Origin of the sequence: Gordonia sp. ALPHA1B1, assembly GCF_005502615.1 — a bacterium.
In the GTDB taxonomy this organism is placed as follows: domain Bacteria; phylum Actinomycetota; class Actinomycetes; order Mycobacteriales; family Mycobacteriaceae; genus Gordonia; species Gordonia hongkongensis.
In genome coordinates, this window is record NZ_SCOC01000018.1 from 1 (window position 1) to 102,319 (window position 102,319).

At 68.9% G+C, this 102,319-nt stretch carries 90 protein-coding genes, 1 tRNA gene, 2 rRNA genes and 1 riboswitch; of the genes, 45 read left to right on the forward strand and 48 right to left on the reverse strand.

The window, feature by feature from the left end; all coding sequences use genetic code 11:
- Positions 1–109 precede the first annotated feature (109 nt).
- The 4 genes from recD to FFS52_RS13550 are packed head-to-tail and all read right to left on the reverse strand — an operon-like array spanning position 110 to position 9,234.
- Entirely contained in the window at positions 110–1,972 is a 1,863-nt protein-coding gene (gene recD / locus FFS52_RS13535) for an exodeoxyribonuclease V subunit alpha (protein WP_137810004.1), read from the reverse strand.
- Positions 1,969–5,349 carry a UvrD-helicase domain-containing protein gene (locus FFS52_RS13540; RefSeq protein ID WP_068972429.1) on the reverse strand — a complete coding sequence of 1,127 codons (3,381 nt, stop codon included), beginning with the start codon at positions 5,347–5,349 and terminating at the stop codon, positions 1,969–1,971. The genes recD and FFS52_RS13540 overlap by 4 nt, the downstream gene beginning before the upstream one ends.
- Positions 5,346–8,804 carry an exodeoxyribonuclease V subunit gamma gene (gene recC / locus FFS52_RS13545; RefSeq protein WP_137810005.1) on the reverse strand — a complete coding sequence of 1,153 codons (3,459 nt, stop codon included), beginning with the start codon at positions 8,802–8,804 and terminating at the stop codon, positions 5,346–5,348. The genes FFS52_RS13540 and recC overlap by 4 nt, the downstream gene beginning before the upstream one ends.
- A 31-nt stretch (positions 8,805–8,835) precedes the next feature.
- The gene (locus FFS52_RS13550; protein WP_240199082.1) at positions 8,836–9,234 is read right to left on the reverse strand and encodes a thioesterase family protein; all 399 of its coding nucleotides are present in this window, start codon (positions 9,232–9,234) and stop codon (positions 8,836–8,838) included.
- Between the two features lie 265 nt (positions 9,235–9,499).
- On the opposite strand from FFS52_RS13550, the gene FFS52_RS13555 reads away from it, so the two are divergent.
- Together FFS52_RS13555 and FFS52_RS13560 are read left to right on the forward strand one after the other, a co-directional pair.
- Positions 9,500–10,105, forward strand: coding sequence for a GNAT family N-acetyltransferase (locus tag FFS52_RS13555; protein ID WP_058253204.1), 606 nt, complete (start codon positions 9,500–9,502; stop codon positions 10,103–10,105).
- A gap of 170 nt (positions 10,106–10,275) precedes the next feature.
- Complete coding sequence (locus tag FFS52_RS13560; protein ID WP_058253203.1) at positions 10,276–11,793, forward strand: NAD(P)/FAD-dependent oxidoreductase; 1,518 nt, start codon at positions 10,276–10,278, stop codon at positions 11,791–11,793.
- A gap of 33 nt (positions 11,794–11,826) precedes the next feature.
- Here the strand turns inward: FFS52_RS13560 and FFS52_RS13565 are convergent, their stop codons facing one another.
- The 7 genes from FFS52_RS13565 to FFS52_RS13595 form a co-directional block, all read right to left on the reverse strand.
- Entirely contained in the window at positions 11,827–12,555 is a 729-nt protein-coding gene (locus tag FFS52_RS13565) for an urease accessory protein UreD (protein ID WP_137810007.1), read from the reverse strand.
- A gap of 2 nt (positions 12,556–12,557) precedes the next feature.
- Positions 12,558–13,244 carry an urease accessory protein UreG gene (ureG, locus tag FFS52_RS13570; protein WP_068972432.1) on the reverse strand — a complete coding sequence of 229 codons (687 nt, stop codon included), beginning with the start codon at positions 13,242–13,244 and terminating at the stop codon, positions 12,558–12,560.
- 61 nt (positions 13,245–13,305) lie between these two features.
- Positions 13,306–13,971 carry an urease accessory UreF family protein gene (locus FFS52_RS13575; protein ID WP_068972433.1) on the reverse strand — a complete coding sequence of 222 codons (666 nt, stop codon included), beginning with the start codon at positions 13,969–13,971 and terminating at the stop codon, positions 13,306–13,308.
- Positions 13,971–15,689 (reverse strand): urease subunit alpha, encoded by a 1,719-nt coding sequence (locus FFS52_RS13580; RefSeq protein WP_137810008.1) that lies wholly within the window; start codon positions 15,687–15,689, stop codon positions 13,971–13,973. The genes FFS52_RS13575 and FFS52_RS13580 overlap by 1 nt, the downstream gene beginning before the upstream one ends.
- 3 nt (positions 15,690–15,692) lie before the next feature.
- A complete protein-coding gene (locus tag FFS52_RS13585; protein WP_137810009.1) occupies positions 15,693–16,067 on the reverse strand; it encodes an urease subunit beta in 375 nt (124 codons plus the stop codon).
- A gap of 85 nt (positions 16,068–16,152) precedes the next feature.
- A complete protein-coding gene (locus FFS52_RS13590; RefSeq protein WP_068972436.1) occupies positions 16,153–16,455 on the reverse strand; it encodes an urease subunit gamma in 303 nt (100 codons plus the stop codon).
- Between the two features lie 133 nt (positions 16,456–16,588).
- Positions 16,589–17,011, reverse strand: a complete 423-nt coding sequence (locus FFS52_RS13595) for a PaaI family thioesterase (RefSeq protein ID WP_058253196.1) — start codon at positions 17,009–17,011, stop codon at positions 16,589–16,591.
- A 342-nt stretch (positions 17,012–17,353) separates the two neighbouring features.
- Between FFS52_RS13595 and FFS52_RS13600 the strand changes: the two genes are divergently transcribed.
- The 9 genes from FFS52_RS13600 (at position 17,354) to FFS52_RS13640 (ending at position 28,825) form a co-directional block, all read left to right on the forward strand.
- A complete protein-coding gene (locus FFS52_RS13600) occupies positions 17,354–17,752 on the forward strand; it encodes a BlaI/MecI/CopY family transcriptional regulator (protein ID WP_068972449.1) in 399 nt (132 codons plus the stop codon).
- A 44-nt stretch (positions 17,753–17,796) separates the two neighbouring features.
- Positions 17,797–18,750: a M56 family metallopeptidase gene (locus FFS52_RS13605; protein ID WP_058253194.1), complete on the forward strand. Its 954-nt coding sequence runs from the start codon at positions 17,797–17,799 to the stop codon at positions 18,748–18,750.
- An 86-nt stretch (positions 18,751–18,836) separates the two neighbouring features.
- The gene (gndA, locus tag FFS52_RS13610) at positions 18,837–20,294 is read left to right on the forward strand and encodes an NADP-dependent phosphogluconate dehydrogenase (RefSeq protein ID WP_068972437.1); all 1,458 of its coding nucleotides are present in this window, start codon (positions 18,837–18,839) and stop codon (positions 20,292–20,294) included.
- 16 nt (positions 20,295–20,310) lie between these two features.
- Positions 20,311–21,744 carry a GuaB1 family IMP dehydrogenase-related protein gene (locus FFS52_RS13615; RefSeq protein WP_068972438.1) on the forward strand — a complete coding sequence of 478 codons (1,434 nt, stop codon included), beginning with the start codon at positions 20,311–20,313 and terminating at the stop codon, positions 21,742–21,744.
- A gap of 1 nt (position 21,745) precedes the next feature.
- Positions 21,746–23,215: a hemolysin family protein gene (locus FFS52_RS13620; protein WP_083229503.1), complete on the forward strand. Its 1,470-nt coding sequence runs from the start codon at positions 21,746–21,748 to the stop codon at positions 23,213–23,215.
- Positions 23,205–24,281: a hemolysin family protein gene (locus FFS52_RS13625; RefSeq protein WP_058253190.1), complete on the forward strand. Its 1,077-nt coding sequence runs from the start codon at positions 23,205–23,207 to the stop codon at positions 24,279–24,281. Before FFS52_RS13620 ends, FFS52_RS13625 begins: the two co-directional genes overlap by 11 nt.
- 5 nt (positions 24,282–24,286) lie before the next feature.
- Complete coding sequence (locus FFS52_RS13630; protein ID WP_137810010.1) at positions 24,287–25,222, forward strand: 3-methyladenine DNA glycosylase; 936 nt, start codon at positions 24,287–24,289, stop codon at positions 25,220–25,222.
- A gap of 36 nt (positions 25,223–25,258) precedes the next feature.
- Positions 25,259–27,451 carry a malate synthase G gene (locus tag FFS52_RS13635; protein ID WP_068972439.1) on the forward strand — a complete coding sequence of 731 codons (2,193 nt, stop codon included), beginning with the start codon at positions 25,259–25,261 and terminating at the stop codon, positions 27,449–27,451.
- A 138-nt stretch (positions 27,452–27,589) separates the two neighbouring features.
- Positions 27,590–28,825, forward strand: a complete 1,236-nt coding sequence (locus FFS52_RS13640; protein ID WP_137810011.1) for a substrate-binding domain-containing protein — start codon at positions 27,590–27,592, stop codon at positions 28,823–28,825.
- Positions 28,826–28,959: 134 nt separating this feature from the next.
- Here FFS52_RS13640 and gcvP read toward each other — a convergent pair whose 3' ends face one another.
- The 8 genes from gcvP to secA2 all read right to left on the reverse strand — a co-directional run bounded on the left by gcvP (position 28,960) and on the right by secA2 (position 38,818).
- Positions 28,960–31,806 (reverse strand): aminomethyl-transferring glycine dehydrogenase, encoded by a 2,847-nt coding sequence (gcvP, locus tag FFS52_RS13645; RefSeq protein WP_137810050.1) that lies wholly within the window; start codon positions 31,804–31,806, stop codon positions 28,960–28,962.
- A gap of 278 nt (positions 31,807–32,084) precedes the next feature.
- A riboswitch (glycine riboswitch) is annotated at positions 32,085–32,188 on the reverse strand.
- 29 nt (positions 32,189–32,217) lie between these two features.
- On the reverse strand, positions 32,218–32,862 hold the full coding sequence (locus FFS52_RS13650; protein WP_065629841.1) for a MerR family transcriptional regulator: 645 nt from the start codon (positions 32,860–32,862) through the stop codon (positions 32,218–32,220).
- Between the two features lie 295 nt (positions 32,863–33,157).
- On the reverse strand, positions 33,158–33,670 hold the full coding sequence (locus tag FFS52_RS13655; RefSeq protein ID WP_055475394.1) for a bifunctional nuclease family protein: 513 nt from the start codon (positions 33,668–33,670) through the stop codon (positions 33,158–33,160).
- 174 nt (positions 33,671–33,844) lie between these two features.
- Positions 33,845–34,531: a MerR family transcriptional regulator gene (locus FFS52_RS13660; RefSeq protein ID WP_137810012.1), complete on the reverse strand. Its 687-nt coding sequence runs from the start codon at positions 34,529–34,531 to the stop codon at positions 33,845–33,847.
- A gap of 41 nt (positions 34,532–34,572) precedes the next feature.
- Positions 34,573–35,025: a glycogen accumulation regulator GarA gene (gene garA, locus FFS52_RS13665; protein ID WP_055475393.1), complete on the reverse strand. Its 453-nt coding sequence runs from the start codon at positions 35,023–35,025 to the stop codon at positions 34,573–34,575.
- A gap of 315 nt (positions 35,026–35,340) precedes the next feature.
- On the reverse strand, positions 35,341–35,745 hold the full coding sequence (gene gcvH / locus FFS52_RS13670) for a glycine cleavage system protein GcvH (RefSeq protein WP_137810013.1): 405 nt from the start codon (positions 35,743–35,745) through the stop codon (positions 35,341–35,343).
- A 20-nt stretch (positions 35,746–35,765) separates the two neighbouring features.
- Positions 35,766–36,395: a CDP-alcohol phosphatidyltransferase family protein gene (locus FFS52_RS13675; RefSeq protein WP_137810014.1), complete on the reverse strand. Its 630-nt coding sequence runs from the start codon at positions 36,393–36,395 to the stop codon at positions 35,766–35,768.
- Positions 36,392–38,818 (reverse strand): accessory Sec system translocase SecA2, encoded by a 2,427-nt coding sequence (secA2, locus tag FFS52_RS13680; protein ID WP_137810015.1) that lies wholly within the window; start codon positions 38,816–38,818, stop codon positions 36,392–36,394. Before secA2 ends, FFS52_RS13675 begins: the two co-directional genes overlap by 4 nt.
- Before the next feature lie 152 nt (positions 38,819–38,970).
- Between secA2 and FFS52_RS13685 the strand changes: the two genes are divergently transcribed.
- Positions 38,971–40,515, forward strand: coding sequence for a hypothetical protein (locus tag FFS52_RS13685; protein WP_137810016.1), 1,545 nt, complete (start codon positions 38,971–38,973; stop codon positions 40,513–40,515).
- A gap of 20 nt (positions 40,516–40,535) precedes the next feature.
- Here FFS52_RS13685 and FFS52_RS13690 read toward each other — a convergent pair whose 3' ends face one another.
- The gene (locus tag FFS52_RS13690) at positions 40,536–41,741 is read right to left on the reverse strand and encodes a hypothetical protein (protein ID WP_068972444.1); all 1,206 of its coding nucleotides are present in this window, start codon (positions 41,739–41,741) and stop codon (positions 40,536–40,538) included.
- 163 nt (positions 41,742–41,904) lie between these two features.
- Here FFS52_RS13690 and FFS52_RS13695 point away from each other — a divergent pair, with 163 nt between their 5' ends.
- From FFS52_RS13695 to FFS52_RS13710, 4 genes are read left to right on the forward strand one after another with little or no spacing between them, the layout of a single operon-like run.
- Positions 41,905–42,321 (forward strand): META domain-containing protein, encoded by a 417-nt coding sequence (locus FFS52_RS13695; RefSeq protein ID WP_137810051.1) that lies wholly within the window; start codon positions 41,905–41,907, stop codon positions 42,319–42,321.
- Positions 42,318–43,298 (forward strand): malate dehydrogenase, encoded by a 981-nt coding sequence (locus tag FFS52_RS13700; protein ID WP_058253181.1) that lies wholly within the window; start codon positions 42,318–42,320, stop codon positions 43,296–43,298. The genes FFS52_RS13695 and FFS52_RS13700 overlap by 4 nt, the downstream gene beginning before the upstream one ends.
- Before the next feature lie 11 nt (positions 43,299–43,309).
- Positions 43,310–44,140 carry a polyphosphate kinase 2 gene (ppk2, locus tag FFS52_RS13705; protein WP_058253227.1) on the forward strand — a complete coding sequence of 277 codons (831 nt, stop codon included), beginning with the start codon at positions 43,310–43,312 and terminating at the stop codon, positions 44,138–44,140.
- The gene (locus FFS52_RS13710; RefSeq protein ID WP_068972445.1) at positions 44,140–44,436 is read left to right on the forward strand and encodes a DUF503 domain-containing protein; all 297 of its coding nucleotides are present in this window, start codon (positions 44,140–44,142) and stop codon (positions 44,434–44,436) included. Before ppk2 ends, FFS52_RS13710 begins: the two co-directional genes overlap by 1 nt.
- Here FFS52_RS13710 and FFS52_RS13715 read toward each other — a convergent pair.
- Both FFS52_RS13715 and FFS52_RS13720 read right to left on the reverse strand, forming a co-directional pair.
- Positions 44,417–45,004 (reverse strand): mismatch-specific DNA-glycosylase, encoded by a 588-nt coding sequence (locus FFS52_RS13715; protein WP_068972446.1) that lies wholly within the window; start codon positions 45,002–45,004, stop codon positions 44,417–44,419. The genes FFS52_RS13710 and FFS52_RS13715 overlap by 20 nt on opposite strands.
- 40 nt (positions 45,005–45,044) lie before the next feature.
- The gene (locus FFS52_RS13720; RefSeq protein ID WP_068972447.1) at positions 45,045–45,413 is read right to left on the reverse strand and encodes a VOC family protein; all 369 of its coding nucleotides are present in this window, start codon (positions 45,411–45,413) and stop codon (positions 45,045–45,047) included.
- Between the two features lie 112 nt (positions 45,414–45,525).
- Here FFS52_RS13720 and FFS52_RS13725 point away from each other — a divergent pair, with 112 nt between their 5' ends.
- From FFS52_RS13725 to FFS52_RS13770, 10 genes are all read left to right on the forward strand, one after another.
- Positions 45,526–48,726 carry a BTAD domain-containing putative transcriptional regulator gene (locus FFS52_RS13725; RefSeq protein WP_137810017.1) on the forward strand — a complete coding sequence of 1,067 codons (3,201 nt, stop codon included), beginning with the start codon at positions 45,526–45,528 and terminating at the stop codon, positions 48,724–48,726.
- Between the two features lie 121 nt (positions 48,727–48,847).
- On the forward strand, positions 48,848–50,275 hold the full coding sequence (locus FFS52_RS13730; RefSeq protein WP_137810018.1) for an FAD-binding oxidoreductase: 1,428 nt from the start codon (positions 48,848–48,850) through the stop codon (positions 50,273–50,275).
- Positions 50,276–50,332: 57 nt separating this feature from the next.
- Positions 50,333–50,746, forward strand: a complete 414-nt coding sequence (locus FFS52_RS13735; protein ID WP_137810019.1) for a hypothetical protein — start codon at positions 50,333–50,335, stop codon at positions 50,744–50,746.
- A gap of 116 nt (positions 50,747–50,862) precedes the next feature.
- Positions 50,863–52,491 (forward strand): FAD-dependent monooxygenase, encoded by a 1,629-nt coding sequence (locus tag FFS52_RS13740; protein ID WP_137810020.1) that lies wholly within the window; start codon positions 50,863–50,865, stop codon positions 52,489–52,491.
- A gap of 88 nt (positions 52,492–52,579) precedes the next feature.
- Complete coding sequence (locus tag FFS52_RS13745; RefSeq protein WP_137810021.1) at positions 52,580–53,887, forward strand: polysaccharide pyruvyl transferase family protein; 1,308 nt, start codon at positions 52,580–52,582, stop codon at positions 53,885–53,887.
- 73 nt (positions 53,888–53,960) lie between these two features.
- Positions 53,961–55,160 (forward strand): serine hydrolase domain-containing protein, encoded by a 1,200-nt coding sequence (locus FFS52_RS13750; RefSeq protein WP_171011633.1) that lies wholly within the window; start codon positions 53,961–53,963, stop codon positions 55,158–55,160.
- Positions 55,161–55,188: 28 nt separating this feature from the next.
- Positions 55,189–55,674 (forward strand): PPOX class F420-dependent oxidoreductase, encoded by a 486-nt coding sequence (locus FFS52_RS13755; protein WP_137810022.1) that lies wholly within the window; start codon positions 55,189–55,191, stop codon positions 55,672–55,674.
- A gap of 31 nt (positions 55,675–55,705) precedes the next feature.
- Positions 55,706–56,704 carry an ATP-binding cassette domain-containing protein gene (locus tag FFS52_RS13760; RefSeq protein ID WP_137810023.1) on the forward strand — a complete coding sequence of 333 codons (999 nt, stop codon included), beginning with the start codon at positions 55,706–55,708 and terminating at the stop codon, positions 56,702–56,704.
- A complete protein-coding gene (locus FFS52_RS13765; protein ID WP_137810024.1) occupies positions 56,701–57,504 on the forward strand; it encodes an ABC transporter permease in 804 nt (267 codons plus the stop codon). The genes FFS52_RS13760 and FFS52_RS13765 overlap by 4 nt, the downstream gene beginning before the upstream one ends.
- A 10-nt stretch (positions 57,505–57,514) precedes the next feature.
- Positions 57,515–58,144: a GyrI-like domain-containing protein gene (locus FFS52_RS13770; RefSeq protein ID WP_137810025.1), complete on the forward strand. Its 630-nt coding sequence runs from the start codon at positions 57,515–57,517 to the stop codon at positions 58,142–58,144.
- 29 nt (positions 58,145–58,173) lie between these two features.
- Here the strand turns inward: FFS52_RS13770 and FFS52_RS13775 are convergent, their stop codons facing one another.
- Positions 58,174–59,205, reverse strand: a complete 1,032-nt coding sequence (locus tag FFS52_RS13775; protein ID WP_137810026.1) for an LLM class flavin-dependent oxidoreductase — start codon at positions 59,203–59,205, stop codon at positions 58,174–58,176.
- A 130-nt stretch (positions 59,206–59,335) separates the two neighbouring features.
- On the opposite strand from FFS52_RS13775, the gene poxB reads away from it, so the two are divergent.
- On the forward strand, positions 59,336–61,072 hold the full coding sequence (poxB, locus tag FFS52_RS13780) for a ubiquinone-dependent pyruvate dehydrogenase (protein ID WP_078113832.1): 1,737 nt from the start codon (positions 59,336–59,338) through the stop codon (positions 61,070–61,072).
- Here poxB and FFS52_RS13785 read toward each other — a convergent pair.
- The gene (locus FFS52_RS13785) at positions 61,069–61,719 is read right to left on the reverse strand and encodes an MBL fold metallo-hydrolase (RefSeq protein WP_137810027.1); all 651 of its coding nucleotides are present in this window, start codon (positions 61,717–61,719) and stop codon (positions 61,069–61,071) included. The genes poxB and FFS52_RS13785 overlap by 4 nt on opposite strands.
- Before the next feature lie 139 nt (positions 61,720–61,858).
- Here FFS52_RS13785 and FFS52_RS13790 point away from each other — a divergent pair, with 139 nt between their 5' ends.
- Positions 61,859–63,118 carry an oxygenase MpaB family protein gene (locus tag FFS52_RS13790; protein WP_137810028.1) on the forward strand — a complete coding sequence of 420 codons (1,260 nt, stop codon included), beginning with the start codon at positions 61,859–61,861 and terminating at the stop codon, positions 63,116–63,118.
- A gap of 63 nt (positions 63,119–63,181) precedes the next feature.
- Complete coding sequence (locus FFS52_RS13795; protein WP_137810029.1) at positions 63,182–64,234, forward strand: fused (3R)-hydroxyacyl-ACP dehydratase subunits HadA/HadB; 1,053 nt, start codon at positions 63,182–63,184, stop codon at positions 64,232–64,234.
- A 10-nt stretch (positions 64,235–64,244) separates the two neighbouring features.
- Here the strand turns inward: FFS52_RS13795 and FFS52_RS13800 are convergent, their stop codons facing one another.
- On the reverse strand, positions 64,245–64,721 hold the full coding sequence (locus tag FFS52_RS13800; protein ID WP_137810030.1) for a phage tail protein: 477 nt from the start codon (positions 64,719–64,721) through the stop codon (positions 64,245–64,247).
- 80 nt (positions 64,722–64,801) lie between these two features.
- Positions 64,802–65,227, reverse strand: coding sequence for a nitroreductase family deazaflavin-dependent oxidoreductase (locus tag FFS52_RS13805; protein WP_086536526.1), 426 nt, complete (start codon positions 65,225–65,227; stop codon positions 64,802–64,804).
- A gap of 108 nt (positions 65,228–65,335) precedes the next feature.
- Here FFS52_RS13805 and FFS52_RS13810 point away from each other — a divergent pair, with 108 nt between their 5' ends.
- Positions 65,336–65,839 (forward strand): methylated-DNA--[protein]-cysteine S-methyltransferase, encoded by a 504-nt coding sequence (locus tag FFS52_RS13810; protein WP_137810031.1) that lies wholly within the window; start codon positions 65,336–65,338, stop codon positions 65,837–65,839.
- Positions 65,840–65,985: 146 nt separating this feature from the next.
- On the opposite strand, the gene FFS52_RS13815 is transcribed toward FFS52_RS13810, so the two are convergent.
- On the reverse strand, positions 65,986–66,900 hold the full coding sequence (locus FFS52_RS13815; RefSeq protein ID WP_137810032.1) for an alpha/beta hydrolase: 915 nt from the start codon (positions 66,898–66,900) through the stop codon (positions 65,986–65,988).
- A 271-nt stretch (positions 66,901–67,171) separates the two neighbouring features.
- Here FFS52_RS13815 and FFS52_RS13820 point away from each other — a divergent pair, with 271 nt between their 5' ends.
- From FFS52_RS13820 to FFS52_RS13890, 15 genes are all read left to right on the forward strand, one after another.
- Positions 67,172–67,744, forward strand: coding sequence for a recombinase family protein (locus tag FFS52_RS13820; protein ID WP_058253166.1), 573 nt, complete (start codon positions 67,172–67,174; stop codon positions 67,742–67,744).
- Positions 67,741–68,043 (forward strand): hypothetical protein, encoded by a 303-nt coding sequence (locus tag FFS52_RS13825; RefSeq protein WP_065629820.1) that lies wholly within the window; start codon positions 67,741–67,743, stop codon positions 68,041–68,043. The genes FFS52_RS13820 and FFS52_RS13825 overlap by 4 nt, the downstream gene beginning before the upstream one ends.
- Positions 68,044–68,333: 290 nt before the next feature.
- Positions 68,334–68,732, forward strand: coding sequence for a chorismate mutase family protein (locus FFS52_RS13830; protein WP_137810033.1), 399 nt, complete (start codon positions 68,334–68,336; stop codon positions 68,730–68,732).
- Position 68,733: 1 nt separating this feature from the next.
- A complete protein-coding gene (gene pabB, locus FFS52_RS13835) occupies positions 68,734–70,875 on the forward strand; it encodes an aminodeoxychorismate synthase component I (protein ID WP_137810034.1) in 2,142 nt (713 codons plus the stop codon).
- Positions 70,872–71,753, forward strand: coding sequence for a prephenate dehydrogenase dimerization domain-containing protein (locus FFS52_RS13840; protein WP_137810035.1), 882 nt, complete (start codon positions 70,872–70,874; stop codon positions 71,751–71,753). The genes pabB and FFS52_RS13840 overlap by 4 nt, the downstream gene beginning before the upstream one ends.
- Positions 71,750–72,691: a diiron oxygenase gene (locus tag FFS52_RS13845; protein ID WP_068972169.1), complete on the forward strand. Its 942-nt coding sequence runs from the start codon at positions 71,750–71,752 to the stop codon at positions 72,689–72,691. The genes FFS52_RS13840 and FFS52_RS13845 overlap by 4 nt, the downstream gene beginning before the upstream one ends.
- Before the next feature lie 42 nt (positions 72,692–72,733).
- A complete protein-coding gene (locus tag FFS52_RS13850; RefSeq protein ID WP_083229477.1) occupies positions 72,734–73,207 on the forward strand; it encodes a GNAT family N-acetyltransferase in 474 nt (157 codons plus the stop codon).
- A 37-nt stretch (positions 73,208–73,244) separates the two neighbouring features.
- Positions 73,245–74,333 carry an ATP-binding protein gene (locus FFS52_RS13855; RefSeq protein ID WP_068972167.1) on the forward strand — a complete coding sequence of 363 codons (1,089 nt, stop codon included), beginning with the start codon at positions 73,245–73,247 and terminating at the stop codon, positions 74,331–74,333.
- Between the two features lie 237 nt (positions 74,334–74,570).
- Positions 74,571–75,683, forward strand: a complete 1,113-nt coding sequence (locus FFS52_RS13860) for a site-specific integrase (RefSeq protein WP_137810036.1) — start codon at positions 74,571–74,573, stop codon at positions 75,681–75,683.
- Positions 75,684–75,975: 292 nt separating this feature from the next.
- On the forward strand, positions 75,976–76,170 hold the full coding sequence (locus FFS52_RS13865) for a helix-turn-helix domain-containing protein (protein ID WP_137810037.1): 195 nt from the start codon (positions 75,976–75,978) through the stop codon (positions 76,168–76,170).
- A 475-nt stretch (positions 76,171–76,645) separates the two neighbouring features.
- Complete coding sequence (locus tag FFS52_RS13870) at positions 76,646–78,295, forward strand: AAA family ATPase (RefSeq protein WP_171011634.1); 1,650 nt, start codon at positions 76,646–76,648, stop codon at positions 78,293–78,295.
- A 1,263-nt stretch (positions 78,296–79,558) separates the two neighbouring features.
- Positions 79,559–79,840, forward strand: a complete 282-nt coding sequence (locus FFS52_RS13875; protein ID WP_137810039.1) for a hypothetical protein — start codon at positions 79,559–79,561, stop codon at positions 79,838–79,840.
- The gene (locus FFS52_RS13880) at positions 79,837–80,094 is read left to right on the forward strand and encodes a hypothetical protein (RefSeq protein ID WP_137810040.1); all 258 of its coding nucleotides are present in this window, start codon (positions 79,837–79,839) and stop codon (positions 80,092–80,094) included. The genes FFS52_RS13875 and FFS52_RS13880 overlap by 4 nt, the downstream gene beginning before the upstream one ends.
- 160 nt (positions 80,095–80,254) lie before the next feature.
- The gene (locus FFS52_RS13885) at positions 80,255–82,159 is read left to right on the forward strand and encodes an HK97 family phage prohead protease (RefSeq protein ID WP_137810041.1); all 1,905 of its coding nucleotides are present in this window, start codon (positions 80,255–80,257) and stop codon (positions 82,157–82,159) included.
- A gap of 81 nt (positions 82,160–82,240) precedes the next feature.
- Complete coding sequence (locus FFS52_RS13890) at positions 82,241–82,711, forward strand: hypothetical protein (RefSeq protein WP_137810042.1); 471 nt, start codon at positions 82,241–82,243, stop codon at positions 82,709–82,711.
- A 61-nt stretch (positions 82,712–82,772) separates the two neighbouring features.
- Here FFS52_RS13890 and FFS52_RS13895 read toward each other — a convergent pair whose 3' ends face one another.
- The 21 genes from FFS52_RS13895 to FFS52_RS13995 form a co-directional block, all read right to left on the reverse strand.
- The gene (locus FFS52_RS13895; protein ID WP_137810043.1) at positions 82,773–83,216 is read right to left on the reverse strand and encodes a hypothetical protein; all 444 of its coding nucleotides are present in this window, start codon (positions 83,214–83,216) and stop codon (positions 82,773–82,775) included.
- A gap of 134 nt (positions 83,217–83,350) precedes the next feature.
- Positions 83,351–83,424, reverse strand: a tRNA-Pro gene (locus FFS52_RS13900).
- Positions 83,425–83,574: 150 nt separating this feature from the next.
- On the reverse strand, positions 83,575–83,838 hold the full coding sequence (locus tag FFS52_RS13905) for a GlsB/YeaQ/YmgE family stress response membrane protein (protein ID WP_065629874.1): 264 nt from the start codon (positions 83,836–83,838) through the stop codon (positions 83,575–83,577).
- A gap of 126 nt (positions 83,839–83,964) precedes the next feature.
- The gene (gene der / locus FFS52_RS13910; RefSeq protein WP_058253160.1) at positions 83,965–85,404 is read right to left on the reverse strand and encodes a ribosome biogenesis GTPase Der; all 1,440 of its coding nucleotides are present in this window, start codon (positions 85,402–85,404) and stop codon (positions 83,965–83,967) included.
- Positions 85,401–86,114: a (d)CMP kinase gene (cmk, locus tag FFS52_RS13915; protein WP_058253159.1), complete on the reverse strand. Its 714-nt coding sequence runs from the start codon at positions 86,112–86,114 to the stop codon at positions 85,401–85,403. The genes der and cmk overlap by 4 nt, the downstream gene beginning before the upstream one ends.
- Complete coding sequence (locus tag FFS52_RS13920; protein WP_058253158.1) at positions 86,111–87,043, reverse strand: pseudouridine synthase; 933 nt, start codon at positions 87,041–87,043, stop codon at positions 86,111–86,113. Before FFS52_RS13920 ends, cmk begins: the two co-directional genes overlap by 4 nt.
- Before the next feature lie 6 nt (positions 87,044–87,049).
- Positions 87,050–87,808, reverse strand: a complete 759-nt coding sequence (gene scpB, locus FFS52_RS13925; RefSeq protein WP_137810044.1) for an SMC-Scp complex subunit ScpB — start codon at positions 87,806–87,808, stop codon at positions 87,050–87,052.
- Positions 87,805–88,731, reverse strand: a complete 927-nt coding sequence (locus tag FFS52_RS13930) for a segregation/condensation protein A (protein WP_137810045.1) — start codon at positions 88,729–88,731, stop codon at positions 87,805–87,807. Before FFS52_RS13930 ends, scpB begins: the two co-directional genes overlap by 4 nt.
- Complete coding sequence (locus FFS52_RS13935) at positions 88,728–89,675, reverse strand: ParA family protein (RefSeq protein WP_137810054.1); 948 nt, start codon at positions 89,673–89,675, stop codon at positions 88,728–88,730. Before FFS52_RS13935 ends, FFS52_RS13930 begins: the two co-directional genes overlap by 4 nt.
- Positions 89,676–89,829: 154 nt before the next feature.
- A complete protein-coding gene (gene xerD / locus FFS52_RS13940; RefSeq protein ID WP_065629799.1) occupies positions 89,830–90,750 on the reverse strand; it encodes a site-specific tyrosine recombinase XerD in 921 nt (306 codons plus the stop codon).
- A complete protein-coding gene (locus FFS52_RS13945) occupies positions 90,747–91,382 on the reverse strand; it encodes an NUDIX hydrolase (protein ID WP_137810046.1) in 636 nt (211 codons plus the stop codon). Before FFS52_RS13945 ends, xerD begins: the two co-directional genes overlap by 4 nt.
- A 5-nt stretch (positions 91,383–91,387) precedes the next feature.
- A complete protein-coding gene (locus FFS52_RS13950; protein ID WP_137810047.1) occupies positions 91,388–93,187 on the reverse strand; it encodes a CTP synthase in 1,800 nt (599 codons plus the stop codon).
- Positions 93,188–93,329: 142 nt separating this feature from the next.
- On the reverse strand, positions 93,330–94,265 hold the full coding sequence (locus tag FFS52_RS13955; RefSeq protein ID WP_065629797.1) for a copper transporter: 936 nt from the start codon (positions 94,263–94,265) through the stop codon (positions 93,330–93,332).
- A gap of 3 nt (positions 94,266–94,268) precedes the next feature.
- Positions 94,269–95,456, reverse strand: a complete 1,188-nt coding sequence (gene steA, locus FFS52_RS13960) for a putative cytokinetic ring protein SteA (protein ID WP_058253215.1) — start codon at positions 95,454–95,456, stop codon at positions 94,269–94,271.
- Between the two features lie 102 nt (positions 95,457–95,558).
- Positions 95,559–97,313, reverse strand: coding sequence for a DNA repair protein RecN (recN, locus tag FFS52_RS13965; RefSeq protein WP_068972161.1), 1,755 nt, complete (start codon positions 97,311–97,313; stop codon positions 95,559–95,561).
- Between the two features lie 2 nt (positions 97,314–97,315).
- Complete coding sequence (locus FFS52_RS13970; protein ID WP_137810048.1) at positions 97,316–98,335, reverse strand: NAD kinase; 1,020 nt, start codon at positions 98,333–98,335, stop codon at positions 97,316–97,318.
- A 71-nt stretch (positions 98,336–98,406) separates the two neighbouring features.
- Positions 98,407–99,294, reverse strand: a complete 888-nt coding sequence (locus FFS52_RS13975; RefSeq protein WP_068972182.1) for a TlyA family RNA methyltransferase — start codon at positions 99,292–99,294, stop codon at positions 98,407–98,409.
- Positions 99,295–99,346: 52 nt separating this feature from the next.
- On the reverse strand, positions 99,347–99,637 hold the full coding sequence (locus FFS52_RS13980; RefSeq protein ID WP_065632274.1) for a hypothetical protein: 291 nt from the start codon (positions 99,635–99,637) through the stop codon (positions 99,347–99,349).
- Between the two features lie 11 nt (positions 99,638–99,648).
- Complete coding sequence (locus FFS52_RS13985; protein ID WP_137810049.1) at positions 99,649–101,865, reverse strand: HAD-IIA family hydrolase; 2,217 nt, start codon at positions 101,863–101,865, stop codon at positions 99,649–99,651.
- A 132-nt stretch (positions 101,866–101,997) separates the two neighbouring features.
- Positions 101,998–102,114 (reverse strand): 5S ribosomal RNA (rrf, locus tag FFS52_RS13990).
- A gap of 114 nt (positions 102,115–102,228) precedes the next feature.
- Positions 102,229–102,319, reverse strand: a 23S ribosomal RNA gene (locus tag FFS52_RS13995); the annotation flags it as partial.

Consider the following 102,319-nt stretch of genomic DNA (forward strand, 5'->3'; position numbering starts at 1 on the left):
CAACCCGACACCATATGTCTGGACCGCAACCTCCAGGTCGATCCTGGCCAAGGTCGCCCGCGCCCGCGCCGCACTCGAACAAGGAGTTAGCTAAAACCGAGACACACCACTAGGAGCGGTCGTACGGAGTCACGGCCGATCGCAGACCGCTGGCCCGCTGCACGCGGCGGTCGACCGCCGCGGCCAGCACCTCGGGTGTCCCGACGATCCGCACGTGGTCGCGGGCGCGGGTGATGGCGGTGTACAGCAACTCCCGGGTGAGCAGTTCTGAGCCCGTGGGTGGGAGGATCACCGTGACCTGTCGGAACTGGCTGCCCTGGCTGCGGTGGATGGTCATCGCGTGAACCGACACGACGTCGGCTAGCTGCGTCGGGTGCAGGAGTCGCACCGATCCGCCGCGACGGAAGGCGACCCGGACGCCGTCGGCCCCCTGCGTCCGGCCCTCGGGATCGGCGATCACCACGCCCGTGTCGCCGTTGAACGTCGCCGTCTGGCGGTCGTTGGCGGTGACCAGGATGGGCTGTCCCGCATACCATCCGGCCAGCTCGGCGCCGGCTGTGCCCAGCCACTCGGTGATCCTGGCCGACCAGCCACGGACACCCCATGACCCCTCCCGGTGCGCGCACAGCACCCGGTGGGCATCGAGCGCGTCGAGCGCCCCGTCGGCATCGGCACGACGGGCCGCTGCCCGCAGCGCCCGGCCCCATTCGACGAGATCGGCACGGACGGCATCGAGGTCGTCGGGCGCCACGAGTTCGACGTTCGGGACGTCGTCCGCGGCGACCAGTCTCAGGACTTCGTCTGCGTCACCGGCGTTCACGGCCGCCGCGACCCGCGAGATGCCGCCGCCGAAACGGAATTGGCGCCGCAGGGTGATCACGCCACCGGCGAGATGATCGGTGTCCTCGGGTTCCAGTTCATGATCAGCATCCAGGCCCACCGCCTCGAGCGCGGCCTGTGATACCGCCGTCACGGTTCCCGAATCTCCTTGCACTCCAGCGACATCCGCCCGTTCGACGAGATCCGCGAGCACCGCTCCGGCCTCGACCGACGCGAGCTGATGCGGGTCACCGACGAAGATCACCCGTGCATCCGGACGGACTGCGTCGAGCAGACGGCTCATCGCGGTCATCGACAGCATCGAGGTCTCGTCGACGACGATGACGTCGTGCGGCAGGGTCCGCCCGCGGCCGTACCTCGGGTTGGCACCCGGGCGCCAGCCGAGCAACGAGTGGAGCGTGACGGCGTGCGCCGTGACGGGAACCGTCGACTCCGCTTCCACCGAGGCCTGCAGCTGAGCCGCCGCCCGGCCCGTCGGCGCGCACAGTCCGATACGGAGGCCGGGTCCCTGCAGGGCGTCCAGTACCGCGAGAATGCGTGCGACCGTGTAGGTCTTGCCGGTGCCGGGACCGCCCGCCAGGACGGTGGTCCAGCGGGTCGCGGCGACCGCTGCCGCCAGCTTCTGCAGGTGCCCGTCCTCGGGCGAGGTGTAGACGGCGGCTATCGCAGCGCGCAGCGCATCGGCTTCGACCACGGGTGTCGTCTGTGCGCGGCGGGCCAGCGTCTCGCGGATCGTCTGTTCCTGCCGAAAGTACTTCTGGAGGTACACCAGCGACCCATCGATGGACCGTCGCACCACCAACGGACGCAACGGACCCGCCTCGCTGCCCGCGACGAGCGGACTCTCGAGCAGTGCGTCGAGCACCGCATCGGACGACGGGATGGTGAGGTCGGCGGTGTCGTCGCCGGCCAGCTCGCCCAAACGGTCCAGCGCGAGGCACGTCGAACCGAGCCGCACCGCACGGACCGCCAGCGCGGCGCCGAGACGCGCGGTCTCGGACACCGGCTCGGCGCACATCGTCACGAGACGGTCGGTGATGTGCACGTCCGCGGCGGCTAGGACTCCGGCCTCGTTCCACTCGGCGAGCACACCGGTGGCCCACTCCACCACCTGGACGTCGGACACGGTCATCGGGACGCTCCCGCCAGTGCATCGGACAATGCGAGGATCAGGTCTGCGGGCAGATCCCACTCGAACACGCCGCAACCGGGCGGCGTGCCCGGCCCGGCCATGCCGCGCACGAAGTGGTACTGCACCGGGCCGAGATGCCGGACCGGATCGTAGCCGACGACGCGCCAGCGCAGATACCTGTGCAGCGCAACCGAATACAGCATCGCCTGCAGCGGATAGTGGGCGGCGATCATCTCGCCTGCCATGGCCGCGGTGTCGAAGTCCTCGACGACCAGGTCCCCCGCCCGGATGCGGTTGGTCTTGTAGTCGACGACCACGTAGCGGCCGTCCGGGGTGCGCAGCACCGAGTCGATGCTGCCCGTCAGGAAGCCGCGCAGTTCACGATCGGGGAGCTCGCGGAGGTGATCGACGTAGTCACGCAACGGATCGTCGTCGGGCAGATACCGGTCCAGCAGTTCGGCGAACACCCCCGGCGTCGCCCCACGGGCGCCGGGGGCGCGATCCGGCGGCCCCAGCGGGAGCTCGAAGTCGAGCTCGGCGAGGCGATCTCCCGGCTCGACGCCCCAGAGATCGCCGAAACCGAGTGGCGTGGTGAGGACGCCGACGAGCGCGGCGACCAGTACGTCGGCGTCGATGTCGGCCGGCAGGACCCCGAGTGCGCGCGAACACAATTCGCGCACATGGGTCTCGATGTCGGGCGCCGAGGTGTCGACGTATTCGAGGACCTCGTGCACCAGGGTGCCGAACGTCGCCCCGTAGGGCAGGCCGTTCATCAGCGACGGCGTTCCCGCTCGGTGACCCTCGGCGGGCGGTTCGTCGAGCTCGACCGGGCCGGCCGGCTCGTCACCGAGGATGTCGTCGGCCGGTTCGCTACCGGTGGTGACGACGGAACCGGCGGGTGCCCCGGGTGCGCCGTGCGCGACATCGGCGACGATGGCCGAGTACGACGTGCGACGCCATTCCTGATCGATGGCGCGCCGGAACCGCGCGACCCCGAGGGTCGCCGGCTCGACATCGGCGTGCGGCGGGGCCGCCACCGCACCGGCCTCGATCCGGCCGGCGGGCTCGACCGAGATCGCGGCATCGCGCCCGGTCAGGGTACGTAGGACGCCGACACACGTGGCGTCGTCGTCGGGGATGGGGACGTCGGAGGCGACCGACCACACCGATTCGCCGGTCTCGGAAGGGATTCGGGTTGCGGTATCGCGCCCGAAGATCAGCCGGTGCAGCGGCCCGCTCGTGGTGTTCATCGACGGCGCCCACCACGCCACGACCTGCGATTGCGCCCGCGTCAGCGCGACGTAGAGCAGCCGGAGGTCTTCGCCGGCCGTCTCCTCGGCGTACCGCTTGCGCCGCGCCGCGCGGCCGGGCGCCTGCGCGCCACCGACATCGAGACGCCGGGTACCCGACTCGTCGTGGTAGGTGATGTTGCCGCGGTCGCCGATCCACGTCCCGTCCCAGCCGTAGGGCACGTAGACGATCGGGAACTGCAGGCCCTTGCTGGCATGCACGGTCATGATCTGGACGGCCTGCGTGTCGCGGTCGAGGCGCCGACTCTGGTCCTCGTATCGCTGGCGCGCGGACGTGTCGGCGATCCGCTCGGCCAGCCACTCGACGAGGCCACTGACTCCCGCCGAGGTCTCGACCACGTGCTTGTTGCAGAGCGCGGACACCTGCAGAAGATCGGTGAGGATGCGTTCACCGTTCTCGGTGGCCAGGACGCGCGCGGCGACACCGTGCGAGTCGAGCAGGCGCTGCGCCATCGCGGCGAACCCGCCCTGCACGAACACCCGTCCCAGCGATGCCAATTCGGCCCCGAGCTCGGCGACCTCGGGTTCGCCTGCGGTGGCCACCTTCTCGATCGACCAGCCGAGCAGGGTCGTGAGCGCCGCCAACCGCGCGCGGTCCGCGCGGGAGGGTTGTTCGACGGCACGCATCACCCACAGCCAGTGCTGGGCCGCGGTCGTGGAGAACACGTTGACCCCCGACCCGATCACCGAGTTGATGCCGCGCTCGGCGAGCTCCCGCTGGAGCGGTTCGATGGTGCTGTTGAGCCGCACCAGGATCGCGATGTCGCCGGGATCCACCGGGCGGGAGGTTCCGTCGACCTCGAGCCGAGCGCCCTGGGCGAGGGTCTGCGCGATGTCGTCGGCGACATCGACCGCGATCCGGTCGCGGACGTCCTTCACCGCGGGCAGGTTGTAGGCGTTACGGGACGTGAAGTCGGTGCGCAGGAACGCGCGGATGCGTAGCGGCGGACGACCGTCGAGCCGGCTGCCCGGGTGTGCCGCCGAGACCGGATGCACCACGATGCCCGGATGTCCCAGCGCCGCTTCGCCGTACAGATGTCCGAGGGCGTCGACGAGCGCGCCGTCGGATCGCCGGTTCACGTCGAGCGCCTGCAAGGTGTCGGCCGAGGACACCGCGGCGAGGTAGCTCAGGACCTCGGCACCGCGGAATCCGTAGATCGACTGTTTGGGGTCGCCGACGAGGATGAGTCGGCGATGGCCGTGGAAGCACCGGCGCAGGATGTCCCACTGCAACGGGTCGGTGTCCTGGAACTCGTCGACCAGGACCACGGTGAAGGTGTTGCGGATACGTTCGCACGCGCGCTCGCCGACCACCGGGTCGGTCACGATGCGTTGCAGGATGGCCTGCAGGTCGTCGTAGGTCCGTACGCGCGCATCACGTTTGCGCGCCTCGACGATGCGGCGGACCGCGGACGCGAAACTCACCCGACGGGCGGCCACCGCATCGCCACCCGGCCCGTCGGTCGACTCGGAGGTGTCCGGCGCCAGTGCGACCGACGCCTGGCGTACCGCGTCGCGGGCGATCGACCGCGCCTCGGTGAAGTCGAATTCCGGTGTGTCGCTTGCCCAGAAGCCGCGCAGGTAGAGGTCCAGCGCCACCTCTTCGGTGAGTTCGTCGACCTCTTCGACGATCGAGTAGACCAGTTCACGCTCACCCAGGAAGCCCAGCGCCTCCAGCATGCGGTTGCAGAACGTGTGGGTGGTCGCGATCGTCGACGCGTCGAAGTCGCTCAGAGCGCGGGCGAGATTGCGACGACGGGTGGCGACCTCGTCCGGTGATCCCTGCGCCAGCATCTGCAGCAGCGCGTCGTGGCCGGGGGCGGCACCGGGACGGTCGAGTCCGTCCAGCAACTCGCGCACGCGGTCTCGCATGCGTTCACGCAGCTCGGCGGTCGCGGCCCGGCTGAAGGTCACCAGCAGCATCTCCGAGATCGGGACTCCCTCGGCGATGTGCCGGGCGGCGAGTCCGACGATGGCGTAGGTCTTCCCGGTTCCGGCGCTCGCCTCCAGGACCGTGGTGTGATCCGGCAGGTCGGCGGTGACGTCGAAGGTGGCCGGCCGTCTCACGTGCCCTCCCGGTGCTCATCGAGTGGCACCCACACGGTTCGCGCCAGCCCGGCGAACAACGGTTCGTCGTCACCCATGGGCAGTTCGACACCGCCGACGGTGCGATGGTCGGGCGTCGCGCCGTCGAGGAGGTCGTCGAAATCGACCTCGGCCAGCACGTCCCCGCCGAATGCGAGCTTCACATATGGGTCGTGCGCGGCACCGAATCTGTCGTCGAAGTTCCGGCGGGCGTTGGCGAGCGAGAACGTGCTGCGCCGGCCGGGCCCGTCGTTCTCGACGAACGTGTACGCGGGTTCCAGCGGCAGCGGCAGCGGACGACGAAGACCCTCGTCACGTAGCCGGACGAGGTCGTGAAGCAACGGAACCGGATCCGCGGGGCGCCGGAGTGTGATGGTGCTGGTCCCGCCGCCTCGCGGGGCCCGCCCGATCAGGACCGCCGAGTCCACCGACCGCGCCGCGGCATTGCCCTGGGTCGCGGCGGCGGCCACCGCGAGAAGCGTGATCCAGCCGCTGAGTTGCTGTTTGGCCTTGAGCTTGGAGTACGTCGGCCGCACCAACGCGGCCGGCACGGTGTCGCCGAACACGTCACCGACCGTTCCGTGCACCCGGCGGCCGTCGGGTAGTCGGACCAGGACGTCGAGGGTCGTGGGAGTCCCTGTGCGCAACGGCTCGACGACGCCGTATAGCCGCGTGACCGTCCGCGAGATCGCGCGGAGCTCACGGGTGCCGAAGGCGAACGGCGGCAGCGTCCCGCGCCGGAGCTCGGCCGCCTCGCACTCCCCGATGGACACCCCGGTCAGCATCCGGGAGAGGAATCGGTCGCCGATCCCCCACTTGTCCAGTGGTTCCAGTTCGACATCGAGTTGGTCGTCGTGTGGCCGGTCGTCGTCGGGGATGCGGGCACCGAGGCGCTGGCGGACGAACGCCACGATCGGGTCCACGTGGAAGTCGATGAGGGTCGCGAGGTCGATGTCCTCGGTGTCGGGGGTCCGTTCCGGCGCGGGCAGCACCTCGGCAGCGGCGACCACCACGCGCCGCGTCGGCTCGCGTAAGGCCTCGGCTCCGCGAAGCATCGACGCGTCGTGGCTGAACGGCCCCGCGATTCCCGGCACGCCACCGGGGGTGAAGTTCCGCGCGTCGAACCCGTGCAGCGAATGCCGGCGAACGGGACTCACGCCGGTCAGACCGGTGAGCGTGTCGACCAGTTCGCTCACGACCACAGCGGGCGGGATCCGCCGGCCGGAGACGGGGTCGGCGCCACTGTAGAAGACGAGGAGGGCATCTTGCGCGGCGCAGATCGCGTCGAGGAAACACTGCCGGTCCTCGTCCCGCGGATTGCGTTCGCCCACCAGCGGATCGACGCCGAGTACGTCATCCCCGTCGATCCGCTGGACACGCGGGAACACCTCGGCGTCGATCCCGAGCAGCACGATCACCCGGTGCGGCACCGAGCGCATCGGCACCATCGTGCACACCGTCAGTTCTCCGGTGCGGAAGTTCGAGCGCGTCGGCCGGCCGGAGACCAGCGCCGATAGGAGGTCCCGCACGTCCGCCAGACGCAGCACCTCCTCCGGCTCGACCGGTCGGGTGTCCCCGAAGGCCTCGCTGAGCATCCGGATTGCCTGTGCGCGTTGCCAATCCTCGGCGGGCTCGGTCGCCGTCAGCGACGAGACGGCGTCGATGAGCGTCTCCGCCCATCGGTGCGCGGGAGCGGCTTCCCGCAGTTCGGCCAGCACCCGACCGAGTCGGTCGAGGAACTCGTCGAACCTACCGACGAGATCGATGCCGGTGCTCTCCACTCCGGCGAGCGGCAGTGCAGTACCGAGCCATTCGTCGTCGGCCTCCTCGGCGACGACGCCGAGGGCGATGCGGTCCAGGCCGGCGTCGAAGGTGCCCTGGCGGAACCGTTCGAGACCGTAGCGGGCGCGTTCGGCGACGCCTATCCCCCACCGGACGTTGCTGTGCGCCAGCCATTCCCGGATCAGATCCAGGTCGTCGTCGGTCATCGCGAACCGGGTTCGTACCGGCGGGGCGCCGAGGAGGTCGACGACGTCACCGGCGGTCACCCGGCCCGCGGCCAGCTCCACGACTCCGACGATCACGTCGAGGATCGGGTTCACATGGCGAATTCCACGGTCGGCGAGCCGAACTCGCAGATCGAACGCCGGATGCGGCAGTCCCGCTTGTCCGAATGCGCCACGGATCAGGGGTGCGTAGGTCTCGACGTCCGGGCACATGATGAGGACATCGCGCGGCTGCAGCTCGGGATCGGCGGCGAACAGATGCAGCAACCGATCCCGCAGGACCTCGATCTGCCGCTCGGGCCCGTGACACGCGTGCACCTCTACGGACGGGTCCGCGGAGACGGTCGGGTCCGACGTGTCGGTCTGGTCCGACGTGTCGGTGAGGCCGGGCGCGGGAGCCAGGTCGTCGCGGATCCCCGACTGGACGACGTGCAGCGCGGTGTCGCCCAGCACCGACTCCCGCGGCACATGGTGCAGGTCCCGATCGACGATCGGAGCGAGCCGCAACTGGAGTTCCTGCAGATCACGGGAGAGACCGGCGAGCAGGGGGTTTCGCAGTTCGGGGAGCTCGCACTCCCCGCGTCGAGGTGGGACCCCGTTGCCGGAGTCGGGGTCGACGAGGGCACCGAGGTCCGCCCACAGCCGCGGACTCGGGTGGGGCACGAACAGGTGGACATCGTGGTGGACGGCTGCGGCCGCGGCGATCTGACGGAACGACTCGGTGATCCGCGTCGGCCCGAAGACCGACAGTCGTTCCGGCAATCCCCCCGCCGCGGGGTCGGTGCGCAGCCGATCGCAGACCGCGGCGAGATCCTCCGCGGGATGCGGCCGGCCGATCTCGGCGCGGACCGCACGCCAGAACCCGGGCTGCCACGCCAGGTCGTCCCGCAGGGGGCGGCCGGCACCGTCGAGATCGTGGCCGGCGGCCCAGTCAGCGATCAGCGACGGGCGCGACCGCCCGTACCGGTCGAACAACTCGGCCAGATGGCGTGCGGTGGCGTAGCGGCGCCCGATCCGGGGCGAGGAGGTGTCGCCCGCGCCGATGTGCCGCGCGATCACGTCGAGCGCGGGGTCGTCGACGCGGTCGTCGAGGACACGCAGCACCGGCCACGTCAGTTCGGCCGCGCGCCACGGATCGTCCGGCGCCGTCAGCGAGCGCGAGGTGTTCAGACGCGTGTCACCGAGCACCGCCGCGACGATGGCGTCAGCCAGGCGGGGCGGTCCGGTGAAATCGATGTTGGCCGCGATCCCGTCGTCGCCGGCCCCTGCCCCCAGGCGTCGGGCCAGATGCTGGGCGAGCCACCGCTCGACTCCCGCGGCGGGAACCGACACGATCTCCGGGCGCATCGGGTCGCCCAGCGGGTGCGCGAGGACCTCGGCCAGCGCATCGGCCAGCGTGTCGGTGCGTTCGGCGCGGTGCAGGATGAGCATCGGACGGCTGTGACTCCGGGGCCCGGCCCGGTCAGCCCGCGGCGTTCGACCGGGGCGTGTGGAAACGCACCGGCTCGCCGAGGCGCGCGGTCAGCAGCGGCCGGGCGTCGTCGGGAATCGGGGTGGGCCGGCCGGTGTCCGGGTCGACGACGACCATCGTGGTCTCGGCCGTGGCGCACAGCGTCCCGGACTGGTCGATCAGGCGCAGCGCCATGACGAACGACGACCGGCCCACGCGTCCGATGCAGGTGCGCACGTGCACCGGGTCGAGCGAGTAGTGCACGGGAGCGGAGAACTCGATGTCCTGACGCGCGACGAGGAACGAGAACTTCCGCGGCCGGTCGGGCATCCATTCATAGAACGAACGCACCCGGCTCTCCTCGAAGATCCGGGAGATCTGCACGTTGTTGATGTGGTTGTTGATGTCCATGTCGCCCCAGCGCAGCGCGACCGGGATGTCGAGGACGTAGTCCGGTCCGGCGGAACCGGCTGCGGTTGCCTCGGGATCGAGGGCATCTGGATCGAGGGCATCTGGATCGGGGGCATCTCGGTGGGGGGCCACGGCGCGATCTTAGTGCGGGACACGCGTACGACGAACTGCAGGAGTCACAGCCGACCAGACCGTAGACTCACTCGCCGGGGCAGGACGTCAGGCGAATCGGTGCGCGCACCCCCGCGCGCGGTGAGGGGCTCGGGTGAACATCGACACGGCACGGGCTCGGCTGCGCCCGGTGTCCGCCGTCGATGTCGACGAGCTCGTCCACCTCGACAGCGATCCCGAGGTCATGCGGTACGTGAGCGGCGGTGCCGCGACACCGCGCGCCGTGATCGAGGACTGGGTGGTCCCCCGCGCCGAGACCGAACACCGCAGACACGGCACCGGCACCTGGATCCTGTGCGACCCCGCCACCGCCGCCTTCCTCGGCTGGATCTCGCTGCGCACACCACGGCACAGCAACCGTGCCGAACTCGAACTGAGCTATCGCCTCCGGCGCACGGTGTGGGGCCGCGGCCTGGCGACCGAGGCGGCGTTCGCCCTCGTCGCGTTCGCGTTCGACCACCTCGGCACCGAGCGCGTGTTCGCGAGCACGGTCGCCCGCAACGCCTCGTCGCGTCGCGTGATGGAGAAGCTCGGGATGACGCTGTGCGCCATCCACCTCTGCGACGACGCCGCGGACTCGGCCGAGCTGCTGACCATCCACCCGGACCGCGACCGGTCCGAGGTCGAATACGAGCTCCTCCGAGCCGACTGGCAGGAGCGCTCGCAACGATGGTCGTCGGCCGGTGGTCTCACCGCGTGAGCGCAACACCCCTCTGGCCGCGCCCATCGGATCATCATTGACTACCGTTGAGAACATGCACGGTCGTACTCCGGCCCCGGCGCTACACGGCCCCCTCGGGTAGCACCCCACTCGGGTCCGCCGAAGTCCGCACGACCGTCGCCCAACGACCTGGAAGGAGATGTCTGGAGATGAGCAGCCCCGCCGTCCAGGCCCCCGCTGGAGCAGCCACGACCCGTCGGAAAGTGGTCATCATCGGTTCGGGCTTCGGCGGATTGTTCGCCGCCCAGCGACTGGCCAAGGCCGATGTCGATGTCACGCTGATCGCCAAGACCACTCACCACCTGTTCCAGCCGATGCTTTACCAGGTGGCGACCGGCATCGTCGCCGAGGGCGAGATCGCACCGGCCACCCGCGTGGTGCTGCGCAAGCAGAAGAACACCGCCGTCCTCATGGGTGACGTGTACGACATCGACCTCGAGGCCAAGACCGTCACCTCCCGCCTGCTCGAGCGCATCACGGTCACCCCGTACGACGACCTCATCGTCGCCGCCGGCGCCGATCAGTCGTACTTCGGCAACGATCACTTCGCCGAGTACGCGCCCGGCATGAAGACCATCGACCACGCACTCGAACTGCGCGGTCGGATCCTGGGCGCCTTCGAGCAGGCCGAGCTGTCCCACGACCCCGCCGAGCGCGCCAAGCTGTTGACCTTCGTGGTCGTCGGCGCCGGCCCCACCGGTGTCGAGTTGGCCGGCCAGATCGCCGAGATGAGCGACAAGACCCTCAAGGGCGCGTTCCGCAACATCGACCCGACCGAGGCCCGGGTGATCCTGCTCGACGCCGCGCCGGCCGTCCTGCCGCCGTTCGGCCCGAAGCTCGGTGGCAAGGCCGCGGCCCGCCTCGAGCGCATGGGCGTCGAGATCCAGCTGAACGCGATGGTCGTCGACGTCGACTACGACGGCCTGGTCGTCAAGGAGAAGGACGGCACCACCCGCCGCATCGAGTCGCAGTGCAAGGTGTGGTCGGCCGGCGTACAGGCCAGCCCGCTCGGCCAGCAGCTCGCCGAGCAGTCGGGCGTCGAACTCGACCGCGCCGGCCGGGTGAAGGTGCTCCCCGACCTCACCATCCCCGGCCATCCCGAGGTGTTCGTCGTCGGCGACATGATGGCCGTCGACGGGGTCCCGGGTGTGGCGCAGGGCGCGATCCAGGGCGGCCGCTATGCCGCGGACGCCATCAAGGCCGAGCTGAAGGGGCAGACCCCCGACCAGCGCAAGCCGTTCAGCTACTACGACAAGGGCTCGATGGCGACCATCTCGCGGTACTCCGCGGTGATGCAGGTCCCGATCCCCGGCATCAAGAAGACCTTCGAGACCGAGGGCTACTTCGCCTGGCTCGGCTGGCTGGCGCTGCACCTCGTGTATCTGGTCGGGTTCCGCAACCGCCTGAACACGCTGATCAACTGGTTCTTCGCGTTCACCACGCGCGGTCGTTCGCAGCTCGCGGTGACCGAGCAGCAGGTCTACGCGCGCACCGCGATCGGCCAGTTGTCGGCGCTCGAGAAGGCCGGCGAGACCTCCGATGCGGAACCGGCGAAGACCGATGCCGGGACGGTCGACACCGCGTCGACCGCTCCCGGGGCGACGGGCTCGGTCCCCACCGAGGGCAAGGACGCCGACGGCAAGGAATCCGAGGCCGAGGCCAGCTGACCCGACAACAGCGGTCGGCCCGCGTGCCGGCGTCTACGGCACGACGGCCAGTGACTCGATCTCCAGGCCGTCGGCCAGCCGCCGCGCGGTACTGACCGAGGTCCCGAGGGCGGTGGTCAGACTGGCGCCGCCGGCCAGGTGCAGACGCGCGGCGAACTCGGTCCCGTGCACGTCGCCGGGCCGGTTGTCGGGGTACCGGAACACGCTGCTCGCTGCTCGGTGGCCCGCGGCCCCCGCGGGTGTGCCCTGACCGAGCGAGAGCCGATGGGCCAGCACCACCTGATCGTCGATCTCGACGCGCAGCCCCCCGGTCCAGGCACCCATCCGGTCGCGGTCGACCAGCGTGGCGTCCGTCATGCTCGCCGCCCGGCCGATCTGGACGTGCTCGTGTAGATCGAGGGTGGCGCCGGCGGCGAGTCGTGCCGTGATGTCCGAGCGGTGGACCGCGCCACCGGCGACGACCGTCGGTTGCGGGTCGATGCGCAGGCGACCACCGTCGCCGACGGCGATCTCCCACCGAGCCGACGAGTCCGGACGGTCGCGGGCCGGCAGCGCGATCGTCGCCGCGACACTGCCGACCCGCAACTGCGCACCCGGTTCGACCTCGATGCGCACCACGATCTCGTCACCACCGAGCGGCGTGGCGGCGGTGCCGATGAGCTGAACGTGGCCCGGCGCGGTCACCCGCACGCCCAGTCCCCCGACCGCCCGATGACGCACGCCACGCTCGACGGTGGCGACGATGTCGACCTCGGTGCGCATCGTCACCCGGCGGCGACCGGGGCCGCCAGTTGGGCCCGGACCCAGGCCAGCACGTCCGTCGCGGCCGGGTCCTCGGTCAGCGAGATCATGGCGGTCTGCCGGCCCTCGCGGACCTTCGCCGCATCGCGCCGCATGACGTCGAGGTCGGCGTTGACGCGTTCGGCCAGATCGATCTTGTTGATCACCAACAAGTCCGAGAACGTGACGCCGGGTCCGCCCTTGCGCGGCACCTTGTCCCCGCCCGCGACGTCGATGACGAAGATCTGCACGTCGATCAGACCTGTCGAGAACGTCGCGGTGAGATTGTCGCCGCCCGATTCCACGAGGATCAGATCCAGCGGCGGGTTCGCCTCGACGAGATCGTCGATGGCGTCGAGATTGGCGGTGATGTCGTCCCGGATGGCGGTGTGCGGACATCCGCCGGTCTGGACGGCGGTGATCCGTTCGTCGGGCAGAACAGCGTTGCGGCGCAGGAAGTCGGCGTCCTCGGTCGTGTAGATGTCGTTTGTCAACACGGCGACCGACAACTCGTCCCGGAGCTGTCGGCACAGTGCGGCCACCAGCGCGGTCTTGCCCGATCCGACCGGGCCACCGACACCGATGCGCAGCGCCTCGCCGGGCTCGCGCTTGCGGCGCGGCCGGTTGTGGTCGTGGGTGTGCGGCTGCCCGTCGATGAGATGCGGGGGCATGGGAACTCCTCTCGGTTCGCGACGGCGACTTCGCCGGGTCACGGGATGGGTGGGGCGGTGGTCAGGACATGAACAGCGGCATCGGTTGCCGCTCATGGCGTTCGGCGAAGATGTCGAGCACCGGATCGGACAGGTCCGCCAGGCCGACCGCGGCCTCGGCGGCGACGCGTTCGCACTCGGGACCGAGTTCGGCGATCATGATCGACACGTCGGCCGGGTCGAGTGCGAGCAGGCGCTGGCCGGCGGTCGCCGACCCGCTCATCGTGGTGTACACGAGGATCAGGGCCGTGTGGAAACCCGACAGCGAGGACACCGCGCCGATCGACCCGCTGATGACGGGGAGATGCGTCGACGGCCGGTGGGCCGACCAATCGACGTCCGGCCACATCCGCCGCGCCAGCCGCACCATCCCGCGGCCCTGCGCCAGCGATGCCTTCCGTGCGGCCGCCGACGGCGTGCGCGCATCCGTTTCGCGTTGCGCGCGGGGCACGTCGAGTGCGCCGTCGGCCACGGCCGCCGCCACCGATGCCGCGACGAGACCGCTCGTGGTCACCCGGCGGTACAGGAAGGAAGCGAGATCGCCTGCGGTGCGAATGAATCCGTCGGTGATCGCCTGCTCGACGCCACCGGAGTGGACGTGCCCGCCCACCGGTAGACGCGAATCCGCCAGGGCCAGCATCATCGCCAGCGGCGCGGAGGCGCCCGGGTTCGTGTCGTCGGGTCGCATCAGAACAGGAAATACCGTTGCGCCATCGGGAGTTCGGCAACGGGCTCGGACTCCCACACCTCACCGTCGACCCGCACCGTGAACGTGTCGGGGTCGACCTCGATCGTCGGGCAGGCGTCGTTGTTGACCATGTCGGCCTTCCCGACGCCGCGGGTGTTCTTGACCGGGACGAGCCTGCGGTCGACCCCGATGCGCCCGGCGAGATCGGCGTCGGCACCCGGGGCGACGAAGCTGACCGACGTGGCGGCCGCGAGTTTCGGTGCGGCGCCGAACATCGGACGCGGGAAGACCGGTTGCGGCGTGGGGATCGACGCATTGGCGTCGCCCATCGCCGCCCACGCGATGGCGCCGCCCTTGATGACCAGATCGGGGCGGATCCCGAAGAACGCCGGGTCCCACAGCACGAGGTCGGCGAGCTTGCCGACCTCGACCGAACCGATCTCGTCGTCGAAGCCATGGGCACGTGCCGGACAGATCGTGTACTTCGCGATGTAACGTCGTGCGCGATTGTTGTCCGCCCGACCGTCGCCGGGCAGCGATCCGCGTTTGCGCTTCATCACGTGCGCCGTCTGCCACGTCCGAAGCACGACTTCGCCGATCCGGCCCATCGCCTGCGAGTCCGAGCCGATCATCGAGATCGCGCCCAGATCGTGCAGGAGGTCTTCGGCCGCGATCGTGGACGGCCGGATCCGGCTCTCGGCGAAGGCGAGGTCCTCCGGCACGGTGGGGTTGAGATGGTGGCAGACCATCAACATGTCGAGGTGCTCGTCGAGTGTGTTGACCGTGTGCGGGCGCGTCGGATTGGTCGACGACGGAAGCACATTCGGGTAGGCCGCGACCGTGATGATGTCCGGAGCGTGACCACCGCCGGCACCCTCGGTGTGGTAGGCGTGGATGCCGCGGCCGGCGATCGCGCCGAGGGTCGTCTCCACGAACCCGGCCTCGTTCAGGGTGTCGGAGTGCAGGGCGACCTGCACGCCGGTCTCGTCGGCCACCCGCAGGCAGGCGTCGATGGCCGCGGGCGTGCTGCCCCAGTCCTCGTGCAGCTTGAAACCCGAAGCGCCCGCGCGGATCTGCTCGTGCATCGACTCGGCGCTGACGGTGTTGCCCTTGCCGAGGAGCGCGATGTTCATCGGCCAGTGATCGGTTGCGGCGAGGATCGAGGCCAGATGCCATGCGCCGGGTGTCACGGTGGTGGCCTTGCTGCCCTCGGCCGGACCCGTACCGCCGCCGATCACGGTGGTGATCCCGTTGCCCAGCGCCTCGTCCATGATCTGCGGACAGATGAAGTGCACATGGCAGTCGATGGCGCCGGCGGTGACGATCTTGCCGTTGCCGGCGATGATCTCGGTCGACGGCCCGATGACCAGGTCCGGATGCACCCCGTCCATGGTGTCGGGATTACCCGCCTTGCCCATCGCGACGATGCGACCGTCCCGAATTCCCAAATCGGCCTTGATGATTCCCCAGTGATCGAGGAGCACGACGCCGGTGATGACGGTGTCGGGGGCGCCGTCGGCGCGGGTCGCCCGGCTCTGTCCCATCGACTCGCGGATCACCTTGCCACCGCCGAAGACGGCCTCGTCTCCGGCGCGACCCGGTCCGCCCGACAGGTCCTCGGTGACCTCGATGAGCAGATCGGTGTCGGCGAGGCGGATCAGATCGCCCGTGGTCGGGCCGAACAGCTGTGCGTACCGGTCGCGTCCCAGGATGGCCATGCGTCACTCACTCTCGTCGGTACGGACGGCGTCGACCGGTCCGCAGGCGCCGGGGGGCGCCAGGGAGATCCCGTACACCTCGCGGGTTCCGCCGAGCGGGACGAGACCGACGGTCATCTCGATACCCGGCTCGAACCGCACCGCGGTCCCGGCCGGGATGTCGAAGCGACGGCCGTGCGCACGGGCGCGGTCGAAGACCAGTGCCTCATTCGACTGCGGGAAGTGCACGTGACTGCCGACCTGCACCGGACGATCGCCGGAGTTCACGACCGGCAGTTCGACGGCGTCGGCACCCGCGTTGAGCTCGATGGTCCCGTCGGCCGCGATGACCTCACCCGGCACGAGCGTCGATCGCGGGCCGGGATGCGTACCCGACATTTCGGTCTCCTCTGGACTGCTGGTGTTCGATGGACGGGCGCGGGGCGCCACGATCCACCTCGGACGGTGCCCCGATCGCGGGGCGTCAGGCGATGGGGTCGTGCACGGTCACCAGCTTGGTGCCGTCGGGGAACGTCGCCTCCACCTGGACGTCGTGCAGCATCTCCGGCACCCCGTCCATGACGTCGTCGCGCCGGAGCACCTCGCGGCCGGAGGTCATCAGCTCGGCCGCCGACCGGCCGTCGCGGGCGCCCTCCAGGACGTGATCGGTGATCAGCGCGACCGACTCCGGGTGGTTGAGCTTCAGGCCGCGCCCCTGCCGCCGCCGGGCCAGCTCGGCCGCGTAGGAGATCAACAGCCGTTCTTGTTCATGCGGCGACAGTCGCACCGGGAGCGCTCCTCGAGAGTGTTCGGCCGGACGGTCTGTTCGGTGGGTCCGGCCGGGCAGTAGGAGTCATCCTGCCATGCCGACACGGGGTCGGCGCGCCGAGTGGCGATGGGGTGACGCGGGCCTCAACGGCCTATGTGACCTCGATGTTCTGCAGCCGCACCTGCGACTTGGCCAGCATCTTTCCGTCCTGGTCGACCATGTCGACAGCCCACAGCTGCTGGCGACGGCCCCGGTGGATCGGGGTCGACGTCGCGGTGACCGTGCCGGCGCGGACGGACCGGAGGAAGTCGGTGTTGTTGTTCACCCCGACGGCGGTGCCGCCGATCCCGGAATCCTGCAGCCAGAGGAAACCGCTCATGCTGGCGACACTCTCACCGACCGCGCAATAGACGCCGCCGTGCACGATGCCGAACGGCTGATGATGACGCTCGGTGATCTCCATCGTGGCCACGATCCGGTCCGGCCCGGCCTCGACGACCTCGAGTCCCAGGACCCCGTCGAGCCCTTTGCCGAATGAATCCCGGAGAACATCGTCCGCACTGTCAGCAGTCATGACGTCAACAGTCGCATGTCGGTCGGATCGTGGCGACAGCAGTCCGGGACTCGGCGGGGAACCGGGCTCGACCGCCGATCGTTTGCCCCCCGAGGATCCCAGAAGGCCCCGCATCTCCCAGAGATGCGGGGCCTTCCGTGCCGTGGACCGGGGGTCTCTGCAGCCCTCAGGACTCTCGCGCGGTCCGACGTGACACTTAATGTAGGCTAGCCTTACCAACCTGTCAAGCGTTCGGGAAAAGGCCACGTCAGGAGCGTGGTGACCGACATCGGCGTCGCTCGGCACACCGACACGCAACAACTGGGTATCCACCGGACCTACAAACGGAGGCACAGCAGTAAAATGCGAAAGATGAATGGCCTGGGCGACCTCGAAGGCGCTGTGATGGACACGTTGTGGGAGAGTTCGACCCCGCAGACCGTGCGGCAGGTACACGCCGCACTGTCCCGGGACCGCTCCCTTGCGTACACGACCGTCATGACGGTCCTGCAGCGACTGGCGAAGAAGAACCTGGTGACGCAGATCCGCGACGACCGGGCCCACAAGTACGTCCCCACCCATCCCCGCGAGGACCTGGTCGCCAGCCTCATGGTCGACGCGCTCAGCGAGGCCGCCGCTCCCGGCTCCCGACATGCGGCCCTGGTGTCCTTCGTCGGTCGCGTGGGCGCCGACGAGGCGGCCGCCCTCCGTTCCGCACTCGATGAACTCGAAGCCGCCCGCGGAACGAGCGACACCGGCTAGATTCGCGGCACCACCACTCGCAGCCCACCCTGAGGAATCACCAGATGACCGCCTTGCTATTCGGCATCGTCAGCCTGGTGCTCGCCGGACCCGTACCCGAGGCACTGTCCCGGGCCCGCTGGCCGATCCGAGCACCACGCGCGGCGATGACGCTGTGGCAGGCCATTGCCCTGGCCGCCGTGCTGTCGGCGTTCAGCTGTGGCCTGGCGATCGCGGCGAACATCCTCGTGATCGGTCCCGACGGCACCCCGACGACCCACCCGGTCCGTGAGATCGAACGCCTCGGCTGGCCGCTGTGGCTCCTCTGCGTCGGGGTCTTCGTGCTCACCCTGCTCGTCGGCGCGCGGCTGTTCTACACCGTGATCCGCGTCGGCCTGCGCACCCGCGCCCGGCGCAAGGCGCACCGTCAGCTCATCGACATCCTCGACCGTTGCGACCGGACCGACGACGCCGACGATCCGCTCTACGCCCGCGACGTCCGGATGATCGACGTCGAACAACCCCTCGCCTACTGCCTGCCCGGGCTGCGTCAGCGCGTCGTGGTCAGCGAAGGCGTGGTGCATCGGCTCACCCGTGACGAACTCGTCGCGGTGATCGCCCACGAACGCGCGCACCTCCGCGCCCGCCACGACCTCGTCCTCGAGGCCTTCATCGCGTTGCACGAGGCGTTCCCCCGCTTCGTCCGCAGCAGCTCGGCGCTCGGCGCCGCGGAACTGCTCGTCGAGGCACTGGCCGACGACCAGGCCGTCCGCGCGACCACCCCGACGACACTGGGTCGCGCACTGGTCGCGTGCGCCGACGCGGTGGCTCCCCGCGGGGCGATGGCGGTCGGCGGGCCGACCACCCTGACCCGCGTCCACCGGCTCCGCGACGACCGTCCCGCACGCGTTCTCGCGGCCGGCGCCTACATCGCCGCCGCCGCGATCCTGGTCCTGCCGACCCTCGCGGTCGCGATCCCGTGGCTGACCGAGCTCAACCGACTCATGTCGGCGTTCTGACGACTCCTGTCCCCCGGCGGTATCGGACCGCCGTCACACGTGGAGGCAGATCGCCGCTTCGGACACAGAGGCAATAGGCTGTCCGCATGAACAATGTCGACGCATCGTCCTCCTCCGCGAAGGCCCAGATCGGTGTCACCGGCCTGGCCGTCATGGGTTCGAACATCGCACGCAACTTCGCCCGTCACGGGTATACGGTCGCGCTGCACAACCGCAGCATCGCCAAGACCGACGCGCTGCTCGAAAACCACGGCGGCGACGGCAACTTCATCCGCACCGAGACGGTGGCCGAGTTCGTGGCCGCACTCGAGCGTCCGCGCCGGGTCCTCATCATGGTGAAGGCGGGCGACGCGACCGACGCGGTCATCGAGGAACTCGCCGACGCGATGGAGCCGGGCGACATCATCATCGACGGCGGCAACGCCCTCTACACCGACACCATCCGGCGCGAGGCCGCGATGTCGGCCCGCGGACTCAACTTCGTCGGCGCGGGCATCTCCGGCGGCGAAGAGGGCGCGCTCAACGGCCCGTCGATCATGCCGGGCGGACCCGCCGAGTCCTACGAGTCGCTCGGGCCCCTCCTCGAGTCGATCGCCGCCCAGGTCGACGGCGAGCCGTGCTGCACCCACATCGGGCCCGACGGCAGCGGCCACTTCGTCAAGATGGTGCACAACGGCATCGAGTACGCCGACATGCAGCTCATCGGCGAGGCCTACGACCTCATGCGCAAGGCCCTGGACATGCCGGTCTCGGAGATCGCCGACGTCTTCCGCGACTGGAACACCACCGAACTCGAGAGCTACCTGATCGAGATCACCGCGGAGGTCCTCAGCCAGGTCGACGACGAGACCGGCAAGCCGCTGGTCGACGTCATCGTCGACGCCGCGGGTCAGAAGGGCACCGGCCGCTGGACCGTGAAGTCCGCACTCGACCTGGGCATCCCGACGACCGGGATCGCCGAGGCCGTGTTCGCCCGCGCCCTGTCGAGCGCCACCGATCAGCGCGTCGCCGCGCGCGGCCTGTCGTCGGGCAACCTCGGCTCGGCCCCCGCCGACCGCGAGAGCTTCGTCAACGACATCAAGACGGCCCTATACGCCTCCAAGGTCGTCGCCTACGCCCAGGGCTTCGATCAGATCGCCGCCGGCAGCGCCGAGTACGGCTGGGATGTCGACCGCGGAGCACTGGCCACCATCTGGCGCGGCGGCTGCATCATCCGGGCACAGTTCCTCAACCGCATCCGTGAGGCCTACCACGACGACCCCGCCCTTCCGAGCCTGCTTCTCGCGCCGTACTTCCGCGAAGCCGTCGAGGTCGGCATCGACAGTTGGCGCCGGGTGGTTTCGACCGCGACGCTGCTCGGTATACCCGTGCCGGCCTTTTCGTCGTCGCTGTCGTACTACGACGGTCTGCGCGCCGAACGGCTGCCGGCCGCGCTGACCCAGGGTCTGCGCGACTTCTTCGGTGCGCACACCTACCAGCGCATCGACAAGGAGGGCACGTTCCACACACTGTGGAGCGGCGACCGCTCCGAAGTGACCGAATAGGAGCCTGCGAACCCCAGTGCGATTCATCGAAGGCCACCGGCCGACACATGATCTGACCTACGACGATCTGTTCATCGTCCCCGGCAGGTCGGATGTCAGTTCCCGATTCGACGTCGACCTGTCGACGTCGGACGGCAGCGGTACCACGATCCCGCTGGTCGTGGCGAACATGACGGCGGTGGCGGGCAAGCGCATGGCCGAGACGGTGGCCCGCCGCGGTGGGCTCGTGGTCCTCCCCCAGGACCTGCCCATCGAGGCGGCCGCCGCGTCCATCGCCTTCGTGAAGTCACGGCACCTGGTGGCCGACACACCCGTCACCCTCGACCCGGACGCGTCGGTCACCGATGCGGTCGCGTTGATCCCGAAGCGTTCCCACGGCGCGGCCGTCGTGGTCGAAGATGGCCGGCCGGTGGGTGTCGTGACCGAGAGACGGTGCCGCGACGTCGACCGGTTCGCCCGGGTCCGCGAGATCGCCGACCCCGACATCGTGACGCTGCCCGTCGACACCCCGCCCCGCGAGGTCTTCGACGCGCTGGGTGACCTGCACCTGGGCCTGGCCGTGCTCGTCGAACCCGACGGCCGGCTCGCCGGGGTGCTCAACCGCGTCGGTGCCCTGCGGCATGCGATCTACACGCCGAACCTCGACTCCGCCGGCGCCCTGCGGATCGCGGCGGCCGTCGGCATCAACGGCGACGTCGTGGGCAAGGCTCGCGCGTTGGTCGCCGCGGGAGCGGATCTACTGGTGATCGACACCGCGCACGGCCATCAGGAGAAGATGCTCACCGCGCTGTCCGCGGTCGCCGACGCCGACCTCGGCGTCCCGATCGCGGCCGGCAATGTCGTGTCGGCCGAGGGCACGCTCGACCTCATCGACGCCGGCGCGTCGATCATCAAGGTCGGTGTCGGGCCGGGCGCGATGTGCACCACCCGCATGATGACCGGCGTCGGGCGTCCCCAGTTCTCGGCGGTCGCCGAATGCGCCGCGGTCGCCGCGGGACACGGTGCAGCGGTCTGGGCCGACGGCGGTGTCCGACACCCGCGCGATGTCGCGCTCGCACTGGCCGCCGGGGCGTCGAACGTGATGGTCGGCTCGTGGTTCGCCGGGACCCACGAGTCACCGGGCGACCTGCTCGTGGACGAGCGGGGTCCGTACAAGGTGAGTTTCGGCATGGCCTCGAAGCGGGCGGTCGCGGCCCGGTCGAGCGGCGACAGCACCTACGACCGAGCACGCAAGAGCTTGTTCGAAGAGGGCATCTCGAGTTCACGGATCCGCCTGGACCCGGAGCGGCCCGGCGTCGAGGACGTCATCGACCACATCTGTGCGGGCGTCCGCAGCACGGCCACGTACACCGGCGCCCGCAACCTGCGCGAACTCCACGACAAGGTGGTGTTGGGCATCCAGTCGCCCGCCGGCTTCGCCGAAGGACGGCCCCTGCCGGGCGGGTGGTGACGTGGAGATCCTGCTCCTGGTCGCGAGTCTCGTCGGATTCATCGCGCTGACGCTCGGGACGGCGCTGTTCGTGGCGGCCGAGTTCTCCCTCACCGCGTTGGAGCGGTCGACGATCACCGCCGACGTGGCCGATCGCGCGGACCGTCGTTCTCGGATGGTCCAACGCGCGCACTCCACCCTGTCGTTCCAGCTGTCGGGCGCGCAGCTGGGCATCACGATCACGACCCTCATCACCGGCTACATCGCCGAACCGGTCCTCGCCCGGATCCTCCGGCCGCCGCTGACCGCACTCGGCGTCGGCGAGTCGGTGGCCTCGGCGACCTCGCTCATCCTCGCGCTGGTGATCGCGACCTCCCTGTCGATGGTGCTCGGCGAGCTCATCCCGAAGAACCTCGCGATCGCCAAGCCGCTCGCGGTGGCGCGGGCCACCGCCGGCCCGATGACCGTGTTCTCCGCGGTCTTCCGCTGGGCGATCAACGGATTGAACGGCACGGCGAACTGGATCGTCCGCCGACTCGGCATCGAACCGACCGATGAGCTGGCCTCCGCGCGGTCGCCCCAGGAACTCGTCTCGCTCGTCCGTAACTCGGCACGTCGCGGTGCCCTCGACCAGCAGACGGCGACCCTCGTCGACCGCTCGCTGCGCTTCGGCGAACTGACCGCCGAGGACCTGATGACCCCCCGCGTGACCATCGATTGTCTCGACCGCGCCGACTCCGTCCGCGATCTCGTCATGGCGTCGTCGCGCACCGGGCATTCCCGTTTCCCGGTCGTCATCGACGGCGACCTCGACGACCTCGTCGGGGTCGTGCACATCAAACAGGCCTTCACCGTTCCGCCCGAGCGACAGGCCACCACCTCGGTCACCTCGATCGCCCGGCCGGTGCCACGTGTGCCGGCCAGCCTCGACGGTGACGCGCTGATGGAACGCATCCGCGCCGACGGGATGGAGCTGTGCGTCGTGATCGACGAATACGGCGGGACCGCCGGCATCGTCACCACCGAAGACCTCATCGAGGAGATCCTCGGCGACGTCACCGACGAACACGACGACGAACGCGCCGACGTCGCGGTCGACGGCAACGGTTACCTCTGTGCCGGACTGCTGCGCATCGACGAGCTGTACGACGCCGTCGGCTACCACGCCCCCGAAGGGCCCTACGACACGCTGGGTGGACTCGTCATGTACTGCCTGGGCCGCATTCCCACCGTCGACGACGAGGTGGACCTCCCACGACGCTCGGCCGTCGGCGAGACCGACGACGACACCGCCCAGTCGCCCGACCGCGGCTCGGACGTCACCTGGCGTGCGACCGTCACCCAGATGGACGGACGCCGGGTCGACGTGGTCGCGATCCGGCCGGCTCCCGCGGATCAGGTCCGGCCGGCTCACGCGGATCGAGACCTCTCCGCCGCTTCCGAACGAAACGGCGAACCGTCGAACATCCAGGGGGACCCGCATGGGCGGTGATCTGTGGGCGGTCGGGCTGACCGTCGTCCTCCTGGCCGGCAACGCGTTCTTCGTGGGTGCCGAGTTCTCCCTGATCTCGGCTCGACGCGACCGCCTCGAAGCCCTCGCCGAGAGCGGCAAGAGCCGCGCGAGGACCGTCATCCACGCCGGCGAACGGCTGTCGCTGATGCTGGCCGGTGCGCAGCTCGGCATCACGATCTGCTCGATCCTGCTCGGCCGGGTCGGCGAGCCCGCGGTCGCGCATCTCATCGAGGCGCCGCTGCACCTGGCGCACGTTCCCGATGCCCTTCTCCACCCGATCTCGTTCGCCATCGCGCTGTCTCTGGTCGTGGTGCTGCACATCCTGCTGGGTGAGATGGTGCCGAAGAACATCGCGCTGGCCGGCCCGGAGTCGTCCGCGATGCTCCTCGTGCCGGCACATCTGCTCTTCATCCGTCTGGTCCGGCCGTTGATCGCGTTCTACAACTGGCTGGCGAACATCTCCCTGCGGCTCCTCCGGGTGGAACCGAAGGACGAACTCGAGTCAACGGTGTCACTGGGCGAGCTGGCCGAGATGGTCGGCGAGTCCAAACAGGAAGGCCTCATCGACGCCGAGGAGCACGAACGACTGACCCGCGCCCTGCAGTCCATCGGCCGCACGGTGTCGGAGGTGATGATCCCGCTGGACCAGATGCGCAGTGTCGGTGTGCAGGTGTCCGGTTCCGGCGGCATCGGACCGACCCTGGGTGCGGTGGAGAAAGCGGTCGGCGAGACGGGGTTCTCCCGGTTCCCCGTCCGCGGACCCGACGGCACCTTCACCGGCTATCTGCACCTCAAGGACGTACTCGACGAGATCCTCGACGAGCACGTCGGACCGGACACCATCATCGGCGTCGACAAGATCCGGCCGCTGCCGGTCATCGATTCGACGACGCCCCTCGACGAGGCCACGGGAGTGCTGCGACGGACCAGTTCGCATCTGGGCGCGGTGGTCGACGACAGCGGCCGCACCATCGGCATCGTCCCGCTCGCCGATCTGGTGGAGGAGTTCGTCGGCAACGTCCGCGACGAGACACACCGGGTGTGACCACGATGACCGCGCAGCTGGAACATCCGGATCACGGCCTGACGGCGCAGGTCCTGGACGCCGACGAGTGGCGGGCACGCCGCGACGCCCATCGGCAGGCGGTGGACGAGCTGATCGGCCCCTACCTCGACGCCCGGCGTCGCGGCGCCCGTCACCCGGTGATCGACTTCTTGTTCACCTACTACTCGTCACGTCCGGCGCACGTGCTGCGCTGGCATCCCGGGTTCGGTGTGACGATCGAGGACGGCGACGAGTTCCTCGGCCTGCGTGGCTACGAGCGGACCGCCGCCGGTGTGAGCGTCGGCGACCCCTATCTCCGGCACCGTGGCGAAGCGCTCGCCGCCGCCGTGGACATGCTCGGCGCCACCGCCCGACGACCCGCTCGGCTCGGTTGTTTCGGCCTGCACGAGTGGGCGATGGTCTACCGCACCCACGACACCCGGCACGACCTGCCGCTGCGATTGGGGTCCGCGGGCACCGACGCGGTCGTCGAGTCCATGCCGCTGCGGTGCACCCACTTCGACGCCTTCCGGTTCTTCACCGACCCGGCGCGTCCGCGCAACGACACCACGCTGAGCCGTGTGTCGCAGATCGCGCACGAACAGCCGGGTTGCCTGCACGCGACGATGGACCTCTACCGGTACTGCTTCACCCTCGCGCCGCTCGTGCCGTCGAACCTGACGCTCGACTGCTTCGCGCTGGCACTCCGAGCCCGCGACCTCGACATGCGCGCCAGTCCCTACGATCTCAGCGACCTCGGTTACGAGCCGGTCCGCATCGAGACAGCCGCCGGCAGGGCCGACTACGTGCGCGAGCAGTCGGCGATCGCCGAACGGGGAATGACCCTGCGGGCGCGGTTGCTCACCATCTGTACGGAACTCGCGGACCTCGCGACCGTACCCGGCGGGAGGCGCCTGCCGTCCGCCTTTACCGACGAGTAGCATGTATGCGTCGTCATTCGCTCGAGAAAGGCTGCCATGTCTGACCGGATCACCGTCAACGGGTTGCAGGTCGCTACCGTCCTGCACGACTTCATCAACAACGAGGCGTTGCCCGGTACCGGTGTAGATGCGGACGCCTTCTGGGCCGGTGCGGCCTCGGTCATCGCCGATCTCGTCCCGCGCAACCGCGAACTGCTCGCCGTCCGCGACGACCTGCAGACCAAGCTCGACGCCTGGCACCGAGATCACAAGGGTGCCGATCTCACCCCCGGCACCGCCGATTTCGACTCCTACAAGTCGTTCCTGACCGAGATCGGCTACCTCGCGGAGGTCCCCGCCGACTTCCAGGTCAGCACGTCGAACGTCGACCGCGAGATCGCCGACACCGCGGGTCCGCAGCTCGTGGTCCCGATCCTGAACGCGCGCTTCGCGCTGAACGCCTCGAACGCCCGATGGGGTTCGCTGTACGACGCGCTCTACGGCACCGACGCGATCTCCGAGGCCGACGGCGCGGAGAAGGGTTCGTCGTACAACAAGGTGCGCGGTGACAAGGTCATCGCCTACGCCAAGGACTTCCTCGACCAGGCGGTGCCGCTCGAACAGTGCAGCTACACCGATGTGCGGGCGTTCGCCGTCACCGACGGCGCGCTGCAGGTGAGGCTCGACGGCGACAAGACCTCCACCCTGGCTGACCCGACCGCGTTCGTCGGCTACCGCGGCGACGCGGCTTCGCCGACCTCGATCCTGCTGCGCAACAACGGTCTTCACCTCGACATCGAGATCGATCCGTCCTCGCCCATCGGTTCCACCGACCCGGCCGGCATCAAGGACGTCGTCGTCGAATCCGCGATCACCACGATCATGGACTTCGAGGACTCGGTCGCTGCGGTCGACGCCGAGGACAAGGTCGTCGGGTACCGGAACTGGCTGGGCCTCAACAAGGGCGACCTGTCCGAAGATGTCACCAAGGGCGGCAAGACCTTCACGCGCGTGCTCAACGGCAACCGCGAGTACACCGCGCCGGACGGAACCACCTTCGACCTGCACGGGCGTTCGCTGCTGTTCGTCCGCAACGTGGGCCACCTGATGACCAACGACGCGATTCTCGACGCCGACGGCAACGAGGTCCCCGAGGGCATCCTCGACGGTCTGATCACCTCGCTGATCGGCATCCACGGTTTGAGTGCAGAGGGTCTACAGAACTCGCGGACCGGATCGGTCTACATCGTGAAGCCGAAGATGCACGGCCCCGACGAGGTCGCCTTCACCGTCGAACTGTTCGGCCGTGTGGAGAAGGTCCTCGGCCTGCCCGAGAACACGCTCAAGGTCGGCATCATGGACGAGGAGCGCCGCACGACGGTGAACCTCAAGGCCTGCATCAAGGCAGCCGAGCAGCGCGTGGTGTTCATCAACACCGGCTTCCTCGACCGCACCGGCGACGAGATCCACACGTCCATGGAGGCCGGGCCGATGGTCCGCAAGGCCGAGATGAAGCAGCAGACCTGGATCGGCGCGTACGAGAACTTCAATGTCGACACCGGCCTGCACGCGGGCCTGCAGCACAAGGCGCAGATCGGCAAGGGCATGTGGGCCATGCCCGACCTGATGGCCGACATGCTCGAGCAGAAGATCGGGCACCCGAAGGCCGGCGCCACGACCGCGTGGGTCCCCTCGCCGACGGCCGCGACCCTGCACGCGCTGCACTACCACCTCGTCGACGTCTTCGAGCGCCAGGACGAGATCGCCAAGCGCGATCCCGCCCGGGTCGAGGACGTCCTCACCATCCCGCTCGCGCCGAAGACGGACTGGTCCGACGAGGAGAAGCAGCAGGAACTCGACAACAACTGCCAGTCCATCCTGGGTTACGTGGTGCGATGGATCGACCAGGGTGTCGGCTGCTCCAAGGTCCCCGACATCCACGACGTCGCTCTCATGGAAGACCGTGCGACGCTTCGGATCTCGAGCCAGCTGCTGGCGAACTGGCTGCGCCACGGCATCGTGGCGGAGTCCGATGTCGTCGCATCCCTCGAGCGGATGGCCCCGGTCGTCGACCGGCAGAACGCCGGTGACCCGACCTACCGTCCGCTGGCGCCGGACTTCGACTCCAACATCGCCTTCCAGGCGGCCAAGGAGCTGATCCTCGAGGGCACGACGCAGCCGAGCGGTTACACCGAGCCGATCCTGCACCGCCGTCGCCGCGAGTACAAGGCGGCGAATCCGGCCGGCTGAGCACCGGGTTCCACGTAGGCGATACGACCGTGCCGAACCGCCGAGGATCGGCACGGCGTATCGTCGTACCCTGCACTGCGCACCGGCTCGCCACGGCCGACCGGGCGAGGGACGCACCGAGCAGGGAGGGCATCGGCGTTGGCACATCACCGGAGTAGCGGCGGGGAGAACATCCGAAGCCGCGGCGTGAGCCGAGGTGTCGTCGCCGCACTCTTGTCGATCCTGCTCGTCGCGGCCGTCGTCGTCATCTGGGAGGACCTCGGCGATCAGATCGATCGCCAGGCCGAGGAGGCCGCCGCGCAGTGCGTCGAGGGTCGTGAGTCGGTACCGATCGTCGCCGATCCGGATATCGCGCCGGGACTGGCGGCCGTCGCCCGCAACTTCGGCGAGACGAACCCCGTCGTGCGCGACAAATGCGTCAGCGTCGACGTCCGGCCGGGCGACGCGAAGATCACCCTCGACGGTCTGTCGGGGTCGTGGGACACCGAGTCGATGGGCGCGTACCCGGCCGCCTGGGTGCCGCAGTCGTCGGTGTGGTCGGCAGATCTGGCGGCGGCGAAACCCGATGCGATCGAGGGCAACACCCGATCGCTGGTCTCGACGCCGGTCGTGCTGGCGGTGTCCCCCGAGCTCAACAGCTCCCTGGCCGGCAGTCTCGACTGGTCGCAGATCCCCACCCTGCAGCGCCGCGACAACTCACTCGCCGACTTCGGACTCCAGGGTTGGGGATCGTTGCGCATGGCGATGCCGATCGGCGCACAGTCCGACGCCAGCGCGCTGGCCGCCCAGGCGGTCGCGACACGCGTCACCCGGACCACCGGACCGCTGACCACCGCCGACGCCGAGTCGCCGCGGGTCAGTTCCAGTGTCCGCGCCATGCTGGAGGGGGCGCCGCTCTCCCCGGACGGGACACCCCAGGGCGCGGCAACGGCCATCGCCGACGCACCGGACGCGGCCCGAGCGGAGATCCACGTCGTGCCCATCACCGAACAACGCCTGTTCCAGATGACCCGCGAGGACGACCGCGCACGCCTGGCCGAACTGATCCCGTCGGGTCCGACGCCGATCGCCGACTACCCCGTCATCCGGATGTCGGGTCCCGAGGTCTCCGAGTCGGCAGCCGATGCCGTCGCCGAGTTCATCCAGTTCGCCTCGGAGCCCGAGCAGTTGCAGTTGCTCACCGAGCTCGGTTTCCGCGGCGACGCCCCGATGCCCTCCCCGACCCCGACCGTGACGTTCCCGCGCACGCCCGATCCGATGCCGACACCCGAGAACGGCGCGATCGTCGCCATCAACCGGCTCGTCTACGGGCCGGCCAGCGTTCCGGCGAGCTCCACGCCGCCCTCGGTGCCGTCGGGAAGCGCGGGGGGTTAGAGCTCGCGAGGACGGGTCGCTTCGACACGGCTCGTCGCTGCGCTCCTCACCTGCTCAACGAGCGGTAGAGAGGTTCGTCGCTGCGCTCCTCACCTGCTCAACGAACAGGTGAGGAGCTTAAGACGATGAAGAAATCAGCTGCTGTAGGCCTCGATCGGCGGGCAGCTGCACACCAGGTTGCGGTCGCCGTACACCCCGTCGATCCGCCGGACGGCCGGCCACACCTTCGCCCGGCCGCCCGCGGACGGCAGTCCCTGCGGGTAGACGGCGAGTTCCCGCGAGTACGGGTGGTCCCACTCGCCGACGAGCGACTCGGCCGTGTGCGGGGCGCCGCGGAGCGGATTGTCCTCGGCGGGCCACTCCCCTCGTCCGACGAGTTCGATCTCGCCGCGGATGGCGATCATCGCATCGCAGAACGCGTCGATCTCGTCGAGGTTCTCGCTTTCGGTGGGCTCGACCATCAGCGTGCCGGCCACCGGGAAACTCATGGTCGGTGCGTGAAAACCGTAGTCGGCGAGTCGTTTCGCCACGTCGTCGACGGTGACGCCGGTGGCCTTGGTGATGGCCCGGAGGTCGAGGATGCACTCGTGGGCGACGAAGCCGTCCTCGCCGGTGTAGAGCACCGGATAGTGCTCACCGAGCCGCTTGGCGACATAGTTGGCGGCGGTGATCGCCGTGAGCGTCGCCCGCCGGAGACCGTCCGCGCCCATCATCGCGATGTAGGCATAGGTGATCGGCAGGATCGCCGCCGAGCCATACGGGGCCGCAGCGATCGTGGCCGACCCGGGCAGCTCGTCGGCGAGCGGGTGTCCGGGGAGGAACGGGGCCAGATGCTCCCGGACCGCGACGGGTCCGACGCCGGGCCCGCCGCCGCCGTGCGGGATGCAGAACGTCTTGTGCAGGTTGAGATGGCTGACGTCACCGCCGAAATGACCCGGCCGTGCGACACCGACGAGCGCGTTGAGGTTGGCGCCGTCCACGTAGACCTGGCCGCCGGCGTCGTGCACGGCGCCGCAGACGTCGCGGACGTCGTGCTCGAAGACGCCGTGCGTCGACGGGTACGTGATCATGATCGCCGCGACCCGGCCTTCGTTCGCCGCGATCTTGGCGCGCAGATCGTCGAGGTCGACGTCGCCGTTCTCGCGGCACCCGACCACCACGACGCGCATCCCGGCCATGACCGCCGACGCGGCATTGGTGCCGTGGGCGCTCGACGGGATGAGGCAGACATCCCGGTCGACGTCGCAGCGGCTGAGGTGGTAGCCGCGGATCGCGAGCAGTCCCGCGAACTCTCCCTGTGAACCCGCGTTGGGCTGGAGGCTGACGCGGTCGTAACCGGTGACCGCCACGAGCCAGCCCTCGAGCGTGGTGATCAGCTCGCGGATGCCCGCGGTGTCGTCGGCCGGGGCGAAGGGGTGCAGCTGGGCGAAGCCGGGCCACGTGATGGGTTCCATCTCGGTGGTGGCGTTGAGTTTCATCGTGCACGACCCGAGCGGGATCATGCTGCGGTCGAGCGCGATGTCCTTGTCCGACAGGGCCCGCAGGTAACGCAGCATCGCGGTCTCGGTGCGATACCGGTTGAACGCCGGGTGGGTCAGGTACTCGCCGGTGCGATTCTCGATCGGCTGCGCGAGTGCCCGCGGAGTGACGCCGGCGACGTCGAAGGCCCGCAGGACGGCATCGATGTCGGCGTCGGTCGTCGTCTCGTCACAGGCGATGCCGATGGTGTCGGCGTCGACGCGTCGCAGGTTGATCCCGTCGTGGCGGGCGCGGGCGAGGATCGTGTCGGCCTGACCGGGTGCGTGCACCTCGACGGTGTCGAAGAAGTTCGCGTGTGCAACCGAGAACCCGCCCGCGGCGATCGAGTCGGCGATCCGGGCCGCTGCGTCGTGGGTGCGTCGTGCGATGGCACGCAGGCCGTCCGCCCCGTGGTACGAGGCGTACATGGCGGCCATCACCGCCAGCAGCACTTGCGCGGTGCAGATGTTGCTCGTGGCCTTCTCCCGGCGGATGTGCTGTTCGCGGGTCTGCAGCGCGAGTCGGTAGGCCAGGTTGCCGTCGGCATCCTTAGAGATGCCGACGAGCCGCCCGGGAAGCTGTCGGGCGTGCTTCGACCCGACGGCGAGGTAACCCGCGTGCGGTCCGCCGAAGCCCATCGGCACCCCGAAGCGTTGCGTCGTGCCGAAGCAGACGTCGGCTCCCTGCTCGCCGGGCGGCGTGACCAGTGTCATCGCCAGGAGATCGGCACCGGCCGCGACGAGAGCGCCGCGCTCGTGCGCGGCGTCGACGGTCGCGGTGGCGTCGACGATGCGACCCGATGCGCCGGGCACCTGGAGGATCACGCCGAAGAAATCGCCGTCCGGCAGTCCGCATCCGGGTAGATCGGGGTGCAACGAGGCCTCGACGACCTCGATGCCCAGGGGCTCGGCGCGCGTGTCGAGGACGGCACGCGTCTGCGGGAACAGGTCCGCGTCGACGATCACGCGGTTCGACTTCGACTTGCCCGCGCGACGCATCAGCGTCATCGCCTCGGCGGCCGCGGTGGCCTCGTCGAGCATGGAGGCATTGGCCACCTCCATGCCGGTGAGGTCGGCGACCATGGTCTGGAAGTTCAGCAGCGCCTCGAGACGTCCCTGGCTGATCTCGGGCTGATATGGCGTGTACGCGGTGTACCAAGCGGGGTTCTCCAGCACGTTGCGCAGGATGACGCCGGGCGTGTGGGTTCCGTAGTAGCCGAGCCCGATCATCGACCGGGCCACGGTGTTACGGGCTGCGAGGTCACCGAGTTGTGCGAGGACCGCACTCTCGCTCAGCGGTGCGGGCAGCGCCCCCAGGACGTCGGAATCGAGTTCGTCGGCGATGACGGCGGGTATGACACGGTGCGCCAGATCATCGAGGGAAGCCGCGCCGATCGCCTCGAGCATCCGGCGGGTCTCGTCGGCGTCCGGACCGACATGACGGTCGACGAAGGCGGCCGACAGCTGGGGAGCGGCCGGTGTGGGATCCGGGCTGGAACCTTCTGGGCCGGATCCTTCTGGGCTGGATCCTTCTGGGGCGTCGGACGGGGTCGCTTCAGTGGTGGACACGGTGGCGGGCAACCTCTCGCAGGCGCCGGTACACGGACCGGCTGCTGACCCTCCCCCTCTGTCATGTCTTCGGCCACAGCCGATGTGACGCCTGAGAGATTCGGCGCCGCGCAACTCTGCGCGATCGCCTTTCACCGTGGGCGGACGACGGATCGTCACTTTCCAGAGACGTCGTCACCACCGCGGTCCTGGGTGCCTGAGAGTTTGACGGAGAGGTGTTGCTCCTTCGGCGGCCGCCGGCGATGAGTATCCGACGGCGCTCTCCCGCAGCGTAGCGACGCGGGGCCAGTCTACGCGGAGTCTCGACTACCCGGTGCGACGGGCGCGGTTCTTGCGTCGCGCAGCGAGTTCGTCCTCGGGTGCGGTCTCACTGACACCGCCGTCGGCCCGCTCGCCGGGGAAGTCGGCGATGGTGCCGGTGAGTTCGCGCATCGCGCCGCTGACGGCGATGCCGAACACGCCCTGCCCGCCCTGCAGGAGGTCGACGACCTCTTCGGCCGAGGTGCACTCGTACACGGTCGTACCGTCCGAGAACAGGGTGATCTTCGCGAGGTCCTCGACACCGCGCTGACGGAGGTGGTCGACGGCGACGCGGATGTTCTGCAGGGAGATCCCGGTGTCGAGCAGACGCTTGACGATCTTGAGGACGAGGATGTCCTTGAACGAGTACAGGCGCTGGCTTCCGGAACCAGCCGCTCCACGGATCGACGGGACGACCAGCGAGGTGCGGGCCCAGTAGTCGAGCTGGCGGTAGGTGATCCCGGCGATCTGGCAGGCGCTCGGCACGCGGTACCCGACGAGCTCGTCGGGCACCGTGTCGTCCGGGAAGAGGCCCGGGGCGATGTCGCCGAGACTGCCCTGGGTCGGGACGGCGTCGGGACGCTCGCCCACCGGACGATCGGGTGACTGGTCGCTCGACGTCGTTTCGCTGTCGACCGGACGATCGCCCACTTCTGACTCCCTCGCAAAGCTCGGATCGGACGCCGCACCACGGTGCCTGACGTCCACGTCCACAGTACGCGGTCCAGGCTGTTTCCGGTCGGCCGATCATCTTCATCGGCCCGTGTCCGGTGCTCGATGTCGCTGATGACGCTATGCGGCGGAGGACGGTGGATCAACGCGACTCGCCACGACACTCAACCTCAACTTGAGATCAAGACAAATGGTGATCGGGCGGTGTCGATTCCGTGATCTGAGTTTCGGTTCCGGTCGGCGAACACGTTCGTCGACGGATTCCACGAACCGGTCAGGCGCCGCTTGCCTTGAAGTCGTCCGGGGACACGTTGTCGAGGAACTCCTTGAACTTCTCGACCTCGTCCTCTTTGACCTCTTCGGGCTGCACCTCGGCGGACTCGTCGGAATCCTCGTCCGGGATCAGCAACCCCGCCTCGGCGAGAACCTCTTCGTCGGCGATGATCGGCACCTCGGCACGCATCGCGACCGCGATCGAATCCGACGGCCGCGCCGACACCCGCAGATCGCCGGTGAAGATCATCTCGGCGTAGAAGGTGCCCTCCTGCATGTCGACGATCCGGACCTCGACGAGGGTCTGCCCGAACTCCTTGATGAGGTTCACGATCAAATCGTGGGTCAACGGACGAGGAGGCTCGATCCCCTTCTGCCGCAGCGCAATCGACGCAGCTTCACTCTGCCCGATCCAGATCGGCAGGTAGCGTTCGCCCTCGACCTCGCGCAGCAACAACACCGGCTGACTCTGCGGGGGTTCGACCCTGATGCCCACCACACGCATCTCGCTCATCTCGCACCTCCCAGACGCCTTGTACGGCGCTCGATTCAGTGACCTCGACGCTACACCGACTGAGCGGACAGCGGCGGCCGACTCGCGGCACCCCAGCGGATCCCCCCAGCGGGCGCCCTCGGCGGATCGTCGCTGTTCAGTCCGGTGCGGCGGCCGCACGCGCGCACCGCGATCTCAGTCCAGCGCACCCTTGACGGCCGCCTTGACCAATTGCGTGTGCAGCGTCACCGACAGGGCCGCGATCTCGCGCACGAGTTCCTCGGCACGGTCGCGCGCACCGGTGCCCTTGCCCTTGGCGATCGGGTTGGCGATCTGGGCGACGAGGCCCGCCTCGCGATCTGCGGACACCTTGAATGCCCGGAGATGACGCGTCTCCAGGCCGTAACTGGCCAGGGCCGCGGCCGCCTCGACGAGCCGTACGGCGTCCTCGTCGAAGAACCCGGCGGGCCCGGCGGCCAACAGGCCGTTGCGCTGGAGTTCGGTGACGAACGCCGAATCCACCCCGGTGCGTTCGATCAGCGACTCCCGGGAGACGCGTCCGGCGCGCGCACCGAAGTCGGTGGCCGGCGCCACGGTCCCGCGGGCGGCGGACAGCACGCGCGTTCCGCCGGGACCGAAGCCGCCGTTGCCGTTGTCGATCGCGTCGAGCTGTTCCTTGATCACCTTCAGCGGGAGATACCGGTCCCGCTGCGCGGTCAGCACGAACCGCAGCCGTTCGCAGTCGGCCTGACTGAACCGCCGATACCCCGACGGAGCCCGCTCCGGGGTCACCAGACCCTCCGACTCCAAGAATCGGATCTTCGAGATCGTGATGTCCGGGAAGTCATCACGCAATTGGGCGAGAACCGTGCCGATCGACATCGATCCTTCGCCGCGGGGGGCCGTGGACGCCGTCACGGGTGTCAGGCGTCTGCTTCGTCGCGCGGACCGCTGAGGAACACCAGACGGAACTTGCCGATCTGGACCTCGTCGCCATTGCTCAGCGACGCGGTGTCGACCGGCTCGCGGTTGACGTACGTACCGTTGAGGCTGCCCACGTCGACGACCTGAAAGTCGTTGTCGCCGAGACGGAACTCGGCGTGACGACGGCTGACGGTCACGTCGTCGAGGAAGATGTCGCTGTCGGGGTGCCGGCCGGCCGAGGTCGTCGGCTGATCGAGGAGGAACCGCGACCCCGCATTGGGTCCTCGCTTCACGACAAGCAGCGCGGTCCCGGGAGCGAGTCGTTCGACCCCCGTGTCGGCCGGCTCACTCGAGGTGCTGGTCCCGGCATCGAGTTCATTGATGAACTCCTCCCGGAACACCGATGTGGTCTCCACCGGCGCCTCGAAGTCCCTGTCGTTTTCGCTCACCACTTCTCCTTCGTCGTCGTCAGTGCCGACCGCACAGTCGCCAACCTCGTTCTCGGAACCGCCGGCAACGCCTGGGACGGTGCCCGTCGGCTCTCGCCACGATGGCCGGTCGAATCTACATGACTTGTGCGGCCGGGTAGTTCTCGGCGCGAGATCGTGAGCATCGGTGTCACGTCGCGCCTCGTTCCCACTGCCGTAACCGTACCGGTCCTGCCGATCCCACCGGCGCGCGAGTCGACTCCGGCATCGACGATCATATCGTTCCGGAGGCGATCAGCCGGGTCGATCGGGGCTCCGGCCGTTCACGGCCGGGAGAACTCACCCCTCGATGACGGCGCGGTACCCCGCGGCGTCGAGTACCTCACCCAGGTGTTCGTCGAGGGTCGCCTCGTCTGCCGCCTCGATCTCGACCAGCCACCCCTCGCCGTACGGGTCCGAATTGACCAGTTCCGGCGAGGCGTCGAGGGGGTCGTTCACCGCCGACACCGTGCCTGCGAGCGGCCCGAAGATGTCCGAGACACTCTTCGTCGACTCGACCTCGGCGAACGACTCGCCGACGGTCACCTCCGCACCGCTCTCGGGTAGCTGGACGAACACCACGTCGCCGAGGGCGTCCTGGGCGTAGTCGGTGATCCCGACGCGCACCGTCGTCGGCCCGAGTCGCTCGATCCACTCGTGCTCCGCGGTGTAGCGCAAGGTCTCTGGCACTTTGCTGTCGGTCACGCGAACCCCTTTCGTCCTCGTCAGACTCTACTGTCTGCCGAGTCGCCTGCCGGGTGACGCGGCGGCATGAGCCGCATCACCAGGATCGTCTGATACCAGTACAGGACGAAGGACCACAGATACAGTCCGACGCCCCAGACCATGAAAGCCCAGCCGATCGGGTAGGCGATGGTCCCCACGATCGAATCGAGCTGTCCGGCAAGAAGCCACGGGAATGCGCTCATCAACGCGAAGGTCCCCGCCTTGCCGATGTAGAGCACCGGGAGCGCCAGCACGCCCCGCGATCGCAACAGCGGCGCGGACGCGAACAGCAGGACGTCGCGCGCGATGATCACACCGATCAGCCACCACGGCAGGAACTCCCGGATACCGAACGCGATCGGGATGATCACGATGTAGAGCCGGTCGGCGGCCGGGTCGAGCAGCGCGCCGATCTTCGACGACTGGTCGAGGAGCCGCGCGATCTTGCCGTCGGCCCAATCGGAGAAGCCCGAGAACATGAGGACGGCGAAGGCCCAGCCGTCCGCCTCCTCGACGAGGAGCAGCCACACGAACACCGGGATGAGTGCGAGCCGAAGCACGCTCAACGCGTTCGGGACCGTGACGATCCGGTCCGGAGCCGGCGTGGTCGCCGCCTCCGGCTCGGTCACCGGAAGATCCCGATGATGCCCTGCAAGGTTTTCGCTCCGCCCGAGGAGAACAGGTTGTCGTGGACCATGTAGGTCCAGGTGGTCGTCGACCGGTGCAGATCCGCCGACCCGAGGTCGACGCCGTCGGGGGTGATGTCGGCCTCCCGGAACGTCTCGCGCGCCTTCGCGAGGGCCGTGCCGGGCAGATCGGCGAACTCGGCGAGGATCAGCCGGTGGAACTCGTCCAGCGGGCTCTCCTTGCCCAGCGACCGGAGGTGGATGCTGGCGCGGACGTCGGAGACGAACGCGAGATGGTCGGCCCAGGCGCGGTCGAGGTGGTAGAGCACGATCTCGCGCGCGGCCTGTGACAACACCTCGCGAGGCACCGGCGTGACGGCGGGGGTGCCCTCGTGATCGGTCGCGGCCTTCTCGGTGTCGGCCTTGTCGGCGTCGGCCTTGTCGGCGTCGGCCTTGTCGGCGTCAGCCTCGTCGGTGGTGGTCTCCACCGTCGTCGTGCTCCCGGTCAACTGCGCGTAGCGGTCCGGTTCCAGATCCGCCAGCTCTTCGAGCGCGGCGTCGGTGGTCAGGATCTGCATACGACGTTCGACGATGATGTCCCGCTGCTGATTGACCAGCTTGTTGTAACGCCAGGTATTCGCGTGGAGTTCGAGCATCACGCCCTCGGCGATCCGCTGGGCCTGCTCGATGAGGTCGACACCCTTGCTGCCCATCGAACCGTCCTCGTTGGGCGACACGGGATCTCGTTTGAACGCGAGGTTCTTGGTGACGACCGGGTCCTCGAGGCTGGAGAAGAACACCGACGTACCGGGATCGCCCTGACGCCCCGCGCGTCCGCGCAGCTGACTGTCGAGACGTTCGGTGTCGTGGCGGCCCGTTCCGACGACGCACAACCCGCCGAGTTCGATGACGTCGTCGTGGGCGTCCGCGTCGTCCTTCGAACCGCCCAGGCGGATGTCGGTGCCCCGTCCGGCCATCTGGGTGGACACGGTGACGGCGTCCCGGGCGCCGGCCTCGGCGATGATCTTCGCCTCTTCGGCGTCGTTCTTCGCGTTGAGCACGACCGACGACACCCCGGCCTTGTCGAGGAAGTACGCGAGTTCCTCGGACTCGGCCACGTCGTGGGTACCGATGAGGACGGGTTGTCCGGTCTCGTGGATCTCCTTGACGTAGGCGACGATCGCCTCGACCTTGTTGGCCTTGGTGTCGTAGACCCGGTCGGGCAGGTCGGTCCGGACGTTGGGGGTGTTCGGCGGGATCTGCGAGACGCGCAGTTCGTAGAACTGGCGGAACTGCTCGCCGGCGGCGAGCGCGGTGCCGGTCATGCCGCAGACCTTCGGGTAGCGGCCGATCAGGGCCTGCACCGTGATGGTGTCGATGACCTCTCCCGAATCGGTCTGGGTCAGCCCTTCCTTGAGCTCGACCGCGGCCTGGACCCCGTCGGGCCAGCGCTGGAGCTGCGCGACGCGGCCGCGCGAGGCGTTGATGAGGTGCACGCCGCCGTCGCGGACGATGTAGTGGATGTCGCGTTCGAGGAGATAGTGGGCGTGCATGGCGATGCTGACGTGTACGAGCGTCGTGCCGACGTGTTCCTCGCTGTAGAGGTCGATGCCGCAGAGTTCTTCCTCGACGAACACCGCACCCTCGTCGGTCAGGGTGACGTTGCGGCCCTCCGCGTCGACCTCGTAGTGCTTGTTCTTCATCCGCGACACGACGTCGTGGATCGCCGCGTCCGGTACCTCGGTCTCGGTCGAACCGGCGAGCACCAGCGGCACGAGCGCCTCGTCGACGAGCACCGAATCCGCCTCGTCGATGATGGCCACGTCGGGTGTCGGCGAGACGAGGTCCGCTTCGGACAGGGCGAGCTGATCACGCAGGACGTCGAAGCCGATCTCGTTGACCGACCCGTAGGTGACGTCCCCGGTGTAGGCGCGTCGCCGTTCCTCGCGGCTCGAGTTCTCCGAGACCGCGTGGACGGTGATGCCGAAGACGTCGAACAGCGGCTTCATCCACTCCGCGTCGCGGGTCGCCAGGTAGTCGTTGACCGAGATCACGTGGACCTGATGTCCCTGCAGCACATGGCCGATCGCGGCGATGGCGCCGGCGAGCGTCTTGCCCTCACCGGTGGCCATCTCGACGATGTCGCCCTCCAGGAGTCGGAGGGCGCCCTGCAACTGGACGTCGAACGGCCGCAGGTCGATGGTGCGGTCGGCGGCTTCCCGGACCAGGGCGAGGAACTTCGCGCGGTCCGCGGGCTTCTCGGCGATGTCGAGTTTCTCGGCCTCCGCGCCGAACGCGTCGTCGGCGAGTTCGGCGGCCCAGTCGGTGTGGGCTTCGGCGTCCTTGATCACACCCAACGACTTCGACTGGTTGCGAGTCGACTGGGCGCCCAGAAGGCGCCACATGCTGTTGCTCAGCTTTCCCACCGAAACATTTCTCCTGATCGTTCCCGGTTCCGTCGCGACCCACCCCCTCCGGGCGGTCAGGTCAGCAACAACGGTACGCGGCCGCTGGTCGACCGAGGGCGCCGACATTATGATCAGTCCACCCGATTCGGCTCGAGGACTAAGGACGGCCCATGACCAGGACTCGCCGGACCAGGGTTCGACTCCGTCTCCTGCGCGCGACGATCGCCGGGTCGCTCATCGCGGTCGGGGTCGGCCTCGGTGCATTCAACGACTGGTGGGTCGCGCTGTTCTTCGGGATCCCCCTGGTCTTCGCCGGCATCGCGGTCAGTCCCCGCGCTTCCCGGGTGTCGGAACTGCCGGAGTTCCGGCGCGCCACGTCGCCGGACGCCCCGCAGGTGGAGGTCGAGGCGCTCACCCGCAGCAGCCTGACCGCCGACGACTCGCAACCGACCATGGTCACCGCGACGATCAACCCACCGAACGACACCGCGTACCGGGCGCGCTGGATCACCTCGATGACCAAGGGGAATTTCCAGTCGCTGACCGACACCCCGTTCACGACACTGCCGCCGGATGCTCTCCCGCCCCGCGACCAGCCGGAGACCCCCGAATTCGACGACCAGCCCGGCCGCTGGGCGCTCGTCTATCCCGCGGTCACCCTGCTCGTGGCCGGTGCCTTGCTGTTCGGTGTCGCCGGCGGGTGGCACGTCGAGGGGCCGTCGCTCTCCGGGTTCGATTCCGCGATCGATTCCGACGATGGCCCGGACGGCGACGACGACGGTCCGACTCTCGCCGACCGTCATCGCCGGATGATGGACGCGATCGTCGAATACCAGGGTGCGCAGGGCTTGCGGAACATCCTGCGTCTCACCTACAGCCTGGACTCCGATTCCGATCAGGCGATCGTCGTCGACCCCTCGACCGGCCGTTCCACGAGCATCAACGTGAGCGACGACTATTCGAGCGAGTCGACGGTGCCCGATTTCAAGCGCAACCTCGAATTCGATGCCGCGACCATCGACGCGGAGGTGCTGGGCTCGATTGTCGGGCCGATGGAGTCCTCGGTGCGGACGTACGCGCCCGAGGCCGAGGTCGAGACCGTGACGATCGAGCGCCCGGATCCCGGCGAGCCGGTGCTGATCACCGGGAAGATCGATGGCGGCGACGACATCACGCGCGACTTCGAGGTCCAGGCGCGCCCCGACGGCACCGTCGCCGAGTTCTTCGACCCGGCCGATTTCCAGAAGTCCTTCCAGCTGGCGCGCGACCTGCTGATCGCGGCGCGCGTTCCACTGAACGCGCCCGTCATCGAGGAAGTGATCATCCAGGGAATCGCGGACGGGGTTCATCCGATCAGCGCGAGCGAGATCCAGAATTCGGGCGGGGTCCTGGTCAGATACCGCATCGGCGACCGCGGCGGCGAGGTCTCCGTGGCGCCAGGGCATTTTCCCCTCGCGAGCATCTCGTCCGGCCGGTATCGATCCGACGGGTTCCGCTTCGACAGAATCTCCGCCGAGGTGTTCGATCGGGTTCGCACCGACCTGATGGAGCGCACGTCTGTCCCGGAGTACGACCGGCACGCCGTGGCCGCCGAAGTCGAACGCAACTACATCGACGAGGCTCGGCAGTTCGTCATCCGGATGGACATCGCCCACACGGATGACGCCGAGGGTCTGTACACACTGGACGGACGCTTCATCCGACTGGGCGCCTGACGATCGCGGCGCCCAGTCGGTCACACCTTCGGCGTCCCCGCTTCCAGCGCCCTCCGCGTGACGGCCTGCAGTTCGGCCACCGCCGCTTCGGGCGGATGCAGCACCCCGCGATCGGTCATCGTGGTGACGATGTCGCGGACGCGGCCGTAGTACGTCGCCTGCTCGGCCGGCGTGCTGCTGGCGGCGGCGTGGTTGTAGAGCTTGAGCGCGCGATCGAGGTCGTCCTGATCGGTCTGCTCCAGGTAGCTTGCGCCCACCCGCCGGCCGTTCTTCTCGCAGGCGATCCAGGCCCGCCGCAGTCTGGCGACGGACTGCTGGTAGGCGTCGGCGCGCGATCGGTTGTCCGGGTAGTCGTCGGTCCGCAGAGCCATCGCCTCGTCGAGCGCGAGATGGAAGGTCTGCGTCTGTTCGACCGTCACGTCGGTCACGGCCGGATACCTCAGCAGCATGGCGGGATCGAGTTCGTAGGTTCCGTAGGCGCCGAGGACCTCGTCGTGGCGACGCGCCGCTTCCTCCCACAACCGTTGCGCCGCTTCGTCAGAACCCGCGTCGGCGATCCGGGGCCCGCCGGATGCGGGTCGGGTCAGGTCGACCGTTTCGTCCGGCGGGGCGCTCGCCGCTGCCGCCCGCGACCCGGCCGGCGTCGGGGCGCCCTTCTTCTTCGTGGCGATGCGTTCGGGCGCGTGCCGGCGGAGTCGGGCCAGGATCTCCGCGACCGCCGGATCCCCCTCGACGACGGCGACCCGCCAGAACTCCGTCTCGGGCGCGTCCTCGGACCCGTCCGGTGGCGTCCGGTCGGCGGGAACGGGCTCACCGTCCCGGCTCGCGAAGGTGAGTTTCAGGTACTTCTGTCCGACGACAGTCAGGTGACGCGCACGCTCGCCGGCCATCTCCGAAGTCGCGTCCGCCGGCCCGCCCACGGCCACCGTGACGAGCGAGTCGAGCGGGTAGCTGACGAGTGTGCGGTCCTCGTTCCCGAAGTAGACCGTGTCGTCGTCGACGGTCAGTAGGACCGCGCCTCGTTCACCGAGTCGGCCGTAGGCCGCTCCGAGCAGCGATGCCACGATGGCCCCACCGACCACCGCCGACGTGATCAGACCGTCGACCCCGGCGATGTTGAGGGTCACGAGTGCGACCATCCCGGCGACCATGAGGACCCAGGCGGCGGTGGCCGAACGATGGTGGCGGCCGGTCAGGTACTCGGTCCGACACGTCACCGGGACCATGGATCCCCCACATTCGTCATATCCATCCCCTGTCCGGTCGGCTACCGTTGTGCACGTGAGTTCCGGCGAACGCCGTCAACCGGCGCAGCGACGTCAATCCGAGGCGGGACGTCTACCCGCGCGCGACCGATCCCCGGCCCGCGAACACCGCATCAGCTTACGCATGGCCTTACTGCTCAGCGCGGTGATCGCCGCGGTCGGCACGATGCTCGTCGGCCCCGGGTCCGCGGTCGCCGCTCCCCCCGCCCCCGGCTTCGTCGGCAAGACCTACACCTCGACCGCGGTGACCGGTGAACAGATCCCCGGCGGTGGACCGCTGGAGGTCAGTTTCCCGGCCGCCAATCGGATCGCGCTGTCGGCCGGTTGCAACCGGCACATCGGGGATCTCCGCGTCGACGACTCACTGTTGCGTCTCGGCTCCCTCGCCTCGACGATGATGGCCTGCCCCGGTCCGCACGCCGGCGCCGACGCCTGGGTGACCGCGTTCACCAAGGAACCGCTGACCTGGTATTCGGTGGGCCACGCGCTCGTCCTCGTCGGCCCCGCGGCGCAGGTCCTGCTCACCGAGAAGCCCTCGTGAACCGCCGACCGGTCACCGTGACCGTGACCGGCGCGGCCGGCAGTATCGGGTACGCCAGCGTCTTCCGGATCGCCGCCGGGGCGATGCTCGGCAAGGATCAGCCCATCGCCCTGCGCCTTCTCGAGTTGCCGCAGGCGGTCTCCGGCGCAGTGGGCACCGCGATGGAACTCGACGACGGCGCGTTCCCCCTCCTGAAGTCCGTCGACGTCCTCGACGATCCGCGCAAGGCGTTCGACGGAGCGAGCTTCGGCCTGCTCGTCGGGGCGCGACCCCGCACCAAGGGAATGGAGCGCGCCGATCTTCTCGCCGCCAACTCCGACATCTTCGCCGCCCAGGGGTCGGTCATCAACGACGTTGCCGCGGATGACATCCGGGTGATCGTCGTAGGGAATCCCGCCAACACCAATGCGGCGGTCGCCGCCGCGAACGCACCCGAGGTCCCGCCTGAACGGTTCACCGCGCTGACCCGGTTGGACCACAACCGCGCGATTGCCCAGCTCGCTCGCCGGACCGGCGCGAGCGTCGCCGAGATCAGCCGGGTCACGGTGTGGGGCAACCACTCCGCCACGCAGTACCCCGACATCTTCCACGCCCGGGTCGGCAACCGAAGCGGCGCGGACATCGCCGCCGACCGTGACTGGCTCGTCGACGACTTCATCCCGACCGTCGCCCGCCGTGGCACCGCGATCATCGAGGCTCGCGGATCGTCGTCGGCGGCCTCGGCGGCGAACGCCACCATCGACCATGTCCACGACTGGGTGCTCGGGACACCGCCCGACGACTGGACGTCGGTGGCGCTGCCGTCCCCGGGAGCCTATGGAGTCCCCGAGGGACTCGTGTGCTCGTTTCCGGTGCGCTCGATCGACGGCCGGTGGCAGATCGTCGAGGGTCTCGACATCAACGAATTCTCGCGGGCGCGGATCGACGCGTCGGTCGCCGAACTCCAATCCGAGCGCGAGGCCGTGTCCACCCCGTAGTGTTTCTGCTCATGTCGAAGAAGGACAAGGCGAAAAAGGCCAAGATCGGGAACAAGGTCTACGAGGCGGAGTTGTTCCGGTTGCAGACCGAACTCGTGAAGCTCCAGGAATGGGTCCGTGACAGCGGCACCCGCGTCGTGGTCATCTTCGAGGGGCGTGACGCTGCCGGCAAGGGCGGAACGATCAAGCGCATCACCGAGTATCTGAGCCCACGGATCGCACGGGTCGCCGCGCTCCCGGCGCCGACGGATCGTGAACGCGGACAGTGGTATTACCAGCGTTACGTCGCGCATCTGCCCGCGCCCGGCGAGATCGTCTTGTTCGACCGGTCCTGGTACAACCGCGCCGGCGTGGAGAAGGTCATGGGTTTCTGCACCCCCGAGGAGCACTCGCGGTTCCTGCGGCAGACCCCGATCTTCGAGCAGATGCTCATCGACGACGGCATCCTGCTGCGCAAGTACTGGTTCTCGGTGTCCGACGACGAACAGCTCAAGCGGTTCCGGTCACGCATGAACGACCCAGTGCGGCAATGGAAGCTGAGCCCGATGGATCTCGAGTCGGTGTACCGGTGGGAGGACTACTCGCGCGCCAAGGACGAGATGATGGTCCACACCGACACCGCGCTGAGTCCCTGGTACGTCGTCGAATCCGACGTGAAGAAGCATGCTCGCCTGAACATGATCTCGCATCTGCTGTCGACCATCGAGTACGCCGAGGTCCCCCGCCCCCGCGTGTCCCTGCCCAAGCATCCGATCGAGTCGGGCAACTATCACCGCCCGCCGCGCTCGCTGTCCAAGTACGTACCCGACCACGTGGCGACGCTGATCCGCACCGACCACTGATGTGGATCGGGTTCTGCGAGTTCGACTATCTGCTCGGTGACGTGCACTCGCTGAAACAGAAGCGGTCCGTGGTGCGACCGATCGTCGCCGACCTGCGCAAGCGGTACACGGTCTCGGCTGCCGAGGTCGGACACCTCGACGTCCATCGGCGAACCGTCATCGGGGTCAGTGCGGTGGCCGCCGACCGCGGACATGTCGTCGACGTGCTCGACGCCGTCGAACGTTCTGCGGCAGCCCATCCCGAAGTCGAGTTGCTGTCGGTGCGATGCCGGGTCGTCAGCTCGGAGGACTTCTGAGGTCGTCGACGACCCCGGCGGCAACCGCGGCCCGGCGGTAGGCTGCCGCGAGGGAGTCCACCGTCTCGTGCGCGTTCAGTCCGCTCGGGTTGGGGACCACCCAGAGTTCGGCCCCGTCCCACGTCTCGTCCTGCCGCCCCGGCACGGCATCGCGGCGCCCGAACGCGCTGCGATACGCGGTGATCCCGGCGACCGCGACAACCCGTGGGCGGATCTCACGAACCCGTTCGCGCAGGCGGCGTCCCCCCTCGCGGAACTCGTCGACGGTCAGTTCGGCGGCGGTCGCGGTGGCGCGTGGCACGACGTTGGTGATCCCCACGCCGCGGTCGAGCAGCATCGTCCGGTCGGCGTCGGACATGCCCGTCGATGCGTCGATCACGTGGTCGACGATGCCGGCCCGGGCGAGCGCCGGGTAGAACCGATTGCCGGGCCGGGCGAAATGCGCACCGGTGGCCGCGGTCCACAGGCCGGGGTTGATGCCGACGAACAGCAGCTTGCAGCCCTCGCCCACGAGGTCGTCGACGGTGCGGTCTCGGTAGGCGAGCAGGTCGGCCCGGGTGAATCCCATCAGGCACACCGGGTATCCGGCCGGGCGATGCGGGAACGCGTCAGGATGCCGTCTCCGCACCGTGTCGGGCCGACACGCAGAACTGGTTGCCGTCGGGGTCGGCGAGCGTCACCCACACGAAGCCGGGCATCTCACGATCGGCGATCCGGCTCGCGCCCGCCGCCACGAGTCGATCCACCTCCGTCTCGAGATCGTCGGTGGTCAGGTCCAGATGGATGCGGTTCTTGCCGGGCGTGGGGTCCTCGACCTGCTGGAACGCGAACAGCGGCCCGCCCTCCCCGACCGCGACGACGACGAAGTAACCGTCGTTGTCCTCGACGATGCGGCCGCCGAGCTGCTCGGCCCACCACGTCGCCAGGGGCGCGGGCGCGAGTGCGTCGACGGTGATCATGCCCAGTGCGAGACTCATGCCTGCCAAGCTACTCCCGGCCACCGACATCCCCGGGCGGTCGCGGGCAGATCGTCGGCACGTTCGCCGCTAGCCGCCCGGAAGGACCCGATCACCACTTACACTCACGCTGATGCTCGAAATCTCCTATACGGTCTTGGGCGGCCTCGGGGCTCAGATCGGTTCCGACCCCGTCGAACTCGGCACGCGCAAGCAGCGGGCGACACTCGCCCAGCTGATCCTTGCCGAGGGTGTTCCGGTGCGCGCCGACAGTCTGATCGAGGGCATCTGGGGCGATTCGCCTCCGGAGCGCGCAGAGGTGTCGCTCCAGTCCTACATCTCGGGCCTGCGCAAAGTCCTCGAGCCGCATCGAAAGCCTCGGACTCCCTCCACGGTCCTGCTCACCCACGGGACGGGGTACAGCCTCCCGACGGCCGCCGACAACGTCGACGTGCGCCGGCTGACCGCCCGGGTCGGCGATGCTCGTGCATTGATGCAACAGGGCGACGCGGCGGGTGCCGCACCGCTGCTGCACCAGGTGCTCGCCGACTATCGTCCCCTGCTCCCCGAGTTCGAGGGCCTCGCCTTCCGGGACGAGGCCGCCGATCACCTCGACCGCATGCTGCAGGCGGCGCGGGAGATGTCCTTCGAGGCCCGCATGGCCGACGGCGACCACCGCCTGCTCGTCACCGAACTGGAGACCGAGGTCGAACGCGCGCCGCTCGACGAGGGCTTGTGGGTGCTGTTCGCCACCGCCCTCTACCGACTCGGCCGTCAGTCCGACGCACTCGGGGCGATCGCCACCGCCCGCCGGACCCTCGCCGAGGAGATCGGCGTCGACCCGGGACCCCGTCTCCGCACCCTCGAACGCGACATCCTCGACCACGCTCCGCATCTCGACGCCCCGGCCGCCACCGCCGCGGGCAAGGTGACGCTTGCGCCGGACGTCCCGGCACCGGGCCCGCGGACGTCGGCGCAGTCGATGACGGACGAATCGGTCGACGACGCCGACCTCGACGACGCCCCGTCGGTGGTCGGCCGGACCGACGAACTCGCCGCATTGCATCGGGCGGTGCTCGCCTCGATGACAGGACACGGCGGCGTGGTCGTGGTCGAGGGCGAACCGGGCGCGGGCAAGACGGCGCTCATCGACGAAGCCGGCCGTCGGGCCGCGGGCGCCGCCGACCTCCGGGTGCTGTGGGGGCGCTGCGTCGACGACCCGGCCGCACCCTCGATGTGGCCGTGGGTGCAGATCCTCGGTGCGGTCCTCCCCCGGCTCGACCCCGCCGATCGGGAACGACTCCTCGACAGTTCACTCGGCCGGATGGTGACCGAGGGCGTCAACGTGATCCCGCCGCCCCGGCAGATGCCGGACGCGGCCGCTCGATTCCAGTTCTACGACCAGGCCGCCGATCTCCTCGAGGGGGTGGCCGCGACGTCGAAGCTGATCATCGTGCTCGACGATCTGCAGTGGGCCGACGGTGCGTCTCTGGAGTTGTTCGCGCACATGGCCGCCCGACGCACCGCCGGGGTCACGTTCTTCGCCTCGTTGCGTTCGCCGTCGAACCGGCCCGTCGTCGCCACCACCCTGGCGACGCTGGCCCGGTTGCCGGAGCATCGCCGCCTCCACGTCGGCCCGCTCGGCGGCGACGACATCTCCGAGCTCATCCGGCGCGAGACCCGGCAGTGGCCGGAGGTCGCCACCGTGTCGTCGATCCAGCGACGCACCGGAGGCAACGCCTTCTTCGTGCGCGAACTCGCCCGCATCCTGGCCGACCGGGGGTCCATCGCGGGCAGCGCCGTCCCGTCCGGCATCCGTGATGTGGTGCGCCAGCGACTGGTCGGCATGTCCGCGGCGACGACCGAACTACTCGAACTCGCGTCCCTCATCGGGACCCGCGTGGACCTGGTCCTGCTGGCGACCGCCGCGAAGCGCCCGGTCGACGAGGCGCTCGACCTCCTCGAACCCGCGGGCGAGGCGGGTGTCATCGATCTCGGACCGGAGGATCCGTTCGGATTCGGCTTCAGTCACGACATCATCCGGGAGGCGATCGCGGACGGCATCGCCGCCATGCGCGCACGGCGACTGCATCTCGCGATCGCCGACGCCCTCGCCGGCAACTCGTCGCCGCATGCCGTGGCGAGAGTCGCGCGGCATCTGTGGTCCGCCGGGCCGCTGGCCGACCGTGAGCGCACCACGACCGCCCTCCTCGCGGCGGGGAACATCGCGCTGCGCACCTACGATTTCGACGGGGCGCGCCGGCATCTCGGGGATGCGGCGACGCTCGCCCGCGCGACCGGTGACCAGCAGGCGGAGCTCGTCGCGATCACCACCCAACTGGCCGGAGACGTCGCGGCGCACGGGTACTTCGCCGCCGATCCCGAGCTGCAGGACCGCGCCCGTGTACTCGCCTCCGCCCTCGGCGACGCCCGGCTCCTAGCCACCCTCGACTACGCCCGCTGTGCGGCCCACATCCAGATCGCGGATGCACACACCGGGCACCGCCTCGCGGAGGATCTGCGTCGGCGCGCCGAGAGATCCGACGACCCGGTCGTCACCCATCTGGGCATGCACGCCGCCGGCATCGACGAGTTCACACGCGGCAATTTCGGTGCGGCGCATCGCATCCTGGAGGACTATGCGCCGATCGACGTCGTCGTCGACGGTCTCCGCGACGATCAGCTCGCGATGGCCCGCGGTTTCCGCGCCTGGGCGGCGACCGTGCATCGCGGTGTCGACGCCGGCCGAGACCTCTTCGCCGCGATGGCCGATGCCCATCCCGATCCACGGTCCCGGCTCGCCATGGCCATCTTCGCCGTCGGCGGGGCGTCGATGCTCGGCGACACGAGGTGGGTTCTGGACGCGGGCCCGGCCATCACGTCCGACGGCGTCGGGCCCCTCGCCTACCTCCGTCGCGGCGGCGAACGCATGTACTGGTGGGCGCGCGCCCTCACCGGCGACCTCGACGACGCCCTGGAGCACATCGAGCGACTGGGTGCCGACGAGGTCGGTGTGGAGGATCACCCGCGGACGGGTGAGGGCTACTGGCTGGGTCTGCACGCCGAGGTCCTCGTCGTCGCCGGCAAGCTCACCGACGCCGCCACACTGCTCGACCGGGCCGACGACTTCGCCGACCGCACCGGTGAACGTTATGCCGACGCCCACCGCCTCCTCGTCCGCGCACGTTACGAGTACGCCAACGGGCGTCCGGCGTCCGTGGTCGGCGCCACGCTGGCGACCGCGCGCGACACCGCCCGCGCGCAGGAGGCGGCCGGGTTGATCCGACGGATCGATTCGCTGGCCACGACCTGGGGTCTGACGTCCCCGACCTGAGTCGCCAAGTCCGCCTCAAGTCGCCTTCAAGCGCCGTCGGCGACCCTGGTCAGGACTCCGGCGTCGTCCGGAGCCCGACGAATTCCGCCGGATCGTTCCGGCCGCGACCGAGGACCTGCCGATGCCCGCAACACCCGCCTCCTCCCTGCCCGAGCACGCCGAGCGCCTCACCGTCCGGACCCGTACCTCGGTCCTCGCGCAACTACGCGACCGGATCGCCGGCGACGTCTTCGGCCCCGGCGATGCCGGCTACCTCGACGCGCGATCCGGCTTCAACCGGCTCGACGTGCACCGCCCGGCCGTGATCGCCGTGCCCGACAATCATTTCGACGTGGTCGAGGCGGTCCGCTTCGCCGTCGAGGAAGATCTACGCGTCGCCGTCCAGGCGACCGGTCACGGCACGGGGAGACCGGCCGACGGCGGACTGCTGATCAACACCTCCCGGCTCTCGTCGGTGAGCGTCGACCCCGTCACCCGGACCGCCCGGGTCGGCGCCGGCGCCCCATGGCGAACGGTCGTCGACGCGGCGGCGCCGTACGGTCTCGCGCCACTGATGGGCTCGGCCGGCGGGGTCGGGGCGGTCGGTTACACGCTCGGGGGCGGTTTCGGCTGGCTCGGTCGACGCCACGGCCTCTCGTCGGACCGCGTGCTCTCGTTCGACCTGGTGACTCCGGACGGGACACCGATCCGGGTCACCGATACCAGTTTCCCGCACCTCTTCTGGGCGTTGCGCGGCGCCGGCGCCGGCGGTCTCGGTGTCGTGACGTCCATGGAGATCGCGCTCGTCGAGGTGTCGACCGTGTACGCCGGCAATCTCTTCTATCCGGCCGCCGACGCCGAGGAGATCATCCGCCGGTTCCGCGACTGGGCGCCCGCCCAGTCCGAGGAGCTGACGTCGGCCGTCGCGATTCTCAACCTCCCGCCCACGGACGACGTCCCGGCGCCGCTCCGCGGCCGGAGCTTCGCCGTCGTGCGCGGCTGCTGGTCCGGGGATCTCGACGCCGGTCGCGCGGTCGTCGACGAATGGCGCGAGTGGCGGACGCCGGTCGTAGACATGTGGGGTGCGCTGCCGTTCTCGGCGATCGACGCCGTCAGCATGGACCCGACCGAGCCGATGCCGGTGATGGTCACCACCGAATTGTTCGACGATCTCCCCGACGAGGCCGTCGACATCGTCGCCGAGCGGGTCCGACCGGCCCCGGCGTCGGCGCCGCTCATCGTGTGCGGCGAGATCCGCCACGCCGGTGGAGCGATCGCTCGCAGCGCGGACAACGCGCCCAACGATCGGGGGCGACAGGGCCGGTTCCTACTCGAACTCGTTGCGGCGGTGGCTGATCCGCACGTCGCATTGGCCGTCGAGTCGACGTTGCGGGTGACCCGCGCCGAGCTCGAGCCCTACGTGACCGGCGCCGCCTACCTCAACTTCACCTCCGGCTCCGAACGCGTCGCCCGGGCCGCGGACGCGTTCAGCGCGGACAACCGTCGCCGGCTCGACGAGATCAAGGCCGCCCTCGACCCGGCGAATCGCTTCTGTCACGGCGACCTGTGATCGGCCAACCGGACGGCGCACTTGCCCCGGGTGGCCGGATGTGGACTGATGGTCGGCATGTCTGAACCGTCCGAACCCCGGCACGATCGCACCCCAAACGACCGGCCCCTGCTCGTCGTCGACGCCGCCAACGTCGTGGGTTCGGTGCCCGACGGGTGGTGGCGCGATCGCCGCGGAGCCACCGAACGGTTGCGGACGCGTCTCGATTCCGTCGCCGTCGGCGGACTCGAAGGACTGCCGGGGCCACTCGAGGTGGTGCTCGTCGTCGAGGGTCGGGCCCGCGGTGTCGTGGCGAGCGAACAGGTCCGAATCGTCGACGCGCCGGGTTCGGGGGACGACACGATCGTCGGCGTCGTCGCGGATTCGGATCCTCGTCGCGAGCGCATCGTCGTCACCGCCGACCGTGAATTGCGGGCCAGAGTCGCGCAACTGGGCGCCCGGACGATCGGCCCCGCCGCCATCCCGAGGTGACCGGGCCGGAGTCGACCGTCCGTTTGACGTCCTATTTTTCCGTTCTGGTGGCGGTGGGATGCCACCCGCCCGATAATCCTCAGAGCGTCGGCGACTGCCGACAACGGGAGGATTCCATGACCGAAGTCGATGTCCTGATCGCCGGCGCGGGCCCCATCGGCTTGACCGCCGCCATCGAGCTGCGCAGGCGCGGAGTTCGCGTGCGGATCGTCGATCCGCTCCTCGAACCCCCGCAGTACGCCAAGGCGGTCGGGATCCAACCGCGGACGCTCGAGGTCTTCGAGAGCATGGGCGTCGTGAAACAGGTGCTCGACGCCGGGCTCGAGATGCGCGGACAACTCGTCTACGTCAACGGAAGTCAGGTCTCGCGGGTCGATCTGTCGACGCCACCGGATGTGCCCTACCGATTCCACCTGCTCCCCCAGTACGCGACCGAGCGCATCCTGCGTGCGCGCCTGACCGATCTGGGTACCGAGGTCGACCGGGGCACCGCCGTGTCCGCGTTCGACCAGGACGCGGACGGGGTGACCGTGACGCTCACGGGTCCGGACGGGGACACCACCGTCCGTGCGGGCTATCTGCTCGGCGCCGACGGCGCCCACAGCGTGGTGCGCAAGGGACTCGGGCTGTCCTTCGAAGGGGCCGCCTTCACCGAGCAGTACATGCTCGGCGACGTCGTGGCGGACTGGTCGATGCCCCAGGGGTACGCGATCCGCTCGATGCACCAGACCGCGGACGGCACGACCGACGACCAGCTGGTGTGCATCCCCCTTCCCGGCCGCGGCCGCTACCGGATGTCGATGCTCGTCCCCGACGAACTCGCGGTCGCACCGACCACCGGCGGAGACGGTGTGGCGCACGGTTTCGAGGGAACCCGGGCGCCGGAACTGTCCCACATCCAGGCCGTGGTCGACCGCCTCGCACCGGAACCCGCGACGGTGTCGAACCTGCGCTGGTCCTCGGTGTTCCGGATCAGTCACCGCATCGTCGATTCCTACGGTCGTGGACGCGTGTTCGTCGCCGGCGACGCCGCCCATATCCACCCGCCCACAGGTGCGCAGGGGATGAACACCGGCGTGCAGGATGCACACAACCTCGCCTGGAAGCTCGCCCTCGCCGTCGCGGGTGTCGGCTCCGACGGGCTTCTCGACAGCTACGACCTCGAACGTCGGCCCATCGGCGAGGAGGTCGTGGGACGCACGGTCCGGGACGCCCGCGAGGGCATCGGCGCCGATTCCAACGACTTGGACTTCATCATGCGGCGCGAGGGCCAATTGCTGATCTCCTACGCCGACAGTCCGCTCGTCGCCGGGTCGGCGGTGCCCACGGCGCCGGCCGCGCCGCGTGCCGGTGAACGCGCACCGGATGCCGCCGGCCTCAGCCGCGATTCCGTCAATTTCCCGCTGCGACTGTTCGACGTGATCGGCGGCGTCGACCATTCGCTCGTCCTCTACGCCGACCCCACCGCCGGCGCCGACGAGGTCGCGGTACTCGAATCACTCGCCGACGAGATGTCGACGAGGGCGCACGGCCACCTCGACATCCATGTGATCGCCGCGCCGACCGCGCAGGTCGGCAGCACCGAACTACCGCTGCTCCGGGACACCGACGGCCGCTTCGCCGATGGCTACCGCCCCGACGGTTCGACGGTGTTCGTCATCCGTCCCGACGGGTACGTCGGGTACCGCGGGCCGACCACCGACGGCAAGGCCGCGCTGCGTCACCTCGAGGGCACCTTCGGGTAGCGGCGACACCTCGTACCAGCGCGCGCCGTGTCGTCCGATCTCTGTCCGACCGGGGCCACCGGCCGCGCACGCCGTAACCTTGGGGATCGTGACCAGCAGACCGGCACTCAACCGCCCCCTGTTCCGGGCCGCGGGCGTGCTCGCCGACCGCATCGGCACCTCGGTCCGGCAGCGCTCCGCCGAGTCACGTCTCGGCCGCGCGATGGGTGCCGGCGAGGTGATCTACCTGGTGGCACCGGCCGGCCACCCGAACTACGGCGACGAACTGATCGCAAGAACCTGGTTGCGGCACCTGACCCGGGTGCGTCCGAATGCCACGATCGTGCTGGACTGCCACAGCCCGGGCACGGCCACGACGCTGCTGCGCGATGCCCACCCGAACATGCTCGTCGTCGACACCCTCTGGCAATTGACCACTTACGCCGCGGAGGCCGAACAACCCGCGCCCTGGGAGTGGGTCGGCGCCGCCGCCCTCGACTCAGGTCTGGCGCCGCGACTGACCGCCGGGATCGACCTCCTGGAGTCGGCGACCACCATCCACCTCCTGGGCGGCGGCTACCTCAATACCGTGTGGCCACACCATGTCTCGTTGTTCGTCGCAGCTGCTGCGGTGGCCCGGCGCTCCGGGGCGCGCCTCGCCGCGACGGGTCAGGGACTCGTTCCCGCGCTGCAGGGCGCCGCGTGGGCGGCGTTGACCGAGGCGTTCGCCGCATTCGACGTCGTGGACGTGCGCGACACCGCGTCGTACGACGTACTCGACGGCATCATCGGCGCACGTCATTCCGGGGACGACGCGTGGCTGACCCTCCACCGGCCCCGGCCTCCGCTGTATCGAGAGATGGACACACCGGCCGAGAACGGCGTCGTGCTGTGCCTGCAGTCCGACCTCACCGAGAAGTTCGCCGGACCGCGGGCGACCGGCGTCGAGGCCCTGGCCGACTTCGTGCGGGCAACGCTCGACTCCTGGGACGTGCCCGGTTCGGCGGTCACCGTCGTCGAGGGAATCCCGGGACACGATTACGAGGTTCCCTACCGGCTCGGAACACGTCTGGCCGGTGCCACCGTGCGCACCTTCCGCGACGTCTGGAACGACGGGTTGCCCGCCGGTCACCACAACACCTGGATCAGCACGCGGTTCCACCCGCACCTGATGGCCGCGGCCGCGGGCGATCCCGGGATCGCGGTCGCGGCGATGCCGGGTTACTACACCACCAAACATTGGTCACTGGTCGAGGCCGGCTCGGACTGGACGGTGGTGGATTCCGGTACGTCCGTCCCGGACCGGCCGTACGGGCGGGGTTTCGACCCGGTGGCGCGGGAGCGGGCCGTCGCCGCGAAGCTCGCCACGGCCGTCGACATCTACCCGGTCTCGCCGGCGCTGGCGCACCGCATCTGACATACCCGCCCCGGACGTTGTCCCATTTGCGCCAAGTCGCCTCGGTGCGCCGACCTGCCGTTAGAGTGACCACATGAGCCGAAACCCCGTGCGCGCCACGGCCCTCCTCCGCATGGTGACGATCGGTGCAGCGGCCGTACTCGGCCTCGTCGCATGCTCACCCTCGGAGACGGCATCCGGTGCGGGATCGTCGAGTGCAGCGCCCGGCTCGGGTCAGACGACCTCGGTGCCGGCCGACACCGCGGCGGCGTTCCAGAAGGCGATCGACGACACCCGGGCCGCCGGGAATCTCCCCGGCGTCATCGCCCGGGTCATCTCACCGGCCGGAACCTGGACGGGGACGTCCGGGGTCCGGGCGGCCGGCGGGGACGATCCCATCCAGGCGGCGGATCACACCCGCATCGGCTCGCTCACCAAGACGATGACGGCCACCCTGCTGCTGCAGCTCGTCCAGGAGGGCCGCGTCTCGCTCGACGACCGCATCGACAGGTTCGTCCCGGACGCCCCCAACGGCAGCGCGACGCTGCGCCAGGTCGCCGACATGACCAGCGGCATCCCGTCGTACACCGCGTCCGAGTCCTTCGACCGGAAGTTCTTCGCCGACCCCGAATCCGTCTGGACGCCCACCGAACTGGTGGACACCGCGAAGGCGCTGCCACCGAGCTTTCCGCCGGGGCAGGGCTGGGAGTACTCCAACACGAATTACGTCCTGCTGGGCCTGGTCATCGAGAAGGTGCTGGCGAAACCCATCGGCGAGGTCTTCGCCGACCGGATCTTCACCCCCTTGGGCATGGACGAGTCCACGTGGCCCGGCGGGTCGGTCGAGATCCCCGATCCGCATCTCGACGGCCTCACCGATCAGGGTCAGCCCGACGGGCAGACGGTCGACTCGACGCGCTGGAATCCGTCCTTCGCGTCCACCGCCGGTGCCGTCATCTCGACCGTCGACGACCTGCAGAGCTGGGGTGAGGCCTTGTTCACCGGGCAGGGCGTCCTGAATCCGGCGACCCAGCAACTGCGCCGGGATTCGATTCTCACCTCGCCGCCACCGAACACCGCCACCTCCGGATACGGAATCGGTATCGGCAACCGCGACGGATGGTGGGGTCACGACGGGGATTTCCCCGGATACAACACCTCGTTGTTCCACAACTACGATTCGGACACGACGATCATCATCGTGATCAACACCGACGACGCGATGACGGTCGACGGCAAGTCGACGACCCCGGTCGGCGCCGTCCAGGCCGGCCTCATCGCCGCGCTGCCCTGAGACCCCGGTCCCGGCGTAAGGTCGGCGCATGGCCAGAACAGTCGCGAAAGCCGATGGTGTCGACCGTGCCGAACTGCTGGAGTTCATCCGGCCGCGCCACCACATGATCCTCAGCACCGTCCGCTCCAACGGCAGCCCGCAGATGTCGCCGGTCACCGGTGGGGTCGACGAGCAGGGCCGCATCGTCATCTCGACCTATCCCGGCCGGGCGAAGGCGGCGAACCTCCGGCACACGCCGGTGGCCAGTGTCGTGGTGCTCTCCGACGACTTCAACGGCGCCTGGGTCCAGGTCGACGGTGATGCCGAGGTCCTCGACATGCCCGAGGCCGAGGACGCGCTCGTCGACTACTTCCGCAGCATCTCCGGTGAGCACCCCGATTGGGACGAGTACCGAGCGGCGATGCGAACACAGGGCAAGTCGCTGATCCGCATCACGCCGACGAGGTGGGGTCCGGTGGCCACCGGCGGATTCCCCGCCGAGGTCGCGGCCCGGCTCGACGCGCAGGACCGATGAGCGCACCGGCCCGCCGGACGGACCCGATCGGTTGACCACCGGCGCCGACATCGAGATCCGCGGGTTGACGAAAAGCTATGGCGGACACCGCGTTCTCGACGGCATCGATCTCGAGATACCCGCCGGCAGCGTGACCGCCCTGCTGGGGCCGAACGGTTCCGGCAAGACCACGACCGTCGGCATCGCGTCGACCCTGTTCCCCGCCGACTCGGGGACGGTGACGATCGGCGGATACGACACGTTCGCGCAGACGCGTGCGGTGCGCGCGATGATCGGTGTCACCGGCCAGTCGGTCGCGGTCGACGAATTGTTCAGCGGGCGGGACAATCTGGTGCTCATGGCCGACCTACGACGGCTGGGCCGACGCAACGGACAGGCCCGCGCCCAGGAGTTGATCGAGCAGTTCGATCTGGTCGCGGCCGCCGACCGCGCGGTGTCGACCTACTCCGGCGGCATGCGTCGGCGCCTCGATCTCGCCATGACTCTGGTGTCCATTCCGCGAGTGATCTTCCTCGACGAACCGACCACGGGTCTCGACCCCAGGAGTCGACGGATGCTGTGGGAGACCATCTCCCGGCTCGCCGCCGAAGGCGTCACGATCTTCCTCACCACGCAGTACCTCGAGGAGGCCGACCAGCTCGCCGACCGCATCGCCGTCCTGGACCACGGCCACATCGTGGCCGAGGGCACCGCCGCCGAATTGAAGAGCCGGGTGCACGACTCCGAGGTGCGCCTGACCTTCGCCGACCGCGACTCCTTCGACAAGGCGGCATCGCTTCTGCCGGATGCGCGTCCGGTTCCCGAAGCACGACGCCTCGACATCGCGACCGACGACACCGTCACCACTGTCCGGACCACCTTGAACCAGCTGGAGGCCGCCGGCATCACGGTCACCGACGTCGGTGTCCACGCCCCGACCCTCGACGATGTGTTCTTCGCGCTCACCGGCAATCCCGCTTCCGCGGCCGCCGATGCCGACACCGGCGAACCCGGTGCCACCGACCCGGATCCGTCCGGAGCCGCCTCATGACGACCCTGGCACACACGGTGTCGGATTCGCGGGTCATGGTCCGCCGCAACGTTCGGCGGCTCATCAAGTTCCCGGTGCTCACCGTGATGCTGGTCGGCATCCCGGTGGTCTTCCTGCTGCTGTTCGTCTTCGTGTTCGGGGGCCAGCTCGGCGCCGGGATGACCACGCAGTCCGGCGACAGCGGGCGGGCCGCCTACCTCGACTATGTGGTGCCCGGGATCGTGCTGGTCACTGTCGCGTCGGCGGTTCAGGGCACCGCCATCGTCGTTGCCATGGACATGACCTCGGGGATCATCAACCGTTTCCGCACCATGGACATCGCTCGCTCCGCTGTCCTCACCGGTCACGTACTCGCCAGCCTCCTGCAGGCGCTGTTCAGCATCGTCGTGGTCCTCGCCGTCGCGGTCGGTATCGGATTCCGGCCGTCGGCCGGTCCGCTCGACTGGCTGGGCGCGCTCGGCGTGACTTCCGTGTTCTCCGTCGCGCTGATCTGGCTCTCGGTCTACCTCGGGCTGGCGGCCAAGAGCGTCGAGACCGCCAGCAACACACCGATGTTCCTCACGATCCTGCCGTTCCTCAGTACGGGGTTTGTACCGGCCGAATCCCTACCCACCGGGTTGCGGCAATTCGCCGAGTATCAGCCCTTCACCCCCGTCATCGAGGTCCTGCGCGGAACCCTCACCGACGCTCCGGTCCACACCGCGAGTGTTGTCGCCTCGCTCGCCTGGAGTCTCGCCATCGGCGGGGCCGCATTCTTTCTCGCGCTGCGAACCTATGAGCGGCGACGCATTCCCGGATAGTGTCGAGGGCGTGCCCGAGAAGGTGGACTTCAAGAAGACGCTGGACTCGTACAAGGCGCGGCGCGGCCAGTTCCGCATTCTCGACGTTCCGGCCATGCGCTACCTGATGATCGACGGATCGGGCGACCCCAACTCGACACCACAGTTCGCGGCGTCGATCGAGACGCTGTATCCGGTTGCGTACAAGCTGAAGTTCGCAAGCAGTCGTGAACTCGGCCGTGACTACGTCGTCCCGCCACTCGAGGGGCTCTGGTGGGCCGACGACATGAGCACCTTCACCGGCGCCCGGGACAAGGGCCGCTGGAGTTGGACGCTCATGCTGATGGTTCCCGACTGGATCGGCGAGGACCTGCTCGACGCCGCTGTTCTCGAGGCCGGCGCGACGAAGCCGCCGCCGCGTCTCGCCGATCTACGCACGGAGTCGCTGGACGAGGGGTCGTGTGTTCAGACGCTGCACCACGGGCCGTTCGACGACGAGGGGCCGGTGCTGGCCGAGATGCACGATCGGTTCATACCCGACAACGGCTTACGCATGTCGGGCCGTCACCATGAGATCTACTTCAGCGACTTCCGCCGAGTAGCTCCGGAGAAACTTCGGACCCTGCTGCGTCAACCGGTCGAGTCCTCCATCATCCCGTAGCGAAAGATGGTTCATCGCAGTGTATCTCGTTACGAAGTCCCGCCGGCCGGCGTCCATCCGAGTGCCGGTCCGAGCTGCCCGGCGAGATCACCCACGATCTGCAGGTAGTCCGGCTCGTCGAAGGAGAACGGCAACGCGAAGGCCACCTCGGTGGCGCGTTGGAATCCCGCGTGCTCATACAGTCTCTCGGCGAGTTCATCGGACGGTCCGACGAGATCCGGCGAGAACAGGAGGCCTCGCGGACCCTGCGGGGTGAGCGTGCGCTCGAACCGACTGTCGGCATACGCCCGGTACTTGCGGATCTGGTCCGCGGTCGCGGAATCCGTGGGGATCACCACGAGCCCTTGGGACACGCGCGCACGGTCGGGGTTAACGTGATGGGCACGGTAGGCGTCGATGTGTTCGGCCTGGATGGTCGCGAAGTCGCGCGACTCCGTGCCCTCGGTGGTCACCACCGAGGACGTCAGATAGTTGATGCCTTGCCGGCCCGCCCAGATCGCCGAGCTCAATCCACCTCCGTACCAGACCCGATCGGCGAGACCCGGCGAATGCGGTTGCACCCGTCGGGAGAACGTCTCTATCCCGACGGTGCCCTCGAAGTCGCTGACGGGTTCGCCCCGCAGGTTGTCCAGGAGCCTCACCACCCGGTCCTTCGAGAAGTTCTCCAGCGCATGGGTTTCGGGATACAGCGCGGTCTTGAAGTCGTCGTAGCGCATCGGCACACCGACGGAGACCCCCGGGTTGAGCCGTCCCCCGCTGAGGATGTCGACCGTCGCCAGGTCTTCGGCCAGCCGCAGCGGATTCTCCAGACCGAGCGGGATCACCGCGGTACCGAGCTCGATGCGACTGGTGCGCACCGCCGCGGCCGCCAGCAGGGCCACCGGCGAGGAGATGCCGTACTGCAGATGCCGGTTGCGCACCCACACGCTGTCGAAGCCGAGTTGCTCGGCCAGCTCGATCATCCGGAGCGTCTCGAGGTGACCGGGGCGCGGGTCGTCACCGTCGAAGCGTCCGATCGTCAGGAAACCGAGCTTCCGGAGTGGTTCACCGCGTCGTGGCATGCAATCGATTTTCACACCGTCTGGCAGCGGAGACATGTCGGCGAATCAGGGTGGGTCGAATTCTTCGAAAGTCACACCGGCGCGCCGCGTCTATAGTCGGGGCACACCGCCGCCGACCGAACGGATCGCCATGCCGCCCACTGTCGCGGAGAGGATCGTCGAGGAACTCGAGCGCGCCGGAGTCCGGCACGTCCACGGGTTGCCCGGTGATTCACTCAACGGTTTCACCGATGCCCTGCGGAGAAACGACACCATCTCGTGGCGACATGTGCGACACGAGGAGTCGGCGGCGTTCGCCGCGTCCGCCGAAGCCGCGCTCACCGGTGAACTGGCGGTGTGCGTGGGAAGTTGCGGGCCCGGCAACCTGCACCTGATCAACGGACTGTTCGACGCACACCGCAGTCGTGTCCCGGTCCTCGCGATCGCCGCGCACATCCCGGCGACGGAGATCGGCACCGGCTACTTCCAGGAGACCCACCCCGAGCAGCTGTTCCGGGAATGCAGCGCCTTCTGCGAGATGGTCGGCACGCCCGACCAGATGCCGCGCCTGCTCGACATCGCCCTGCGCACCGCGGTCGAGAAACAGGATGTGGCGGTCCTCGTCATCCCGGGCGAGACCTTCCTGGCGCCGTGCCCGAAACGGCGCGCCGGCGCCCCCATCCGCCGTATCCCGCGGGTCACCCGGCCCACCGATGCCGAGATCGACCGCGCCGCAGACACTCTCAACGCCTCCGAGCGCGTGACTTTTCTCGCCGGGGCGGGGGTGCAGGGGTCTCACGACGAGGTCGTCGAGCTCGCCCGTGCCCTGCAGGCCCCCGTCGTGCACGCGTTGCGGGGCAAGGAATTCATCGAGTACGACAACCCCTACGACGTGGGAATGACCGGGCTGCTCGGCTTCTCGTCCGGATACCGGGCGATCGAGAAGTGCGACACACTGCTCATGCTGGGCACCGACTTCCCCTATGAACAGTTCTATCCGTCGAAGGCGACCATCATCCAGGTCGACATCCGTGGCGAGCAGATCGGTCGACGCTGCCCCGTCGACCTGCCACTCGTCGGCGATGTCGGCGACACCGCCCGTGCGCTCCTGCCGAAGATCTCCACCGGCCGCGACTCCGAACACCTGTCGACCTCGTTGGCCCACTACGCCACGGCACGTCGCCGCCTCGACGACCTCGCCGACAACGACCGCAACCGGGCACCGATCCACCCGCAGTACCTGACTCGCCTGATCAGCGAGAAAGCCGACCGCGACGCGGTGTTCATCCCCGACGTCGGCTCACCGGTGGTGTGGGCGGCGCGCTACCTCGAGATGAACGGGGCCCGTCGCCTGATCGGCTCGTTCACCCACGGCTCGATGGCCAATGCCGTGTCCCAGGCGATCGGCGCACAGACCGCCTTCCCGGACCGCCAGATCGTTGCGCTCGCCGGCGACGGCGGGCTCGCGATGCTGCTCGGCGAGCTGCTGACCATCACGCAGAACAACCTGCCGGTGAAGATCGTCGTCTTCGACAACTCGTCGCTGAACTTCGTCGAGGTCGAGATGAAGGCGGCCGGATTCGTCAACTACGGAACCGATCTGGAGAATCCGGACTTCGCCGCGCTGGCGGAGTCGCTCGGTATCCACGGTCGGCGCGTCGAGCGGCCGGACGACCTGGCCGGTGCGGTCGACGAGCTCCTCGCCCACGATGGTCCGGCGCTTCTCGATGTCGTCACCGCTCGGCAGGAGCTGTCCATCCCGCCGACGATCACCGCCGCCCAGGCCAAGGGCTTCACGCTGTACGCGCTCCGCACCGTACTGTCCGGACGCGGCGACGAACTGGTCGACCTCGCCGAGACCAATCTCTTCCGGCGGCTGTTCGACTAGGCGTTTCGGTCCGCAGCCACCCGCAGGCCGAGAATCGCTTCGGTGACACCGGCTGTCCAGGTGGACGTGTCGACACGGTGAACGGCTGACTCCCCCGCATACGCGCTCGATATGACGACGTCCGGGGCAAGAGTGGCCAGCAGTTCGAGGCTCCCCGCGAGCTGGACGGGGTCACTGATGCCCGGGAGATACCCGGCGGTCCACCGCCCCGACTCGCTGCGATAGAGGGTGTCCCCGGTGAACAGGTAGCGGTCGCCGTCGGCGCCGTGCACCAGGTAGCTCGTGCTACCCGGGGAATGGCCGGGTGTCGGGATCACCTCGACCCCGTTGCCGTCCGTGTGCCGGTCCGCGAGCCCCACCCCGATCCGCGCGTAGCGGCCGATCCGGTCCGCTTCGGCGAAAGGAGCGTGCAGTGTCGTCCCGAATCGTCCGTGGATCGCAGCCAGCAGCGGCCCGGCCTCATCCTGATGCGACAGATATTGCTCGTCGATCCCACCCAGGCGGTAGAGCTCATCGAACTCGGAGTCCGACGCAACCGAGTAGAAGAGGACATTTCGAGTCGACCTCCACAGGTAGGCATGCGTGGTCAGTCCCGGGAACGGGTTGTCGGAGCTGGTCTCCCACAGGTCGGCGAATACGCGGCGCATCGATACCTCCACGAGTTGGTTGGATGTCCCACCACGGTGCAACTTCGAGTTCACTTGAAGTCAAGACGCCGTTGCCGACTGGTCAGCAGAGCACCGCGGGTGATACACATCTAGGAATCCGTCTCACGTCAGGAGTCCTGTGTCCACCTCGCTGCCACCCGATACTCCTGCCTTTCCGGCGGCGGTCGCCTACGAGTCCGCGATGACCAACCAGCGTCTGCGAGGCGTGCGGGCGCTGGTACGGCAGTTCACCCGCAAAGACCTCTTCCCGGAGCCGGAGAACCTCCGCACCTTCGCCGAGGACATGTTCCGCACCGATCCCGTGGCCGAACGTTTCGTCGACGAGGTCTACGGCACGCTGGGCGGCGAGGCGGCCCGGGCCCTGCTCGATCAGGCACTCACCGACGGCCTGGACAGCATCGACGATCCCCCGCCGGCACTGGTCGACCTGTTCGAGGAGTTCGAGATGGTGCCCGACTGGGTCGACCCCGAGCTGATCGCGGAGGGCGAGGCCATCTGGCGCCGGTGGGGTACCGGGCTGTTCAGCGTCGCCGGGGGGATCACCCTGGAGATGTACACCGAGGCCGCGGTCGCGAAACCGCTCTCGCTGGCCGGGGGCTATGCGGGCGACAACGCTCTGCGCCGGTTCCTGGAGACCTCGCGTTTCTGGATCGACGTCTCGCAACCCGACGCGTTGCTCACGCCGGGGTCGGAGGGTCGTGCGACGGCGATGCAGGTACGCATCATGCACGTGTGGGTCCGGCGCACCGCCGCCGAACACCCGGAATGGGATCGCCAACGCTGGGGCGAGCCGATCAGTCAGTCCTTCCAACTACTGACCCTGCTGGGCGGCAGCGTGGTGCCCGCGATGGCGCTGTGGCTGACCGGAGTTCAGACGACACCCCGCGAGATCCGCGTCCTGCTGCACTACCAGCGCTACCTCGGCCACCTACTCGGGGTGCGCACGCAGTGGTATCCGGAGACGATCGCCGACTCGTTGCGATTGCTGGCCTTCGTCACGTCCACCCGCACCTACGACGCCGGGACCGACGGCGCCGAGCTCATCGAGTCGTTCCCGGCCGCGTTCGCGAAGAGCGGGTCGACCGGCTTGCAGCGGTTGCGCGGCACATACAACGCGGCGATGTACGCGGCGTACTCGAGCATCTACATGCTGCCCACGACGCGGCTGCGCTACCGGATGCCCAGTCCGGTTCCGGGGATGCTCGTCATCGTGCTCCGACTACCGGTGGTGATCGTCGTCGAAACCACCCGTCGACTCTCACCTCGATTCCGTCGACTTCACGAGAAGTGGATGTGCCGCCATCGGGAGAACTGGCACGACTGGCAGACCTCGGGTCGCCCGGCCGAGTACGCCCACGGGAAAGGTCTCCGGCGCTGACCGCGGCGTCGGAGAGTTACTCCGGAGTTGGACTCGAATGCGCACACCGTTAGCGTGTTCGGGGTGACGCACACCCCGACGACCACCGCCACGACCACCGACGATCCCTCCGGGATCGGATCCCGCGTCGGCCACTACTACGTGCTCGACGGCTCGTATCAGGTCGGCCGCGAGAAGGTGCGTGAGTACGCACGCGCGGTCCAGGACTACCACGGCGCCCACTGGGAGCCCGAAGCCGCAGCAGCCCTTGGCTATTCCGGTCTCGTCGCGCCGCTCACCTTCACCTCCATCCCGGCGATGGCGGCGAACCGGGAGCTGTTCGAGAAGGTCATCGTCGGATACGACACCTACGTCCAGACCGAGCAGGTCTTCGAGCAGCACCGCCCGATCGTCGCCGGCGACGAACTGACGACGGACGTGGAGCTGACGAGTGTCCGTCGGATCGCGGGCAAAGACCTGATCACCGTGACCAACACCATGACCGATGCCTCGGGCGAGCGTGTGCACACCATGCACACGACGGTCGTCGGGGTCACCGCCGACGAGGTCGACCCCGAGTTGAGCAGTGCGGTTCGCAAGGTGATGATGCACGACGTCAACATCTTCAGCCACGACGAAGCGGCGGAACGATACGTGCGGACGGTCCGTCCCGACGCTGACGTCCGCACCGCTGACGACAGCGGGCGGACATCGGGCGCACGGAACTTCGACGAGCTGAACGTCGGCGACGAACTGCCTCTGCACACGATCAGGTTGTCGCGCGGCGATCTGGTCAACTACGGCGGTGTCGCGGGCGACGCGAACCCCATCCATTGGGACGAGACGAGCGCAAAACTGGCCGGCCTGCCTGATGTCATCGCGCACGGCATGCTGACCATGGGGCTCGGGGCCGCTTTCGTGTCGTCGTGGTCGGGCGACCCGGGTGCCGTCACCCGCTACGCGGTGCGCCTGTCCCAGCCCGCTGTCGTGTCCGGCGCCGAGGGCGGCGAGATCGAGTACAGCGGGCGGATCAAGTCGCTCGATCCGGCGACCCGGACGGGCGTCGTGATCGTGGTGGCCAAGTCGGGCGGCCGCAAGATCTTCGGTCTCGCCACACTGAATATCCGCTTCTCGTGACCCCGGGGGGTCAGTACTCCCCTTCGATGACGAAGTACGACCCGCGGATCACGCCGGCGAGTTTCGATTTCTGACGCGCGAACTTGAACTTCGACTCCAACTCGGTCGGGACGTCCATGCCGTCGGAGAGCTTGAACCCGACGGCACGCTTCCCACCGGGATCGATGCTGTACATGACGTTCACCGCGAGGCCGGACTCGTAGAACACGTACGACATGTGCAGCCTTCCGTCGTCCGGGCCCACCTCGAAGTCGCTGACCTCGAGCGCGGGTGAGGCGATGGTGATGTCGCGCTCGTCGGCCAGGATCGCGGTCACCCGGTCGAGGATGTCGGGCGCGTCCGACGCCGGGACGACGGTGAAGTCGTGCCCGTACTTCGTCTTGTAGTACCGGGCCTCGTTTGCCCGGAGTCCCGCCAGCGCCTCCGCAACCGGTGAACTCTCGAGTCCCGCGGTGGAGACCTGCTTGAAGTCGATCACGTCACCCATGACTCTCCCTCCGGCAGGTTGCCTCAGACAGCGTAAAGCCCCCGACCGCGGTCGGGGGCTTTATCGATGCAGCGCGACGCTCACTCGAGGACGAACACCGGGATCTGCCGATCGGTCTTCGTCTGGTACTCGGCGTAGGGCGGGAAGGCGGCGACGGCCAGCTCCCACCAGTGATCGCGCTCCTCGCCGTCACTCAGCTCGCGCGCGGTCAATTCCTTCACCTCGGTACCGTCCTGCGCGGTGACCTGGGGGTTCGCCTTCACGTTGTGGTACCACGCCGGATGCTCGGGCGCGCCGCCCTTCGAGGCGACCATGAGGTACTTGCCGTTCTCTTCCACGCGCATCAGCGGGACGTAGCGCTTCTTGCCCGACTTCGCGCCGGTCGTGGTGAACAGGACGATCGGACGGTCCATCACGGTCACACCGTCGGTCGTGCCCTGCTCCAGGATCTTCTCGGTCTGCTCGCGGACCCAGCCTTCAGGACTCAACTCTGCGTTAGCACTCATGGTGGGCGGAACACCACAGCTCGGCCGGGTATTCCCCGCAGCGCCGTCTGTGTCGTGACTCTCCGATACTGTGTGGCCGGACCTGACCTCGACCGTGAGATCTCACCGATGACCACACCATGCCGTGCTCTCGTACCGACGCCGGTCGGCACCGTGGCCGTCGACAGCAATGGATCGGCCGTCGTGCGCGTGGCCTGGCGAGTGACCACCGACGTACCGACCGACGACAAGACCATCGATCCCGTTCTCGCAGAGGCGATTCGACAGATCCGCGCCTATTTCGCCGGTGACCTGACCGAGTTCGACCTGCCTGTCGATCTCGATCGGATGTCGGACGCCGCCCGGGCGGTCCTGTCGACGCTGCACCGGACGGTCGCCCACGGCGACACGGTCACCTACGGCGAACTCGCGGCGATGAGCGGCACGCGGGTCTCTGCGCGCGGCGTCGGCACGATCATGGGGATCAATCCCCTGCCGTTGATCATCCCGTGTCATCGCGTCGTCGCCGGCGACGGACTCGGCGGCTACTCGGGCGGCGCGGACCGTCAGGGTCTGGCGACCAAACGCTGGCTGCTCGAGTTCGAGGGCGCTCTCCCGCCGACACTGTTCTGATCAGGAGCCCAGCCGACTACGCCGACCCTGGGATCGATGTCGCATGCGACATCAATCCGTCTACGCGACCTCGATCGAAGTCGCATCAGCGGACCGATGTCGCACGCGACGTGAGTTCGTGATCCGGCACCCTCGAGCGTCGAGCGTCATGTGCGCGACGCCCCGGACAGATGTTCGACGACCAGCGACTGCAGCCTCGGAGCGTCCGAGCCGAGCCACAACGACAGGTGCGTTCCCTCGTCGACGGCTTCGAGGCGAGCATCGGGCAGCGTCTGCGCGGCATGGACACTCTGATCGAACGGGACGTCGGCGTCGGTTCGGGAGTGTATCGCCAGCACGGGTGCGGTCACCTCCGCGAGCGGTAGGTCGAGATCGCGAAATTGGTCGAAGTCATTGTCGAAGCCGGCTTTTCGCGACCCCGACACGGTGTCGAACAGATCGATTGCCAGCGTGCGCTGGTCGTCATCGGCGATGATCTCCGCGGTGAGCGCCCTGATCTGTACACGCGACAGGTCTCCCTCACCGGACAGGAGTGTCGAGATGGCCGTGGACGGCGCATGTGACGCGAGCGTCGTGGCCACCCAATGTCCGACACGACTGAAGAGAAGCTTCTCCTCGGACAGTTCGAGTCGTCCGCGCAGGCTGCTCCGCGGATCGAAGCGAGTGCTGACCGCAGCGACCGCGACGATCGCGGACACCCGCTCGGGTACGGAAGCCGCCAACGAGTAGGCGACGGGACCGCCACCGGACCAGCACATCAGCGCGAAACGATCGATCCCCACCGAGTCCAGCACCGCCCTGACCAGTGCCGCCTGCGCGGCCGGATCTCTATTGTCGCCGCCCAGGGGCGTACCCAGGTAGCCCGGTCGAGAGACCGCGATGACGCGATGCGTCCCGGCCAGGAAGCGCGTCATCAGGACTCCCTGGTCGCAGCCACCCGGGGACCCGTGCACGAACACCAGCGGCGGCCCGGACCCGACGTCGACATATTCGACCGGCCCGGTCGGCGTCTCGACGAGGCGCGGTTTCGTCGAGTGACTGTCCGAGTGAGCGAGCCCCATGGATGTACCTCCTCCGACGACCGTGGTGCGACGGTAACGCCGGCGCGGCGCCCGCGCGGCACAACGCGGTGAAACGGTGCGAACGGGTGAACCCCGAACGCGGTCGCACCTGAGTCATCCCACCTATTTCGAGACTCATTTTGCGACTATCAAGACTCCTGACCGCAACTTATCAATACGGTCTCGAAACATCGGCGCGTCTTTTGAGTCTGTCTCGATACTTCTGAGATACGCTGTCGCGGTGACAGCAGACGCAACACAGCCGTCGGGGATGGCCCTCGGTTACGCACGCGACTCCCCCGGTGCCCACGCGCTCGCGCCCCAGATCGACGCGCTCACCGATGCCGGGGTGGACCCCGCGCGGATCTACACCGATGCGACCGATCGCTCCGCGCCCGCGGGTCAGCGGCCCGGGATGGCCGCCCTCCTCGACTACGCGCGAGCCGGCGACACCACGGTGGTCGTCGGCATCGACCGCCTCGGCCGGAACGTTCGCGAAGTCATGGAGGTCGCGAACCAGATGGCCGGGCGCCGCATCGGACTGCGCTCGCTCCGCGAGGGAATCGACACCGCCGACCCGGCCGGAGCGATGATCGTCGCGGTGCTGGCGTCGCTGGCCGAACTCGACGACGACGCGCCGAGACGATCGGGCCGTTCCACGCCGAGAACCCTGCGGGGGTCCACGTCGGCGATCGGCCGGCCGCGGGCGCTCGACGCCGATCAGGTGGTGCGCGCCGAACAGATGCGCGCGCAGGGGGTTTCCGTACCCAGGATCGCGCAAGAGCTCGGGGTGAGCCGCGCGACCCTGTATCGCACCCTGGCCGAGAGGCGTTCGGTCCGTTGAAGAATCCCGACTCCGACCTCCCCGAACTGGACATCGTCACCGAGTACGGCGTCGTCACGCGCCTGCCCACCTCGTTCCCGATCTTCGACGCCGAACTCGACGAGCACCTCGATCCGGACCTGTTCCAGCAGGGTTTCGTCGATGCCGCGGCCGATCTCGGTGCGCTTCCCGCGCCGTGGGCGCGACAACTGGCGTCGTCGACGCTCGCGTGCCCGCCCGACCCCGACGACGAGGAACCGAGTTACACACGCGGCTATCGCGCCGCCCTCTACGGACACCTCCGACACGCCGGAAAGTAAGCGCGGCAAAGGGTCTCGGCAACGACGCCCGGAAGGTCGGACTTGCCGCAATCGAACCGCCGCCCCGGCAACGGATCTCGTGCACTGACGTACTGGTCGTTGGCGAATCGTGATCACCTGGTGACGTCAACGCCCCTCGCGACACGCATGCTCGGTGCGACCATGGACCGAGTCGGGGGATGCGGTTCGCGAACGCGGGCCGGGCGCAATGCCGGACGGGGGCAGGCGCCGCATGTCGGGCGGGTCAAGTCGGCGGGCCGCACTTTCGGACACTGCTAGGTGGTCGCGCCATGACCCGATCGACGAACATCAACAGCCGTGCGCCGGGTGGAGACGACCCCACCGCACGCGAACTGGAAGCCCTGCGAACGGAATTGGACGGGATCGACGACCGTCTGCTCGAAGACGTGCGGGCCCGGATCGAGGTCTGCACACGCATCGCGGAACTCAAACGACGGCACGCCATCCCGGTGATGCAGCCGCGCCGGGTCGGCGCTGTACACGAACACGCCCACCGGTTCGCCATCGATCACGACCTCTCCACCGATTTCCTGCATGCCCTCTACGACCTCATGATCTCGGAGACCTGTCGGGTCGAGGATCTGATCGTCGGGACCGAGAAGTCGCAGCGAGCGGGGCCGGATCGTGACCCCGCCCGACACCCGTCCGCCGTCGCGAGCGCGGACTGAGGTGGACCCGGTGCGCACACTGCTGATCGACAACTACGACTCGTTCACGTACAACCTGTACGCGTTGTTGACCCAGGTCAACCGCCGGGAGCCGGTCGTCGTCGCCAACGATGTGCCCTGGACGTCGGTGGACCTGACAGCTTTCGACAACGTGGTGGTCTCCCCCGGCCCGGGCCGTCCGGATCACCCCCGCGACTTCGGGATCAGCGCACGGGCGCTGACCGACAGCGGACTACCCGTGCTCGGGGTGTGCCTGGGCCACCAGGGCCTGTGCCATGTGTTCGGCAGCCCGGTGGTACGGGCCCCCGAACCGCGGCACGGACGACTCAGCGCCGTCCACCACGACGGCCGCGGCTTGTTCGCGGGACTGCCCTCCCCGTTCCGGGCGGTCAGGTATCACTCGCTGGCGGTGGTGGATGTCCCCGACGAGTTGGAGGATCAGGCGTGGTCCGACGACGGCGTCCTGATGGCGGTGCGCCACCGGGTGTTGCCGATGTGGGGGGTGCAGTTCCATCCGGAGTCGATCTGCAGCGAGTACGGCCGGGAGCTGTTGGCCAACTTCGCGGCGGCCACACGGGTGCGAGCGCACCGCGGGGTCTCGGTCGGGGCGAGTCGGGCGTCGGCGACGACGGAGCGCCCGGCCAGTGAGGCGTCGACGAGTGAATCGGCGGGGAGTGAACCGACGGGGAATCGGCACGAGGAATACCGGGTCCGATCGGTTCGGGTGGACCACGTGGTGGACCCGAACAGCGTCTATGAACGACTGTTCGCCGGTGGCCCGAACAGCTATTGGCTCGACCGGTCGGCGGCCGAGGAGACCGACGGTCGCTACTCCGTCATGGGAGACTGCTCGGGCCCCCACGCCGAGTATGTGACCTACCGGGTCCCGGAAATGACTGTGCGAGTCGAACATTCGGACGGTACAGCGGAGGAGGTCCGCAGCACCTTCTTCGACTACCTCGACGCCCAGCTGCGGGCGCGTGCGGTGGCTGCGCAACCTGAGCTGCCGTTCGCGTTCTGTCTGGGGTACGTCGGCTATCTCGGCTACGAGCTCAAAGCGGACACCGGCGGCCAGCTGGCGCATGCCTCCGAGCAGGCCGACGCGGCGCTCGTGTTCGCCGACCGCGCGGTGGTGATCGACCACGGACACGGGTGTGCGTATGTGCTCGCACTAGAAGCAGTCGAGAGCCCGGATCCCGATGTCGCGACGTGGTTGGACGAGACGGCGTCGACCATTCGGGAGATGCGAACCGCCACACCCGCTCCGGCGACGACTCCCCCGCTGGTCCCGGCGCCCCACGAGGTGCCGATCGTGTTCCGCCACAACCGCCAGACGTACCTGAGGCTCATCGAGGACTGTCTGGCGGAGATCCGGTCCGGGGAGTCGTACGAGGTGTGTCTGACGAACTCGGCGACCGTGCACCGCAGCCTCGACCCCGTGTCCGGGTATTCGTGTCTGCGGGAGATCAGCCCGATGCCCTACAACGCCCTGCTGCAGTTCGCCGGGATGTCGGTGCTCAGCGCGTCGCCGGAACGGTTCTTGAAGATCGGTGCCGACGGGACGGTCGAGTCGAAGCCGATCAAGGGGACACGGCCGCGGTCGGCCGATCCCACCGAGGACCACCACTTGCGATCCGCGCTACGGGCGAGCGAGAAGGACCGGTCGGAGAACCTGATGATCGTGGACCTCGTCCGCAACGACCTGTCGCGTGTCTGCGTCCCGGGGTCGGTGCATGTGCCGTCACTGTTCGACATCGAGACCTACGCACCCGTGCATCAAATGGTGTCGACCGTGCGGGGGACGCTGCGGAACGGGGTGTCGGCGGTCGACTGTGTGCGGGCGGCCTTTCCCGGCGGTTCGATGACCGGCGCACCGAAGATCCGCACGATGGAGATCATCGACAAACTCGAGGCGGGTCCGCGGGGCGTGTACTCGGGGGCGATCGGCTTCTTCTCGCTCACCGGAACCGCTGACCTGTCGATCGTGATCCGCACGATGGTGGCGACCGGTTCCGAGGTGACCTTCGGCGTCGGCGGTGCGATCGTCGCGCTGTCGCATCCGGACGAGGAGTTCGAGGAGACGATGGTCAAGGCCCTGACCATGCGACGCTGCCTGTCCGTCGCCGAGGAGAGCGACTCGTGACCGAATCGGCCGGCCCCGGTGCGCGGTCGGTGGTCGTGGCCGGCGGAGCAGGGGCGGTGGGATCCATGTTCGCGGACCGGTGGCGCAGCGGCGGCGACCTCGTACACATCCTGGACGCCACCTCCGGCGACGACATCCGTGCCCCCGGCCCAGAGGCGACCGCGCGGGTGCGCGCGGCGGACATCGTGGTCCTCGCGGTGCCGGAGAATGTCGCCGTCGCCTCGCTGGGGACGGTGCGATCACTGATGCGCCCGACCGCGATGCTGGTGGAGACGCTGTCGGTGAAGACCCGGTTCGCGGCGGCCGTCGGCGGACTGGACGAGAGCCGTTGCGCCACAACGGGCCCGGCCGTCGGCGTGAACCCGATGTTCGCCCCGTCCCTCGGTCTGCCCGGCCGCGCGATTGCGGTGGTCGTCCATCGCGACGGACCCGGCGTGGACCGCCTGATCGACGACCTGGCGAGGTGGGGCGCTCGCGTGCAGGTCACCACCGCCGATCGGCACGACCGCCTGTGCGCCGCGGTGCAGGCCCTCACCCATGCGACCATCCTGTCGTTCGGGGTCGCGCTCGCCGATCTCGGCGTCGAGGCCGACGAGGCGGCGACACTGGCCACCCCGCCGTTCATGACGATGTCGGCGATGCTGGCGCGCGTCGCCGGTGGGACACCGGAGGTGTACCGGGACGTGCAGTCGTCGAACCCGTGCGCGTCGACGGCCCGGGATGCGTTGGCGCGTGCGGTGTCCCGGGTCTCCGCCACCTGCGACAGCGACACCGACGAGTTCACGGCGCTGCTCGCCCGGGCCGGAGCGCCGCTGGGCGATCGCGGCAGCGAGTATGCCGGGCTGTGCGCGCAACTGTTCGCCGGGTTGGCGTCGTGACCGGCACGCTGCCCGACCACGACGCCGCCGACCCGGTGGAGACGGCGGTGATCCGTGGGCTGGTGCGCAGCTGGTCGCGGCGGGCCACGGTGCGCCGCACCGAGCCCGAACTCGACGGCCCGACCATGGACGATCTCTACGACGACGATTGCGTCGACTATCCCGAGACACTGCTCCCCTTCGCCGGACATCCGGGATGGAACGGGCTCGACGAGGACCGCCGGTCCCGGGTCCGGGCGTGGGGGTGGATCGCCTACAACAAGAACGTCGTCGACATCGAACAAGACGTGGTCACACCCGGTTTCGGCTTGCTGTTCCGGGATGCCTTCGGCACTGGGTTCTCCGACGCCGGGAGGGCGGCGGTCGTCCAGTCGATGGTCGACGAGGAGTACCACACGCTGATGCATCTGAACGCTTCCGCGCTGACCCGCCGCCGGCGTGCCTGGACGCTCCCGGATGCCACACTGCCCGAGTCGTTGATGGTGCGCCGCCATCGGGCTGCGCTCGCACGTGCGGAGTCGGCACGAGCCGCGGCGCTCACGACCCTGGCATACGCGACGGTCGCCGAGACCTCCATCGGGGACTACCTCACGTTGATCGCCGAGGATCGGACGATCCAACCGGTTCACCAAGCCACCGTCGCCCTGCATCGCCGCGACGAGCGCGCGCACGGCTCGGTCGCCGGCGAGATGATCGCGATGGTCCACGACCGGCTCGGCCCGGACGACCGGCTCGTCCTGGCGCATGCGCTGCGCGACGGCGTCGACGCGTTCACGGCGACCGACAGCGCCGCCTGGTCGGCCATCCTCGCCGCCGAGCGGATCCCGGACGGCGCCACGATGCTGCGCGAGTCCGCAGAGGATCCCGATAGACGACGAGTCCTGCAGGATTGCAGTGCGGTCGACCGGCTACTCGCCCGGTTCGGCGCCCTGGGTTGACCTGCGCCGGTGATCGTCGGGTGGGCGGCTACGGTGGTGACCGTGAACGAGCCCGACAGCCCGCGAGTGGCGACACCGGCCGACGCGGCGACCATGGCCGAACTGCTCGACGCCTTCAACCGCGAGTACGGCGAACCGTCTCCCGGACCGGCCGCCCTGGCCGATCGACTGACCGATTTACTCTCGCGCAGTTCGACTTTCGCGATCGTGGCCGGCGACCCGATCACCTCGCTGGGCCTGGTGACCATCCGGACAAACGTCTGGGTCGACGGCGGCATCGCCCTGCTCGACGAGATGTACACCACGCCCGCCCAACGCAGCCGCGGACTCGGTGGTGCCGTCCTCACCGCCGCGGTTGCCGAGGCGGCGCGACGGGGCGCCGGGGAATTCGAGATCGAGGTCGACGAACCCGACGTCGACGCGCACCGCTTCTATGCCCGGCACGAATTCCCGCTGCGCGACCCCGAGACCGGCGATCGGGCGTTCGTTCTCCGCAAGGAGCTGACCGCTCCGTAATCCGATGGAATCCCGCCCGTGCCAGTAAGGTACGGGCGTGGTTCAGCTGACAGTGGGAAGCCATCGCGACAACGCGACGACCGACGTCCTCCTCACCGCGGAGAAGTTCAATCGGCACACCTTCTGGTGCGGCCAGAGCGGCTCCGGGAAGACCTACGCGCTCGGGGTGGTTCTCGAACAGCTGCTGCTCCGGACCCGACTCCCGTTGCTGATCCTCGATCCGAACGCGGATTTCACCCGGTTGCCCGAGACACGGGGTACCGCGGACCCCGCCGCCGCGGATGCGATCGCGGCATCCGACATCCGGGTCCTGCATTCGACGCGACGTGACGGACCGCAATTGCGGACGCGATTCCTGACCCTGCCCCTGGCCGCGAAGGCCGCGGTCCTGCAGCTGGATCCGATCGCCGACGCCGACGAGTACAACGTCCTGCTGCACGCCGACGCCACACTCACCGAAACATCGGACCAGACCACCTACCTCGACGCGCTACGCAGTTCCGCCGACCCCGGACATCAGCGGCTGGCCAAGCGTATCGAGAATCTGCAGGTCCTCGACTGGGCACTCTGGGCGCGGGGTGACCTCGCGGCGACCGACGTCATCGACGAGCGACCCCAGGCGACCGTGCTCGACCTGGGTGGGTTCGCCCACCCAGCGGAACCGAAGGTCGCCGCCCTCAGTGTGCTCGAACACCTCTGGGCCCACCGCGACGAGCGGCGCCCGATACTCATCGTGATCGACGAGGCCCACAACATCTGCCCACCGCAGGCCACCAGCGCGGTCGAGCAGGCGCTGATCGACCGGGTCGTGCAGATCGCCGCCGAGGGCCGCAAATTCGGCCTCTGGCTGCTGCTGTCGACCCAGCGGCCGACCAAGATCCACCCCAATGTCCTGTCCCAGTGCGACAACCTGTGCCTGATGCGGATGAACGCCCCACGCGATCTCGCCGAGCTGGCCGACACCTTCGGCTTCGTACCCGAACACCTCCTGGCGGAGTCGCCCGGGTTCCGCCAGGGTGAGGCACTCCTCGCCGGTGGGTTCATCACCGCGCCCACGTACACGCAGATGGGTGCCCGGATCACCGAGGAGGGCGGCGCCGACGTCGCGGTGCCGCTGGTCGTGTGAGCGGTCGATGGTTCCGAGAACAAAACCCCGGTGAGCGACGCTCACCGGGGTTTTCTGTCGGGCTGACAGGATTTGAACCTGTACAGTTCGGCGCGTCAGATTTGTGGCCTGACCTGCAAACACTCCCCTAATCGGCCCTCTTCCAGGCAATTAGCGATCGGACATAACTGCACTTGGCCGACATAGATGTAGGCTCCTATTGCACGCTAATTACACGCGATAGGGGCACGGACGGCCATGGCAGGAAAGACCCGGCGCTCATTCGGCGCGATCCGCAAACTTCCGTCCAAGCGGTTCCAGGCCAGCTATGTCCACGGCGCCGGCCTCACCCGGTACACCGCCCCGCACACGTTCACCGCGAAGATTGACGCCGAGGGATGGCTGGCCTCGGAGCGCAGACTCATCGAGACCGGCGACTGGACACCTCCGGCCCATCGCGCCGAGGCCCAGGCCACCAAGGGCCTCACGTTGCGGACCTACGCCGACCGATGGCACGCCGAGACCGTCAACCGCCACAAACCGCGGACTCGGGTCCTGAACCGCGGCTACCTGGACAACGTGATCTTTCCCGGCCTGGGAGACCGCGCCCTAAAGTCGCTGACCGTGAGCGACATTCGAGAGTGGCACGCCGGCCTGGAGGACTACCCCACTCGCAACGCCAACGCCTACTCCCTCCTCCGGACCATCCTGAACCAGGCCGTGGACGACGAGATTCTGGACGCCAACCCCGCCCGGGTGAAGCGCGCCGCGGTGAAGCATCGGAAGTCCGAACCCATCGCGCTATCCCCCGCGGAGATCCGGGCGTTGGCCGCGGCCATCACGGCGCGATACAAGGCCCTGGTCCTCCTCGGCGGGTTCTCCGGTCTCCGGTTCGGAGAACTCACCGCGCTACGTCGGTCGGACCTGGACATGTCCGAGGACGGCCTGGCGGTCACGGTGAGGCGGGCCGTGGTCCGCGTGGATGGGGAGTTCGTCGTGGACCGCCCCAAGTCCAGGGCCGCCCTCCGGACCGTCCCCCTCCCCGAGGGCCTCCGGCCCGCCCTCGTGGAACATCTCGAGACCTACGCCCTCCCCGGCCAGGACGGCCTCCTGTTCCCTACCAGCGGGGGCGCCATCGTGTTCGCGGCCACCTTCAAATACTCGTTCACCCGGGCCGCGGAGAAGATCGGTAAGCCGGCTCTGACCCCGCACATGTTGCGCCACTCGGCGGCCACCCTGTTCGCCCAGGCCGGCGCCACCCTGGCGGACCACATGGTCCTCATGGGCCACACCTCGGCCGCTATGTCGGCGCGCTACACCCATTCCACCGAGTCTCGGACCCGCGGCCTCGTCCAGGGATTGTGGACGTAGCCTCACCGCGACACCCCAAACGCCCCAGACTTTCACGAGGTCTGGGGCGTTCTATGTCTGACAAGTGCCCCAGTCAGAGGATTGCAATTTGACACGACATGTCACAAACCCTTTGTGACACAACAGTACTCGGCACTCTTGCGTTGACACGAACGGACATTGGGGACTAACGTTCTCACCACGCAAGTATGCGAAGGCCCCCGGCAGGCGTGCCGAGGGCCGGGGCGCCCTGAGACGCGTGAATGTGAACGAGAACCTCGTCCTGTTCGCGCCCACTCAGGAGTTCGCCACGATGGCCTCACGACCAGCCCGCAAGTCCGACACCTTCGTTTCCCTCACCCAGTTCGCGGACGAACTGGGTATTTCCGACCGAACCGTTCGCCGATGGATCGCTGAGGGCAAACTCCCCGCGATCCGCCTGTCCCCCAGAGTCATCCGGATTCACCGCGACGAGGCGGATCGCTTCATCGCCCAGGGCGTGGCATGACCGCCCTCGTGGTGGCCCTCGTCCACGCCGCCCTCGGCCTCGTCTCCTTCACGGTCGGGTTGGGCCTCGGCACCCTCGGCCGGCGGTGGACGCCATGAGCGACGGCCAGGACCTCCAGGAGCGCCCCGACGCCATGCGGTGTGAAGTGTGCGGCCGGCCTGGGATGGTCCGCCACCTCGTGGGCGGGGCGGCCTCGGTCACGGTCCGTCACCAGAAGTCATGCCCCCACCACCCGGACCGCCAACGCCGCCGGCGGTGACCGGTGGCCGGCCGCGCACATGGGAAGGCGCCCCCGGCCAACCAACCGAGGGCGCCTCACGCCAACCCATTTCGACACCGCCACGGAAGGAGACGTGTCTATTCCAGAATACCCCACTCGGCCGATACCAACCCATAGGACACCGAGATGTTGCCAACCCATCGGACACGCCAATGCCACTCCGGCACAACCACATTCATACGAAGGAGACCCCGCGTGTCTAACATCATCACGTTCGGACCTGAAGGTGACGAGCGCGAACCCCTGGGCCTCGGTGACCTCGTCAGCAATGCCGACCCACGGCGTGGGTACACCCCACCGTCCGGACCGAGTACGCCTCCGCCGGAGAGCGGGCCGTGCCGGCCTCGGGTCCGCCCGCTACCCGACCCCGCCGCCGAGGATCCGGACCCACTCGTGTGGGTGAACCTGACCGGCCACCCCGTCGCCTTGTCGAGTGGGAGCCAGCACGGAAACGGCCGGATAGTCGTGAACGAGAACGGCCAGAAGTCGGCGGACGAGATTCGATGGGACCGGTGGAAGGACCACGAGGTCCGCGTAGTCGTCCTCGACGCCGACGACCACGACGAGGATGCCCCCGCCATCCCGGCCGAAGTCTCCGCCGCGATGGAACACAACCTGGATCTGACCGTCTACCTCGGGGCCGGCGGGTACGGCCTGGAGGGTGAGTGGACCGGAACTCTCCGCGAGTGGCCCGAGGGCGGGCGCCTGTTTCGCCTCCGCACCGCGGCCGAGGCCCGGGAGCGGAGGGCCTTGGTTGCGAAGCGCACCGCCACCGTGGTCACTCACCAACACGCCGCCGAACAGGCGAAGCGGTCAGGCGCGGTGTCGCCCGGTCTGCGGTCGGTCGGTCAGTCCTCCGGCGTCACGGTCGCGGCCCTCATCCCCCACCACCTCGTGACCAACTCCCATGCCGAACTCATCGCGCCGGAGACCACGGGTAAGACAGGCGTGGCGGTGGACCTCGCGTTGTCCATCGCCACCGGGACGCCGTGGGCCGGCCAGAGCGTCACCCGCGGCCGGGTGGTCTACATGGTGGGCGAAGGTGGCGGAGAGGCGTTCGACGCCCGCGTGGACGCCTGGTTGACCTGGCACGGCCTGGGCCGCGATGCCATCGACGGGTGGTTCGTCGTCGCGGACCCGTCCGCGCCCATCGGTGGGTCGGACTGGGCGACGTTGGCCGCCGACGTCGCCGCGGTTCGGCCGGCCCTCGTCGTCATCGACACCCGGACCGCGCACCTGTTGCCCGGGGCCGACGAGAACGCCACCTCGGTGGCCACCGCCGCCCTCGGGGCACTGGCGGAACTGCGCCGCAACTGCGGAGGCGCCACCACGTTGGTGTTGCATCACCCGGGCGCCAAGGGCACCACCGGGCGTGGGAACACCTCGTGGTCCAACGCCGCCGACACGCGGTTCTTGGCCACGCGCAAGGGTGACCAGATCACCCTCACCGAGGACAAGCAACGCCACTTCGCCGGCCGCGGTCGGTGGGTGTTCACCTCCAAGGAGGTGTCCGTGGACCACGCGGTGTTCGATACGGCCTCGGTCGTGGTCCATGAGGCCGCCGACGACGAGAAGGCCGCGGAGCGTGCCGCACGGCGCCAGGAGAGGACGGCCGAGGCCGCCACCGCCGAGTTGGACAAGGCCCGGAACACGTTGGTGGAGATCGTCACCCAGGCCACCACCGCCGGGGTTCCACTCAGCGGGGCGAAGCTGGACGCGGCCGCGGTGAAGGCGGGTATCCCGCGGGATCGCGCCCGCGAACTCCGCAAGGCGATGAGCGACGACGGCACGTTCACGGTCTCGACTGGCGCCCGCGGCGCCGAGCTATACGAGGTCGCGGAATGAGGGGTTCTGACCTCGCGGGACGACCTCGCGGGAAGGGGTCCAGCCGCGAGGTCAGCCGCGAGGTCAGCCGCGAGGTGGGCCGCGAGGTCACGCCGCGAGGTCAAAACCCAGGCCCACCAGCACAAACGGACCAAAACCCGTCCACCTCGCGGGACCTCGCGATGACCTCGCGGGACGACCTCGCGATAGGTCCCCCACCCCTACGTAGTAGGTGGGGCCAATCGTCGCGAGGTGGGCGAACTGGCGTGAGGCCGACAACCAGAACCACACCACCCGATCAAACCAACCCATCACGGGCGGCATGGGTCGCCGAACCAAGGAGGCAACGATGACCGTCACGAAACGGAACCGGGCGCGTTCAGTCCAAGGCAAGGACGGAAGTGTGGCGTTGGCGGTGGCCATCCTCACCGGCTCCGCTGACCTCCGCGGCGCCGCGTGTACCGCCAACGCGCGCCTGTTCGATCCTGACGTCCTAGCCGAGAGTCTCGGCTACGGAAGTGACCGCGACCGCGAGCGGGCCGTGGAGGCCACCTGCCAGCGGTGTCCCGCACGGGGGGCGTGTTGGGCGTGGGCGTCTGGTCTCAGTGCTCAGCGCATCGTCGGGCCTACCGCGGCAACCATGGGGGTGGCCGGCTCCATGCGGCCACGCCGGGGCCGCCCCGCCACGGCCTCGGGACAGCGGTCGCCGGCATCGGAGGACCCGGACCCCGAACCCGCCCGTCCTCGTCCACCTCGGCGCCCAGGAGCGCGACGACGCGGCCGGCCGTCGGTCCACCGACGAGGCACCCCGAGGAGGTCTCCTCGATGACCGCCTGTTCCGTCGTGGACTGCGGGCGCCCGGTCCATGCCCGTGGGTGGTGCCGACGGCACTACCTCCACAACTGGAGGACTGGCCGGCCCACCTCGACGCCGCCGACCACCGAACCCTGGGCCGCCCTCCACGGCCGGCGTTTCGGGGACCTCGTGGCCGAGTCCTGGGATGGCGTCCGCCGGCGTTGGTCATGCCGGTGCGACTGCGGCCGTGTGCGCCTGGTCCGCGGTGGACGCCTGACCGCCGGCGCCGTTCGATCCTGCGGCCACCACCACGCGGCCAGCGGCCGTCCTGGCGCCGACACGAGGCGGTAGGGGGTCGAGGCCTAGCGGCACGGACCCCGACCCCAGGACCGCCCGGTTCCTGGCGTTTCAAACCCGGACCGGACCGCGGTCCGTTTCCCCGCCCCATTCCTGACCGCCACCTCTCACCCCCGACGAAGGGCACACGCCATGACTGACATCTCCCGATCCGACCCGCTCGGCGCCCTCGTGACGCGGGCACTACTCGCGGCCGGCGCCGGTGACCGCGCCCAGGTGGACCGCATCGTCACCGAAGCCGACCGACACGGCCACGGTGCCCGCCTTGTCTGGCAGCTTGCGCGGGCGTTGGCTGACCGCCTACCTCCGGACAAGCTCATCGCCTTGGCCGTCCAGCAGGCCGACGCGGCCGCGGGAGGCCCGCCGGCCGGGTCACCCGGAGATCCCCGCGACGACGAGCGGCTGGACCGATGACCGACGACCGCCCGACTGTGCGTCGGGTCCAGGAGAGCGCGCACACGGGGCGTGGGCCTCGGCGCCACCGCCATACCGAGTTCGCGGCCGAGGACGGCGCCCGCATCGTCGTGACCCGCTACGCCGACCGCACGGCCCGCGTGACTGTGTTCACTGACGGTTCTCGGCGGGAGTTCCGAGAGTCCAACGCCGGCGACGACCGGTGGTTACTCGCGGCCGTCGATTACCGGCTGGAGGTGACCGCGCCGGTATAGTGGGCGTCGGAGCGCACGTCGCCAGTTCGGCCGCCATCCTCACCAGCGGTGAGGCCCGCGAAGTCCGACCGCGAACGTCATCCGACACGAAACTCCCAGGGGGAGTTCTTATTTCGTGTTCGTTGATTACTCCATTTCTCACACCCTAGGAGGGTGAACCGTGCTGAAGCACAAGACTCTGACGCTCTCGGGCGTCAAGACCGCCGGCCTGGCCGATGGCCAGTTCGAGGGGTTCGCCTCGGTATTCGACTACCTGGACAGTCAGGGCGACGTCGTGCGCCGTGGCGCGTTCGCGAAGTCGCTCGACGCCGGCCGCGTGACCCCACTCATCTGGGAACACCAGAGCAAGGATCCCCGCGCGTTCGTCGGTGAGGTCAAGTCCGCGGAGGAGACCGCCGAGGGCCTCCGCATCGTCGGCCAGTTCGACATGGACACCGAGGCCGGCCAGGCCGCCTACCGCCAGGTGAAGGCGCGCCGCGTGGGTGCGCTGTCCATCGGCTACGCGGTCCGAAACCAGCGCAAGAGCGCCGACGGCGCCAACGAGCTACTGGACTTGGACCTGGCCGAGATCTCCATCGTGAGCCGGCCGGCCAACGACCGCGCCCTCATCGGCGCAGTGAAGTCCGACGACTCGGGGACCCGTAACGCGGCCATCGTCGCGGCCCGGGCCGCCCTGGCCAAGGCCACGGGCACCACCGAGACCGAGGACAAGCCCGAACCGTTCTACGACGACCAGGCGACCGACAAGACGCACGGGGAACGCCTCCTCGATGCTCTGGCCGCCGCGACGGCATCGGCTGAGGCTCTCATCAGGGAAGCCGAGGACGAGGGCCGTGATCTCACCGAGGACGAGGAGGCCGAGGTCACCAAGCGCCTGGACTACCTCGCCCTCACCAAGGCCGAGATCCAGGCGTGGGCGGACATGCCCCCCGAGCAACGCCACGGCACCCAGTACCACCACGACGTCATCGGTTCCAAGGCTCTGACGGACGCCGAGTTCGAGGACCGTTGGGGCACACGGGAAACCGCCATCGAGAAGTTCCGCCATTTCGACGCCTCGGGCGTCGGCATCACCACCAAGACCAAGGCCAAGGAGGCCCCCACCGTGGACACCACCGACAAGTTCCTCACCCTCGGCAGCGGACGCAAGGCCGCCGCCTCGACCGTCGCTAACAAGATGGCCGGCTCCGGCTCCGCGAACGCCTTCCAGGGTGGCGACCTGGGCACCGGGACCAAGGCCCTGACCACCTCGGGCCAGATCACCACCGACGTCCCGGTGGCTCCGACGGTCATCCCCACCGGGCGCCCCGCGGTGTCTCTCCTGGACGTCATCCCCACCGTGCGGCGTACCACCCCGCAGTACCGCTACATTCGCCAGATCTCACGCGCGCTGAACGCGGCCGCGGTGGCCGAGGGCGCCGAGAAGCCGGTGTCCACAATGGGCACTGAGACGGTGGACGGGAACGTGACCGTCGTGGCCCACCTCTCGGAGCCACTGGATAAGTTCGTCCTCACCGACGCGCCCCAGCTTCAGCGGTTCGTGGCCGATGAGTTGCTCTACGGCCTCGACGTCGCCATTCAGGCCCAGGTCCTCACCGGCACGGGCGTCGGAGCGAATCAGACCGGCATCCTGGCCACCTCCGGGGTCCAAGTGCAAGCTTTCGACACGTCGGCCATCGTCTCGATTCGCAAGGCCATGACCAAGGCCGAGTCCCTCGGGTACGCCCCCGGTGTCGCGGTCCTGCGCCCGGAGGACTGGGAGGCCATCGAACTGACCGCCACCTCCGACGACGCGGTGGCCTTCCGCGGGGTCCCCATCGACCTCCTGGAGCGCAAGCTCTGGGGCCTGCGGGTGGTGCTGAACACCGCCCTCCCCGCCAAGACAGGACTGGTCCTGGACCCGTCGGCGGTGTCCATCGACAACCTCGGCGGCATCGACGTCGAATGGACCGCCGAGGCCGGCGAACTGTTCCAGCGCAACCAGGTCCAGGCCCGCGTGGAGACCCGGATCGGCGTCTCGGTCTACCAGCCCGCCGCGATCTATCGGGTGGCCACCGCCGCCTGACCCCGTCCCGTCCCCGAGGTCCCGCCCCCCGAGGTGGGGCCTCGGGGACGGACCCGTATCCGCAACGAGAGAAGGAACACCATGGGTCTCTGGGAGTCGGTGATGGACTTCGGTGGCGGCCGGCTGGACGGGGAGATGACCTCCTCGGGGTCGGGCGCCCGCATCCGGGCCGGCGTGAAGGATCTCCCTGTGGTGGGGGACGTGAACCTCGTGGACGTCCAGGTCCCTGGGTTCGCGAACGGGGGTGTCGTCGGCCAGGCCTCGGCGGAGGACCCGCGGGCCAAGCTGGCCGCACTCCAGGCCCGCGCCCGACGTCGGCGCCCGGGTGGTCGGGCCTCGGCACCGACGCGCGGTTCGTCCTCCTCACCGAGGCCGGCCGCGCCTACCCACCAACGAGGTAGTGGCGGGCACGGCATCGGCGCCGGCCTACTGCTCACGCCGGGGATCGGCATGGGTGGGCCAGGAGGTCAGGGCCTCCGGAAGAAACACGAGTGCGCGCCGGGTATACCGTGCCCGTCCTGCGCGGCCGGCTTCACCATCCCCGTTCTCTGACAACACTATTCGGACCTCGGAAACCCTCGTCCCCTCATCGGGGCGGGGGTTCCGTCGTCGGTCAGTCCAGCGGGTCGTTGTCCCCGAACGGGTCATCGACGCCGCTATGCCGAACCTCAATCGAGCGGAGCATCGCGCCGTTCGGCCCGAATATCGTCACCCGGACGGGCGGGTCGTCGTCCTCTGGAAGGTCGTCGGCGCGCCCCTCGCGGTATCGCCGAATACGTTCCCGAGACCACTCGATTGCCGCCTTCGCGGCCGCCTGGGTGCCGGCCCACGCGGCGCCTCCGACCACCCCACTCGCGGCGAACAGCGCGATGGTTTCGAGACCGAACCCCATCCCTCCGGGTTCGCGGAAGTAGAGGGCCTCGGTCCCGATGCCCTCGGCGCGTAGGTATCCCGGCAGTTCGTCAATCATCGCGGCCTGTTCGGGCGTCAGGCGGTCGGTCCGACCCAGCACTTCCACACGGACGGCCCCGAGGGCTTCGGTCTCGGACTCTGCCACGGGTCTCATCCTCCAGTCGTCGTGCGTATTTCGGTGAGGGCGGCCCGGGCCTTGGCAGGCCGGAGACGCGGAATCGTTATCGCACACCTATTGCACAAACACGAATGACCAGCACATAAGTGCTGGTCATAGCGTCGGGCTGACAGGATTTGAACCTGCGACCACTTGACCCCCAGTCAAGTGCGCTACCAAACTGCGCCACAGCCCGTTGCTCCCTGGAGAAGCGGAGCGATGTAAAGCCTAGCCGACGAGCACGGTTCCGAACCAATCGCCTGGTCAGGCCTCATTTCGGGCCGGTGGCCAGATGTAGTGCGTCGTTGCTTCTGCCGCCACGAAGCGCTACATCTGACACCGGCTGCTAGACGGTCGAACGCTTCTTGAAGAAGATCCACCCGGCGGTCACCAGAACGGCACCCACAAGGGAGCCGATGATGCCACTCGGGCGGAGCTCGAGGCCGTCGCCCGAGAGCAGGCTGATGAGCAGTCCGCCGACGAAGGAGCCGACGATGCCGGCCACCAGGGCGAGACCCCAGTCGACGGTGCGCAGGTTCTTGCCGCCGAGGAGGATCTGCGCCAGGGCGCCGATGACCATGCCGAAAACGATGATTGCCAGGATGAGCACGAGACGCAGTATCTCACAGCAGGTGTCGTGCGCCACCGGCACGCGACACGTCCACCGGAGATGGGCAGGTCCGCCACCTGCGCGGTGGCGGACCTGCCCAACGGTGGTGGAGTCGCCGGACGGTGATCAGCGTTTGCGGCGCTGCTCCCGCTTGTCGCGGACGCGGACGTTGATCCGGACGGGCGAACCGTCGAAGTTGAATTCCTCGCGCAAGCGCCGCTCCAGGAACCGGCGATAGCCCGCCTCGAGGAAGCCGGTGGTGAACAGCACGAAGGTCGGCGGCCGCACCGAGGCCTGGGTCGCGAACATCACGCGCGGCTGCCGGCCACCGCGCAGCGGCGGCGGATTGGCGGCGATGACGTCCTTGAGCCAGTTGTTCAGCGGGCCGGTCGAGATGCGCTTGTCCCATGAGTCGAGCGCGGATTCCAGTGCGGGGACCAACTTCTGGACGGCCCGGCCGGTCGACGCCGAGATGTTCACCCGACGCGCCCATGGCACGCGGGCCAGCTCGCGGTCGATCTCCTTGTCCAGCTGGTACCGGCGGTCCTCGTCGACGAGATCCCATTTGTTGAACGCGATCACGAGGGCGCGGCCGCTCTCGATGATGAGCGACAGCACCCGCAGATCCTGTTCGGTGATCGGTTCCGACGCGTCGATCAGCAGGATCGCCACCTCGGCCGCGTCGAGCGCCGACCGCGTCCGCAACGACGCGTAGTACTCGTGGCCGCTCGCGGTCCGCACCTTGCGGCGCAGACCGGCGGTGTCGACGAAATTCCAGGTCTTGCCGCCCAGTTCGACGAGTTCGTCGACCGGATCCACGGTTGTCCCGGCGACATTGTCGACCACCGACCGCTCGGTGCCGGTGAGCTTGTTCAGCAGCGAACTCTTGCCGACGTTCGGCTTGCCCACCAGGGCGACGCGACGCGGGCCACCGAGAGTCGGTGCCTCCCGCGGGGTCTCGGGCAGCTTGTCCAGGATGATGTCGAGCAGATCACCGGCGCCGCGGCCGTGTGCGGCCGACACCGGATACGGCTCACCGAGTCCCAGCGACCACAGCGACGCGGTGTCGGACTCGAGTCGCTCGCTGTCGACCTTGTTGGCACACAGGATGACCGGGGTCTTCGAGCGTCGCAGGACCCGTGCGACAGCCTCGTCGGTCGCGGTCGCGCCGACCGTGGCGTCGACGACGACGACGATCGCGTCGGCGGTGCGCATCGCCAGCTCGGCCTGCGCGGCGACGGCCTGCTGCAGGCCCTTCGCGTCGGGTTCCCAACCACCGGTGTCGACGACGGTGAACCGCCGGCCCGACCACGACGCCGCGTACGACACCCGGTCCCGGGTGACGCCGGGGATGTCCTCGACCACGGCTTCACGACGCCCCAGGATGCGGTTGACGAGCGTCGACTTGCCGACGTTCGGCCGCCCGACGATCGCGACCACCGGCATGTGTTCGACACCGGACGCGTCGTCGGCTCCCCCGACATCGGTCAGTTGCCAGTCGGATTCGTCCGACCAGGTGCCGTCGCCGGGTAGCGCCGCGAGGTCGTTCGAGTAGTCGTCACTCACCGTTCCACTGCTCCGATCCGGGTCGCGACGAGGCCGCTCAGTTCCGCGAGCACCTCGTCGAGGGTCTTGTCGCTGGTGTCGACGACGGTCGCGTCGTCGGCCGCGCGCAACGGCGAGACCTTGCGTGTCGAGTCGAGATGGTCGCGCCGGTTCACGCTCGCCAGCACCGCGTCGTAGTCGCTGTCGCGACCGCCGGCGAGATTCTGCTTGTGCCGGCGCTCGGCCCGCGCCTCGGGTGTCGCGGTGAGGAAGATCTTGACGTCGGCGTCGGGGAACACCACGGTCCCGATGTCGCGCCCCTCCACGACCACGAACCGGCCCTGCGCGTTCTGCTGTTGTAGTGCAACCAGTTTGGTGCGCACCTCGGGTACCGCCGACACCGCGGAGACGGCGCTGGTGACGTGGTCGGTGCGGATCGGCCCGGAGACGTCGCGCCCGTCGAGGAAGACCTTGGCGCCGTCCCCATCGGGGACCAACTCGATGGCGACGTCGGCGACCACGCGGGCGATTCCGGCTGGATCATCCAGCGCGACACCGGCATCGAGAACGGCGAGGGTCACTGCGCGGTACATCGCGCCGGTGTCGAGATAGCTGGCGCCGACCTCGGCGGCCAGGAGTTTGGACACCGAGGACTTGCCCGTGCCGGCCGGACCGTCGATGGCAACGACATGCGTCGTCCCGCCGGCGGACTCCGATGCTCCGTCGCTCACAGGCCGACCGCCTTGTACAGTCCACCGACCTCGTCGTTGCCGAGGACGCGCAGGCTGCCCGGGCGCTGCTCACCCAACGCGACCGAACCGACATGGGTGCGAACCAGTTTGACGACAGGGAAGCCGACCTCGTCCATCATGCGCCGCACCACGCGGTTGCGACCCTCGTGGAGGGTGATCCGCACCAGCGACTGGCCCTCGTGGACCTCGATCACGGTGAACTTGTCGACCGTCACCGGGCCGTCGTCGAGTTCGACGCCCTCGCGCATGCGACGTCCGATCCCGCGGGGCACCTCGCCCTTGAGCGTGGCGAGGTAGGTCTTGGGCACCTCGAAGGACGGGTGCATCAACCGGTGCGCGAGTTCACCGTCGTTGGTCAGCAGCAGCAGACCCTCGGTGTCGGCGTCGAGGCGGCCGACGTGGAACAGACGCTGACCGGCCATGACCCGCTCGGCGACCACATCACCGACGCAGGGACGGCCCTGGTCGTCGGACATCGTCGACTGCCAGCCCTTGGGTTTGTTGAACGCCAGGTACTGCCGGGTCTCGTCCATGATCACGCGGGCACCGTCGACGCGGATGATCGCGGTGTCCGGGTCGATGCGCAGCCCCTGCTCGGTGACGATCTCCCCGTCGACCTCGACACGACCCGCCGCGATCAGCTCTTCGGCGCCGCGGCGCGAGGCCACCCCCGCCTGGGCGAGCACCTTCTGCAGGCGGACGCCGTCTTCGACGTAGTTGGCGCCGGCACCCTCGCCGTGCTCAGGTGTCTGGTGCCGCGCCGGTCGGGCGTTGTTCAGCCGGATCCGGCCCACTTCGGCGTTCGGCTTCGACGACCCCTTGCGGTGGGTCTTCTTGGTTCGCGGCTGTTGTGCGGGCGCGCCCTTGCGGCGTTTTCCCGGTGAGCCATCTCGGCCAGCGGATGCCATGTTCTCTCAGTCCTGTGAGTCGGTGGTGGTGCCACCGTCGATGATCAGTTCATTCGAGTCTGACGGTTGGGTGGACAGTTTGGCGAATCGGGGATCCGAGAGCAGCTCCTCGTCGAGGTCGTCGATCAGGTCGACGTCCGGCAGCAGGGGCGCCAGATCGGGCAGTTCCGACAGTGACGCCAGCCCGAGCCGTTCCAGGAAGAGTTCGGTGGTGGCATAGGTCGTCGCGTTCGTGGTCGGTTCGCTGCCGACCTCGTTGATCAGTCCGCGAGCGACGAGGGTGCGGATCACGCCGTCGACGTTGACGCCGCGGATGGCGCTCACCCGTGCCCGGGTGACCGGTTGCCGGTAGGCGATGACCGCCAGCGTCTCGAGCGCCGCCCGCGTGAGCTTCGACCGCGCGCCGTCGAGCAGCAGCCGCTCCACGTAGGGGGCGTACTCCGCCCGGGTGTAGTAGCGCCAGCCGTCGCCGGCGAAGCGCAGATCGATGCCGCTGCCCGACGCCGTGAGCTCCGACGACATGGCGTTGAGTGTCTCCCGGACCCGCGTGCGGTCCTGGTCGACGGCGTTCGCTAGTTCTTCGGTGGTGACCGGTGTGTCCACGACGAGCAGCACCGCCTCCAGGGCGGAACGGAGTCGCGCGTCATCGAGGTACTCCCCGTCTCCGTGCAGAGCGGTCTGCTCGGGTTCGGCCGGTCCCGGGTCCTCTCCCTCGGCTGCGCCGGTCGGGTCGAGGTGGTCGACCTCGGGGGCGTGATCAGTCATCCGTAGTCCTCTGCCTTGTCGATGCGCAGGTCGTCGGCACCGCGCTCCCCCGTCCACATCACCGCGAGATCGCCGAGTGCCTCGGGTTGTTCGAAGGTGATGGCCTGCTCCCGGAACAACTCGAGCAGGCCGAGGAAGCTACCGACGATCTCCAGCACGTTCTCGCAGTCCGCGGTCAGCTCGCCGAAGGTCAGCCATGTGCCCGGTACGGCACTGAGCAGCGACGCCATCCGACGTGCCTGGCCCGGAACCGACACCTTCTGGACGTCGTGCAGATGGTCGAGGCCGACGGTCGGCACCGGACGCGGCGTCAGCCCCGCCGCGGCGACCTGCGCGAAGCCGTCGGCGTCGACACCGAGGGTGACCTCCGGCAGCAGATCCTCGAAGCGCTTCTCGAGCGACACCGCGCGTGGGTAGCGCTGCAGGGCGGCGGCCTCGAGCTCGCCGAACAGGGCGGCGACCTGCTTGTAGGCGCGGTATTGCAGCAACCGCGCGAACAGCAGGTCCCGGGCTTCGAGGAGTGCGAGGTCCTCCGGATCATCCACCTCGCCGGAGGGCAGCAGGCGAGCCGCCTTGAGATCCAGCAGCGTCGCGGCTACGACGAGGAATTCGGTGGTCTGGTCGAGCCCCATCTCCGGGCCGAGTTCGCGGGTGTAGGCGATGAAGTCGTCGGTCACCTCGTGCAACGCCACCTCGGTCACATCGAGGCGGTGCTGCGAGATCAGGTTCAGCAACAGGTCGAACGGACCCTCGAAGTTGCGCAGCTTGACCCGGAAACCGGACTCCTCGGCACCGACGTCGGACGACGCTTCCGTCGAGCTCGAAGCGGCTTCGGGCACAACCGAATCGGACGCGACGGGTTCGGAGAAGGCGGTTTCGGACACGGCGGGTTCGGGGACTGCCTGGTCGGTGCCGGTCGTCATGCGGGTGTGACGTTGCGGGCGATCACCTCGCGTGCGAGCGCCCGGTACGCCTTGGCGCCGGCCGACCTCGGCGCCCAGGAGGTGATCGGTTCCCCGGCGACGCTGGTCTCCGGGAACCGGACGGTGCGGGCGATGACGGTGTCGTAGACCGCGTCGCCGAACACCTCGACGACGCGGGCCATCACCTCACGGGAGTGCAGTGTGCGGGCGTCGAACATGGTCACCAGGATGCCGCCGAGGTCCAGGCGAGGGTTGAGCCGGTCGCGCACCTTGTTGATCGTGTCGGTGAGCAGAGCCAGCCCGCGCAGGCTGAAGTACTCGCACTCCATCGGGATGAGCACGGTGTCGGCGCAGGCCAGCGCGTTGACGGTGAGCAGCCCCAGCGACGGCTGGCAGTCGATGAGGACGACGTCGTAGCGGTCGAGCACGGGATGCAGTGCCCGGCCGAGCGACTGCTCGCGACCCACCTCGGTCACCAGCTGGATCTCCGCGGCCGACAGGTCGATGTTGCTGGGCAGCAGGTCGAGACCGTCGACGCGGGTCCGCATCAGGACCTCGTCGGTGGCCACCTGCGGCGGTACGAGCAGGTTGTATACGGTCTGTTCCAGCTCGTGATGCGGCACACCGAGTCCCGCGGACAGCGCACCCTGCGGGTCGAGGTCGACGAGCAGGACCCGACGACCGTATTCGGCAAGCGCCGCACCGAGATTGATGGTCGACGTCGTCTTGCCGACGCCGCCCTTCTGATTGCAGACCGCGATGACCGTGGCGGGTCCGTGACGGTCCAGCGGAGCGGGCTCGGGCACGTCGCGATACGGCCGCCCGGTGGGGCCGATCTCGTCGGCATCGTGCTCGGCCTCTTCGGTGTCGTTTCCGGGCGACACCTGGATGCTGTACTGATCTCCCGGACGGGCGCCAGACCCTCCCGGACGGGCGCCAGACAGGGGTGCGCTCGGAGTGGTCACGTGTCCGCCGCTCCCTTCGCTGTTCGATGCCGCTTCTCGGTGGTTCAGTTGTCCGTCCACGGCCGAGCCTCGTATCAGCCTAGGACATCTCCCCGGTCATCCCGGCGTCGGCGCGCCCGGGGGATCCGCGGGGTCAACGCGCCCTCGGATGGGCGACGGCATAGACCTCCCGCATCGTGTTGACCGTCACGAGCGTGTACACCTGCGTGGTGGTGACCGAGGCGTGGCCCAGGAGTTCCTGCACGACGCGGACGTCGGCGCCGCCGTCGAGCAGATGGGTCGCGAAGCTGTGCCGGAGGGTGTGCGGCGAGACCGCCTTGTCGAGGCCGGCGCGCTCGGCCGCGGTGACGAGCACCTGCCAGGCGCTCTGCCGCGAGAGCCGCCCGCCGCGCGCGTTCAGGAACACCGCGGGCGTCGCCCGTGACACCAGCGCGGGTCGCCCGCGGACGAGGTACGCCTCGAGTGCCTGGACGGCGGGCCCGCCGAGCGGCACGAGACGCTCTTTGCCGCCCTTGCCCCGGAGGCGAACCGCGCGCATGTCGTCGAGATCGAGATCGTCGAGATCGAGGGAGGTGGCCTCGGAGATCCGCGCCCCGCAGCTGTAGAGGAACTCCAGCAGCGCGCGGTCCCGTAACCCGCGCGGATGGTCCTCGACGCCGGCCGAATCGAGAATGGCCAGCACCTCGTCGACCGGCAGGGATTTCGGCAGGCGCCGCGCCGCGCGCGGCGGCCGGACATCGTGTGCGACGTCGGTCGGCACGATCCCCTCGTCCACCGCGAACTTGTGAAAACGCCTGGTGGCGACGAGAGTTCGCGCGATCGAACTGTCCGCGAGCGGGGCGAAGCCCGCCTCGGCGTCACCGCGACGGAGTTCGACGAGGAATTCGCGGATGTCTTCTTCGGTCACGGCGTCGAGTGACGGGATCCCCCGCCGGTCGAGATACCCGCGATACCTCTCTAGATCGCGCCGGTAGGACGACACCGTGTTGGCCGCCGCACCCCGCTCCACCGTCAGGTGATCGAGGTAGCGCGCGATGTCGGCGGCCAGGGTCACGACCGGCGGCCCCGATCGTCGGCACGTCGGTTCCGTAACGCGGTCGGCTCGTCCGGCCACGGGGCGTCGACGCCGCGGAGGCCGGCCGTCGACCCGCCGGATGCGGCCGCGGCCAGGATGCCGGCCACGCTCGTCGCGTTGACGATCTCCCCCGACAACACCTTCGCGACGGCGTCGTCGAGCGGCACCCACTCGATCGACATGTCGGCTTCCTCGTCGACGCGTTCGGCCGCGTCGAGATGGTGCAGCCCCTCGGCGAGATACAACCGCAGCGCCTCGTCGGTGAAGCCGGGTGACAACGCGAGGTCGACCAGGACGTGCCACGAGTCGGCGGCGAGGTCGGCCTCCTCGGCCAACTCGCGCTGCGCGGCGGCCAGGGGTTCTTCGTCGGCCTGATCGAGCAACCCGGCGGGCAACTCGAGCAGACGTCGGCCGATGGGGTGACGGTACTGCCGCACCATCGCCACCCGGCCGGCGTCGTCGCGCGCCAGAATCGCGACGGCGCCGAAGTGTTCGACGACCTCACGCTCGGCGACGCGCCCGCCCGGCATCTCGACGTCGTCGACCCGGAGGGTGATGATCGCGCCGTCGTAGACGGTGCGGCTGTCCTTGACCTCGAAGTCGTGGCCCAATGCGGTCAGTCCCTGCCGGCAGGGTCGTCGAGGACTGCCTCGCCCAGCCCGGCGACCGGTTCCACCGTGACCGCGTTGACGGCGGCCACCGCGTCCGCGGGAGCGTCGTTCGACTCGTAGTCGTCGCCGAGGTCGACCGGAAGACGTTCGGCCGCCTTGTACTTCAGGGCCGCCTCGATGAACGACCGGAACAGCGGATGCGGCCGGGTCGGCCGGCTCTTGAGCTCCGGGTGTGCCTGCGTGGCAACCAGGTACGGGTGCACCGACTTGGGGTACTCGACGAATTCGACGAGGTGCCCATCGGGCGAGGTACCCGAGAACACGAGCCCGGAGTCGGCGATCTTGTCGCGGTAGGCGTTGTTGACCTCGAAGCGATGACGGTGACGTTCGGACACTTCCCGCGTCCCGTACGCCTCGGCGACGACGGACCCGGCCTTCAGCACGGCGTCGTAGGCACCGAGTCGCATGGTGCCGCCCAGGTCGGCGTCGCCGGCCACCGCGTCGGCCTGATCGGCCATCGTCGAGATCACCGGGTGCGGGGTTCCTGGGTCGAACTCGGTCGAGCTGGCCTCGTCGAGGCCGACCGAGCGGGCCGCCTCGATGACCACACATTGCAGCCCGAGGCACAAGCCCAGCAGCGGGATCCCGCGCCGCCGTGCGTACGAGATGGCACCGACCTTGCCCTCGATGCCGCGGATGCCGAAACCGCCGGGGATCAGGATCGCGTCGACGTCGCCGAGGGCGGCCTGCGCGCCGGCTTGGGTGGCGCACTCATCCGACGGCACCCACTTGATCTCGGTGCGCGCCTTCCAGGCGAAGCCACCGGCGCGGATGGCCTCGGTCACCGACAGGTAGGCGTCGGGGAGATCGACGTACTTGCCGACCAGCGCGACACGCACTGTCTCGCGCGGCTCGTGCACACGGCGGAGGAGCTCGCCCCACACCGTCCAGTCGACGTCGCGGAACGGCAGACCGAGCTTGCGGACGACGTAGGCGTCGAGGTGCTCGCTGTGGAGCACCTTCGGGATGTCGTAGATCGACGGGGCGTCGGGGGTGGAGATCACGCCGTCGAGTTCGACGTCGCACATGAGCGCGATCTTCTTCTTGAGCCCTTCGGGCACATCGCGGTCGCAGCGCAGGATCAGCGCGTCGGGCTGGATGCCGACGTTGCGCAGCGCGGCGACCGAGTGCTGGGTCGGCTTGGTCTTGAGTTCCCCCGACGGCGCGAGGTAGGGCACGAGCGAGACGTGCAGGAAGAAGACATTGTCGCGGCCGACGTCGTGGCGCACCTGGCGCGCGGCCTCGATGAACGGCAGCGACTCGATGTCGCCGACCGTGCCACCGATCTCGGTGATGACCACATCGGGCACTTCACCGTCGGCGTCGGGTTCGGCCATGGCCAGCACGCGCGACTTGAGCTCGTCGGTGATGTGCGGGATGACCTGAACGGTTTCACCGAGGTACTCGCCGCGGCGCTCCTTGGCGATGACCGACGAATACACCTGTCCGGTGGTCACATTCGCCGACTGCGAGAGATTGCGGTCGAGGAAACGCTCGTAATGTCCGACGTCGAGATCGGTCTCGGCGCCGTCCTCGGTCACGAACACCTCACCGTGCTGGAACGGATTCATGGTGCCCGGATCGACGTTCAGATACGGATCGAGCTTCTGCATGGTGACCCGCAGGCCCCGCGAGGTGAGAAGCTGACCCAGGCTGGAGGCCGTCAGGCCCTTGCCCAGCGAAGAGGCGACGCCACCGGTCACAAAGATGTGCTTGGTGTCGTGTACATGGCGAAGTGGTCGCAAAAGAAGTGTCTCCCGTCGGCCGAATCGGGGCCGATGCCCTGATTACCTACGGGACTCCAGGGTAACACCACCGACGCCCGACGCCGCACCGCCACACCGTCGACGGGTGTGGCGGTGCTCGCGTGCGGTGGCGGACTCGATCTCAGGCGGCCGGTCGTCCGTCGGCACCGACGGTGATCGCGGTCGCGCCCGGGCCGGTGCCGTAGGAGCCGGTCGTCCCGTCGGCCTCGGCGGCCAGGGCGAGGATCGTCGTGATGAGACCCGTCGGCTGGTCGATGTTGTCGACGGTCGAGACCGCGTTGGCCAGCGACGGATCCGAGCGGACGATGGCGATCGGCGACCCGCCCGCCGCGGAGCCGGTGCGTCCGACCAGTACCCCGCCGACCCCGCGTGCCGACAGCGTGGCGGCCAGGCGGCCGACCAGCGTGCCCTGCGCACCGGAGTCCGGACCGAACTCGTCACCGGTCACCACCACCACCAGATCGGTCGGGGTGATCGCGTTGTCGGCGTAGTCGATGAACCCACCGTCGCGCAGTGTCGCCAGCCCGGTCCGACGGTCCCCGGACGACGCCGGTCGCGCTGTCTCGTTCGACAGCACGAGGGCCCCGAGCAGGTCCCCGACCCGGCCCCCGGAATCGGTCAGTTCCGCGCGCAGCATCGTGCCCGGCGGAATGGTCTGGTCGACGATCGTCCGCAGTTCCTCGGACTTGCCGTCGGTGAGCAGTGCGTCGGTCAAACCGATCTGTCCGCCGAATCGGGCACCGGCACCCGAGATCGATTCTTTGACCGCATCGACATCGGCATCCGCCGCGTTCGGTGCGGTGACCACCAGCACGGACTGCCCCTTGAGCTTGTTCGCGATCAGCCGGGGTGTGATGGCGAGGTCGAAGCTGTTGGAGGCGTTGAGCTTTGCGTTGAGATCGTCGCGCTCGCTCTCCAGGTCGCCGATGCGGTCACGACTCGTGCCGGTCATCGAGTTGACGCGGTCCCCGACGAATCCCGAACCCAGGAACAGTCCCAGGGCGAGCGCGAGGAAGACCGCGACCAGCGAGATCGCATGCTGTCGTAGCGAGATCATCGGCTACCGGTTCCAGACCTCTCGAGCCCAGTCGAGCAGCGCATTCCACTGCACGACGATCCAGTCGGTGATGTCGGTGCCCGCGTTCGACAGCAGCACGGCGGCGATGACGGCGACGAGTGCCGCGAGCACGACACACGCGATCGCGGCACCGGACACCCGACTGCGGTAGAGCGTGGCGACCGCCTTCGCGTCGACGAGCTTCTGGCCCACCTTCAGTCGGGTCAGGAACATCGACGGATTGCTCTCCCGGCGCGACCGGTCGAAGAAGTCGTCGAGCGATCCCGGGTAGCCGACGGTGACGATCAGGTCGGCGCCGTGGTAGTCGGTGAGCAGCAACGCGAGGTCGCCGGCCGACCCGGCGGCCGGGAACGTGGTGGCCCCGATGCCGAGGTCCTGAATGCGTTCGAGCCCGGTCGCATGTCCGTCGGTGTCGGCCGGAAGCACCAGCTGTGCACCGGATTTCAGCGTCGGAGTCTTCATGGTCTCGGGATCGCCGACGATGATCGACGGCTTGTACCCGGCCTTCATCAGCGTGTCCGCACCGGCTCCGACGCCCACCATGACGGGCTGGTACTCCTTGATGAACGGCTTCAGCGAGCGGAGGTCGGCAGCCCGGTCGGCACCTTCGCCGACGATGACGACGTGACGGCCTGCGACGTCGACGTCGATCTCCGGCACACCGACCCCGTCGATCAGCAGCGGCGACTCGCTGCGGATGAACTCGATCGTGTTGCCCGAGAACGCCTCGAGATGATCGACGAGGCCCGCCTTGGCACCGATCATGATGTCGGCGATGTCGCGCTCCTCGAGTTCGGTACCGAGGGCGAGTCGCCGTTCGCCGACGAGGAGCCGGTCGTTGTGGACCCGCACCTTGGCACCGTCCTTGACCCGCTTGAAGATCTCCGGACCCACATCGTCGAGCAGCACGATGCCGGAGGCCACCAGGACCTCGGGTCCGAGGTTGGGGTAGCGGCCGGTGATCGACCGCGAGGCGTTGACCACGGCCACGACGTTGGCCTCGACGAGCGCGTCGGCGGTCACCCGGTCGAGGTCGACCTCGTCGAGGATGGCGATGTCGCCCGGCCCGACGCGGTTGAGCAGCCGTTTCGTGTTCTTGTCGATTCTGGCGATACCGGTCACGCCAGGCAGTTCTTCGGTGTTACGCGCGAGCAGTGCAGGCATCTTCATGACGGCCATGATCGGCCGAAGGCACGCCTCAGCCGGGGAGGCGCGCCGTAACAGCAGCAACTTTTGTCACACACGCATCATGTGTTTCACCGTCCGCGGTGCTCAGTCGGCGGCGCGCTCCGCCTCCGCGGTGGCCAGCAGTTCCTCGGCATGGGCGCGCCCGGTGTCGGACTCCCCCAAGCCCGCGAGCATGCGGGCCAACTCCGCCACTCGCTCGCTGCGATCGAGCGTGCGCACACTGCTGGTGACGAGCGCCCCCTTCTTGCTCTTGCCGATGACCAGGTGGTTGTCGGCGAACGCCGCGACCTGAGGGAGGTGGGTCACCACGATCACCTGGTGTGCTCGTGCCAGCCTCGACAACCGCTTCCCGATCTCCACGGCCGCGCGACCACCGACCCCGGCGTCGACCTCGTCGAAGACCATCACCGATCCCGAGGTGGGTGCGGCGAGGACGACTTCGAGGGCGAGCATGACCCGCGAGAGTTCGCCGCCCGACGCCGATTTCGCGATGGGCAGCGGCGTGGCGCCGGGATGGGCGAGAAGTGCGAACTCGACCTTGTCCGCTCCGTCGGCGCCGGCGTGGGCGGCGGTGCCCGCGACGCTGACGGCCAGCCGGTCGTCGGGCGTCGCCGCATCCGGGCTGACCGCGACCGCCAGCGCCGAGTCCCCCATGGCCAGTCCCTTGAGCTCGCGAGACACCTTGTCGGCCATCGACTTCGCGGCCTTCGACCGCAGCGTGTGCAACTTGTCCGCCGCGGCCTGCACCTTGTCCCGGGCCGCCGTCGCGGCGACCTCGAGCTCCTCGATGGAGGCCCGTGGGTCCTCGATCTCCGCGAGCCTGGCCTCGGCCTTGTGGCGCCAGTCGATCACTCCGTCGACATCCGGCGCGTACTTGCGGACGAGCGTCTTCAGCTCGGCCTGACGGGCGAGCAACTTGTCGAGCTCCTCGGCGTCGGCGGGTAGGCCCGACGTGAAGGCGGTCAGTTCGGCGCCGACATCGGTGATGACGGTGAGCGCCTCGGCGACGCGCGGGACGAGATCACGCAGCGTGTCGTCGGCCGCGGTCTCCAGCAGCGTGCGCACTGTTCCGAGTCCTTCGATGACCGACGATCCCGAATCCCCGGCGACGATGGCGTGCGCCTGGTCGGCGGCACCACGGATGGACTCCAGGTCGGAGAGCCGACGGATCGTCGCGGTCAGCTCCTCGTCCTCGCCGGGCACCGGATCGACCGCGGCGATCTCGTCGATGCCGAACCGCAGCCGGTCGGCTTCCTGCGCGAGTTCCCGGTAGTTGGAGCGCCGGGCGTCGAGTTCGTCGAGGACCTCGACCCAGGCCGTTCGTGCCTTCCGGTATGAGTCCAGCGCCGCAGCCGCCTTCGGGCCGGCGAACGTGTCGAGTGCCGCGCGCTGGTGTTCGGGGCGGAGGAGCCGCAACTGGTCGTTCTGGCCGTGGATGGCCAGGACCGCCGTGGTGAGTTGGCCCATGACGCCCACCGGAACGGACCGGCCGCCCAGATGGGCGCGGGATCGTCCGTCGGCGCTGACCGACCGGACCGCGATGACGGTGTCGTCGTCGTCGAGTTCGGCTCCGGTGGAGTCCAGGATGTCGGCGACGACCGGATCCCGGTGCGCTCCGCCGTTGTTCGCGAGCCGGAACCGGCCCTCGACGACTGCCTTGGGGCTGCCGGTCCGGACGCGCGTCGCGTCGGCACGGGCACCGGACAGCAGGTGCAGGCTGGTGACGATCATCGTCTTGCCCGCTCCGGTCTCGCCGGTGAGCACCGTGAATCCCGGATGGAAGCGCGCCTGCGCCTCCTCGATGACACCGAGACCGGAGATCGAGATCTCTTCGAGCACGACTATGCCTGCCTCCCTCGCCATCCCGTGACCGGGAGGGCGAACTTGGTGACCAGTCGGTCGGCGAAGGGGTCGGAATCGATCCGGATCCAACGCACCGACCGTTCGCTGCGCACCACCTCGACCCGCGCTCCCGCGGGCACGTCGAGTGCGCGTCGGCCGTCGCACAGCGCCAGCGCGGACCGCCCGTTCTTGTCCACCTCCACCGCGATCCGCGATCGCGGACTCGTCACCATCGGCCGGGCGAACAGGGCGTGGGCGTTGTTCGGCACGACCAGGATGGCCTCGAGGTCGGGCCACATCACCGGCCCGCCGGCGGAGAACGCGTAGGCCGTCGACCCGGTCGGTGACGACACCAGCACTCCGTCGGCGCCGAAGGCCGAGACCGGCCGGCCGTCGACCTCGGTCACGAGCTCGAGGACACCGTTGTTGCTCGTGTTCAGGACCGCGACCTCGTTGAGCGCCCAGCTGCACGCGGTCGGCGGATCCGGGTCGGCCGGGTCCACGATGGCGATGTCGAGGGTCATCCGCGGTTCGATGCGGTAGTCCCGGGCGATCAGCTGGATCATGACCTCGTCGACGCGATGCGCCTCGGCCTCGGCGAGGAAGCCGATGTGTCCGAGATTGATACCCAGGACCGGGACCTCGGCGGGATAGGCCAGCTCGGCGGCCCGGAGGAAGGTGCCGTCCCCGCCCAGGACGATGACGAGTTCGCAGCCCTCTGCCGTCGCGGACTCGGCCGTCGTGACCTCGACGACCGCGCCGAGCGACCGCAGGTATTCGGGGTCGACCGGTACGTTGCGGGGACGGGGCGACTCGCCCTCGTTGTTCCGGTACAGCACATCGTGATCGGGGGCGTCGCGGTCGAGGGTGTCGTGGTCGACCACGCGCAGCGCGACGTCGGCGGCCGCGCAGTGGCGCGCGATCGCCTCGATGGTCTCGAGCACGTTCTCGCGTCCGGTGTGGGCGACCACCAAGAACTCGCGGGCACCGGTGTGGTCCGGTGCCGGATCGTCGGTCACTGGTGATCCCCTCCATCGAAGTGCGGTCTGGGACAAGTGCGGTGTCGGTACGGAGACGCGGGCCCAGCGGGTCAGCGCGGTCCCGCGGCGACCGCCTGTTCGATCATGGCCCGTAGTTCGTCCGGGGACCCGAGGGGGCGATCCGCGTCGGTCGAGTCCGCCCGGTCGACCCTATCGCTCCACCCCGACTCCTCGCCCGTCCGGTCGGCGAGCTCGTTGTGCAACCACAGGAAGTACTCGACGTTCCCCGACGGCCCGGGCAGCGGGCTCGCCACCACACCGCGCGTCCGCAGTCCGTGCGCGGCGGCCTCGGTCGCGACTCCGAGTACCGCCTCGGCGCGTAGCGCGGGATCGCGGACCACGCCGCCCGATCCGACCCGGTCCTTGCCGACCTCGAACTGCGGTTTGACCATCGGCAGCAGGTCGGCGCCCGGCGCGCAACAACGGGCCAGCGCGGGCAGCACCAGGCCCAACGAGATGAACGACAGGTCGGCGACCACGACGTCGACCGGGCCGCCGATGGACCCGGGCTCGAGGTGCCGGACGTTCGTCCGGTCATGGACCACGACGCGCTCGTCGTTCTGCAACCGCCAGATGAGTTGTCCGTATCCGACGTCCGCGGCGACCACCTCGCGGGCCCCGCGGCGCAGCAGCACATCGGTGAATCCCCCGGTCGATGCGCCGGCGTCGAGGCACCGACGCCCCTCCACCGTCAGGCCACCCGGCTCGAACGCCTCGAGCGCACCGAGGAGCTTGTGCGCGCCTCGTGACGCCCAGTCGTCTCGCGGACCCTCGTCGACGACGATCGGGGTGTCCCGGGTGACCCCGGTGGCCGCCTTCGACGCGATGGTCCCGTTGACCCGGACCGACCCGGCATCGACGAGCTCACGCGCCTGTTCGCGCGATCGGGCGAGACCTCGGCGGACGAGTTCGGCATCGAGTCGTGCTCTGGCGACCATGGTCAGAACCGCTCCCTCGTGGACGACTCCGGCGTCCGCACCGAGGCCGGTCTCATCGTCGGTCCACGGCGTCGAGGGCCGCGGTCAGCGAGTCATGGGCCTGTTCGAGAAGCGCCGCCTGACGTTCGAGCGCCGCCAGCGAGAAGGCGTCACCCGCCGATTCACGGATCTCGTCGACCTGCGCGAGGATCTCGGTGACCTCGGCCTCCACGTCGGGCAGCTCCCCGGCCCCATCGGCAATGGCGAATGCGTCGGCGACGGGGTCGAACTGTCGACGCGGCATCGCTCCCGGTGTGGGCCGGGACGGTCCTGGGTCAGCCGGGGAGGCGGTCGGGTGAGTCATCGTGGACCACGCTAGCCGACGACTGTGACACCGAGGGACTCGAGCTTGGTCCTCGCGGTTCCCTCTGCGATCACCCGCAAGTCGTCCGGATCCGCGGACCCGGCATCGACCGCGGCCCAGGTCGCGGCGGCGAGCGCGGGCACCAGTCCCGCCTCCGCGCCGGAACCGGCGACCCGCACGGTCGAACCCTCGACTGTGATGTCCCAATCGGGCCGGTCGGACACGCGCACGGCGTCGATGTCGACGAACAGGCCGGCGAGGTCGTCGAGAACGTAGGTGGGCCGCTGCTCCGGGGGCGCCGACAGCAGATCGTCGACCGTGCTCACACCGGTCAGGACCAGAGCGCTCTCGATACCGACGGCATGGCCGCCCTCGATGTCGGTGTCCAGCCGGTCCCCGACCACGAGCGGCGCACTCGCCCGAGCACGCGCGATCGCGTCGGCCATCAACGGTGCGGCGGGCTTGCCGGCCACCATGGGCTCCTTGCCCGTCGCGTTGCGCAGCGCGGCGACCATCGAACCATTCCCCACGAGCAGGCCCCGTTCGGACGGCAGGGTGGCGTCGATGTTCGTCGCGATCCACAGCGCGCCGGCCCGGATCGCGAGCGCCGCCTCCGACAGTTGCGCCCAACCGGTGTCCGGCGAGTGTCCCTGGATCACCGCGGCCGGTCGGTCGTCGGCACTACGCGTCACCCCGACACCGACTTCGCGGACTTCCTGCGCGAGTCCGTCGGTACCGATCACCAGTGCACGCGAACCCGGCTCGAGATGTTCGGACAGCAGCCGCGCGCCCGACTGTGCACTCGTGACGACGAGGTCGTCGGTCGCCTCGAACCCCAGCTCACGCAGGTGCGCGGCCACCTCGGACGGCCGCCGGCTCGCGTTGTTGGTCACGAAGAACCGCGGGATGTTCAGCCGGGCGAGGGCATCGAGCGCATTCGGCAGCGCGTGGTGCCCGGCGAACACCGTGCCGTCGAGGTCGAGGAGCAGTGCGTCGTGACGATCGACAAGGGTCACGGAATCGGACGGCGATGTGATGGCGGGTTCGGCCGCAGACTCGGTTCCCGACGACTCGTCCAGGGTGGCGAGGGGATTGGGCACCCCTTCCACGATGGTCGACTCGGCGATCACGTCATCGCCGGCATCTCCCTCTTCCTCGGCAACGGCTGACACCGCCACCGAATTCGAGGTCTGTGACAGGTCGGCCGTACCCGGAACGGCCTCGATGGTGTCCTTCTCGATGGTGTCGTTCTCGATGGCACCGGACGCAGCAGGTGAATCGATTGCGGGAGTGACATCGGGCGCAGGCGCCGAGGCGGGCGGGATCGGGTCCGCATCGGAGTCGATGTCCCTATCGACAGCCGGCACCGACAGCGGGCTGTCGAGCTCGCCTGGCGCAGCGCCGTTCACTCCCACACTCTCGGACGGCTGGTCGTCGTTGGCCAGCTCGGTCAGCCGGAACTCGGCATCGGTGACGTCGTCGACGTCGGCGGCCGCCGCGTTCATGAACCAGGTGATCGCGTCGTCGCGACGACCGGCAGCTTCCAGGGCAGACGCATATGCATAGAAGAGACGGGCCGGTCCGGTACCGAGCTGCCCGGGCTTGAGGTTCTCGGCCTGCAGCGTGACGACCGCTTTCTCCGGTTCACCGAGGTCCATGCGGGCACCGGCTTCGACGATCCGCATCTCGGTGGCATCGTCGCCGGTCAGTGACCGTCCCTCGTCACCGCGCGCGATCTCGACGGCACGTTCGGGGCGCCCGAGTCCGCGTTCGCAGTCGGCGATGAGCGGCAGCAGGGCCGGGTTGCCGGTGATGCGCTTGGCTGCGCGGAGTTCGGTCGCCGACTCCTGCCACTCGCCCGCGTTGTAGGCAGCGATGCCGACGGTCTCGCGAACGACGCCGACCCGGGAAGCACGGGCGCGAGCGGCACGTGCATGTTCCAGCGCCTGGACGGGATCCTCGAGCAGGATGCGCGACACCATCACCAGGTGCCGCGCGACGATCTCGGCGTTGGCCTTGTCGAGCGTCAGCAGATCACGGCGCACCTCGGGATCGAGATCCGACGCCGCGATGTCCTCGGGTAGCGGTGGCGCGGGCTGCCGGCTGCCGCGATCAGATCCGCGGTCACGCCCCGGACGATCATTCCGGCCACCTCGACCGCCATCCCGCTGTCCACGTGTGTCCCGCTGGCCGCGCCCGTCGCGGCGCGGACGATCACGATCACTCATAGCTGCCAATCTATGCCCTCGAACCTTGCTGAGTTGTGCCGCCCGGCGATGACGCATCAGGCGACCGACGCACGAGAAAGACCCCGTATCCGACGAAAGAAATCATCGAATACGGGGCCTTTCTGAAATTGTGTTCGGCGGTGTCCTACTCTCCCACACTGATTAGGGTGCAGTACCATTGGCGCTGGAGGGCTTAGCTTCCGGGTTCGGAATGGGGCCGGGCGTTTCCCCTCCGCTATAGCCGCCGTAACTTTGTGAAACAACTGTCACACAACAGTGTTTATTTGTTTGTTGTGTGTTGTTTCAGAAGTACATAGTGGATGCGAACACACCAAAACCGTGTTTGGTGATGTTGTGGGTGTTGTTGGTAAGTCCTCGGCCGATTAGTACCAGTCACCTGAACACATTGCTGTGCGTACAGTTCTGGCCTATCAACCCCATGGTCTGTGGGGGG

What these genes read in the sequence shown, in the direction of transcription:
- FFS52_RS13730 (WP_137810018.1), top strand. Translation starts at nt 48,848, where the DNA reads ATGCCCGCAACACCCGCCTCCTCCCTGCCCGAGCACGCCGAGCGCCTC.
- FFS52_RS13660 (WP_137810012.1), bottom strand. Translation starts at nt 34,531, where the DNA reads ATGTCGATCGGCACGGTTCTCGCCCAATTGCGTGATGACTTCCCGGAC.
- FFS52_RS13735 (WP_137810019.1), top strand. Translation starts at nt 50,333, where the DNA reads ATGTCTGAACCGTCCGAACCCCGGCACGATCGCACCCCAAACGACCGG.
- FFS52_RS13625 (WP_058253190.1), top strand. Translation starts at nt 23,205, where the DNA reads ATGGGCGGTGATCTGTGGGCGGTCGGGCTGACCGTCGTCCTCCTGGCC.
- steA (WP_058253215.1), bottom strand. Translation starts at nt 95,456, where the DNA reads ATGAAGATGCCTGCACTGCTCGCGCGTAACACCGAAGAACTGCCTGGC.
- FFS52_RS13695 (WP_137810051.1), top strand. Translation starts at nt 41,905, where the DNA reads ATGGCCTTACTGCTCAGCGCGGTGATCGCCGCGGTCGGCACGATGCTC.
- FFS52_RS13875 (WP_137810039.1), top strand. Translation starts at nt 79,559, where the DNA reads ATGACTGACATCTCCCGATCCGACCCGCTCGGCGCCCTCGTGACGCGG.
- scpB (WP_137810044.1), bottom strand. Translation starts at nt 87,808, where the DNA reads ATGACTGATCACGCCCCCGAGGTCGACCACCTCGACCCGACCGGCGCA.
- FFS52_RS13930 (WP_137810045.1), bottom strand. Translation starts at nt 88,731, where the DNA reads ATGACGACCGGCACCGACCAGGCAGTCCCCGAACCCGCCGTGTCCGAA.
- poxB (WP_078113832.1), top strand. Translation starts at nt 59,336, where the DNA reads ATGCCGCCCACTGTCGCGGAGAGGATCGTCGAGGAACTCGAGCGCGCC.
- FFS52_RS13605 (WP_058253194.1), top strand. Translation starts at nt 17,797, where the DNA reads ATGACCGCCTTGCTATTCGGCATCGTCAGCCTGGTGCTCGCCGGACCC.
- FFS52_RS13810 (WP_137810031.1), top strand. Translation starts at nt 65,336, where the DNA reads ATGACCACACCATGCCGTGCTCTCGTACCGACGCCGGTCGGCACCGTG.
- FFS52_RS13860 (WP_137810036.1), top strand. Translation starts at nt 74,571, where the DNA reads ATGGCAGGAAAGACCCGGCGCTCATTCGGCGCGATCCGCAAACTTCCG.
- FFS52_RS13865 (WP_137810037.1), top strand. Translation starts at nt 75,976, where the DNA reads ATGGCCTCACGACCAGCCCGCAAGTCCGACACCTTCGTTTCCCTCACC.
- FFS52_RS13740 (WP_137810020.1), top strand. Translation starts at nt 50,863, where the DNA reads ATGACCGAAGTCGATGTCCTGATCGCCGGCGCGGGCCCCATCGGCTTG.
- gndA (WP_068972437.1), top strand. Translation starts at nt 18,837, where the DNA reads ATGAACAATGTCGACGCATCGTCCTCCTCCGCGAAGGCCCAGATCGGT.
- FFS52_RS13720 (WP_068972447.1), bottom strand. Translation starts at nt 45,413, where the DNA reads ATGAGTCTCGCACTGGGCATGATCACCGTCGACGCACTCGCGCCCGCG.
- FFS52_RS13815 (WP_137810032.1), bottom strand. Translation starts at nt 66,900, where the DNA reads ATGGGGCTCGCTCACTCGGACAGTCACTCGACGAAACCGCGCCTCGTC.
- recC (WP_137810005.1), bottom strand. Translation starts at nt 8,804, where the DNA reads ATGCTCATCCTGCACCGCGCCGAACGCACCGACACGCTGGCCGATGCG.
- ppk2 (WP_058253227.1), top strand. Translation starts at nt 43,310, where the DNA reads ATGTCGAAGAAGGACAAGGCGAAAAAGGCCAAGATCGGGAACAAGGTC.
- FFS52_RS13690 (WP_068972444.1), bottom strand. Translation starts at nt 41,741, where the DNA reads ATGGTCCCGGTGACGTGTCGGACCGAGTACCTGACCGGCCGCCACCAT.
- FFS52_RS13920 (WP_058253158.1), bottom strand. Translation starts at nt 87,043, where the DNA reads ATGGCATCCGCTGGCCGAGATGGCTCACCGGGAAAACGCCGCAAGGGC.
- FFS52_RS13565 (WP_137810007.1), bottom strand. Translation starts at nt 12,555, where the DNA reads ATGCGCACCGAGGTCGACATCGTCGCCACCGTCGAGCGTGGCGTGCGT.
- FFS52_RS13585 (WP_137810009.1), bottom strand. Translation starts at nt 16,067, where the DNA reads ATGTCGGGTACGCATCCCGGCCCGCGATCGACGCTCGTGCCGGGTGAG.
- FFS52_RS13755 (WP_137810022.1), top strand. Translation starts at nt 55,189, where the DNA reads ATGGCCAGAACAGTCGCGAAAGCCGATGGTGTCGACCGTGCCGAACTG.
- FFS52_RS13685 (WP_137810016.1), top strand. Translation starts at nt 38,971, where the DNA reads ATGACCAGGACTCGCCGGACCAGGGTTCGACTCCGTCTCCTGCGCGCG.
- FFS52_RS13655 (WP_055475394.1), bottom strand. Translation starts at nt 33,670, where the DNA reads ATGAGCGAGATGCGTGTGGTGGGCATCAGGGTCGAACCCCCGCAGAGT.
- FFS52_RS13595 (WP_058253196.1), bottom strand. Translation starts at nt 17,011, where the DNA reads ATGACTGCTGACAGTGCGGACGATGTTCTCCGGGATTCATTCGGCAAA.
- FFS52_RS13955 (WP_065629797.1), bottom strand. Translation starts at nt 94,265, where the DNA reads ATGATCTCGCTACGACAGCATGCGATCTCGCTGGTCGCGGTCTTCCTC.
- FFS52_RS13880 (WP_137810040.1), top strand. Translation starts at nt 79,837, where the DNA reads ATGACCGACGACCGCCCGACTGTGCGTCGGGTCCAGGAGAGCGCGCAC.
- FFS52_RS13560 (WP_058253203.1), top strand. Translation starts at nt 10,276, where the DNA reads ATGAGCAGCCCCGCCGTCCAGGCCCCCGCTGGAGCAGCCACGACCCGT.
- FFS52_RS13830 (WP_137810033.1), top strand. Translation starts at nt 68,334, where the DNA reads ATGACCCGATCGACGAACATCAACAGCCGTGCGCCGGGTGGAGACGAC.
- FFS52_RS13710 (WP_068972445.1), top strand. Translation starts at nt 44,140, where the DNA reads ATGTGGATCGGGTTCTGCGAGTTCGACTATCTGCTCGGTGACGTGCAC.
- FFS52_RS13635 (WP_068972439.1), top strand. Translation starts at nt 25,259, where the DNA reads ATGTCTGACCGGATCACCGTCAACGGGTTGCAGGTCGCTACCGTCCTG.
- FFS52_RS13820 (WP_058253166.1), top strand. Translation starts at nt 67,172, where the DNA reads ATGGCCCTCGGTTACGCACGCGACTCCCCCGGTGCCCACGCGCTCGCG.
- FFS52_RS13765 (WP_137810024.1), top strand. Translation starts at nt 56,701, where the DNA reads ATGACGACCCTGGCACACACGGTGTCGGATTCGCGGGTCATGGTCCGC.
- FFS52_RS13715 (WP_068972446.1), bottom strand. Translation starts at nt 45,004, where the DNA reads ATGGGATTCACCCGGGCCGACCTGCTCGCCTACCGAGACCGCACCGTC.
- FFS52_RS13580 (WP_137810008.1), bottom strand. Translation starts at nt 15,689, where the DNA reads ATGGCCATCCTGGGACGCGACCGGTACGCACAGCTGTTCGGCCCGACC.
- FFS52_RS13980 (WP_065632274.1), bottom strand. Translation starts at nt 99,637, where the DNA reads ATGACTCACCCGACCGCCTCCCCGGCTGACCCAGGACCGTCCCGGCCC.
- FFS52_RS13600 (WP_068972449.1), top strand. Translation starts at nt 17,354, where the DNA reads ATGCGAAAGATGAATGGCCTGGGCGACCTCGAAGGCGCTGTGATGGAC.
- FFS52_RS13785 (WP_137810027.1), bottom strand. Translation starts at nt 61,719, where the DNA reads ATGCGCCGCGTATTCGCCGACCTGTGGGAGACCAGCTCCGACAACCCG.
- FFS52_RS13630 (WP_137810010.1), top strand. Translation starts at nt 24,287, where the DNA reads ATGACCGCGCAGCTGGAACATCCGGATCACGGCCTGACGGCGCAGGTC.
- FFS52_RS13975 (WP_068972182.1), bottom strand. Translation starts at nt 99,294, where the DNA reads ATGGTCGCCAGAGCACGACTCGATGCCGAACTCGTCCGCCGAGGTCTC.
- FFS52_RS13890 (WP_137810042.1), top strand. Translation starts at nt 82,241, where the DNA reads ATGGGTCTCTGGGAGTCGGTGATGGACTTCGGTGGCGGCCGGCTGGAC.
- FFS52_RS13805 (WP_086536526.1), bottom strand. Translation starts at nt 65,227, where the DNA reads ATGAGTGCTAACGCAGAGTTGAGTCCTGAAGGCTGGGTCCGCGAGCAG.
- recD (WP_137810004.1), bottom strand. Translation starts at nt 1,972, where the DNA reads ATGACCGTGTCCGACGTCCAGGTGGTGGAGTGGGCCACCGGTGTGCTC.
- FFS52_RS13775 (WP_137810026.1), bottom strand. Translation starts at nt 59,205, where the DNA reads ATGCCACGACGCGGTGAACCACTCCGGAAGCTCGGTTTCCTGACGATC.
- FFS52_RS13800 (WP_137810030.1), bottom strand. Translation starts at nt 64,721, where the DNA reads ATGGGTGACGTGATCGACTTCAAGCAGGTCTCCACCGCGGGACTCGAG.
- FFS52_RS13985 (WP_137810049.1), bottom strand. Translation starts at nt 101,865, where the DNA reads ATGAGTGATCGTGATCGTCCGCGCCGCGACGGGCGCGGCCAGCGGGAC.
- FFS52_RS13550 (WP_240199082.1), bottom strand. Translation starts at nt 9,234, where the DNA reads ATGGACATCAACAACCACATCAACAACGTGCAGATCTCCCGGATCTTC.
- FFS52_RS13725 (WP_137810017.1), top strand. Translation starts at nt 45,526, where the DNA reads ATGCTCGAAATCTCCTATACGGTCTTGGGCGGCCTCGGGGCTCAGATC.
- ureG (WP_068972432.1), bottom strand. Translation starts at nt 13,244, where the DNA reads ATGCCCCCGCATCTCATCGACGGGCAGCCGCACACCCACGACCACAAC.
- FFS52_RS13750 (WP_171011633.1), top strand. Translation starts at nt 53,961, where the DNA reads ATGAGCCGAAACCCCGTGCGCGCCACGGCCCTCCTCCGCATGGTGACG.
- FFS52_RS13575 (WP_068972433.1), bottom strand. Translation starts at nt 13,971, where the DNA reads ATGCGACCCGACGACACGAACCCGGGCGCCTCCGCGCCGCTGGCGATG.